Source organism: Kribbella sp. NPDC051587, from assembly GCF_044453945.1.
GTDB lineage: Bacteria > Actinomycetota > Actinomycetes > Propionibacteriales > Kribbellaceae > Kribbella.
On the sequence record NZ_JBITDE010000009.1, the window covers coordinates 223,856 to 311,099 of the forward strand.

Annotated in this window: 89 protein-coding genes, 1 pseudogene and 1 riboswitch (1 of these 91 only partly in view); of the genes and pseudogenes, 53 read left to right on the top strand and 37 right to left on the bottom strand. The window is 67.3% G+C overall.

Annotated elements, in window-relative coordinates; translation table 11 throughout:
• On the top strand, positions 1–333 hold the final stretch of the coding sequence (otsB, locus tag ACIA49_RS29050) for a trehalose-phosphatase (protein ID WP_396380693.1). 501 nt of this gene lie to the left of the window's left edge; only the last 333 of its 834 coding nucleotides appear in the window; its start codon lies off the left edge, out of view; it ends in the stop codon at positions 331–333.
• Here otsB and ACIA49_RS29055 read toward each other — a convergent pair.
• Entirely contained in the window at positions 299–766 is a 468-nt protein-coding gene (locus ACIA49_RS29055) for a hypothetical protein (protein ID WP_396380694.1), read from the bottom strand. The genes otsB and ACIA49_RS29055 overlap by 35 nt on opposite strands.
• A 55-nt stretch (positions 767–821) precedes the next feature.
• Between ACIA49_RS29055 and ACIA49_RS29060 the strand changes: the two genes are divergently transcribed.
• From ACIA49_RS29060 to ACIA49_RS29080, 5 genes are all read left to right on the top strand, one after another.
• Positions 822–1,760, top strand: coding sequence for a DNA-3-methyladenine glycosylase family protein (locus ACIA49_RS29060; RefSeq protein ID WP_396380825.1), 939 nt, complete (start codon positions 822–824; stop codon positions 1,758–1,760).
• Between the two features lie 107 nt (positions 1,761–1,867).
• A riboswitch (SAM riboswitch) is annotated at positions 1,868–2,011 on the top strand.
• 13 nt (positions 2,012–2,024) lie between these two features.
• The gene (gene thrC / locus ACIA49_RS29065) at positions 2,025–3,293 is read left to right on the top strand and encodes a threonine synthase (RefSeq protein WP_396380696.1); all 1,269 of its coding nucleotides are present in this window, start codon (positions 2,025–2,027) and stop codon (positions 3,291–3,293) included.
• Positions 3,290–3,565, top strand: coding sequence for a ubiquitin-like small modifier protein 1 (locus ACIA49_RS29070; RefSeq protein ID WP_391543491.1), 276 nt, complete (start codon positions 3,290–3,292; stop codon positions 3,563–3,565). The genes thrC and ACIA49_RS29070 overlap by 4 nt, the downstream gene beginning before the upstream one ends.
• A 46-nt stretch (positions 3,566–3,611) precedes the next feature.
• Positions 3,612–3,992: a VOC family protein gene (locus ACIA49_RS29075; RefSeq protein WP_396380697.1), complete on the top strand. Its 381-nt coding sequence runs from the start codon at positions 3,612–3,614 to the stop codon at positions 3,990–3,992.
• Positions 3,993–3,996: 4 nt separating this feature from the next.
• Positions 3,997–4,989, top strand: a complete 993-nt coding sequence (locus ACIA49_RS29080) for an alcohol dehydrogenase catalytic domain-containing protein (protein ID WP_396380698.1) — start codon at positions 3,997–3,999, stop codon at positions 4,987–4,989.
• Here the strand turns inward: ACIA49_RS29080 and ACIA49_RS29085 are convergent.
• From ACIA49_RS29085 to ACIA49_RS29095, 3 genes are all read right to left on the bottom strand, one after another.
• Positions 4,986–6,209, bottom strand: a complete 1,224-nt coding sequence (locus tag ACIA49_RS29085) for a hypothetical protein (RefSeq protein WP_396380700.1) — start codon at positions 6,207–6,209, stop codon at positions 4,986–4,988. The genes ACIA49_RS29080 and ACIA49_RS29085 overlap by 4 nt on opposite strands.
• 167 nt (positions 6,210–6,376) lie before the next feature.
• The gene (locus tag ACIA49_RS29090) at positions 6,377–7,327 is read right to left on the bottom strand and encodes a dihydrodipicolinate synthase family protein (RefSeq protein ID WP_396380702.1); all 951 of its coding nucleotides are present in this window, start codon (positions 7,325–7,327) and stop codon (positions 6,377–6,379) included.
• An 8-nt stretch (positions 7,328–7,335) separates the two neighbouring features.
• Entirely contained in the window at positions 7,336–8,454 is a 1,119-nt protein-coding gene (locus ACIA49_RS29095) for a mandelate racemase/muconate lactonizing enzyme family protein (protein WP_396380704.1), read from the bottom strand.
• Between the two features lie 117 nt (positions 8,455–8,571).
• On the opposite strand from ACIA49_RS29095, the gene ACIA49_RS29100 reads away from it, so the two are divergent.
• Positions 8,572–9,537: an LLM class flavin-dependent oxidoreductase gene (locus ACIA49_RS29100; protein ID WP_396380706.1), complete on the top strand. Its 966-nt coding sequence runs from the start codon at positions 8,572–8,574 to the stop codon at positions 9,535–9,537.
• Here the strand turns inward: ACIA49_RS29100 and ACIA49_RS29105 are convergent.
• Positions 9,534–9,980, bottom strand: a complete 447-nt coding sequence (locus tag ACIA49_RS29105) for an Lrp/AsnC family transcriptional regulator (protein WP_396380708.1) — start codon at positions 9,978–9,980, stop codon at positions 9,534–9,536. The two genes, ACIA49_RS29100 and ACIA49_RS29105, sit on opposite strands and share 4 nt — an antisense overlap.
• Positions 9,981–10,073: 93 nt before the next feature.
• Between ACIA49_RS29105 and ACIA49_RS29110 the strand changes: the two genes are divergently transcribed.
• Together ACIA49_RS29110 and ACIA49_RS29115 are read left to right on the top strand one after the other, a co-directional pair.
• The gene (locus ACIA49_RS29110) at positions 10,074–10,913 is read left to right on the top strand and encodes a TIGR03619 family F420-dependent LLM class oxidoreductase (RefSeq protein WP_396380710.1); all 840 of its coding nucleotides are present in this window, start codon (positions 10,074–10,076) and stop codon (positions 10,911–10,913) included.
• Positions 10,910–11,332 carry a nucleoside deaminase gene (locus ACIA49_RS29115; protein ID WP_396380712.1) on the top strand — a complete coding sequence of 141 codons (423 nt, stop codon included), beginning with the start codon at positions 10,910–10,912 and terminating at the stop codon, positions 11,330–11,332. Before ACIA49_RS29110 ends, ACIA49_RS29115 begins: the two co-directional genes overlap by 4 nt.
• Before the next feature lie 341 nt (positions 11,333–11,673).
• Here ACIA49_RS29115 and ACIA49_RS29120 read toward each other — a convergent pair whose 3' ends face one another.
• From ACIA49_RS29120 to ACIA49_RS29130, 3 genes are all read right to left on the bottom strand, one after another.
• Entirely contained in the window at positions 11,674–12,228 is a 555-nt protein-coding gene (locus ACIA49_RS29120) for a DinB family protein (RefSeq protein WP_396380713.1), read from the bottom strand.
• 579 nt (positions 12,229–12,807) lie between these two features.
• Positions 12,808–13,677 (bottom strand): inositol monophosphatase family protein, encoded by an 870-nt coding sequence (locus tag ACIA49_RS29125; protein WP_396380714.1) that lies wholly within the window; start codon positions 13,675–13,677, stop codon positions 12,808–12,810.
• 78 nt (positions 13,678–13,755) lie between these two features.
• Positions 13,756–14,898: a hypothetical protein gene (locus ACIA49_RS29130; protein WP_396380716.1), complete on the bottom strand. Its 1,143-nt coding sequence runs from the start codon at positions 14,896–14,898 to the stop codon at positions 13,756–13,758.
• 186 nt (positions 14,899–15,084) lie between these two features.
• Here ACIA49_RS29130 and ACIA49_RS29135 point away from each other — a divergent pair, with 186 nt between their 5' ends.
• The 5 genes from ACIA49_RS29135 to ACIA49_RS29155 all read left to right on the top strand — a co-directional run bounded on the left by ACIA49_RS29135 (position 15,085) and on the right by ACIA49_RS29155 (position 18,455).
• Positions 15,085–15,222, top strand: coding sequence for a hypothetical protein (locus ACIA49_RS29135; RefSeq protein ID WP_396380718.1), 138 nt, complete (start codon positions 15,085–15,087; stop codon positions 15,220–15,222).
• A gap of 31 nt (positions 15,223–15,253) precedes the next feature.
• Positions 15,254–15,430 (top strand): hypothetical protein, encoded by a 177-nt coding sequence (locus ACIA49_RS29140; RefSeq protein ID WP_396380719.1) that lies wholly within the window; start codon positions 15,254–15,256, stop codon positions 15,428–15,430.
• Positions 15,431–16,105: 675 nt separating this feature from the next.
• Positions 16,106–16,378, top strand: coding sequence for a putative ATP-grasp-modified RiPP (gene tgmA / locus ACIA49_RS29145; RefSeq protein ID WP_396380720.1), 273 nt, complete (start codon positions 16,106–16,108; stop codon positions 16,376–16,378).
• Positions 16,379–16,380: 2 nt separating this feature from the next.
• On the top strand, positions 16,381–17,322 hold the full coding sequence (gene tgmB / locus ACIA49_RS29150; RefSeq protein ID WP_396380722.1) for an ATP-grasp ribosomal peptide maturase: 942 nt from the start codon (positions 16,381–16,383) through the stop codon (positions 17,320–17,322).
• On the top strand, positions 17,319–18,455 hold the full coding sequence (locus ACIA49_RS29155) for a methyltransferase domain-containing protein (RefSeq protein ID WP_396380723.1): 1,137 nt from the start codon (positions 17,319–17,321) through the stop codon (positions 18,453–18,455). Before tgmB ends, ACIA49_RS29155 begins: the two co-directional genes overlap by 4 nt.
• Positions 18,456–18,977: 522 nt before the next feature.
• Here ACIA49_RS29155 and ACIA49_RS29160 read toward each other — a convergent pair.
• The 9 genes from ACIA49_RS29160 to ACIA49_RS29200 all read right to left on the bottom strand — a co-directional run bounded on the left by ACIA49_RS29160 (position 18,978) and on the right by ACIA49_RS29200 (position 27,779).
• Positions 18,978–19,856: a carbohydrate ABC transporter permease gene (locus tag ACIA49_RS29160; RefSeq protein WP_396380725.1), complete on the bottom strand. Its 879-nt coding sequence runs from the start codon at positions 19,854–19,856 to the stop codon at positions 18,978–18,980.
• Positions 19,856–20,788: a carbohydrate ABC transporter permease gene (locus tag ACIA49_RS29165; protein ID WP_396380727.1), complete on the bottom strand. Its 933-nt coding sequence runs from the start codon at positions 20,786–20,788 to the stop codon at positions 19,856–19,858. The genes ACIA49_RS29160 and ACIA49_RS29165 overlap by 1 nt, the downstream gene beginning before the upstream one ends.
• Complete coding sequence (locus ACIA49_RS29170; RefSeq protein WP_396380728.1) at positions 20,785–22,044, bottom strand: extracellular solute-binding protein; 1,260 nt, start codon at positions 22,042–22,044, stop codon at positions 20,785–20,787. Before ACIA49_RS29170 ends, ACIA49_RS29165 begins: the two co-directional genes overlap by 4 nt.
• 66 nt (positions 22,045–22,110) lie before the next feature.
• Positions 22,111–24,123, bottom strand: a complete 2,013-nt coding sequence (locus ACIA49_RS29175) for a hypothetical protein (protein ID WP_396380730.1) — start codon at positions 24,121–24,123, stop codon at positions 22,111–22,113.
• 127 nt (positions 24,124–24,250) lie between these two features.
• A complete protein-coding gene (locus ACIA49_RS29180) occupies positions 24,251–24,823 on the bottom strand; it encodes a hypothetical protein (RefSeq protein ID WP_396380732.1) in 573 nt (190 codons plus the stop codon).
• Positions 24,820–25,971 carry an L-histidine N(alpha)-methyltransferase gene (locus ACIA49_RS29185; RefSeq protein WP_396380733.1) on the bottom strand — a complete coding sequence of 384 codons (1,152 nt, stop codon included), beginning with the start codon at positions 25,969–25,971 and terminating at the stop codon, positions 24,820–24,822. Before ACIA49_RS29185 ends, ACIA49_RS29180 begins: the two co-directional genes overlap by 4 nt.
• A gap of 62 nt (positions 25,972–26,033) precedes the next feature.
• Positions 26,034–26,234, bottom strand: coding sequence for a cold-shock protein (locus tag ACIA49_RS29190; RefSeq protein ID WP_132410129.1), 201 nt, complete (start codon positions 26,232–26,234; stop codon positions 26,034–26,036).
• Between the two features lie 73 nt (positions 26,235–26,307).
• Positions 26,308–26,487, bottom strand: coding sequence for a hypothetical protein (locus ACIA49_RS29195; RefSeq protein WP_391543515.1), 180 nt, complete (start codon positions 26,485–26,487; stop codon positions 26,308–26,310).
• A complete protein-coding gene (locus tag ACIA49_RS29200; protein WP_396380736.1) occupies positions 26,484–27,779 on the bottom strand; it encodes a PspC domain-containing protein in 1,296 nt (431 codons plus the stop codon). The genes ACIA49_RS29195 and ACIA49_RS29200 overlap by 4 nt, the downstream gene beginning before the upstream one ends.
• A gap of 183 nt (positions 27,780–27,962) precedes the next feature.
• Here ACIA49_RS29200 and ACIA49_RS29205 point away from each other — a divergent pair, with 183 nt between their 5' ends.
• From ACIA49_RS29205 to ACIA49_RS29220, 4 genes are all read left to right on the top strand, one after another.
• Positions 27,963–29,477 carry a PspC domain-containing protein gene (locus tag ACIA49_RS29205; RefSeq protein WP_396380738.1) on the top strand — a complete coding sequence of 505 codons (1,515 nt, stop codon included), beginning with the start codon at positions 27,963–27,965 and terminating at the stop codon, positions 29,475–29,477.
• Complete coding sequence (locus tag ACIA49_RS29210) at positions 29,474–30,115, top strand: LuxR C-terminal-related transcriptional regulator (RefSeq protein WP_391543518.1); 642 nt, start codon at positions 29,474–29,476, stop codon at positions 30,113–30,115. The genes ACIA49_RS29205 and ACIA49_RS29210 overlap by 4 nt, the downstream gene beginning before the upstream one ends.
• A gap of 101 nt (positions 30,116–30,216) precedes the next feature.
• Positions 30,217–31,455 carry an MFS transporter gene (locus tag ACIA49_RS29215; RefSeq protein WP_396380739.1) on the top strand — a complete coding sequence of 413 codons (1,239 nt, stop codon included), beginning with the start codon at positions 30,217–30,219 and terminating at the stop codon, positions 31,453–31,455.
• 32 nt (positions 31,456–31,487) lie between these two features.
• The gene (locus tag ACIA49_RS29220; protein ID WP_396380741.1) at positions 31,488–31,838 is read left to right on the top strand and encodes a hypothetical protein; all 351 of its coding nucleotides are present in this window, start codon (positions 31,488–31,490) and stop codon (positions 31,836–31,838) included.
• A gap of 4 nt (positions 31,839–31,842) precedes the next feature.
• On the opposite strand, the gene rpsR is transcribed toward ACIA49_RS29220, so the two are convergent.
• Positions 31,843–32,085, bottom strand: a complete 243-nt coding sequence (gene rpsR / locus ACIA49_RS29225) for a 30S ribosomal protein S18 (protein WP_396380742.1) — start codon at positions 32,083–32,085, stop codon at positions 31,843–31,845.
• A gap of 50 nt (positions 32,086–32,135) precedes the next feature.
• Between rpsR and rpmF the strand changes: the two genes are divergently transcribed.
• A complete protein-coding gene (gene rpmF / locus ACIA49_RS29230) occupies positions 32,136–32,297 on the top strand; it encodes a 50S ribosomal protein L32 (protein WP_396380744.1) in 162 nt (53 codons plus the stop codon).
• A 101-nt stretch (positions 32,298–32,398) separates the two neighbouring features.
• Positions 32,399–33,724, top strand: coding sequence for an aminopeptidase C (locus ACIA49_RS29235; RefSeq protein ID WP_396380746.1), 1,326 nt, complete (start codon positions 32,399–32,401; stop codon positions 33,722–33,724).
• Between the two features lie 469 nt (positions 33,725–34,193).
• On the opposite strand, the gene ACIA49_RS29240 is transcribed toward ACIA49_RS29235, so the two are convergent.
• Positions 34,194–34,928 carry an alpha/beta fold hydrolase gene (locus tag ACIA49_RS29240; protein ID WP_396380747.1) on the bottom strand — a complete coding sequence of 245 codons (735 nt, stop codon included), beginning with the start codon at positions 34,926–34,928 and terminating at the stop codon, positions 34,194–34,196.
• A gap of 10 nt (positions 34,929–34,938) precedes the next feature.
• Complete coding sequence (locus ACIA49_RS29245) at positions 34,939–35,664, bottom strand: PIG-L deacetylase family protein (RefSeq protein ID WP_396380748.1); 726 nt, start codon at positions 35,662–35,664, stop codon at positions 34,939–34,941.
• Positions 35,665–35,703: 39 nt separating this feature from the next.
• Here ACIA49_RS29245 and ACIA49_RS29250 point away from each other — a divergent pair, with 39 nt between their 5' ends.
• Positions 35,704–36,654, top strand: coding sequence for a serine hydrolase domain-containing protein (locus ACIA49_RS29250; RefSeq protein ID WP_396380749.1), 951 nt, complete (start codon positions 35,704–35,706; stop codon positions 36,652–36,654).
• Here ACIA49_RS29250 and ACIA49_RS29255 read toward each other — a convergent pair.
• Both ACIA49_RS29255 and ACIA49_RS29260 read right to left on the bottom strand, forming a co-directional pair.
• On the bottom strand, positions 36,651–37,259 hold the full coding sequence (locus tag ACIA49_RS29255; RefSeq protein WP_396380751.1) for a ClpP family protease: 609 nt from the start codon (positions 37,257–37,259) through the stop codon (positions 36,651–36,653). The two genes, ACIA49_RS29250 and ACIA49_RS29255, sit on opposite strands and share 4 nt — an antisense overlap.
• The gene (locus ACIA49_RS29260) at positions 37,256–37,852 is read right to left on the bottom strand and encodes a ClpP family protease (protein WP_396380753.1); all 597 of its coding nucleotides are present in this window, start codon (positions 37,850–37,852) and stop codon (positions 37,256–37,258) included. Before ACIA49_RS29260 ends, ACIA49_RS29255 begins: the two co-directional genes overlap by 4 nt.
• A gap of 98 nt (positions 37,853–37,950) precedes the next feature.
• Here ACIA49_RS29260 and ACIA49_RS29265 point away from each other — a divergent pair, with 98 nt between their 5' ends.
• Positions 37,951–38,328, top strand: a complete 378-nt coding sequence (locus ACIA49_RS29265) for a hypothetical protein (protein ID WP_396380754.1) — start codon at positions 37,951–37,953, stop codon at positions 38,326–38,328.
• Here ACIA49_RS29265 and ACIA49_RS29270 read toward each other — a convergent pair.
• Both ACIA49_RS29270 and ACIA49_RS29275 read right to left on the bottom strand, forming a co-directional pair.
• Complete coding sequence (locus ACIA49_RS29270; protein WP_396380756.1) at positions 38,309–38,932, bottom strand: class I SAM-dependent methyltransferase; 624 nt, start codon at positions 38,930–38,932, stop codon at positions 38,309–38,311. The genes ACIA49_RS29265 and ACIA49_RS29270 overlap by 20 nt on opposite strands.
• A gap of 2 nt (positions 38,933–38,934) precedes the next feature.
• The gene (locus ACIA49_RS29275; RefSeq protein ID WP_396380758.1) at positions 38,935–39,801 is read right to left on the bottom strand and encodes a phospholipase; all 867 of its coding nucleotides are present in this window, start codon (positions 39,799–39,801) and stop codon (positions 38,935–38,937) included.
• An 82-nt stretch (positions 39,802–39,883) separates the two neighbouring features.
• Between ACIA49_RS29275 and pcrA the strand changes: the two genes are divergently transcribed.
• Positions 39,884–42,211 carry a DNA helicase PcrA gene (gene pcrA / locus ACIA49_RS29280; RefSeq protein ID WP_396380760.1) on the top strand — a complete coding sequence of 776 codons (2,328 nt, stop codon included), beginning with the start codon at positions 39,884–39,886 and terminating at the stop codon, positions 42,209–42,211.
• 87 nt (positions 42,212–42,298) lie between these two features.
• Positions 42,299–42,862: a hypothetical protein gene (locus tag ACIA49_RS29285; protein WP_396380762.1), complete on the top strand. Its 564-nt coding sequence runs from the start codon at positions 42,299–42,301 to the stop codon at positions 42,860–42,862.
• A 4-nt stretch (positions 42,863–42,866) separates the two neighbouring features.
• On the opposite strand, the gene ACIA49_RS29290 is transcribed toward ACIA49_RS29285, so the two are convergent.
• The 3 genes from ACIA49_RS29290 to ACIA49_RS29300 all read right to left on the bottom strand — a co-directional run bounded on the left by ACIA49_RS29290 (position 42,867) and on the right by ACIA49_RS29300 (position 46,092).
• Positions 42,867–44,138, bottom strand: a complete 1,272-nt coding sequence (locus tag ACIA49_RS29290) for a lanthionine synthetase LanC family protein (protein WP_396380764.1) — start codon at positions 44,136–44,138, stop codon at positions 42,867–42,869.
• Positions 44,139–45,020: a M23 family metallopeptidase gene (locus ACIA49_RS29295; protein ID WP_396380766.1), complete on the bottom strand. Its 882-nt coding sequence runs from the start codon at positions 45,018–45,020 to the stop codon at positions 44,139–44,141.
• 220 nt (positions 45,021–45,240) lie between these two features.
• Positions 45,241–46,092 (bottom strand): esterase/lipase family protein, encoded by an 852-nt coding sequence (locus ACIA49_RS29300; RefSeq protein ID WP_396380767.1) that lies wholly within the window; start codon positions 46,090–46,092, stop codon positions 45,241–45,243.
• 178 nt (positions 46,093–46,270) lie between these two features.
• Here ACIA49_RS29300 and ACIA49_RS29305 point away from each other — a divergent pair, with 178 nt between their 5' ends.
• From ACIA49_RS29305 to ACIA49_RS29325, 5 genes are all read left to right on the top strand, one after another.
• Positions 46,271–46,690, top strand: coding sequence for a cobalamin B12-binding domain-containing protein (locus ACIA49_RS29305; RefSeq protein WP_132409647.1), 420 nt, complete (start codon positions 46,271–46,273; stop codon positions 46,688–46,690).
• Positions 46,691–46,930: 240 nt separating this feature from the next.
• Positions 46,931–48,256 (top strand): ABC transporter substrate-binding protein, encoded by a 1,326-nt coding sequence (locus ACIA49_RS29310; RefSeq protein ID WP_396380768.1) that lies wholly within the window; start codon positions 46,931–46,933, stop codon positions 48,254–48,256.
• Positions 48,257–48,353: 97 nt separating this feature from the next.
• Positions 48,354–49,379, top strand: a complete 1,026-nt coding sequence (locus tag ACIA49_RS29315; protein ID WP_396380769.1) for a carbohydrate ABC transporter permease — start codon at positions 48,354–48,356, stop codon at positions 49,377–49,379.
• Positions 49,379–50,224 (top strand): carbohydrate ABC transporter permease, encoded by an 846-nt coding sequence (locus ACIA49_RS29320; RefSeq protein WP_396380770.1) that lies wholly within the window; start codon positions 49,379–49,381, stop codon positions 50,222–50,224. Before ACIA49_RS29315 ends, ACIA49_RS29320 begins: the two co-directional genes overlap by 1 nt.
• Positions 50,221–50,352, top strand: coding sequence for a hypothetical protein (locus ACIA49_RS29325; protein WP_396380771.1), 132 nt, complete (start codon positions 50,221–50,223; stop codon positions 50,350–50,352). The genes ACIA49_RS29320 and ACIA49_RS29325 overlap by 4 nt, the downstream gene beginning before the upstream one ends.
• A 46-nt stretch (positions 50,353–50,398) precedes the next feature.
• Here ACIA49_RS29325 and ACIA49_RS29330 read toward each other — a convergent pair whose 3' ends face one another.
• Positions 50,399–51,070: a hypothetical protein gene (locus ACIA49_RS29330; protein WP_396380773.1), complete on the bottom strand. Its 672-nt coding sequence runs from the start codon at positions 51,068–51,070 to the stop codon at positions 50,399–50,401.
• A gap of 10 nt (positions 51,071–51,080) precedes the next feature.
• A complete protein-coding gene (locus ACIA49_RS29335; protein WP_396380774.1) occupies positions 51,081–52,715 on the bottom strand; it encodes an alpha-amylase family glycosyl hydrolase in 1,635 nt (544 codons plus the stop codon).
• Positions 52,716–52,911: 196 nt separating this feature from the next.
• On the opposite strand from ACIA49_RS29335, the gene sucC reads away from it, so the two are divergent.
• Both sucC and sucD read left to right on the top strand, forming a co-directional pair.
• Positions 52,912–54,087 carry an ADP-forming succinate--CoA ligase subunit beta gene (gene sucC / locus ACIA49_RS29340; protein WP_396380776.1) on the top strand — a complete coding sequence of 392 codons (1,176 nt, stop codon included), beginning with the start codon at positions 52,912–52,914 and terminating at the stop codon, positions 54,085–54,087.
• Between the two features lie 12 nt (positions 54,088–54,099).
• Positions 54,100–54,990, top strand: coding sequence for a succinate--CoA ligase subunit alpha (gene sucD / locus ACIA49_RS29345; protein WP_396380777.1), 891 nt, complete (start codon positions 54,100–54,102; stop codon positions 54,988–54,990).
• A gap of 55 nt (positions 54,991–55,045) precedes the next feature.
• Here sucD and ACIA49_RS29350 read toward each other — a convergent pair whose 3' ends face one another.
• The gene (locus ACIA49_RS29350) at positions 55,046–56,383 is read right to left on the bottom strand and encodes a hypothetical protein (RefSeq protein WP_396380779.1); all 1,338 of its coding nucleotides are present in this window, start codon (positions 56,381–56,383) and stop codon (positions 55,046–55,048) included.
• A 175-nt stretch (positions 56,384–56,558) separates the two neighbouring features.
• On the opposite strand from ACIA49_RS29350, the gene ACIA49_RS29355 reads away from it, so the two are divergent.
• From ACIA49_RS29355 to ACIA49_RS29415, 13 genes are all read left to right on the top strand, one after another.
• A complete protein-coding gene (locus ACIA49_RS29355; RefSeq protein WP_396380781.1) occupies positions 56,559–57,809 on the top strand; it encodes a DUF6350 family protein in 1,251 nt (416 codons plus the stop codon).
• Positions 57,810–57,819: 10 nt separating this feature from the next.
• A complete protein-coding gene (gene purN, locus ACIA49_RS29360) occupies positions 57,820–58,452 on the top strand; it encodes a phosphoribosylglycinamide formyltransferase (protein WP_391543543.1) in 633 nt (210 codons plus the stop codon).
• On the top strand, positions 58,449–60,008 hold the full coding sequence (gene purH / locus ACIA49_RS29365) for a bifunctional phosphoribosylaminoimidazolecarboxamide formyltransferase/IMP cyclohydrolase (protein ID WP_396380782.1): 1,560 nt from the start codon (positions 58,449–58,451) through the stop codon (positions 60,006–60,008). The genes purN and purH overlap by 4 nt, the downstream gene beginning before the upstream one ends.
• Before the next feature lie 401 nt (positions 60,009–60,409).
• Positions 60,410–60,799, top strand: a complete 390-nt coding sequence (locus ACIA49_RS29370; protein WP_396380784.1) for a hypothetical protein — start codon at positions 60,410–60,412, stop codon at positions 60,797–60,799.
• Positions 60,800–61,282: 483 nt separating this feature from the next.
• Positions 61,283–61,645 carry an RNHCP domain-containing protein gene (locus ACIA49_RS29375; protein WP_396380785.1) on the top strand — a complete coding sequence of 121 codons (363 nt, stop codon included), beginning with the start codon at positions 61,283–61,285 and terminating at the stop codon, positions 61,643–61,645.
• A complete protein-coding gene (locus tag ACIA49_RS29380; RefSeq protein WP_396380787.1) occupies positions 61,635–62,102 on the top strand; it encodes an HIT family protein in 468 nt (155 codons plus the stop codon). The genes ACIA49_RS29375 and ACIA49_RS29380 overlap by 11 nt, the downstream gene beginning before the upstream one ends.
• Before the next feature lie 109 nt (positions 62,103–62,211).
• Positions 62,212–62,547, top strand: coding sequence for a hypothetical protein (locus tag ACIA49_RS29385; RefSeq protein ID WP_396380788.1), 336 nt, complete (start codon positions 62,212–62,214; stop codon positions 62,545–62,547).
• A 43-nt stretch (positions 62,548–62,590) separates the two neighbouring features.
• Positions 62,591–62,905 carry a chorismate mutase gene (locus tag ACIA49_RS29390; RefSeq protein WP_396380789.1) on the top strand — a complete coding sequence of 105 codons (315 nt, stop codon included), beginning with the start codon at positions 62,591–62,593 and terminating at the stop codon, positions 62,903–62,905.
• A 51-nt stretch (positions 62,906–62,956) separates the two neighbouring features.
• Complete coding sequence (locus tag ACIA49_RS29395) at positions 62,957–63,394, top strand: SRPBCC family protein (RefSeq protein WP_396380791.1); 438 nt, start codon at positions 62,957–62,959, stop codon at positions 63,392–63,394.
• Positions 63,395–63,805: 411 nt separating this feature from the next.
• Positions 63,806–64,045, top strand: coding sequence for a hypothetical protein (locus ACIA49_RS29400; RefSeq protein ID WP_396380792.1), 240 nt, complete (start codon positions 63,806–63,808; stop codon positions 64,043–64,045).
• The gene (locus ACIA49_RS29405; protein WP_396380794.1) at positions 64,035–64,547 is read left to right on the top strand and encodes a DUF6879 family protein; all 513 of its coding nucleotides are present in this window, start codon (positions 64,035–64,037) and stop codon (positions 64,545–64,547) included. The genes ACIA49_RS29400 and ACIA49_RS29405 overlap by 11 nt, the downstream gene beginning before the upstream one ends.
• An 18-nt stretch (positions 64,548–64,565) precedes the next feature.
• Positions 64,566–65,420 carry a helix-turn-helix domain-containing protein gene (locus ACIA49_RS29410; protein WP_396380795.1) on the top strand — a complete coding sequence of 285 codons (855 nt, stop codon included), beginning with the start codon at positions 64,566–64,568 and terminating at the stop codon, positions 65,418–65,420.
• A gap of 193 nt (positions 65,421–65,613) precedes the next feature.
• On the top strand, positions 65,614–65,856 hold the full coding sequence (locus tag ACIA49_RS29415; RefSeq protein ID WP_396380796.1) for a hypothetical protein: 243 nt from the start codon (positions 65,614–65,616) through the stop codon (positions 65,854–65,856).
• A gap of 264 nt (positions 65,857–66,120) precedes the next feature.
• On the opposite strand, the gene ACIA49_RS29420 is transcribed toward ACIA49_RS29415, so the two are convergent.
• Together ACIA49_RS29420 and ACIA49_RS29425 are read right to left on the bottom strand one after the other, a co-directional pair.
• Complete coding sequence (locus ACIA49_RS29420) at positions 66,121–66,393, bottom strand: DUF3017 domain-containing protein (protein WP_396380797.1); 273 nt, start codon at positions 66,391–66,393, stop codon at positions 66,121–66,123.
• A 7-nt stretch (positions 66,394–66,400) separates the two neighbouring features.
• The gene (locus tag ACIA49_RS29425; RefSeq protein ID WP_396380798.1) at positions 66,401–67,261 is read right to left on the bottom strand and encodes a bifunctional methylenetetrahydrofolate dehydrogenase/methenyltetrahydrofolate cyclohydrolase; all 861 of its coding nucleotides are present in this window, start codon (positions 67,259–67,261) and stop codon (positions 66,401–66,403) included.
• 103 nt (positions 67,262–67,364) lie between these two features.
• Here ACIA49_RS29425 and ACIA49_RS29430 point away from each other — a divergent pair, with 103 nt between their 5' ends.
• Positions 67,365–68,351 carry a pirin family protein gene (locus tag ACIA49_RS29430; protein WP_396380800.1) on the top strand — a complete coding sequence of 329 codons (987 nt, stop codon included), beginning with the start codon at positions 67,365–67,367 and terminating at the stop codon, positions 68,349–68,351.
• Here ACIA49_RS29430 and ACIA49_RS29435 read toward each other — a convergent pair.
• The gene (locus ACIA49_RS29435) at positions 68,348–68,680 is read right to left on the bottom strand and encodes a cupin domain-containing protein (protein WP_396380801.1); all 333 of its coding nucleotides are present in this window, start codon (positions 68,678–68,680) and stop codon (positions 68,348–68,350) included. The genes ACIA49_RS29430 and ACIA49_RS29435 overlap by 4 nt on opposite strands.
• On the opposite strand from ACIA49_RS29435, the gene ACIA49_RS29440 reads away from it, so the two are divergent.
• A complete protein-coding gene (locus ACIA49_RS29440; protein WP_396380803.1) occupies positions 68,669–68,965 on the top strand; it encodes a helix-turn-helix domain-containing protein in 297 nt (98 codons plus the stop codon). The genes ACIA49_RS29435 and ACIA49_RS29440 overlap by 12 nt on opposite strands.
• Before the next feature lie 91 nt (positions 68,966–69,056).
• Positions 69,057–70,067: a hypothetical protein gene (locus ACIA49_RS29445; RefSeq protein ID WP_396380805.1), complete on the top strand. Its 1,011-nt coding sequence runs from the start codon at positions 69,057–69,059 to the stop codon at positions 70,065–70,067.
• Here ACIA49_RS29445 and ACIA49_RS29450 read toward each other — a convergent pair.
• The 3 genes from ACIA49_RS29450 to ACIA49_RS29460 all read right to left on the bottom strand — a co-directional run bounded on the left by ACIA49_RS29450 (position 70,064) and on the right by ACIA49_RS29460 (position 72,972).
• The gene (locus ACIA49_RS29450; RefSeq protein ID WP_396380807.1) at positions 70,064–70,735 is read right to left on the bottom strand and encodes a phosphotransferase; all 672 of its coding nucleotides are present in this window, start codon (positions 70,733–70,735) and stop codon (positions 70,064–70,066) included. The two genes, ACIA49_RS29445 and ACIA49_RS29450, sit on opposite strands and share 4 nt — an antisense overlap.
• Entirely contained in the window at positions 70,736–72,007 is a 1,272-nt protein-coding gene (locus tag ACIA49_RS29455; protein WP_396380809.1) for a glycoside hydrolase family 18 protein, read from the bottom strand.
• Positions 72,008–72,081: 74 nt separating this feature from the next.
• Complete coding sequence (locus tag ACIA49_RS29460) at positions 72,082–72,972, bottom strand: SDR family oxidoreductase (RefSeq protein WP_396380810.1); 891 nt, start codon at positions 72,970–72,972, stop codon at positions 72,082–72,084.
• 131 nt (positions 72,973–73,103) lie between these two features.
• Here ACIA49_RS29460 and ACIA49_RS29465 point away from each other — a divergent pair, with 131 nt between their 5' ends.
• The 6 genes and pseudogenes from ACIA49_RS29465 (at position 73,104) to ACIA49_RS29490 (ending at position 84,801) form a co-directional block, all read left to right on the top strand.
• On the top strand, positions 73,104–73,970 hold the full coding sequence (locus ACIA49_RS29465; protein WP_396380811.1) for a LysR family transcriptional regulator: 867 nt from the start codon (positions 73,104–73,106) through the stop codon (positions 73,968–73,970).
• 53 nt (positions 73,971–74,023) lie between these two features.
• A complete protein-coding gene (locus ACIA49_RS29470; protein ID WP_396380812.1) occupies positions 74,024–74,734 on the top strand; it encodes a transporter substrate-binding domain-containing protein in 711 nt (236 codons plus the stop codon).
• A pseudogene (locus tag ACIA49_RS29475) lies at positions 74,709–75,776 on the top strand (S8 family serine peptidase); the annotation flags it as partial. The gene ACIA49_RS29470 and the pseudogene ACIA49_RS29475, both read left to right, overlap by 26 nt.
• Positions 75,737–78,121: a S8 family serine peptidase gene (locus ACIA49_RS29480; RefSeq protein ID WP_396380827.1), complete on the top strand. Its 2,385-nt coding sequence runs from the start codon at positions 75,737–75,739 to the stop codon at positions 78,119–78,121. The pseudogene ACIA49_RS29475 and the gene ACIA49_RS29480, both read left to right, overlap by 40 nt.
• A 112-nt stretch (positions 78,122–78,233) precedes the next feature.
• Positions 78,234–81,503 carry a S8 family serine peptidase gene (locus ACIA49_RS29485; protein WP_396380814.1) on the top strand — a complete coding sequence of 1,090 codons (3,270 nt, stop codon included), beginning with the start codon at positions 78,234–78,236 and terminating at the stop codon, positions 81,501–81,503.
• A 334-nt stretch (positions 81,504–81,837) separates the two neighbouring features.
• Positions 81,838–84,801 (top strand): S8 family peptidase, encoded by a 2,964-nt coding sequence (locus tag ACIA49_RS29490; protein ID WP_396380815.1) that lies wholly within the window; start codon positions 81,838–81,840, stop codon positions 84,799–84,801.
• A gap of 204 nt (positions 84,802–85,005) precedes the next feature.
• On the opposite strand, the gene ACIA49_RS29495 is transcribed toward ACIA49_RS29490, so the two are convergent.
• A complete protein-coding gene (locus ACIA49_RS29495; RefSeq protein ID WP_396380817.1) occupies positions 85,006–87,093 on the bottom strand; it encodes a DUF222 domain-containing protein in 2,088 nt (695 codons plus the stop codon).
• Between the last annotated feature and the right edge of the window lie 151 nt (positions 87,094–87,244).

The following is an 87,244-nucleotide window of genomic DNA, read 5'->3' on the forward strand; positions in this document are numbered from 1 at the left end:
GCCGAGCTGGCCGACGAGACCGAGCTGCGCCTGGAGCCGGGCAACCTCGTTCTGGAGCTCCGCCCGCCCGGAATCGACAAGGGCGTCGCCCTCCGCCGCCTGCTCGAGTCGACGGGCGCACGGTCGATCCTCTACGCCGGTGACGACCTCGGCGACCTGGCGGCCTTCCGAGCGGTCGACGAACACCGCAAGACCGGTCTGAACGCCGTACTGGTCGCTACTCGTTCCTCTGGCGCGGCTGAGCTGATCGCAGCCGCCGACATCGTCGTCGACGACCCGACCGGCGTCGTCACCGTCCTCACGGCCCTTTCGGACGCGATCGCAGCCCGCTGAACGCCTGCGTCACCGTCCGGCCGATCGGCTGCACCGGCCGCTCGACGTACCCACCGTCCTTCAGGCTGGCCATCCGCTCGAACGGATTCCGCGACGCCGGACACCCGGTGAGCAACCACGAGAAGACGACGCCGACGACGTACAAGGGCAACATCGGCAACCCCAGCAAGCAGAAGTACTGCCACGAGTGCCGCTCCTCGTGCCTGACCAGCAACTCCCGGTCGAAGTAGCTCACCGGGTGCTTGCTCAGCACCACGTTCCCGATCGTGAACGCCCCGGCCACCGGGAACCCGATCCGGTACCCGTTGGCGAACAACAACCCCCGCGGCCCCCGCCGCACCGAAGCCCGCCCCACCTTCGCCACCAGCAACCCGGCAACCGTCGACAGGTTCACAAAGTTCCCCACCAACTTCACCCACTGCCACCCGGTCATACGCCTCAGTATGAGTTCTGTCGGTGGGGTGGGTAAGACTTGGTGGGTGGGATCGATGGTGCGGGTTTGGCGGGCGGGGCGGGTGGTCGATCCGCACTCGGTCATTGGTGGGTTGCGGAAGGGGCCGGGGGATCCGGCTTATGTGTACGACGGGGTGCGGCGGACTGTTTGGCGGGCTACTCGGACGCCGGAGGGGCCGGTGCTGTTGCGGTTGACGCCGCGGCAGGGGGATGTCGAGGCGGAGGCTTGGGGGCCGGGGGCCGAGTGGGTGTTGGACGGCGTGCCGGAGTTGTTGGGGGAGGCGGATAGTTGGGAGGGGTTCGAGCCGCTGGCTGAGCATCGGGCGCTGGTGGATGCGGCGCATCGGTTTCCGGATGTGCGGGTGCCGCGGACGCGGGCGGTGTTCGAGGCGATGGCGGCGGCGGGGATCGAGCAGGTGGTGACGGGGAAGGAAGCGTTCCGGGCGTGGCGGTTGCTGCTCGGGGAGTACGGCGAGCCTGCGCCGGGGCCGGGTGGGCCGGAGGGGCGGGCGATGATGGTGCCGCCGGCGCCGGAGGAGTGGCGGCTGATTCCGTCGTGGCAGTGGTTGCGTGCCGGGGTTGAGGGTCGGCGGTCGCGGGTGGTGGTGACGGCGGCGACGCGGGCGAAGGCTTTGGAGCGGACGCTCGAGTTGACGGACTCGGCCGAGATCGAGCGGCGGTTGCGGTCGTTGCCGGGGGTCGGGGTGTGGACGGCGGCGGAGGTGCGGCAGCGGGCGCATGGGGACGCGGATGCGTTCTCGTTCGCGGACTATCACGTGTCCCGCAATGTGTCGTATGCGCTGATCGGTGAGGAGTTGGACGACGACGGCTGCGCGGAGCTGATCGAGCCGTACCGCGGCCATCGCTTCCGGGTGCAGCGCCTGCTGGAGATGGCCGGCATCGGTCACCCCCGTTACGGCCCGCGGAAGTCCCTGCCGACCCACACGCCGGGCGCCACCCACCGACTTCGGTGAGAGAGGTGAGTCACGCGGTACGCGGAGGATCTCGCGGAAATGAGATGGCGTCTCGGATGCTGGAAGGTGGAAGGCGCGATCCGGACTCGATTGGGTAACCTCGGGGCAGCTCATCCAGAGGGACTGAGGGAAACGGCCCGTTGAAGTCCCGGCAACCCTCCCCGTCGAGACCCCACCCGGGGTAACTCACGGTGGAACGGTGCCAAATCCGTCCCGCCATCGAGATCCGGTGTTCGCGGGGAAGATGAGAGGGGAACCTCAGCCATGAGCCTGGCCGGATCAACAGTCGCCCACACCATCCGTGAAGGTGCCTTCGGCAACGGAACGCACCTGAGCTGTCGCGCCTGTGGGGCGAAGTCGCCGCTCGGTCCGTTCTACGCCTGTATGGAGTGCTTCGGTCCGCTCGAGGTCGGGTACGAGTACCCGACCATCACCCGCGAACAGATCGAGGCCGGTCCCAAGAACATCTGGCGTTACCAGCCGCTGCTGCCCGTCCCCGTCGACGTGGCCAGCTTCCCGAACACCGAGCCCGGCTACACCCGGCTCATCGACGCGCAGAACCTCGCCCGCGAGCTGGGGCTGCGCAAGCTGTGGGTGAAGGACGACTCCGGCAACCCGACCCACTCCTTCAAGGACCGGGTCGTGGCGACCGCGCTGAGCGCCACCCGCGAGCTGGACATGAAGGTCTTCGCCTGCCCCTCGACCGGCAACCTGGCCAACGCCGTCGCCGCGGCCGCCGCCCGGGCCGGTATCCGCTCGGTCGTCTTCATCCCGAAGGACCTCGAGCGCCCCAAGATCATCACGACGGCCGTGTACGGCGGGACGCTGGTGGCCGTCGACGGTAACTACGACGACGTGAACAAGCTGGCCTCCGAGATCGCCGGTGAGGAGGAGGGCTGGGCGTTCGTCAACGTCAACGTCCGTCCGTACTACTCCGAGGGCTCCAAGACGCTGGCCTTCGAGATCGCCGAGCAGCTCGGCTGGCGGATCCCGCAGCAGGTGGTGATCCCGGTCGCGTCCGGTTCGCAGCTGACCAAGATCGACAAGGGCTTCACCGAGCTCGGCAAGCTGGGTCTGGTCGACGCAGGCGACTACAAGATCTACGGCGCCCAGGCGACCGGCTGCTCGCCGGTGGCGCAGGCGTTCCGCGACGGCCACGACGTGGTGAAGCCGGTCAAGCCGGACACGATCGCGAAGTCGCTCGCCATCGGTAACCCGGCCGACGGTCCCTACGTGCTGGACGTCGCCCGCCGTACCGGTGGTGTGATCGAGGACGTCTCCGACGAGGAAGTGGTCGAGGGCATCCAGTTGCTCGCCCGCACCGAGGGCATCTTCACCGAGACCGCCGGTGGGGTGACTGTCGCGACGCTGAAGAAGCTGATCGCGACCGGTCAGCTCGACCCCGACGCCGAGACGGTGATCATCAACTCCGGCGACGGGCTCAAGACGCTCGACGCCGTGGCCGACCGGGTCGGCCCGAAGGTGACCATCCCCGCGTCGTACGACGCCTTCGTGAAGGCAGGCCTGCAGTGAGCGTCAGTGTCCGAGTCCCGACCATCCTCCGGCCCTACACCCAAGGCGTCTCCGAGGTGTCCGCCGAGGGTGCGACGCTGACCGAGGTGCTGGATTCGCTCGACGCGTCGTACCCGGGGATCAAGTCCCGGGTGCTCGACGAGTCCGGCGAGCTGCGCCGCTTCGTGAACGTGTACGTCGATGACGACGACGTCCGGTTCGCCGAGGGTCTGCAGACCGCGATCAAGGACGGCGGCCAGGTCTCGATCATCCCGGCCGTCGCCGGCGGCTGATCAATCCGGCAGCAGACCGTCCGGAACAGGGACTACCGTCGCCGGTATGGCGACGAAATGGACGATCGGTGGAGACGCAGCCGACCCGCAACTGCTGGCGCGGTTCTGGGCGGCTGCGCTCGACTACGTGATCGAGCCCGGGTTCGACGGCCCGGACGGCGCGGGGATCATCGACCCTTCGGAGGTCGGGCCGGCGATCGGGTTCCTCCGGGTACCGGAGGCGAAGACTGCCAAGAACCGGCTGCACCTCGACATCCGCGTCGCTGGTCCCGGCGAGCGGTCGCCGGAGTCCGCCGTACGGATGCGGGCGAAGGCTGCCGCGCTGGTGGAGCTGGGGGCGACGCAGGTGCGCGAGGACTTCTACGGCGACCAGCTCGGTCACATCGTGATGCTCGACCCCGAAGGCAATGAGTTCTGCGTAGGGTGACGCCATGCGCGCTGTGGTGATTTCCGAGTACGGCGTTGTGCCCGAGGTGCGGGAGGTTGCGGAGCCGGAGGCGGCGGCGGGTTCCGTCGTACTGAAGGTTGAGGCGACCGGGTTGTGCCGGAGTGACTGGCACGGCTGGATGGGGCATGACTCCGACATCGTGTTGCCGCATGTGCCGGGGCACGAGTTGGCGGGGACGATCGCGGCCGTGGGTGCCGGCGTCTCGGGGTGGCAGATCGGCGATCGGGTGACGACGCCGTTCATCTGCGCTTGTGGATCGTGTGCCGAGTGCCTCAGTGGGAATCAGCAGGTGTGCCCGAATCAGTTGCAGCCGGGGTTCAACTACTGGGGCTCGTTCGCGGAGTACGTCGCGATTCCGTATGCGCAGGTCAATCTCGTGCGGCTGCCGGACGAGCTCGACTTCGGTACGGCGGCCGGACTCGGCTGCCGGTTCGCGACGTCGTACCGGGCAGTGCGGCAGGTCGGGAAGGTCGAGGCCGGCGAGACCGTGGTCGTCTTCGGCTGTGGTGGAGTCGGGTTGTCGGCGGTGATGATCGCGGCGGCGGCCGGAGCGCGAGTGGTTGCCGTTGACACCAATCCGGCCGCGCTGGAGCTGGCCCGCCAGTACGGCGCAGTGGAGACGACCTCCGAGGTGGGTGACGTCGGAGCTCATGTCACCTTTGATGCGCTCGGCTCGAACGACCTTGTCCAGCAGGCGTTGCGGGTGCTGCGGCCGCGCGGTCGACACGTGCAGATCGGGCTACTGCCATCCGGCGTACAGCTCGATGTCAGTCGGCTGATCGGCCAAGAACTCCAATGGCTCGGCAGTCACGGCATGCCCGCCCACGCCTACCCCGAGATGCTCGCCCAGGTTGCCCAAGGCAACCTAAACCCGGCGGCCCTCATCACCCGCACCATCACCCTGGACGAAACCCCCGCGGCCCTTGCTGCCCTCAGTAACGGCACCCCCGCCGGCGTCACCATCATCACCCCTTAGAGGCGGATGGCGTAGATGGTTGGGGGTCGGCCGGTTCGGCCGTGTTGCTGGGTGGCGATGGGATCGGCGAGGCCGGCGCGTTCGAGGCGCTTCAACACGCGTCGGGCGGTGCGGAGTTGGACGGCCAGGTGGTCGGCGACGTCTTGGGTGGTGAGGCCGTCGGGGTTCTTGGCGGTGAGTTCGCGCATGCGCGAGAGGGTGACCGGGTTGAGGCCTACGCGACGGGCCAGCAGGGGGAGGCTTTCGGCGCCGCGGGGGATGGCGGGTTGGTCGCCGGAGAGTTCGATGACGATCTCGACGTCGTCGGACATCGACACGACGCCGGCCACGCTGCCGATCGAACCGGCGCGGCCGACCGCGCGTCGCGCCAGGGCTTCGGCTTCTGCGGCAGTGCGGCCGATGCCGAAGCCGACGTACGCCGTGCTGTGGCGGGCTGCGAGGTGGTCGAGCAGTGGCATCCGGGTGAACTGTTCGGTCGCCTGCTCGAGCAGGCCGCGGGTGGTGACGACGAGGTAGCGGCCGTCGGGGAGCAAGGCGAGGCTGCCGCCGAGGGTGATCAGGTCACCGGCCAGGGCGTCGTCGGGTTCGGGGAGCTCGACGATGCCGAGGGCGACCTGGGCGTCGCCGACGTGCTGCCCGCTGGTGGTGAGGACGAGCGCCTGCAGGGTCGAGCGGATCGAGTAGCGCGACGGAACCAGGCGGACTGACGGCATCTCGTTGTCGAGCAGGTGAAATGCCGAACCGAGACAGCTGATCGCGATCTTCGTGTCGTGCTTGTCGCGCGCGCTCCGGTGGAAGGTGACGATGTCGTCGGAGGTCAGGCCGGCCCGGTACGGGAGCACCTGGATCTGGTCGGTCGGCAGCTTGGCCTCGATCAGCGTCTCCAGGACCTCACTGCGCCGCAGGGTGTCGATCGAGAACTGCGTGACGTTGTGGCCGAGCCGCAGCAACTCGACCAACGCGCGCAGGAGGGTCGCGCCGTCGTACGAGACATACATGGCCGGGCGGCCGACGGCGCCGGCCTCGGTGGCGATCGTGTACGGGACGACGCCGGTGAAGAGCAGGGCGTCGACCTTCTCCTGGGACTGCGCGACCAGCTCGACCGTCTCGGTCTCGTGCCGGTAGGACAGCGGCAGCAACGTGGCACCGCTCGGCGGACCGGTCGCGATCACTCGCTGCACGACGTCCTCCGGGCCGACAACGCCGACCACGACCGCCATCAGCACACCCCCATGCCACGCACTGTAATGCAGGGCCAGTCGACCTCTTGACGATCGAAGCAGAGTCTTTTAGTTTCGGTCAAGACCATAATTGCCGGTACGCCGGTGAGTGGTCGGCTGCGGACGAGGTGTGGTGGAGCGATGGAGGGAGCGCGCCACCTCACTTGTCAGCTCTGCAGTGCTTCCAGAGTCGTGATGACCAGTTCGCGTTCAGCGGCAGGCAGCGAGGGGCCGTAGGGGTCGTGCGCGGCCTCCTCCGGGATCAGGCCCTCCCAGACTGCCGCCCAGATCATCCGCTGCACGTAGCCCTCGATCGGTGCGTAGAACGTGGCCGCGGCAAAGCGATCCAGCCGGTCCGACGCGGTCAGGAACGCACTGTGGTCGCCAGCATTCCAAGCCCGCAGTACGGCGACCGACAGCTCGACCTGTGCTGACGCAATCCCTACCAGGGCGGTGTCTGCACCCCACATGAACGACGGCCCGTACATGCGGTCCTCACCGGTGATGAGCAGCTTGCCCGTGTCCCGTCCGGCCCAGATGGCGTCCTGGGTGCCGATTGCCCGGTCCAGCGTCGCTGTCTTGACCCCGAGCATCGCGTCGAGGCTCAGCAGGTCCCTGATGAGCTCTGGCGGGTACGGGTACCCGCCAGCCTCTCCATGCAGGTAGAACCCGACCAGTGGCAGCCCACTCTCCACAGCCACCCGCTCATGCAGCTTTACCGCCTGTGCGTGCCCGTCTGACAGCTCTGCGAGCCCAGCCAGCGGATAGACCATCACTGCGTCCGCTCCGGCGTCTGCAGCCTGCAGAGCCATCGCTACGGTCAGGTCTGCGGCGTCGTCCAGGCTCTGCGGGGACTCTGACCTCGGTACGCCGACTCCGGCCACGATCGGAGCCGCAGTGGCCTGCCGCCAGGTCTCGAGCACCTTGGAGCGGTCCGCCGCGCTCAGGTACAGACCGCGGCCGGTGTGGGCCCACACTGCGACCCCACCGATGTCTTGGCCCGCGATAGCACCGGCGTACGCGGTCAGAGCGTCGTACGCGATGACACCGGAGCTGTCCATCGGCGTGAAGACCGCGGGGAGGACAGTGCCGCGGAGTTGTTCGACGAGCGGGTGCATGAGACCTCTCAGACGTCGTGGCCGAGGCCAGGTCGGGTGGGTACGTCGATCCAGCCCTTGCAGTCGGCAAACACACTCGGAGCCAGTGGGTCTTCCTCAACCAGCAGTGGACCGACCAGGTCGGCCGCGACGGTTGCACCCGGTACGGCGGCCGCCAGGTGGACCGCGGCCAGAGTGGCGACGCCCAGCTCCGGCATCGAGCCTATCTTCACCGCGAGACCCGCGGCCTCGGCCAAGTTCGCGATCTGCAGCGCACGGTGCAGTCCGCCGACCTTGAGGATCTTGATGTTCAGTACGTCGGCCGCACCGCGCCGTACGATCTCCAAGGCATCGTGGAGCGAGTGCATGCTCTCGTCGGCCATCAGACGGACGTCGAGCCGCTCACGCAGGCGCACCATGCCAGCCAGGTCCCAGCGGGGCAGTGGCTGCTCCAGCAGGCTCAGACCGGCCGCAGTCATCTTGGCCAGGTACGGCAGCGCGGTGGTGGCGTCGTACCCTTCGTTGGCGTCCAGGCAGACCTCTGTGTCGGCCGGGATGGCCGCACGGACCGCACGGACCAGTTCGAGGTCCTTGGCGGGGTCATGGCCGCCCTTGAGCTTCAGGTGCGAGAAACCGCGTGCTGAGTACTCAGCCGCCTCAGCAGCCATCTCGTCGAGTGTGCCGAGCCCCACCACCCAGGCGGTCTGCACCCGGGTCCGGATGCTGCCGCCAAGCAGCGCATGCACCGGCCAGCCGCTCAGACGGCCGGCCAGGTCGTACAGGGCGATGTCTAGACCGGACTTGGCCACGTTCTGGCCGCGCAGGACGCCGTCCATCACCACATGCGCACCGGCCCGGTCGAGTGGGTCGCGGCCGATCAGAGCCGGTGCGAGGTGCTCCTCGATCGCGGCGGTGACACCGGCCAGGGTCTCCCCGGTGTACGCCGTCATGGGTGACGTCTCGCCGATCCCGACCACGCCGTCGGCCGTATGGATCTCCACCACCAGGCTGATCAGATCCGTACTGACGCCACTGCTGATCTGGAACGGACGCCGGTACGGCGCGCTCACGACGCGGGTCCGGATCGCGCTGATCGGGGCGGTTCCCGGGCCGGCTGGAACGCCGACCGGATGCGATAGAACAGTCAAGGTCGGCTCCTTAGGGACACCTTCAGGCGGTTAGGGGTCGCATTCCGACACAAAAGGACTTACGGTCAAGACCGTAAATACCCCGAGTGCTCTCTGTCAACGGAAGGTGGCACCCCGATGCGGCTGGGTCTGTATCTCAACCTGTACGGCACCGATGGCGAACGGCCGCAACTGGCTGATGCGGTCGAGCAGGCGCGGCTGGCCGAGCAGGCCGGGTTCGAGTGGGTGGTGCTCGGTGAGCGGCATCTGCACCGGCCCGGGTACCACGAGATTCTCACCTCGCTCACCTGGCTCGCGGCGCACACCTCGCGGATCGGGATCGCCACGGCAGGCATCGTGGCGCCGCTGTACCAGCCCGTCGTACTGGCTGAGACGCTCGCACATCTGGACGTGCTGTCCGGCGGGCGGGTGACGGCCGGCTTCGTGCTCGGGTACCGCCCGGAGGAGTTCGCCCTGTACGGCGTGACCCAGCGCGAGCGGGTCGCGCGGTTCGAGGAGTGCCTCGAGATCGTCACGCGGTTGTGGACCGAGGAGACGGTGACGTACGAGGGCCGGTTCACCAGCATCCAGGACGCCTACCTGTCGCCGCGGCCGGTGCAATCGCCGCGGCCCCGGTTGTGGAACGGCGGCCAGGTGTCCGCCGTACTGGAACGGACCGCGCGGATGTGCGACGGCTGGACGACGTCGTTCAACCAGCCGGACGAGGTGCTCACGGACAAGATCGCCGAATACCTGGGCTACCCGCGGGGCGAAGGCACGCTCGGGGCTGAGGTCATCCTGTGCCGGGAGGGCTACGCGGCCCCGACCTCGCAGGACGCGCGCAAGGCGTTGGAAGAGCCGCTGCGCGACCTGTACGACGCCTACACCGGCTGGAAGCGGACCTCCGCCGACGCCAGCCGCTACACGCAGGGCTGGGACGACATCGTCGATCGCAGCGTGATCGGCTCGTCGGCCGAGTGCGCCGAGCGGATCGCGCACTACGAGGAGATGGGCGCGGACGGGATCATCCTCCGCATCCAGCCGCCGGGGATGTCGCAGGCCGACGCGCTCCGCGCGATCGAGGCCTTCGGCGAGCTGACCTAGGGCTTCCGTGGCCCACGGTAGGGCTGGGTCTGGGAGTACACGAGGTTGGTCGTGGTGCTGCCGAACTCGGTGAGCTCGTTGACGAGCTCTTCGAGGTGCGGCATCGAGGTCGCTGCGACCTTCAGCGTGTAGCAGTCGTCGCCGGTCGTCCGCAGGCACTCGAGGATCTCGCCGCGCTCGGCCATCAGGCGCTTGAGCGGTTCGTGCTTGTTGCCGGGGTACTTCAGCCGGACCACGGCGAGCACGGGATAGCCGACCTTCGCCAGATCCACCTCGGCCCGGTAGCCCGTGACGACCCCGAGCGACTCCAACCGCCGTACCCGCTCGGTGGTGGCCGAGGCGCTCAGGTTGACCCGCCGGCCGAGTTCGCTGAGCGACAGCCGGGCGTCGGCCTGGAGCTCGGCCAGCAGGGCCCAGTCGATCACGTCGAGAGTCTCGGTCATGATGGCAATCTACCGTTGATTCCCCGGTCTCCAGTGGCTTCTGCCGGGAGAAATCTCTTCAACCTGCACCGTTCGCCTGGATAGCCTGAGGGCGTGGAAATCGGCGTCAACGTCCCCAATTTCGGTCCCGGAACCAACCCGGCGCGGCTGCGCGACTGGGCCCAGCTGGTCGAGGGCCTCGGCTACGACCTGCTGATGGTCTCCGACCATGTCGTGATCACTCCCGACGTCGCCGCGCAGTACCCGGCGCCGTTCTACGAGCCGTTCACCACCCTGAGCTGGCTGGCGGGCATCACCTCTCGCGTCCGGCTCGGCACAACGGTCCTGATCGCGGGCTACCGCCATCCGCTACTCGTCGCGCGAATGGCCGCGAACCTCAACCAGCTCAGCGGCGGCCGCCTGGTCCTCGGTGTCGGCGCGGGCTGGGCCAAGCAGGAGTTCGAGGCGCTCGGCTCCTCGCACGCTGACCGCGGCCACGCCACCGACGACCTACTGACCACGTTGCGAACGGCCTGGGCGAACGAGGCCGACTACGGCACCGGCCGAATCCCGTTGTGGGTCGGCGGCCGCAGTACGGCGGCCATGCGGCGTACCGTCCTGCTCGGCGACGCCTGGCACCCGCTCCGCGAGCGCACCGATTGGTTGCGCGCGGCAACAACCCGTCTCCGCGAGATCGCCGACACCGAAGGCCGGCCGGTCCCCGCCTTCGCCCCGCGGATCCTGCTCCGCCTCACCGCCGGGCCGCTACCTGATGAGACCCGGGTTGCCGGTGAGGGCTCGATCGACCAGGTGCGCGCCGATTTCGACGTACTGCGTGAGCTCGGCGCTGAGAGCGTCGTACTGGATCCGTTCCAAGGCGACCCCGCCGAAACCGAACACCCCGAAACCGCCTGGCGAGACCTGGCCACCCTGAAGCAGGAGCTGAACAAATGACCTCCACTGAAACCCACCTCCGCCGAGCCATCGCCCTGGCCGCCGCCGCCCGCGAAGCCGGCAACCCACCCTTCGGCTCCCTCCTCGTAGGCCCCGACGGCCAAGTCCTCGCCGAAGCCCAGAACACCACGATCACCGACGCCGACATCAGCCACCACCCCGAACTGAAGCTCGCCGTCTGGGCCGCCCGCGAACTGAAGGCTGACGTCGCAGCCGCCACCACCATGTACACCAGCTGCCAACCCTGCGAAATGTGCACCGGCGCCCTAGCCCGCTCCGGCCTAGGCAACGTCGTCTACGCGTTGTCGGGCGACCAGCTCAACGGTCTGAAGACCACCGGCAGCTTCCCCGCCGTCCCCCAATCCGGCCCCTCCCTGTACGACGAGGCCCGCGTCCCCATCGACGGCTACTACAACTGACCCCGCCTCTCCGGTGGTCCCGTCCTCGGTGGTCACGTTCAGAAGCAGCCTTGGTGACACGGATGCTGGCCGGGATGCTCTGCCGTGGGACAGGTGGTGTCACCTGAGCGGACACCGCCTGCGGCGGCGACTGTTCTCTTGGCGCCTTCGGCGCGGTCTTCTGTGGTCCCGTCCTCGGTGGTCACGCGAAGGAGCAGCCGTGGTGACGTGGAACCTGCTTGGGATGATCTGCCGTAGGACAGGAGGTGTCGCCCGATCTGGTGCCGGAGCCAGGTCCGGTGAGCGTGACGACCGACTGTGCTGTGTCTATACGTCCTGTCCTTGTGCAGTTCTGCAGGGCGTTAGGAAGGCTGAGGTTCTCCCTCGCCGGTGAGGCCGTCGATGGATTCTCTGATCAGATCGGCGTGGCCGGTGTGGCGGGCGTACTCCTCGATCAGGTCAACGAGGATGTAGCGCAGGCTCGGCGACCTGCCGTCGGTGCTCTTCCACCGGGCGAGTTGGTCGATGCCGCCTCGGGCAAGCGCTTCGGCGACTGCGGCCCGGGACCGGTCAACGGATGCGCTCCACAGGTCGAGTAGTTGCTCGGGTGAGTCGTCCGCGGCACTTTGCCACTCCCAGTCCGGGGTGGCGTCCCAGTCGACGGTGTCCCATGGCGCTCCGAGTTCACGGTTGTGCAAGCGATGGGTGAAGTACTCGTCCTCGACCAGGGCGAGGTGCTTCAGAAGCCCTCCGAGCGTGACCGTCGACGGTGGGTGCCGACGCTGCAGTCCCGCGGCGTCCAGGCCGCTGCATTTCCAGGCGAAAGTACGACGGTTACGCTCCAGCGCCCCGAGCAAGGTATCGGCCTCGGATCCAGCGACCGGCGGCCCGGTCAGAGCGACATCGGTGTTGTCCATGGAAACGACGCTAAACGACGTTCCGGACGATGTGCGTCCGGAACCAACTCACCGGTGAAGTCCAGCCGTGGATGGTTCATCAAGCACACCCTCAGCTGCGAGGAGCACGCCTTCGCGTACCTTACCTATTAGGCCTATCGGCCGGGCGAGATCATAGATTCCTACACCGACGACTCGTACCTTCTTGCCGAGGTCGACGAGTACGGCTGGTCGGGGGCCGAGTTGCCGAGCATTTTCCGAGACATCTGGACAACGACGTACACAGCTACTTGAACATTCACAGCCTGGGGGCCCTAGTCCTCGCGCGGCCCGATCTGCTGAGACGGGAGCAGAAACTCCGAGCGAAGACCGGGCGGCGCGTAGCGGGAGATCGCCAAGAACCAGCGCACCTCACAGTCATGGATCTCAGTACGCCTGTACACGGGCGTCGGCAAGATCGTTGCCAACCTCAACGGTGGCGAGTTCGTCGGGCCTCTCGTCGCATAGAGACAACGCCAGCATCCTGGCCAGCTGGGGGCGTTTCTTGCGTCGTGGGCCTGAGCGTAGTGCCGCTCGGTGGCCCCGGAATGCGATGTGGGTCTAGAAAGTGAAGGTTTTGCGGATCTCTTCGGCGAGGGCAGGTTCGCTCGTCGCGACGAACATCTGCTTACGTTCCATGGCCTCAGTGATCTCGCTCAAACTGTTGAACCCGTAGTCGAGGTCGATCGGCGCGCCCTCGAGATCGATGGCTGTGCCACCTGCCGCATGCAAGACGTAGTGTCCTGGCAGGAAGTCCCACGCCGCGAACCCCTTCTGGATTTCGATCGTGGCATCGGTAAATCCTGCGGCGACGTGGCACAGGCAGACAGAACCGTGGCCGACTCCGATCCGGCCCTTGCGCTTGCCTTCTGGGCCTTCTTCGCCCAGCGCCTTGAAGAAGTCTTCTTGCCGAGCGAGAGGCAGGAACCTCTCCTCTGGGCGCATCAGATAGTTGGTCACTAGCGCCTCTGAGAGCGGGACGCTCGGGCGACGCGTCAGCGCGTGCCATTCGTCAGCCCTTGTGACCGCGAAGGCGCGATCGGCACCGTCATCCCCGAGAGCAGCTACATACAGCTGAACGTGGTGGAAGATGTCACCGATGACCGAGATGATGGGCCGTCTCAAGGATAGCGAGTAGACCATAATGTGCGTATAGCCTTGCAGTGCGCGCACGGCGAGTTCGCTGGTATCCAGGGGATCCACTAGGACACACAGATCCGGCTCCTGATCAGAGCCGATCACCTGAGGATCCGACTCTTCGGAGGCGTAGATAAAGGACGGCACTAATTCGGCGAATCGCTGCTTGTACAGATCATGCATCAGAAGGTCGTAGTCGGACAGAAAATTGTCCTCGTGGCGATTATTCTCGTTCTCGGCGCGGCTGCCCGTGAGGGCTGCACTTAAGAGCTTGGGACGCAGATCATCGAGCATAGAGCGAACCATGCTGACAACGTCTCGTGCCAGCTCCGGAATTTCACTCATAGACACGTTTGCTCACCTTCGTCTTAATTATCTTAGCTCTAGCGGAGGTTCTATTCCTGGCGGACTCATTGTTGCCGCAATGAAGACTGCTTCGAAGTCCGCGGCGCGCATGATCTGGGCACCGGTCAGATCGTCGAAACTCTCTACTTCCAGAGTCGATCCCTTCGTCATTGCCCCGAATACCGCGAAGTAGAGCTCCGCCTTCGGGTAGCGGGCCCGCAGCTCGCGTGCGATGTAGCCAATCACATCAGCATGCTTGACCTCAAAGTCACAGATGACGATGGTTGGCGCGTCATTGGTTGCAGGGAAGTGTGACGCAGCATCCAACTCGATCCCATCTCGGACCTTGTTGCATCTCAGGTATCCGATAGGGCAGCGCGAAAACCTTGACGAGGAGAGGAATGTGGCCATGACCAATCCGGCCTCGTTGATCCCAAAGCAGGCATCAACATCTAGCCGTTTACCGAGGTTCTTGATCTGGCGCGAGAGGCGTTCTACGCCGTAGCCGAAAGTCGCCCACGTCAGATCGAGTAAGCGGCTAGGATTGGGGTTCGGGAGGGTCACGACATCGAGCTCAGAGTTCCCGTATTCGACGGTGGGAGCTGTGAGAATGAATTCACTGCCGACCTGAGCATAGTTCAAGATCTGAGCGGACGAACTGCCTTTTTGCCCCTTCGTGGCCGACAGGCGAGTCTCCGGATCGAGTGATTCTGATGTCTTCTTGTAGGACTTGAGTGCGAGCTGATCCTCAATCGGAAGTCGTTCGTATGACTCAGCGATAAGGTCTGCCGGCGTGATGTCCTCGTCCGTCACTCCCATCGGACCTCTGCCGTAAGCGGAGGACAGTATCAACAGACTGGAAATGGACGGCGGTGATCCATGGCCGCGCTGCCGAGACCAGGACTCCCATGCGTTAATCGATGTCCCACCAAGACTCGTCTGATGCCCGGCCACCTCGTTGTAGCGCGCCGCCGCTTGATCCTGCGACAGTCCAGCGGCATAGCGGTATGCCTGCAGACTGGGGACCTCGGGGTACTGCGCCATCAGTTCCAGCGCTGCGCCCTTGACTGATCCTTTCTCAGCCCACAGCTTTTTGCCTTGAGACGCAAGCTCCCGACCGCGCTTCTGCGGGCTTTGCGCGGACGCTTGCGACGACCTCGACGGACTCATGGAACTGGCTGACCTTTCAACTTCAGGCGGCTCTGTTTGTCAACTCTACCCATCTGGATGGGCAAGTGGGCGGGGCATGCCCACGAATCGGTCTGTAATCGCTCCGTCTGCCAGGTGTCAGGGGGCTACAGCGGGTGCCACGGTGGTTGCATGGAGTGAGCAGTCGTCTTGCAGGGGAGGAAGCCCATGACCGCGGATGTGGTGCCCCAGAGGCATCGAGTAAGGCTCTGGTTTGGTGAGCACCCGATTGCCGAGTTCATCAACGAACAGGCTCTTGCTGACCGCTACGCAGGTGCGATGCAGCGTCGCTTCCAGAGTTTGTGAGTCGCCAACGAGCCGCTTCCGGCTCGGATCGATGAGTGAGGAGCCGGTCGAATGGAAAGTTCAGTTGTGGCTCGGCAAGCACCTGATCGAAGAGCACGTCGCGCCGGCCGAACTGGCTGAGCAGTACTACAACGTCTTGCAGCTGAGAATCGCGGGCCTTGCCAATCGCGAGATACGTACTGAGCGAGTCATACCGCAAGACACATAGATCCGCCCGTGGCGGGCAGCCGCAAGGACCGATCACCATCGATGGTCCAGCTTGTCCGAGCCTTTCTCTCCCCTGTGGAGGGCTCGCAGAGCACCGAAGTCCGGCTGGCGCGGATTGACATGAGGGGGCCTGACGGTCCTCTGTAAGGCTGGCCGGCTGGTTGCGGGCGATTGCGCCTTGGCGAGCACCGTCCGGCCGGTCTCAACCGACCATGAGGAATTGAACGTGTCATATGGCTTGAGGCACATCGGTGAGAGCGCCGTTGGCTGGCAATACGTACACGTGGGCTGACTCGCTCTTGACTCCGAGACCCACGAGATCGGCGATCCTCCGGAAGAGTCCGGATGGATCTGGAACACGCTCGCAGGTGAGAACGGGTTCGATGTAACTGTTCCGTCTTGGCCGGATGGATCGATCGTGGTGTGCCGGGTCTACTGGCGTCGCGAGGCGCCGGGCATGCGCTGGCCACACCCCAAACAATTAATCGTTATCGGCCGCCAACCGTGGTTCGTCGGCAGTGCCATTCCGCATGAGCGCCTAGCCGAGATCGGTGTCAAGGTTTCCGCGAAAAGTGACGCGCAGACCTCAGAGGCGACATTTCCACCTGGTTCAGCTGGCGTCGGGAAGTCCACCGCCGGCCGTTCCCGAAATGAAGGACTACGGAGAGGATCGATCATGACAACAACTGACACAACAGCTAGGCCGTGGGGCATGACCAGGGTTACGGCGTTCACCGGGACCACCGTAGAGCCGGTGCCGTCATCGATGGAGATCGACGCCGACACCCAGATCACGATCTATCGCGATGCGAGCGGACACACGATTCAGGCCGGTCCGAAGCATGGCACCAGCAGGCCCATCACGACGAGCAGTCCCACCGGCGGTAAGGACGGGCAGCACGGCAACCCGCCGGACGACGCCAACGTAACCACCTACGTGCCGGACTGATGATGGACACGCCGGTCCTGATCCTGACGGGAATCGACGATCCAACCTCAGACGCCGTGATCCACGAGCTGAACGCCCGGGGAGTTCCCGTCGTCCGGCTGGATCCGGCGGGTGTACTTACTGGCCAGGTGGAGGTCAGCGCGCACTATGCCGATGGACAGCCGAGTTGCGTGACTACTTCCAGCAGGGAAGTGGATCTCGGTTCGGTTCGGTCTGTCTACTACCGTCGTCCCTCGTCTTACAAGGCACCGGCGGCACTGAGCGACAATGACGCCCGCTTTGCTGCAGACCAGGCGCGGCACGGCATGGGCGGTCTGTTGGCCAGCATTGAGGCTCGGTGGGTCAATCACATGTGGCGGTCGCTGGCAGCCGACTTCAAGCCAGCGCAGTTGAGTGCCGCGGTCAGTGTCGGGCTTGAGGTGCCCCCGACCCTGGTCACCAACAGCCTGGACGAGGCGAGGGCCTTCGCGAAGGCTCAAGGATCGGTTGTCTACAAGCCGCTCTATGCCAGCGACCTGCCCGCCCCGAATGGAGCTCCGTCGTTCATCTGGGTAGGACAGGTCGACCCTGACGAGATGGACGACGGGATCGGGAGCACCCTGCACCTGTTCCAGGCGACAGTTCAGAAGACCGCGGACGTACGCACCACCGTGATCGGCGACAAGGTGTTCAGTGTGCGTGTTGCCTCACCACACCTGGACTGGCGCCGTGACTACGATCTTGTGACCTACACGGTCGTAGATACGCCGCGCAAGGTCGTCGAAGGCTGTCGGCGCTACTTGGACCATTTCGGTCTGGTGTTCGGCGCCTTCGACTTCGGCATCCAGGAGAACGGGCGCTGGGCCTGGTACGAGTGCAACACCGGTGGACAGTGGCACTGGCTTGAACAGGAAACCGGACTACCAATGACGTCGGCCGTCGCCGACCTACTGGAGATGAAGTGAATCAACCCACCATCGACGACTGGCCATCGCTCGCAGACGCGATGGCCAGCGAGGTCCGACGCGCGGCTTGCCTGCGCAACGACGCACTCTTTCAGGCGTTCGCGGCCATACCCCGGCACTTGTTCGTACCCACGTACTACCGCACCGAGACCAACGCTGACGGCTGGGATTCCGTGACCGGCATCGTGGACGAGTCGCACCCCGACTGGCTGACCACGGTCTACTCAAACACCGCACTGGTCACCCAGCTCAAACCCATCGAGGGGCAGCCCAGCTCCGAGACCTACACCTCGTCGTCCTCAATGCCGACAGTGATGGCCGACATGATCGAGGAACTCGGAATCCGGCCCGGCATGAAAGTCCTTGAGATCGGAACAGGGACCGGATACAACGCCGCGATTCTTTGCCACCTACTAGGGGACGACGCAGTAACGACCCTCGACATCGACGAGGAACTGGTCGACCTAGCCCGAGAACGACTCGCCAGCCTGGACTACCACCCGTCATTCGAGCCACAGGACGGCACTTACGACAGGATCCTTGCCACTCACTCGGTAGACGACATCCCGGCCGAATGGCTGCGCTGGGGCAAACCAGGTGCGGTGATCCTCACCGACCTACGATCGCCCGCGAACAGCTCGATGGGCGCTTGGGCCAAAGTCGCGATCGGACGTGACGGCTCTGGGGCCGTCGGCGCTCTGATGCCAGCGCGCGGGTACTTCATGGGCGCTCGGCGGACACCAGAGTTTGCTCACGCGGGCGACACGACGCCTGAGTTCACCGACGACGAGCACCGGACGCGGGCAAACGCGATGGAGACGCGACCCACCAAGGTACCTGCCTCTGTGCTGGAGACCGGCGACTTCGGACTCTACCTCTGGCGGCAGGCGCCTGAGATCCGGTGGTTCGCAAGCAGCGGAACAGCATCGCTCAACGGCCCTCGTGCCGAGTCTTGGGCTTACGTGACCGAAGACAGCGTCCATTACGGCGGTCTCGAGGATCTGTGGTCGCCAGTGGAGCGTGCGTACTCGGCTTGGGAAGGAGCCGGACGGCCGGGGATTTCGACCTGGCTCATCAGGGTCGATAAGTCCGGGAAGGCAACCATCGACCTTCCGCCACGCAGGGGCCGGTGAGGTGTTCAGCTAGCCCTCATCGACTTGAGAAGGGTGGAGGATTGAGCCCTGGCCCGCTCCGGCCGGCGGCTCCTCCGGCGGTGATCGGAACGCTGGCCGCGAAGCGTCGGACAAGCCGAGACCAGTTGGGCGGAGCGGCGGACGACCTACCGGCGTCACTGGACGCTCCCCCCAGACGGAGGCGTGTCCGGCGAAACTGGGCGGGGCTCCGGTGGCAGCGGGCCGCAGAAGGTAGAGCTGAACTTCTAATCCGTTGTTCGCAGGTACGAGTTCGGCTGGTTGGCGCGAGAACGGCTGCGTTGCCCGCGGCTTGCCAGTACGCCGGGAGGGGTCGGTCGCGCGATAAGCGCGCGACGGCGTGGGTGGGCGCCGAAGGCGCGGGGGAGGTCGGGCGGTAGCCCGGAAAGTGTGTGCGGTAGCGCACAGGTCGGGGGCGGTAGCCCCGAGGAGAGCTCAGGGTGGGCGGGCAGCGGGCGTAGCGGGCGCGACGGAGGAGCGACTGCGTAGCACGCGTTGGGAAAACTATCCCTTCAGACCGCTCATGGTGATGCTGTCGGTTAGGTAGCGCTGCAGCAGGCCGAAGACCAGGAGGCTGGGGACTACCGTGATGGTGGCGCCGGCCATGATTTGGTTGATGGGGACTGACTGGGTTTGGAGGGTGGCCAGGCCTACGGTCAGGGTTTGCATGTGGGCGGACTGGCCGATCACCAGGGGCCAGAGGAAGTCGTTCCAGTGCCACAGGAAGACGAAGATTCCCAGGGTGGCCAGGGCTGGGCGGATCAGGGGCATCACGATGAGGGTGAAGATCTTCCATTCGGGGGCGCCGTCGATTTCGGCGGCTTCGAAGAGTTCGTCGGGGAGTTGGCCGATGAACTGGCGGAGGAGGAAGACGGCTTGGGAGTTGGCGAGGGTGGGGACGATCAGGCCCCAGTAGCTGTCGACCCAGTCGAGGCGCGAGACGAGGATGTACGACGGGATCAGGGTCGCCTGGAAGGGGACCATGAGGGTGGCGATGAAGGCCCAGAACATCAGTTCGCGGCCGGGGAAACGCTTCTTGGCGAAGGCATAGCCGGCCATCGCGGCGAACAGCAGGACGAAGACGACTGAGACCAGGGAGTACAGCAGCGAGTTGACGGTCCAGCGTGGGATGTCGGAGCTGGACAGCACGCGGGTGAAGTTGTCGAAGGTCCAGCGGGACGGGTAGAAGGCGTCCGGGAAGGTGTTGCCGCTTGGTGGTGCGAAGGCGACCAGGACCATGGCCACGAACGGTACGACGGTGATGATCGCGGTCAGTGCGAGCAGTGTCGGCAAGGTCAGTCGGGCGACCGGCCGGGAAGACCGGTGCGGCGGGGATGAGGACGCCGTACGGCGGGTGGATGGTCGGTCGAGGAGGTTCACCATCAGTCGTCCCTCCCGACGAGGCGGCGTTGGACGAGCGAGATGATCAGCACGATGAAGAACAGCACGATGCCGATCGCGCTCGCGTAGCCGAAGTCGAAGAACTTGAAACCGCTGTCGTACAGGAAGTAGACGAGCGAGTAGCTGGCCCGGACCGGGCCGCCACCGGTCATCACGTACATCGCGTCGAAGACCTGGAAGGCGCTGATCGTCTCGATCACCAGCACGAAGAACAGCACCGGCCGGATCTGCGGCACCGTGATGTAGCGGAACCGCTGCCAGGCCGAGGCGCCGTCGATCATCGCGGCCTCCAGGTACGACTTCGGCACTGCCTGCAGACCCGCGAGCAGGATCAGCATCGAGTACCCGAAGCCCTTCCAGGCCGAGGTGACCGCGATCGACGCGAGCACGGTGTTGTCCGAGCCGAGGAAGTCGATCGGGCCGATCGAGACCAGTCCCAGTACGGCGTTCAGCAGCCCGTCCTGCACGTCGTAGATCCATTTCCAGATCACGGCGGCAAGGACGATGCTCGTCACGTACGGCAGGAAGAACACGCCGCGGAAGAACCCGCGTTGCCAGACCACCTGCTGCAGCAACAGCGCCGTACCGAGGGACAGCAGCACGGTCAACGGAACGAAGATCACCGTGTAGGTGAGCGTGACGACCAGGCTCTGGTGGAACAGGTCGTCCTGCAGCAGCCGGGTGTAGTTGTCGAAGGCAATGAACTTCCAGCGGCCGCTGAGCCGGTAGTCGGTCAGCGACAGCCAGACGGCGCCGACCGCGGGCAGGAAGCGGAAGGCGAGGAAGAGCGCCAGCATCGGCGCCACGAACACCAGTCCGACCCACGCCCGCCGCCGCGGACCGTGCCGCCCCCTGAGCGGCGCGGGACGCGGGCGGCGGACGGGGGAGTTCTGGCCGACGCCGACCTGGGTCATCGCTTCAGAAGGTCGTTGGCCTGCTTGGCAGCGTCGCCGAGCGCCTGCTGGGGTGTCTTCTTGCCGGTCAGCACGGCCTGGATCTCGACGCTCAGCAGCGACATGATCTGGCGGGCGGCCGGGTTGGGCTCACCGGGGAAGGCGTACTGCAGGGCTGGGCCGAACTTCAGTGTCAGCGGGTCGGTCACCTCGACCTTCGCGTCGGTGCGCGGGGTGAAGTAGCCGGTCGCCTTGCTCAGCGCCTGCAGCTGCGGCGGCTGGATCATGAACGAGAGGAACTTCTTGGCCTCGTCCACGTTCTTCGAGCCGGCGTTGACGGACAGCCCACCGGGGATGCCGTAGCCGACCTGCTTCGCACCGGTCAGCGGGGCGCCGACCTCGATGTTCGCGTCGCCCCAGCCCTTGGCGGCGGTGGCGGCGTTGGCCGGGGTGGCGGTGAAGCCCATCGCGACCGTGCCCTTGCCGATCGGCTGGTTCTCGATCGCGTTGCCGTTGTTCAGTGCGGTCTTCGGGATTGCGCCGTCGTCCCACAGCGTCTTCAGGAAGGTCAATGCCTCCAGGCCCGGGGCCTGGTCGAAGGTGACCGACTTGCCGTCGTCGGCGAAGACCTTGCCGCCGGCCTGCCAGAGCAGCGGGTAGAAGCTCAGGTTCAGCGTCGACTCGGTCGAGGCCGAGTAGTCCAGCGTGGTGAACCCGGCCGCCTTCAGCTTCGGCGCGGCCGCCTTGATCTCGTCCCAGGTGGCCGGCGGCTTGGCGATGCCGGCCTTGGTCAGCACGGTCTTGTTGTAGATCGTCGTGGTGACCGTGTGGTAGATCGGCGCGCCGTACACCTTGCCCTCGACGGTGAGGCCGGGGATCGCGTTCGGCAGGAACTTGTCCTTGTCCGGCGTGACCACGTCGTCGACCGGCTCGAGCGAGCCGTTCTTCACGTACTGCGGGAGCTGGTCCGGGATCAGCAGGACGACGTCCGGGCCCTTGCCACCGGCGAACGCGGTGGCGAGCTTCTCGTCGCGCTTGTCCCAGGGCTGCGCCTCGATGTTGAGGTCGATGCCCGAGTTGGCCGCCTCGAAGTCGGTCTCGACCTTCTTCCAGTAGGTGTCACTGGCGGCCTGGTCGGCGATCACCGGGTACATCCAGAGGGTGACGGTCTTCTTGCCGGCGGAGTTCGTGTCGTCGCCACCGCCGCACGAGCTGAGCGCGGCGGCGAGGACGAGTGCGGTGAGCGGCGCCGCGATACGGCGGACGGTGGATTTCATCACAACCCCCTGGGTAGTGACCTAATAACGGTCAGGACCGAAAGTAATGGGAACGAATTTCTGCTGTCAACGTTTGATATCGACTCGGAACAGTTCGGGTCCGTTGCTGAAGACCAGCCGCTGACCACCCTGGACGGCGAGCCGCTTGTGCGGGTGCTCGAGGTAGAGCTGCGGGGTCTGCCACCGGCCCGGCGCGATCCGGTAGATCTTGTTCAGGTCGATGCTGACGTACACCCCGTCCCGGGTCGCGACGATGTCCCCGGTCTGGGTGGTCGTCCCCAGGACATAGGACTTCAGAACTGTCCCATACCGCGGGTCCAACGCGAACACGGTTTTCCCCGCCACGCCCCACAGCGTCCCGTCCGGCCCGAACGTCACCGACGACACGGTCGCGGCCTTGGCCACCGGCACGGTCTCCCAGAGCTTGCGCTTCCCCGCGACGTCCCACGCGAACACCGTGCCGGACTCGCGGGTCGGCTTGGTCGTGCCCAGTCCGCCGGTGATCGACGTACCGCCGTAGACGATTCCTTGACGAGCGGTCAGACCGAACACGCTCTCGTCCTGTACGACATTCCGGTACGTCGTCGTGACGCCGGACCGTGGATCGTAGAAGGCCAGCGCACCTCCCAGGCGATCGCCGTCGGGGACCGTGCCGACCGCGATCTGGCCGTTCACCTCGACCAGCGCGCGGGCCCGCATCTGCACCTGGGGCTTCAGGTTCACCGCGAGCACCGGGTTCTCCGGCGTACCGGGTGGGCCTGGTGAGTACTCACTGCTGTTCCACGTCAGCCGGGGATCGTAGGAGTACAGCCGGGCCTCGGGGTAGGTGCCGATCCAGACCTTGCCGTCGGAGGCCTCGAGGGTCGCCTCGGTCTGCGAGAAGCGGTTGAAGGTGGTCTTGCCCGTCTTCGGGTCGGTGAGCGAGATGCCGCCGTTGAGGTAGCCGCCGGTGTAGACGGTCTTGGCGCCGCCGGAGACCGACAGGATCTCGATCGGCTCGCGGCGGACCTGCGTCTGGAAGATCTCCGACTTGCCGGTCTGCGGGTTGTAGCGGAATTCCTCGCCGCGCCACAGCGTGCCGACCACGCTGGTGCCCGGGTAGTCGGGCAGCCCGAGGTCGGCGAACCCGATGGCGCGCGCGTTCTGGATCCGGCCGGTGAAGGTCAGACCGGTCCCGGTCAGGGTCTTGGTGGCCGGGTCGTACTTCTTCAGCTCGCCGGCCTGGATCATGTACAGCTTCCCGTCCGGGTCGAGCGGGGAGATGTCCAGGCCGTGCGCGGTCGGGATCTCGTCGACCCAGGCACGCGACGCGATGTCCCAGACGTACATCGGCCCGGGGAACGCCGTACCGACGCGGACGTAGACGCGGCCGCCGCGGACGTTGAGGTCGTAGACCGACTTGCCCTTCGGGTCGCCGAGGTTGGGTGGCGGGGGCAGTTCGGTGATCGCGCCGGTGGTGGTGTCGAGCTCGGTGAAGCGGGCATCGGGAAGAGAGCCCGTGTACACCTTGCCGTTCGCGTAGCCGATGCTCTTCACGTACGTCTGGTCCGCGAGGACCCGGCCGTAGTCGCGGATCGCGCCGGTCTTGTCGTCGTACCGGAAGACCTTGCCGTTGGGGTAGGTGCCGCCGTACACGTTGCCCTGCTCGTCGGTGGTGATCCGCCAGACGAAGGTCTCGGTGGCGATCGGTCGGCCGAGGTCCTCGACAGTGGTCGCGCCAGGGCGCAGCCGGTACAGGTGGCCGTTGTTGTAGGTACCGACGTAGATCGTGCCGGTCGGAGTCGCGGCCACCGCGTAGCTGCCTTCGGCGCCTGGGAGCGGCGTTGAGAGCAGGCTGTTGCCGTTCACCGGGTCGATGGCGTTCAGATACGCCGGACCGCCCGTGGAGACGTTCCAGATCGCGGTCTTGCCGCCCGGGCCGGGCGCGACGGTGCCACCGATCAGCAGGACGTCGGACAGCGGGACGCCCAGAGACACAGCAGCCGCGTACGGCGGGCCTGCGGCCGTCGTGGGGGCAGTCGGGGCGATCACGAGAGCAGCAGCGAGGACGGCGGCCAGCAGCGGGCGGAATGGGCGCAAGGGATGCCTCCGGGGTTCCGTATTTACGGTCCTGTCCGAAAGTAAGCGCCGGAGGGCATGGCTAAGTCAACGGTTCGGCCTGAATTGCCGCTTGTGGCAGAGTGCGCTCCGGTTTCGGGCCTGCCCGTTAGCGCAGTTTCGCGACCAGGGCTTCCAATTGCTCGCGGGTGCCGGTGAAGAAACTGTCCTTGCGATGCAGCGCGCGATGGAACGCGGCCAGCTCGTCCGCCGAGGTGGTCGCGGAAAAGGTGCTGATCTCGGTCAGGTCGAGCCGGCGGTTGAACAGGTGCACGGTGTCGCGCCAGCGGTGCAGGAGACTGACCAGCTCAGAGTCACGGTGCAGCCCGAGAGCGCCAGAGACAAGGGCTGCGTCGACCGCCGACACCACGAGCCGCGGGTAGATCTGCCGGGTGGTCGGTGCCTGCGGGGAGAACCGGGCGTCGTTCAGCAGCCGGGTGTTCTCCTGCAGCTCGTCCGTGACTGCCCGCAGCACCTCGGTACGGCGTTCTGCCTCGGCCGTGAGTCGTTCGACGAAGATGCCGGTGAGACCCGCGACCAGGGTTAGCGAGTTCACCGCGGGCTCCCAGCGGGAGTTGTCCGGCCAGAAGAACCAGATGACGCCTAGTACGAACGCCAGGCCGAGCAGGCCGTAGCTGATCGCCGCGACGACCGTACGGCGGTGTGCGGCCCAGCGGCTCATCGCGCCCAGATGTCGTCGGCCAGGGTGTGGTCGCGCTCGCCGGAGGACTCCGGTGCCAGCAGGAGCAGTTCGAGGCCGAACGGGTTCGGGCGGCGCATGTAGCGGAACTGGGACTGGATCGCCTCGACCGGGGTCAGCTTGCAGGCGGTGGTGAGCCGCTTGAGTCGGGCGGTCGAGTACTTCCGGGTCGTGTAGAGGCGGATCGTGTCGCCGATCGGCAGCACCACCTCGGTGTGGTCCGGCAGGCCCATCCGGATCGGCTCCCGGGTGTCGTTCTGCCAGAGCACCTTCACCAGCAGCGCGTCGTCGTCCTCGATCTCACCGACGAACTTGACCCGCTCGTTGTCGATCTTCAGATCGGTGTTGTAGCGCAGGGCGCTGGTGACGAACTCCGCGAAGGCCCTGGTCTGGTGGTACTCGTCGGCGGCCGCCTTGGCGGTCTGGTCGTCCAGTTGGATCGTGGTGGCCACCTCGAGCAGCAGCCGGTCCTGCGGCCGCAGTGCGTCGGTGATCAGCTGCAGGAGGTCTTCGTCGTCGTCGAAGTTGGCCAGCGTGTTCCCGGTCAGGCTGTAGAGCAGCGGCTCGTCGCCGACCAGCCGGTTGAGCATCTGGGCCAGCTCGGACATGTTGTCCCGGATCGAGAAGTCGATCTGGACCGGGAGCACCTGCGAGATCGGGAAGTGGCCGCTGCGGACCGACTCCTGCGCCCCGAGCCGGAGCATCTCCGAGCTCATGTCGACCGGCACGTAGAACATGTCCGGGCTGCGCCGGCGCAGGTCCTCCAGGATGGTCCGGTCCTTCACCCCGGTGCCGATGCCCAGGCTGACGAAGTGGAACCCGCCCTTGTCCACATGCGGTTTGACCTTGCGCCAGTGCCGCTGGAACGACTCGCTGCCGGCCTTCATCACCAGGTAGAACGGGTCATTGGTCGCGTTCGCCCAGGCAATCGTCGGGCCGATGCCCCAGTACGAGAAGCCCGAGGTGATCTGTTTGCCGTCGCCGGTCTCCGAGACCGGACCGCGCAGGTCACCGGTCAATGTGGCGAGCTTGTCGGTCTGGTCCTCCCCGACCAGCACGAACGTCCACGAGAAGTCGTCGTCGGCCAGCGCCTTCTCCAGCCTCCGGACCACGTGTACCGGCTCTGTCACGTCTCGGACCCCTCCCACGGTGAGGTGGTCAGGTTACCGGCTGCAGTCCCGACACGCAGTTCCTAAACGGGCGTGACGGCTTCCGCCTCGCGGCCTTTCGGACCGTCGATGATCTGGAAGTCGACGGGCTGACCGTCCTCGAGGGTCTTGTACCCGTCGGAGACGATCTTGCTCCAGTGGACGAAGACGTCGTCCTGCCCGTCCACGGCGAGGAAGCCGTAGCCCTTGTCGGCGTTGAACCACTTCACGGTGCCGCGCACCATCGGAAACTCCTGTGACCACGGGGCCCCGTCGTACCGAGGCCCCTCGGATAGCGGACCTCAGCTTATCCGAGCCCTAACCGCGGTGGGACGCGGCCAGGCCGATGATGCCTGCGGCAAGGAGCAGCAGGGCGCCGGTGAGGCCGAGGTCCTTGGTCTGCAGGACGCCGTGGTCGTTCAGCATCCAGATCGACGCGCCACCGGTCAGCACGGTACCGGCGATGATGCCGGCCACATCCGGTTTCGGCTTGCTCATCCCCGCTCCACTCTGATCGTTCCCAGCTTGAGGTCCAGGTCCAGGACCACCTGCTCCGGTCCGGCCTTCTGGTCGGCGCCGAGGTCCTTCAGCGTCAACTGTGCACCATGACCGCTCTGCTTGCTGGTCAGTCCGTCCAGCTCACCCAGTTCGGCGTTCAGCTGTCCGTCCACGTCGACGTTCTGCGGCAGCTTGACCACCACGTCCCCGGCCCGGCCGTGGACGTCGACCTTGGCGCCCGGTGCGAACGTGGCCTTGGTCAGGTCCAGATGCACGGTTCCGGCGTCGAAGTTGTACGTCGAACTGGTCGCGTCGATCACCTGTCCGGCCGGCGCCACGTAGTTCACGTCGGCGAAGTTGTGCGGGACGCTCGGGAACAGGTTGCTCAGCACGGCACCAGCGGCGAGCAGCAGGCCCAGCGGCAGCAGTCCGGCCGTCCGGCCGACAAAACCGCCCAGCAGCATGCCGGCACCCAGAACCGCGACTCCGATGATCAGCATGGTCGGTGTGGCCACGCCCACTAGTGCGCAGATGCCGATGGCGGCACCGGTGAGCAGTACGACGATCGACTTCACGCCACGGACCCCCTTGGCCGGTGGCTCCGCCGTACGGGTCGTGGAGGGAGGTGCGGCCGGCGGCTCGTCGACGTACAGGCCTAGTGGGTCGGCCTCGGTCCAGACGGGCTGGACGGGCTCACTCACACGGTCCTGCGGGCGCTGACTGGCTGCAGCGGGCGCCGGGGTGTCCTGGACTGGGCGCTGGGTCTGTGTCTGGGGCTGGGTCTGCGTCCAGCCGGGCTGTCCGTGGGTCCAGCTGCCGGACGGGCCGGACCACTGACTACGGGCGTTGCTGCGCCCGCGGCGGCCGCCCTTGCGGTGGTAGGCGACCACTCCGATGATCGCGAGCACGATGAGCGGTCCGGGCACGAAGCGGCCGAAGTTGAACGACGACATCATCGCGATGGCCACGAACACGGCGACGCCGACCACGATCGGGCCCAGCCACGGGTGATCCGGGCGGACGCGGTCGCCGAGCAGGCCCTGCGCGGGGGAGCGGTCGGAGCCTTCGTCCGGCATCAGGACCCAGGCGGCGATGTAGAAGATGACGCCGGGGCCGCTGATGATCAGCACCGCCATCACCACCCGGATCAGCACCGGGTCGATGCCGAGCGCCCGGCCGACCCCGCCGCAGACACCGGCCAGCATCCGGTCCGACCGGCTGCGTTGCCAGTTCTGCACGTTCTGCAGGCGGCTGCGGTCGAACCCTCCGGGTCCACTCGAGTTCTGCTCCATGACATCGATACTGACGCCTTGACGGTCGCCAAGACATCGGGGATCTCCCCTGACCTCCCCCGGGTGGCGGCCCGGTCGGGGTTTCCCCCGAGGGGACCCTGACCGCTCAGAGTGGGCTGTTGAGGAGCCGGTCGGGGACAAGCCTGCTGGTGTCGGCCCTGTCCGCCTGAGACGATCGTGGTGATGAGTCAGCCAGCCTCCGCCGCGCCGACGGGTGGGACCTCCGGTCACGGAGCCCCAGCCGAGGCACCGCCTGCCCCCGACGCGGAGCAGCCGTGGCGCTACAAGGGCTGGGGACCGCAGGGTCCCAGGCAGTACCAAGGCCCGTACGCTGCCTACGCCGCGCGGCAGGCCGCCGCCGCTGGGGCGTCAGCCGGAGCCCTTCCGCCGCCCCCTGGCCCCGCCGGTGGTCAGAGCCGTCCGAACGAACTGCCTCCGGTACGCCGGGCCTACCGCCGTACCGAGGGACGTGTCGTCGCCGGTGTGGCCGGTGGCGTGGCGGACCACCTCGGTATCTCGGACACTCTGGTCCGGCTGATCCTGATCGCGGCCACAGTCTTCGGTGGCTTCGGCGTGCTGATCTATGCCGCGCTGTGGTTCCTGATGCCCCTCGGTACGCCGGTTGCTCCTGCCGCGCCTGGTCTGGCCGCGCACACGCGGAGTGGGCTGCGCTCTGACGAGCAACCGCCACCGGTGGCTGAGGCGAAGGCGCGGAAGAAGGAGAAGAGCGCCGGCCAGGTGACCGCGCTGGTGGTCGTCGGAGCCGCCGTACTGCTCCTCTTGCAGGTCGCCGGCATCGGTATCGCCGGGAAGATGTTCTGGCCGTTGGTGTTCGCCGGGACCGGTCTGGCGCTGATCTGGCGGCAGGCGGACGAGGGCCAGAAGGCGGAGTGGACGAAGGGCGTCGGGATCCCGGTCGTCGGCGTACTGCTCGGCAAGGGCGGATGGAAGTCGCTCGCCCGACTGGCGGTCGGCGTCATGCTGGTCGGTACGGCGGTTGCCGTCTTCCTGGTGCAGAACGGCCAGATGGCGCAGCTGGGCAACGTGCTGATCGCCCTGGTCCTCGCAGTGATCGGCGTCGGTGTTATCGCCGGCCCGTGGGTGCAGCGGCTGACCAGAGACCTGAACTCCGAGCGCGCGGAGCGCATTCGGTCCCAGGAGCGTGCTGACATGGCTGCGCACCTGCACGACTCGGTGCTGCAGACGCTCGCCCTGATCCAGAAGCAGGCCGGTGACCCGAAGGCCGTCGCGACGCTCGCCCGCTCCCAGGAGCGCGAGCTGCGGTCCTGGCTGTACGACGAGGACGACAAGACCGACCAGACGCTGTCCGGAGCGGCCAAGCGGGCCGCTGCCGAGGTCGAGGACTCACACGGGGTGCCGATCGAGGTGGTGACGGTCGGCGACTGTGAGATGAGTGAGCCGCTGTCGGCCATGGTGAGGGCAGCCCGTGAGTCAATGGTGAATGCGGCCAAGCACTCCGGTGCGGCCAAGATCGACGTGTTCGTCGAGGTGGACGGCGACCGGGCGGAGATGTTCGTCCGGGACCGCGGCAAGGGCTTCGACGTGGACGGCGTACCGGACGACAGGCTCGGCCTGCGACACAGTGTGATGGGCAGAATGGAACGGCACGGCGGGCGCGCGACAGTGCGCTCCGATCCGGAGACAGGGACCGAAGTGCGACTGGAGATGGACAGATGAGCAGCAGGCGCGTTGTCGTCATCGATGACCACGACATGTTCCGGGCCGGGGTGCGCAGCGAGATCGGTGCGTCGGTCGACATCGTCGGGGAGGGCAACGACGTCGACTCCGCGGTGAAGGCGATCGTCGCGGCCGAGCCGGACGTCGTACTGCTCGATGTGCACCTGCCCGGTGGCGGTGGTACCGAAGTGATGAAGCAGGTGCACCAGCGGCACCCTGAGGTGAAGTTCCTCGCGCTGTCGGTGTCGGACGCCGCCGAGGACGTCATCGGCGTGATCCGGGGCGGTGCGCGGGGCTACGTCACCAAGAACATCAGCGGGACCGAGCTGGTCGACGCGATCAACCGGGTCGCCGAGGGCGACGCGGTGTTCTCGCCGCGGCTGGCCGGGTTCGTGCTGGACGCGTTCTCCGGGGCGATCGACATCGCCTCGGTCGACGAGGACCTGGACCGGCTCTCGCAGCGTGAGCGCGAGGTGCTGCGGCTGATCGCCCGCGGCTACGCGTACAAGGAGGTGGCGCGGGAGCTCTTCATCTCGGTGAAGACGGTCGAGACCCACGTCTCGTCGGTACTGCGCAAGCTGCAGCTGTCCAACCGCCATGAGCTCACCCGCTGGGCGACCGACCGTCGGCTGGTCTGACCTTCCACTGAGCGGAAGGCGGGCTGGCGCGCAGAGCGTCGTACCGGGACCTTTCTGGGAAGCATGGCCGGGATCCGCCCGTCCGGCTGACCGGAGGTCCGATGTCGCGCGGCAGTTGGGTTCGAGCACTGTGCTGGAGTGCCGTCCTGCTGGACGGATTCGACCTGGTGGTGCTGGGGACGATCACCCCGGTGCTGCTCGGTGACAAGGTCTGGGGCTACACACCGTCGATCGCTGCGGCAGTCTCGACAGCCGGCCTGGCCGGTATGACGGTTGGTGCGTTGACGATCGGGACGGTCACCGACCGGATCGGCCGTCGGCGCGCACTACTGCTGGCTGTGGCCGGCTTCTCGTTCCTCACCCTGCTGTGCGCGTTCGCGCCGAATGCGGGGACTTTCGGCGTACTGCGCTTCCTGGCTGGTCTCGGCCTGGGCGGTTGCTTGCCGACGGCAATCACTCTGGTGACGGAGTACTCGCCACACGGACGGAACGGCGGCCCGACCACACTGGTGATGACCGGGTACCACGTCGGCGCTGTCGTTACTGCACTGCTGGGGATCCTGGTGATCCCGTCGCTGGGCTGGCGGGCGATGTTCGTGATCGGTGCGGCGCCTGCGCTTGTACTGCTGCCGCTGATGTGGCGCTATCTGCCGGAGTCCCCGTCGTTCTCCCGTGAGGCGGCCAGTCCGGCGCTGGAGTCGGTGAAGTCGTTGCTGCGCCCGGAGTTCCGGCGCCCGACGCTGGCGTTCTGGGTGACGTCGTTCATGGGACTGCTGCTTGTCTACGGTCTGAACACGTGGCTGCCGCAGATCATGCGTGAGGCGGGCTACCCGCTCGGTGCGGCGCTCAGCCTGCTGCTGGTACTCAACCTCGGCGGAGTGGCCGGACTGCTCGTGGCTGGCCGCATTGCCGACAAGGTCGCACTACGGCCCGTCACGCTGGGTTGGTTCGCCGGTGCGACGATCACTCTGGCCCTGCTGAGCATCCGGCTCCCCAGCGTCATCCTGTACGCCGTCGTACTGCTGGCCGGTGTCTTCGTCTTCGCAGCACAGGTGCTCGTCTACGCATATGTCGGCCGCATGTACCCAGCCGCGAACCGAGCGACCTCACTCGGCTGGACCGCAGGTGTCGGGCGGCTCGGTGCCATCGCCGGCCCGATCCTCGGTGGCGCACTACTCTCCGCCGGCCTGGCATTCCCCTGGGGCTTCTACGCCTTCGCCCTGGTCGGCGGCCTGGGCGCCATCTCAGTAGGCCTAGTGGAGCGCCGTACATCCGTAGCGTCCGAAAACACGCCGACCACGTACGGCGGGCCTTCGGACGCTACGGGAGAACTCTCGTGAGTCGAGCGGACTCGGATCAGTAAGGTGACCGCATGGACTTTGTGCATCACCTGTTGACGTTCCTGCACCTGGTTGGTTTCGCGGCGTTGTTCGGTGGGTTCTTCACCCAGTTGAAGACGAAGACCCCAGTGGTGAATGCGGCGATGCTGCATGGCGCGCTGACCCAGCTGGTGACCGGCGTACTGCTGGTCGGGCTGGCCTCCGGGATCAAGGACGACGACTTCACCGTGAACAACGCGAAGGTCGGCGTGAAGCTCGTCGTCCTCCTGGTGATCACCGGGCTGGTGTTCGCCTACCGCAAGAAGCCCGCGCTGACACGAGGAACGTTCTTCGCCATCGGCGGGCTGACCGTGCTCAATGCCGCTATCGCCGTCTTCTGGTGATGCTCTAGCGGTTGGTCGACGTGTAAGGCAGGAGGGCCATCTCGCGGGCGTTCTTGATGGCGCGGGCGACCTGCTTCTGCTGCTGGACGGTCAGACCGGTCACGCGGCGGGAGCGGATCTTGCCGCGGTCGGAGATGAACTTCCGCAGCAGGGCGGTGTCCTTGTAGTCGATGAACGTGATGCCGTCCCGGTCGAGCGGGTTCTGCTTGGGTTTGCGCTTGCCGGTGACCGGTGGTCGTCGCGCCATCGCTGTGGGCTCCCTTGGTATTGAATGTCGTTTTCATTTAGCATGATGCCATGGCTGTCCCGAAACGCAAGATGTCCCGGTCCAACACCCGCAAGCGGCGGGCCCAGTGGAAGGCCGCTCCGGTCGACCTGGTGCCGATCGTGGTGAACGGGGAGCAGCTGCGCGTACCGCGCCGGCTGGTCCGTGCCTACCAGCGCGGTCTCATCTCCTGAGACCGCCCCGACGGACCGGGTGGCGGGTTGTGGACAGGGCACAGATTCGCCACCCCGGCAGGGGCGGTGGAGGCTTGGTGGCTGAGATACCGTCGATCCTTATGGAGCGGAATCTCACAGCTGAACAACTCGCGCTCTTCGAGAAGGAGTTCGCGTCGAACCCGCAGTACCGGGTGATGCAGAACGCCGTCACGCAGACGCCGGTGAACGCCATCGCACTCGACCGTCAGGTCGTCACCTCCATCGACCACTCGGTGTCGAACCTGCTGGACGACTGGAAGGTCACCAACCAGAAGAAGAGCGGGCGGTGCTGGCTGTTCGCCGGGCTGAACCTGCTCCGCGTCGGCGCCGCCGAGAAGCTCGGTGTGAAGGACTTCGAGTTCTCGCAGAACTATCTGCTCTTCTGGGACAAGTTCGAGCGCTCGAACTTCTTCCTCGAGGCGATCATCGAGACCGCGGACCGCGACGTCGACGACCGGACGGTGGCGCACCTGCTGTCGGACCCGATCGGTGACGGCGGCCAGTGGAACATGTTCGTCGCCCTGGTCCGCAAGCACGGCCTGGTGCCGAAGTCGGCCATGCCCGAGACCGAGAGCTCGTCCTCGACCGGCCAGCTGAACGACACCCTCCGCAAGCTGCTCCGGCAGGGCGCCCGCGACCTGCGCGCTCTCGGTGCCGACACCGAAGCCCAGCGTGAGCGCAAGCGCGAGCTCCTCACCACCATCCACCGCGCGCTGAGCATCCACCTCGGCACCCCGCCGCAGAAGTTCCTGTGGCAGTGGAAGGACAGCGACAAGGGCTTCCACCGCGACGGCTGGACCACCCCGGCCGAGTTCGCCGCCGCCTACGTCCAGGTCCCGGTCGACGACTACGTCTGCCTGGTGCACGACCCGCGCGAGTCCAGCCCGGTCGGCAAGACCTTCACCGTCGACTACCTCGGCAACGTCATCGACGCCCCGCCGGTCGTCTACCTGAACGTCGAGATCGACCTGATGAAGAAGCTCACCCAGGACGCCATCGTCGGCGGCGAGCCGGTCTGGTTCGGCTGTGACGTCGGCAAGCAGATGAACGGCGACCTCGGCATCTGGGACGCCAACCTCTACGACTTCGGCTCCGTCTACGACACGACCTTCACCCTGAACAAGGCCGAGCGTCTCCTCCACCACGAGACCCTGATGACCCACGCCATGCTCTTCACCGGCGTCGACGTCGTCGACGGCGAACCCCGCCGCTGGCGCGTCGAGAACAGCTGGGGCGACGAGAAGGCCGACAGCGGCTTCTGGACCATGAACGACTCCTGGTACGGCGAGCACGTCTTCGAGATCGCCGTCCGCCGCTCCGCCCTCCCCGACGACCTCCAGGCCCGCCTCACCGACGAGCCCATCGTCCTCCCCGCCTGGGACCCCATGGGCGCCCTCGCCGACTGAGTCACCCGGCAAGCAACGTCCGAAGGATCGCTGCACGAGGTCGGCGATCCTTCGGACGTTGAATCACTCCTGGCGCGGTTCTGCGCTCGTGGGTGAGAACTCCACGGAGATCGCCGCTGTCAGGTGCCGTTTGATGGGGTGACCAGTTCCCCGGGTCCCACCGAGATGGACATCCACTCATGTGTGGTGCCCGCTCGTGACTTCTGTCGGCAACCCCATCCCAGTGGGCAACCCCTCAACTCGGTGCGCACCCCCTAACTCAGGGGCTATCCGTTCGAGTTGACCCTTCTCTGGTCAAAAAACGAGCAGAGAACCGGCAACTTGAGGGGAGACCCCCTCAAATTTCGTGCAGCGACCATGGGGAGAGACGTGGCCGACCGAGTCGTTACCCGGGCCGCCGCGCGAACGTCGGCTGTGACGACAGTCGGCTGAATCCTTTGGCGCCGGACGTCGGACTGTCGCGGCGTATCTATCCGCATTGAAGGATCAGCTGGAGGGCTTCGGTGGGGCGTTCCAGGGTGGGGAGGTGGCCTGCCCAGGGGAGGGTGATGGTCTCTGGGTGGGGGAGGTGGTTTTGGAGGTACGTCGCTGAGGCGGTGAAGAACTGGTAGTCGTGGGCGCCGGTGATGAGGCGGACGGGCATGGTGAGGGTTTCGGGGGTGACGGGGTATTCCTCGTTGTGTACGTCGTGGGCTGGGATCTGTAGGTCGTAGGCGCGGCGCTGCATGGTGCGGAGGAGGGAGCGGGCGGTGTCGTCTGCTTCGGGGCCGATCCAGTGTTGGACGGTGAGCTCGGTGGCGGCTTCTACGTCGCCTGCCTCGATGAGGGCGTTCTCCTCGGACCAGAGGGCGCGGAGGGCGTCGTCGGGCTCTACGTTGTCTGTGGGGGCGCAGATGAGGACTAGGCGGGTGAAGAGGTCGGGGCGGCGGCTGGCGGCTTGCTGGACGACATAGCCGCCGTATGACGCTCCTACGGCGGTCACCTGGGTGAGGGCGAGGTGGTCCAGGAGGTCGAGTAGGTCACCGGCGTCGGAGTACTTGGGAGCGACCGGGGTTTCGCCGTAGCCGCGGAGGTCTGGGGTGATGACCTGGTGGGTGTGGCGGAGTTCTTCGACCTGGGCGCTCCACATGCGGCGGTCGGCCACGCCTGCGTGCACCAGGAGGATTGGCGGGCCGTTGCCCACTACGTCGTACGAGATCGTCATGGCGGAAACACTAGAGGCGGATGACGGTGAAGGGCTCGGCGTAGTGGTTGGTGGGGAAGCCGGCCAGGGTGGCGCGGCGCTGGGACAGCTGGCGCATGTGGGTGGCCAGCCACTCGGGGTCGCGGTGCTGACTGGTGTGGGAGAGCAGTGCGGCGAGCTTCTGGTCGATGGTGTCGGTGATGTCGACGTAGTGGTTGACCTCGGGGTGCTCGACCAGCCAGAGCTCGTTGAGGTCCCACGGCTCCTCGGTGAGCTCCGGGAACGCGTAGGGGTTGCCAGCGGCCGGGTAGAACGCGCGGAGCGTCGCTTCACCGGTGGCCATGTGGTCCGGATGGGAGACCGGCAGGCGCTGCCAGTTGCGCTCGGGTGACGAGGTGATGAGCCGCTGCGGGCGCACCTGGCGGATCACTCGGACGATGTCGCGGACCAGCTCGGCCGTCGGCTCGACGGCACCGTCCTGGTAGCCGAGGAAGTGCAGGTCCTGTACGCCGACGTGCTCGGCCGCGGTGGTCTGCTCGGCGCGGCGCACTGCAGGGATCTCGGAGCGGTCCCGGTCCGGCTCGAAGCCGCCCTCCTGGCCGTCGGTGACGATGCAGTAGTGCACCTCGATCCCGGCTTTGGTCCAGGCGGCGACGGTGCCGGACGCGGCGAAGTCGATGTCGTCGGGATGGGCGACGACCGCCAGTACCCGCTCGATCTCGCTGTCAGGACGGGGATCAGCTGCAGGAACGCTCACATCATCGACCTTACTTGTCTCACCCTGCACTCTGGACCTGTGGAGTTCGGCGGCGAGTGTGAACCGCGAGAGGTCGGTTTGGACGCTGCTCGGTTGCGGACGGCGATCGAGCAGGTACAGACACGTCGCGGGGTGGCTCAGCTGTGCGTGATCCGGGACGGACGCGTGGTCGTCGACCAGTCCTTCGGCTGCGAACCGGATGCCCTGTTCTGGCTGTTCTCGGCCAGCAAGCCGTACGTCGCGATTCTCGTGCACCAGCTCGTGGAGTCGGGTGCACTGCATCTGGACGACGAGGTGGCGGCGTACTGGCCGGAGTTCACGGGAGAGGGCAAGGACGGGGTCACGGTCCGCGACGTCCTCTACTACCGGTCGGCCGGTCCGCAGCGCTACGAGCTCCGGGCGATGGCTGACTGGGCGAAGTCGGTACGCCGGATAGAGGCGGAGCCACTGCAGTACCCGATCAGTTCACTCGCCTACGGTTTCATCCTGGCTGAGGTGATCCAGCGGATCACCCGGCATCCGATCCAGGTGGTGCTGCAGGAGGCGGTGCTCGGGCCACTCGCGCTGACGGACACACACCTGGGCCTGCCGCCACAGCTCTGGGGCAAGCACGTCCCAGTGAAGAGCGACCGGCTAGTGAACCGCCGCAGTACCCGGGAGGCCGTCGTACCGGGTGAAGGTGTGTCAGCAACCGCTCGTGACCTCGCTGCGCTCTACCAGATGCTGCTGAACAACGGCATCGGTACGGCGGGACGCGTGCTGCGGCCGGAGTCGGTCGCAGCCGTGTTTGTGCCGACCATCGACGCTGCGTTCGGCCAGCTCAGCAGTCCGCGAACGTTCGGGCACAACGGCAGCAACTGCTGTGTCGGCTGGGCCGATCCGGACCGTCAGCTCGCCTACGCCTATCTGACCGACCGCCTCGGCCGTGGGCCTGCTGAGCAGGCCCACCACGCCGCAGTGGCTGACCGCATCCTTGCTGCGGCCGGTTAGCTCAGCACCGGTACGGCGGTGCGCTCCTGCACCACGCGGTCGACGATCCCGTATTCACGAGCCTCTTCGGCCGTCAGCACGTGGTCCCGGTCAGTGTCGTGTCGCAGCTGCTCAATCGATTGTCCGGTGTGCTCCGCCAGGATCGACTCGACCTGCGCACGCACCCGGACCACCTCGTCCGCCTGCAGGATCAGATCGGGAATGGTGCCCCGACCGCTCGCTGCCGGCTGGTGCAGTACGACGCGTGCATGCGGCAGCACCGAACGCCGTCCGGCCGCACCGGCCGCCAGCAGAACCGCACCGGCCGCAATCGCCTGTCCGACACAGAAGGTCGCCACCGGCGCCGAGATGAGCCGCATGGTGTCGTAGATCGCCAGCGCGGCAGTGGTGTCGCCGCCCTCGCAGTTGATGTAGAGGTTGATCTCCCGCTCGTTGTTGTCGTACTCCAGGTGCAGCAACTGTGCGATCAGCGCGTTGGCCACGCCGGCGTCGATCGCCGTACCGAGGTAGATGATCCGCTCGGACAGCAGATGCGAGTAGACGTCCATGACGCGCTCACCGCGCGGGGACTGGGCAATGACGTTGGGAATCATGTAGCTACTCATGCTGCTTCCTTCTGAAGAGGCATCACCTGGTCGAACGACGTGACGATGTGGTCGATGAAGCCGTACTCGCGGGCCTCGTCGGCGGTGTACCAGTGGTCGTGCAGCGAGTCCTCGTGGATGGTCTCGAAGGACTGACCGGTGTCCTCGGCGATGGCCGACAGGAAGGTGTTGCGCAGCTGCCGCAGGTCGTTGGCCTGGATCTCGATCTCGACCGCGGAGCCGCCGATACCGGCCGAGCCCTGGTGCATGAGGACCCGCGCGTTCCGCAGTGCGTAGCGCTTCCCCGGTGTACCGGCGGACAGCAGGAACTGACCGGCACTGCAGGCCAGTCCGATCGCCAGCGTGGACACGTCGCACGGCACCAGCCGCATCACGTCCCGGATCGCCAGCATCGAGGGCACCGACCCGCCCGGCGAGTGGATCCACAGGGCGATGTCGCGATCGGGGTCCTCGGCCGCCAGCGTCAGGATCTGAGTGGCGAGCAGGGTGCCGTTGTCGTCGTCGAGGACCCCGTCCAGCACGACGACGCGGCGGTCGAGCAGCCGCTGCCGGGCGGACGGGTTGAACAGCGGTGGTTTGGTCTCATCTGCCATGCCTCCACTGTGGGCGCACGACACCGGCGTACCCCAGTTTTTCTGCTGACGGCAAGTCTGCTGAGAGCCGACAAGATGCTGTGGCAGGCTCCTCGACTGTGAATCTGAGCGATACCGCAATCCTGGTCGCGGACGATCTGTCCGACTCCGAACGCACCCTGCTGGAACGCACGGCCACCCCGGCCGCCACGCTGCTCGGCGCGGTCTCGATGATCCTCCGGACGACGCTCTTCGCCGAGGACCCGGCCGCCTGGGTCGACATGTGGCAGGCCCGCCCGGACTTCGCCCGGATCGAGTGGCTCGACGGCCCGGAGCTGTCCGACGTCGTCGCCCTGCTGGCCGCCAAGGACTACGAGGGCCAGATCGAAGGGGTCCCCGGCCTCCGCATCGGCTCCTGCAACGACCACACCGCCAAGATGCACTGGCTGGGTTCCGCCGTACCGGTAGAGCTCCAGCTCACCCGCCAGCTGTCCTGACCGCACGCCCCAGAATGTGCGGGGCGGCTGGGTTGAAGCCGGTGGCCGGGAAGTCGAAGCTGTCGAGCTCAGTGATGGTGAAACCGGCTGCGGTGATCGCGGCCGCGGTGTCGCGATGCAGGTGGCAGCCGCCGGCCAGCGCCGGGTAGACGGTGGCGTCGAGCAGCCGCTGAAGGCGCCCCGGTACGACGGCGACGTGCTCGTAGAACCACAGCTCGCCATCTGGCCGCAGTACTCGGAGTGCCTCGGTCAGAGCGGCGGACTGGTCGGGGACCGAGCAGAGGACGAGTGAGGCGACTACTGCGCTGGCCCAACCGTCCCCGAGCGGCAGGCGGTCTGCAGTGCCCTTCACAACCTGGACCGGCACCGGAGCGCGGTGAGCTGCCTGCTCCGCTCGACCACGCAGGTAGGGCTCGGGTTCAACCGCAATCACCTGGGTCACGGCGGCGGGGTAGTGCGCGAAGTTGCCGCCGTCGCCTGCGCCGATCTCGACCACCACACCGGCCAGTCCGGCGAGTAGACGCCGGCGGTGCTCGCGGACGCCGTACTCGTCCAGCCGCGGTCGCATCCGCGCGTAGAGCCTGGCGAACAGCGGGTGTCCCATGGCTACAGCATCGCAGCCAGTCGGTGGGCAAAGTCGGCCGGGAACGCATGGCCGAGGTCCGGCAGGCGCTCGATCGTGCAACCGGGCAGCTGGGGTTCCGCGGCGTTCACCACCTCGAGCAGATCGTCGTCGGCGCCGATCCAGATTGTTGCCGGTGACAACGATCCTGCGGTGCTGCCCGGGACTTCGCGAAGGGCCGGAGCCATCGCCAGTACGCCGGCCGCAGGCACCGGCCGCGCGGTGAGTGCCCAGTCGAGCGCGACCCGACCGCCGGCGGAGAAGCCGGCCGCGATCAGCGGGAGGTCGGCCAGCTCGGGCGGGAGCTCTGCGAGGGCGCGCGCGATGTCGGCTGTGGCCAGCTCGGGGTCCGGCCAGGTGCGGTACATCGGGGACATCCGGCGGGAGGACTCGACGCAGACGAGCGCGTGGCCGAGGTCGAGCACGCCGGCCCAATCCCGCCGCGCGTGCTCGGCGCGCTGCCCAGCGCCGGGTAATGCCATCACCACACCCTTCGGTGATTTCTCGGGGTAGCTGACGAGAGCGGGCGTCGGGTCGTCCACTGCTCGATCGGCGGACTTCGCGACCAGGTACTGGAACTCGGGACGATCCTGCAAGGCAGTGAGGTCGTCGTCATCGGTGAGGATCTCGGGGCGCCACCAGTCACCGGCGGCGCTCGCGTGCTGGAGGGCGCGGAGGGCACCGTCGGGGTCGCCGGCGGCGCCGAGGACGCAGGCGCGGAGGTGGGCGAGCTCGGCCGACCACGGCTCGAGGCCCGTCGCGGCATCCAGTACGGCGAGCGCGTCGGCGTACCGGGCTTCGCCGTACCGGGCCTCGATCTGGTCGACGACGTCGTCGTAGCGGGTGTCCATGGGCCGGATCCTCGCAGAGCGCGGGGCCGCGATCGAACCTGTTTTCGGTAACTGTCGGCGGGTGCGCCTATGGTGTTCGGTGATGACTACGCTCTTCTCGCCTGACGAACTGCCGGTGCCGCTCGAGGAGCCGAAGAAGCACCGGACCGATCCCGACGCGCTGCTGGACGGGCTCAACCCGCAGCAGCGGGCTGCCGTCGTGCACGCGGGTAAACCGCTGCTGGTGGTGGCCGGTGCGGGGTCGGGGAAGACGCGCGTGCTGACCCGGCGGATCGCGTACCTGCTGGGGGCGCGGGACGCGCACCCGGGGTCGATCCTGGCGATCACGTTCACCAACAAGGCGGCGGCCGAGATGCGCGAGCGGGTCGTCGACCTGGTCGGGCCGCGGGCGAAGCTGATGTGGGTCTCGACGTTCCACTCGTCGTGTGTGCGGATCCTGCGCCGCGACATCAAGAAGTTCGGGATCAACCCGACGTTCTCGATCTACGACGCCACCGACTCGCGCCGGCTGATGACGCTGGTCTGCCGCGAGCTCGACCTGGACGTCAAGCGGTACAACCCGCGCGCGGTGCTGAACTGGATCAGCACCCAGAAGAACGAGCTGGTCGACCACGAGACGGCCGCGGCGAAGACCGAGAACCATCTCGAGGAGACCTACGCCGAGTGCTACCGGGTCTACCAGGAGCGGCTGGCGCAGGCGAACGCGCTGGACTTCGACGACCTGCTGATGACCACGGTCAACCTGCTGCAGGCCTTCCCTGAGGTCCGGGAGTACTACCGGCGGCGGTTCCGCCACGTGATGGTCGACGAGTACCAGGACACCAACCACGCGCAGTACACGCTGATCCGTGAGCTGTGCGGTGAGGACTCGCCGGGTGCGAGCGGGCCGACCAGTCCGCCGGCCGAGCTGATGGTCGTGGGCGACTCCGACCAGTCGATCTACGCGTTCCGCGGGGCGACGATCCGCAACATCCTCGCCTTCGAGGAGGACTTCACCGGCGCCGAGACGATCCTGCTCGAGCAGAACTACCGTTCCACCCAGACGATCCTGAGCGCGGCCAACGCGGTGATCAGCCGCAACGAGGGCCGGATGGCGAAGAACCTCTGGTCCGACCAGGGGCAGGGCGAGCAGATCGCGGTCTACGTCGCGGACAACGAGCACGACGAGGCCCAGTTCGTCGCCGACGAGATCGACCGGCTCGCGGACGCGGACAAGGTGAAGCCGTCCGACGTCGCGGTCTTCTACCGGACCAACGCGCAGTCGCGGGTCTTCGAAGAGGTCTTCATCCGGACCGGCCATCCGTACAAGGTGGTCGGTGGCGTCCGGTTCTACGAGCGCAAGGAGGTCCGCGACGCGCTCGCGTACCTGCGGGTGCTGGTGAACCCGGAGGACACCGTCTCGCTGCGCCGGATCATGAACGAGCCGAAGCGCGGGATCGGCGAGCGGGCCGAGGCCGCGATCGAGGCGCTGGCCCAGCGGGACCGGATCTCGTTCGCGGCCGCGATGCGCCGGGCCCAGGACGCACCGGCGATGGCGTCGCGCTCGGCGAACGCCGTACAGGGGTTCGTGGACATCCTCGACGACCTGACCGCGATGGTCGACTCGGGAGCGCCGCCGGACGACATCCTGGACAGCGCGCTGCACCGGTCGTCGTACTACGAGACGTTGCAGAAGTCGCCGGATCCGCAGGACGAGACCCGGCTGGAGAACCTGGACGAGTTCATCGCGGTGGCGCGGGAGTTCGTCGAGGAGCGGACCGCGGCCGGGGAGCCGGCCGATCTGCAGGCGTTCCTGGAGCGGGTCGCGCTGGTCGCCGACGCGGACCAGATCCCCGATGCGGCCGACGACGGTGGCGTGGTCACGCTGATGACGCTGCACACCGCGAAGGGCCTGGAGTTCCCGGTCGTGTTCCTGACCGGCATGGAGGACGGCGTCTTCCCGCACTCGCGGTCGCTGACCGATCTGAAGGAGCTCGAGGAGGAGCGCCGGCTCGCCTACGTCGGGATCACCCGGGCCCGGCAGCGGCTGGCGATCTCGCGGGCCGCGGTGCGGTCGGCGTTCGGCGCCCCGCAGCACAACCCGCCGTCCCGGTTCCTCGAGGAGATTCCGTCCGAGCTGCTCGACTGGCGCCGGGACGAGTCCGCGATCACCCGCTGGTCCGGCACCGGTACGTCGTCCGGCGGTGCCGGCGGCGGTATCCCGAGCCGCTACGAGACGTCCCGCCGGAGCTCCTCGGACAAGCCCGTGATCAACCTCAACCCGGGCGATCGCGTCGTGCACGACAGCTTCGGCATGGGGACCGTCGTGGTCGTCCGTGGCGAGGGTCAGCAGGCACAGGCCGATATCGATTTCGGCTCCGAAGGCGTGAAGCGTCTCCTGCTGCGGTATGCACCAGTAGAAAAGATTTGAACCAAGAAGTTCCGTAATCACCTTGTATCTGGGCCGGAGATTGAGACAATCGAGAATCTTCGGCCCACCTCCGAAAGCGCCCATCTGATGCCCAAGCCTGCCGCAGCGAGCCTCCGCCGGATCATTCTGGCCGGGGCGAATCCTGGCCTGCGGCTGTTCGACGAGGCCGGCAAGGTGACGGCGTACGCGTCGATCTGGATGGTGGACTGGTCGATCCGCGGCGCCGGAACGGCTGTGGTGCTGTGGTTCGACGGCATCGTCCGGGTGGTCTCGGAGGACGTCGATCTCGCCGCCTGGCTGGAGCGGTACTTCGTCCGCTCGTTTCTCGAGGTGCAGGGGCTGCCCTGGCACGAGCCCGCGATCGAGCGTGATCTGGTCCAGGTCTCGATGAATCTCGCCGACGGTCTGAGCGCCAAGGCAGCCGATATCCAGATCGAAATGGGCGGCGTTCTCGACCGCCGGCTCTTTGCCACCGACAACTTTCAGCTTGCCGAAGGCAACCACAGTCTCAGCCTCGTGATTGCCCCGGTCCGCTCGGCCACCGTCTCCATCGGCGGCGCCTCCGTCCCCGGCTTCGTCCAGGTCGACGGCTCCCCCGAGAAGCCCGGCTCCTCCGCCTTCCTCACCACCGCCGAAGTCTGGCGCCGCTAGCGCGTCAGGGCAGGGCCCACCAGTTGTCCATGCGGGGGACTGTGGTGGTGGGGTTGTTGAAGCGGAAGAGGAAGGTGGCGATGCCGGCGGCGCCTTGCATCCAGCCGATGCCGGGTGGGAGCAGGGGGTCGTCGTTCTTGTGCTCGATGAAGCGCCAGTACGGCGAGATGCCGGCGTTGGTGACCAAGGTGTCGGCCAGGTGGGTGGCGAACTCGAGGTCGGTCGGGTTGCCGGTGCGTTGGTAGTTCGTGAGGAACGCGTCGGCGACGCCGGCGGTGCCGCAGCAGCGGCCGTCGTTGTCCCAGAAGCCGGGGTGGAGCCGGTTGGGGATGCCGGAGTGCAGGACAGCGTCTAGGAGACGACGGCGCCAGGTGGCCGACGAGACACCGGCCACGGCATCCACTCCGGCGTACTCGAGTGCGTCGAAGAGGAGCGCCGTACCGGGGCCGCCGTGGCACCAGTTGTAGGTGTACTCGTCGCCGTGGCGCTCGGTCCAGGGGATGACGCGAGGGATGCGGAAGCCCTGGTCGTCGTTGATGCCGAGCGTGACCAGGTGCTCGGCGCCCAGTTGACCGGCCTCGACCAGCTCGGGTCGGCCGAGCTCGGCGCCGGCCAGCGCCAGTACGGCGGCGATGCCGGCCAGACCGTGGCTGAAGTTCGGCATCTGCAGGGGCGGGTTGAGCATGAAGCGGCGCGGGATGAACAACCAGTTCAGCCCGGCCTCGGTCTTCTCCTGCTCGGCCAACAGATGCTCGATGGCCAGCTCGGCCAACGCGAGCGCCGGTACGCCGTTCCGTTGCGCCCAGAGCGCGGCCAGGAGGGCTCCGCCGGTCCCGAGGGTGAGGTCGTTGCTCACAGCGCCCGGGCGGTACTTCTCGTCGTCGTCCAGGAAGGACTCGTGCCAGCCGTCGGGAGTGGCGATCTCCAGGGCCCGCGCGATGGCCGCGTCGGTGCCGGGCTCGTGCAGAGCAGTCAGGACGCCGATCGAGCTGACGAGCCCGTCGAAGAAGCTGACCGAGGTTTCGGTGGGGATCGCGGTCCGGATCCGCTCGGCGATCCCGGCGGCGAGTTCACGCTCGGGAGCCGTCCACGGCCGGGTCAGCTCGATCTCGGCCAGCGCATAGGCCAAGCCACCGATGCCACTGTGGCTGCCGTTGAGGTACTCGGTCGGCTTCTCACCACCGGCGGCCTCGGGGATCCAGGGACCGTTGTCGTCCCACTGCACTTGCCCGAGCACCCAGGCCCAGGAAGCCTCAGCGAGCTCGCCGTAGTCCAATTACGGGTTCAGGCCGCAGTGGCTGCGGAGCCACGGCATCGGGTCGATCGGGTCGCCGCCGTCGGGACGGACTTCGAAGTGCAGGTGCGGGCCGGTGACGTTACCGGTCGCGCCGACCTTGCCGACCAGGTCGCCGGCCATCACGGTCTCGCCGACCGAGACGAGGAAGGCGGACATGTGGTTGTACCAGGTGACGGTGCCGTCGGCGTGCCGGACCTGGACCTGACGGCCGTAGGGGCCGGCCCAGTCGGCGAAGATCACGACGCCGCGCATCACCGAGCGGATCGGCGTACCGACCGGGGCGGCGAAGTCGGTGCCGGTGTGGTTGCGGGCCCAGCGGCTGCCACCCTGACCGAAGGTCGCGGTGATGTGGTAGCCGGAGATCATCATCTCGCAGCGGTTCGCGGACTCACGCTGCTTCTGCGCCTCGGCGGCCTTCGCCTTGGCCAGTGCGCTGGCGCGGCTGACGGTGAGGGCGTTGGTCGCGTTCAGCTTCGCGGCGCGGGCCTTGGCCAGCGCGGCGGCGGCTGCTTGCTTCTTGTTCGTGTCCTGGCCGGCCAGGACGACCCGGGAGGAGTCACGGGTGGCGAGCTGACGTGCCTGGATGCGGGCAGTGGTGATGCCGGACAGCTGACCGCCGTCGAGGCTCGCCGCGGCAAGGTTCACCGCGGTGTTGGCCTGCGTGGGGGACGACAGGGCGCTGTGGCTGAAGCCTACGGCTCCGGCCGCCGCAGCGAGCGCTGCGGTCAATCCGACGATCTGGGTACTGCTGGGGGTGTTACGCCTGGCAACACGATGTTTGGCGCTGTGACGACTTGCGCCGGTCTTGCGCGCAGCGTTGCCTGGCGTGACGCGGTTGCCCGCGGCACGATGCTGGGACACAACGTGGCCTTCCGGTCACAGGGGAGGGGTTGGGGTGGTACTTGGCTCTGCAACCTTTCGCCCTCCTCGGGGGTTTATTCCCGGTGAGGACTTGAGCACGATAACGGAAGAGTCACGAGCCGACAAACCCTGCCACCCGTTTTTCGGGACCACCTTCACGAAACTTTTGCATGAGCCGCTGCACGTGCATCAGCCGCATGAGCGCCGAAAGGCTGCCTGATCAGGCACTTTGCGGTTGATCGTCGAGGTGGGCCAGCACCCCGGTGATCTCCCGAACTGTTTCTCCGTGGAACGGCAGCGACAGATGACCGACACCGTTGACCCGGATGTTGCGGGCGGTGAGGTCGGGATGCTGCAGCCGCGCCCGGCGCTGCGGCACGATCAGCTGGTCGACGTCGCTGTAGAACGCCACGAACCGAGTCGGTACGCCGGGAGCCGGCTCGGCGAGCTCCTCCATCAGATCGCTCTCCGGGCGCAGCTGCTTGACCAGCGGCCACGGCAGCAGCCGAGCCGCGACCGTCCCCTGGTGCGGAGTCCCCAGCGTCACGCACGTGTGGACGCGCTCGTGCCCACCGAGCTTCTGGATGTAGTACCGAGCGATCAGTCCGCCCAGGCTGTGCCCGACCACGTGGATCTGATCCGAGCCCGACGACTCGCAGATCGCCTCGATCTCGGCTCCCATCCGCTCCGCCGTACGACGGACGTCCAGCGTCAGTGGTGAGTACGAGAAGGTGTGGATGCTGCTGAACCCGCGGCGCGCGAGCTGCCGGCGCATCAGCGCGAAGATCGTGTGGTTGTCGATGATCCCGTGGGCCAGCAGGATCGGCGTACCGGCCGCGCGGACGTCGTTGACCAGCAGACTGCGCTGAGCCGGGGTCAGTCCGGTCAGGGAGAGCCGCTGGGCGCTCGAACCGGAGCCGCCGAGCAGGCCGAGTGGATACATCGCGAGATGGGTGGTCATCCATCCGATCTCCACGGCCGCACCCTGCAGAACCCGTGGCGAGATCGCGGAGCGCGCGCCGTACCGCAGACCGTCCAGCGCGCCTCGTACTTCGTCCTGCCAAGAAGTCATCTGCGGCTCCTCACAGCAAACCAGACCCCCCGGTGGTCCGATCTCTCTTTCACGGTAACCGGTTCCCCGTCACCGTGTCGGGGAACACACGGTTCCGTGTCTTATCCGTGAGATCGCCGCCGGGTAGCCTGCGAATCTGGACGCAACGCTGCGCTCCAGTACTGAAAGGCGCCTGAGCATGCCCTCCACCTCGACCCTGCGTGTCGTCGTCGCCAAGCCCGGCCTGGACGGCCATGACCGGGGCGCGAAGGTGGTCGCCCGCGCGCTGCGGGACGCCGGCATGGAGGTCATCTACACCGGCCTGCACCAGACCCCCGAGCAGATCGTCGAGACGGCGATCGCCGAGGACGCCGACGCGATCGGCCTGTCCGTCCTGTCCGGCGCGCACATGACCCTGTTCAAGCGGGTCCGCGAGCTGCTCACCGAGCGCGAGGCCGACGACATCGTGGTCTTCGGCGGCGGCATCATCCCGGACGCCGACCTGCAGCCGCTGGCCGAGCTCGGGGTGCACAAGATCTTCACTCCGGGCGCCACCACCACCGAGATCGTCGAGTGGGTCCGCGGCCATGTGGGTGACGCGTCAGCCTCACCGGCCTAGTTACTAATCGGTAATACCGAATCGTTAAGAAACACCTGGTTGTGCGGGCTTCCGAATCGCGGTCGCATACAGGCATGCGATAAGTCCGGACAACGGCGCCGAACGGTAGGTGTGGCTCAGGACACACGGTCACCCCCGTCTTCGGTTACTGTCCGGAAGGGCGACGGAACAGTGCGGTGGGGGCCTGGCCGTCGCGCGCGCAGGGACGATGCGATTCCCATCGGGAGAGGGCAGGTAACGATGAGGTTTGAACGATCACACACGCGCAAGGCGGTCGCTCTGGCCGTGGTGAGCAGCCTGGTGTTGTTCACGGCGGCGTGTGGCGGCGGAGATGACGGCAGCAGTGGCAGCAAGACGTCGGCCGGGGGCGCGCTCGAGGGCCGCGGACCGATCAAGTTTGCCACCGGCAAGGACACGTCCGGCAACCTCGGGAACCAGGTGAAGGCGTGGAACGCGCAGCACCCGGACGAGCAGGTCACGGTCACCGAGCTGCCCGAGTCGGCCGACCAGCAGCGCAACCAGATGATCTCGAACGCCCAGATCAAGTCGCCGGAGTTCAGCGTGCTGAACCTGGACGTCGTCTGGACGGCCGAGTTCGCGGCGAACCGCTGGATCACCCAGCTGCCCGAGGACCAGTTCCCGGACCTCGGCAAGTTGCTGCCGTCAACAGTTGCGACCGGCAAGTACCGCGACAAGCTGTACGCCGTACCGGTGACGTCGGACGGTGGACTGCTCTACTACCGCAAGGACCTGCTGGACAAGGCCGGCGTCAAGCCGCCGACCACGTGGGCCGAGATGAAGGCGGCCTGCGACAAGGTCAAGGCGCTGCCCGAGGGCAAGACCCTGAACTGCTACGCGGGTCAGTTCGAGAAGTACGAAGGCCTCACGGTGAACTTCTCCGAGGCGGTCAACGGTGCCGGCGGCGTCGTGGTCGGTGACGACGGCAAGCCGAACGTCGACACTCCGGAGGCGCTGGCCGGCCTGAAGTTCCTGGTCGACGGGTTCAAGTCGGGCGAGATCCCGAAGGCCGCGATCACCTACCAGGAGGAGCCGAGCCGGCGGGCCTTCCAGGAGGGCAATCTGGTCTTCCTGCGCAACTGGCCGTACGTGTACGCGCTGGCGAACAAGACCGACGGTTCGTCGAAGGTGGCCGGCAAGTTCGGCGTCGCGCCGCTGCCGGGCCTGAACGGCCCGGGCGTCTCGACGCTCGGCGGTCACAACTACGCGATCTCCGAGTTCACCCCGAACAAGGCGACCGCGGCCGACTTCATCAAGTTCATGTCGAGCGAGGAGCGCCAGAAGGCCAACGTCGAGAAGACGTCGCAGGCCCCGACCTGGGCGTCGCTGTACGACGACCCGGCGCTGAACAAGCAGTTCCCGTACCTGGCTCCGCTGAAGGCCTCGATCGGTTCGGCGAAGTCGCGGCCGCAGGTGGTCAAGTACGGCGACGTGACGACCGCGATCCAGGGTGCGGCGTACGACACGCTGAAGGAGTCCAACCCGACGGACCCGAAGAAGGCCCTGACGGACCTGCAGACCAAGTTGAGTTCGCTCATCACTCAGTGACCCGAGTGCGGGGCCGGTGCGTGGCGTCGATCGCCACGGACCGGCCCCGCCCTGTCACCGCCCACGGATCGTGGGCGGAGAGAGTAGGAGGCATGAGGTGAGTGAATCCGCCTCGGCTGTTCCGCCGCCGGCCTCGAAACGACGCACGTCGTTCAACGAGGGCACCGGCCGGCTGGCCGCGCTGCTGTTGTCACCGACCCTGATCGTCCTGGTCCTGGTCGTCGTCTACCCGATCATCTCGGCGCTGCGCGAGTCGCTGTACACCAGCGGCGGGATCGGTCCGGACGGCTTCGTCGTCGAGGGCTCGCAGTTCGTCGGCCTGGACAACTTCGCCGCGATCTTCTCCGGTGAGACCGGGGACCGGTTCTGGAACGCGTTCTACAACACCACGTTCTTCACCGTCACCTGCGTGGTCCTCGAGACACTGCTCGGTGTCCTGATGGCCATGGTGATGCACAAGGCGTTCAAGGGCCGGGCCGTCGTCCGGGCCAGCATCCTGATCCCGTGGGCGATCCCGACCGTGGTGTCGGCGTTGCTGTGGAAGTGGATCTTCCAGGCCGACGGCATCGCGAACGCGGTCCTCGGCACCCAGGTGCTGTGGTCCACCGAGGGCTGGCAGTCGGTCCTGTCGGTGATCATCGCGGACACCTGGAAGACCGCGCCGTTCATCGGACTGCTGGTGCTGGCCGGCCTGCAGACCATCCCCGACGAGGTCTACGAGGCCGCGAAGGTCGACGGGGCGAGCCCCTGGAAGACCTTCACCCGGATCACGCTGCCGCTGGTGCGGCCGGCGCTGCTGGTGGCAGTGCTGTTCCGCATCCTCGACACGCTGCGCATCTTCGACCTGCCGTACGTCCTGGTCGGTCCGAACAAGGAGTCGGTCGAGACACTGTCGATCCTGGCCTTCCTCGAGGCCAACCAGACGCGGTACGGGCCGGCGGCGGCGTACGCGACGCTGCTGTTCATCTACGTCGCCGTGGTCGCCTACGTGTTCGTGCGGCTGCTCGGCGCGGACGTGATCGGTGAGGCTCGGGTCAACAAGCCGGGCAAGGGACGCAAGAAGGCCGTTGTGGCCGGTACGGCGCCCGCCGGCGCGACCGCCGGATCAGGAGGAGGTCTCTGATGGCGACCATCGCAGCCGAAGCACCGTGGTACCGGCGGTGGTTGCCGCTGGTCGGGGTCGGCATCATCGTTCTGTACTGCCTGGTGCCGTTCTACTGGATGATCGTGTCGGCGTTCCGCCGGCCGAGCGACCAGTTCGACAACTCGATCGTCCCGACCCGGTGGTCGGTCGACAACTTCACCGACGTGTTCAAGCCCGGTGTCGGCTTCGGCCGAGGGCTGCTGAACAGCCTGATCGTGGCCGGCGTCGTGACGATCCTGACGCTGCTGATCGGCATGGTCGCGGCGTACACGCTGGCCCGGCTCGACTTCAAGTTCAAGAACTTCGTGCTGGCGATCATCATCACCACCTCGATGTTCCCCGGGATCTCGCTGGTGATCCCGTTGAAGAAGCTGTTCAGCGACATCGAGTGGATCAACACCTACCAGGCGATGATCGTGCCCAGCCTGTCGTTCGCCCTGCCACTGGCCGTATGGAACCTGACGGCGTTCTTCCGGCAGATGCCGCGCGAACTGGAGCAGGCGGCGATGGTCGACGGCTGTACGCCGGCCCAGGCCTTCCGCAAGGTGATCATCCCGCTGGCGGCTCCGGGTGTGTTCACGACCGCGATCATCACGTTCATCGCGGCCTGGAACGAGTTCCTGATCGCGGTCAGCATGGTGAACCGCAAGGAGATCCAGACCGCGAACGTGGTCATCGCCGCCTTCACCGGTACGTCGGGCCGTGACCAACCGTTCGGTAGTCAGATGGCGGCCGGTGTCGTCGTCACCATTCCCTTGGTGATCGCCGTACTGGTCTTCCAGCGCCGCATCGTCGCCGGCCTGACGGCAGGCGGCGTGAAGTGAGCCCGGACCGCGACCGGGACCGCGAGGAGCGGGACCGGCGCGACCGGGAGGACCAGGACCGGCGCGACCGCGAAGAGCGCGACCGCCGGGACCGGGAGGATCGCGACCGCCGCGATCGCAACCGCTAGCCGGCACAACAAGGGCCGGAACCCCAGCCAGGGTTCCGGCCCTTCGCTATGCCGAGGGGTGGTCGGCGGTCCAGAGTTCGACCAACTCCCGGGTGTCCGGGCCGAAGAGTTCTATGAAGCCATCGCTGCGGTTGAGCCGGGCGCCGACCGGGCGCAGGTCGGGTGCTTGGCTGCCGGGCACTTGGGCCGGGCTGTGGCGCCACCAGTAGAGCTGCGGGGTGATCGCGCGGTCGCCCTCGTTGAAGAACTCCTCGGCGACCTGCGACATGATCGTGAGGGCGCTCACCACGTGCGTTTCCCTGATCGTGTGCACGAAGACGTACTCGGGCAGTGGGAGGGCGACGAGTGCTCCGTACGGCGCCGCCCCGACGTCGATGTAGCGGTCGAGCACGTGCACGTGGGAGCCGACGTACCGGTGGGTGCCGCCGATCACGTGGTACGGCACCCGGGCGTATTCCTGCAACTTCACGTACGTCTGCTCGTCGTGGACGGCGCTATGGACCGCGCTCGTGAAGAGGTCGACCGGGTGGGTGGCGCCGATCTCGGAGCGGTTGATCGGCCGGATGGTGTCGGGGTAGTCCGCCACCACCGCCTCGATCAGGCCGGGCGCGAACGGCCGGGTCACCAGGAACGGCAGGGCCTCCGCCGGGAAGGCGTCCTCCGGGTACACCCGCACCCGGAGGTCGCCTGCGGCCTGCTTCTTCTCTTTACGCCACATGGTCCAAGCGTCAGAGCTGGAGCCAGGCGGTGGCGTCGGTTGGCAGGTTGTTGTCGGTCAGCGGAGCACTGGTGAGCAGGAGCTCCTGGTACGGCGGGAGCGCGGCGGGCGCCGTACCGAGGTTGGTGACGCAGCGGAAGGCGCCACGGGTGAAGGAGAGGACGTCAGCGGGTGAGTCCTCGTCCCAGGTGAGGCGGCCTTCGCCAAGGTCTGGGTGGCTGCGGCGGATGTTCAGAGCGGCCTTGTAGAGGGCCAGGTGGCTGTCCGGGTCGCCTGCCTGGGCCTCTGCCGTCAGAGACGCCCAGTCGGCCGGCTGCGGGAGCCAGGGCTGTCCCGTGCCCGGTCCGAACCCGTACGGCGGTTCTGTGCCGGCCCACGGGATGGGGACGCGGCAGCCGTCGCGTCCGCGTGCTGTGTGGCCGGAGCGCTCCCAGACCGGGTCGTCGAGCACCTCCTCCGGCAGGTCCTCTACCTCAGGCAGTCCGAGCTCGTCACCTTGGTAGATGTACGCACCACCCGGCAGTGCGAGCTCCAGCAGCGCTGCCGCACGGGCCCGGCGCAGACCGAGCGCCAGATCAGTCGGTACGACGCCTGCGCCCGCCAGCGCGTCTTGCAGGGCGCGGCCGTAACGGGTGCGGTGGCGGATGGTGTCGTGGTTGCTCAGGACCCAGGTGGCCGGCGCACCGACGGCCCACAGGCTGCCCGTCGACCGGTCGATCACCTCACGCAGGTCCTTCGCGTCCCAGGCTGCTCGCAGGGCGTCGAAGTTGAAGGCCGAGTGCAGCTCATGTGGTCGCACGTACTGCGCGAGCCGCTCCGGCGGGGACAACCACGCCTCGGCGACGAACACGCGCGGGCCTTGCGCCGTACCGGCGTACTCGTCGGCGATCGCGCGCCAGCGCTCGTGGATCGTGTGCACGCCGGGCTGGTCGTAGAACGGGTTGCCGACGTACTTGTCGTGGGTCGGCTGCCCGTCCTTCAGCGGTACGTCGGGCAGGGTCGCGTCCTTGGCCATCGAATCGGCCACGTCGATCCGGAAGCCGTCGATGCCGCGGTCGAACCAGAACCGCAGGATCGAGTCGAACTCCTCGATCACCTTCGGGTGGTCCCAGTTCCAGTCCGGCTGCGAGATGTCGAACATGTGCAGGTACCACTGGCCGTCGTCGATCTGCTGCCACGCGCCGCCGCCGAAGGTGGCCGGCCAGTTGGTCGGCGGCTGGCCGTCGACACCGTCGCGGAACCAGAAGAGGTCTCGCTCGGGGGAGCCCTTGCCGGCGGCGAGCGCCGCCTTGAACCACGGGTGCTCCCAGGAGCAGTGGTTCGGGACCAGGTCGATCAGGATCCGCAGGCCGAGCGCGTGCGCCTCGGTGATCAGCGCGTCGGCGTCGGCGAGCGTGCCGAACTCGGGGTTGATGTCGCGGTAGTCGGAGACGTCGTACCCGCCGTCGAGCAGTGGGGAGGGGTACCAGGGGCTGATCCAGATCGCGTCCACGCCGAGGTCCGCGAGATAGGGCAGGCGGGCGCGGATGCCGTTCAGGTCCCCGGTCCCGTCACCGTCCGCATCCGCGAACGACCGAGGGTAAACCTGGTAGACGACGGCACTACGCCACCAGTCGTCAGCTGGTCTGGTCGCTTGTTCTGTCATGACACCCACCCTCGCACGTGGGTGCACGTCGGCTGTGACGGTCGTCTCAGCGTGTACCCCGGCTGTCGCACCGGGCGTCGAGGTGGCTAGTCTCAGGCCGACGGAACGCGCCGGCGACCGTGCCCTCTGCACCGCAGCCTGCCGTGCCTCATCTGGACAACGCGGGACTCGAACAGGCGAGAGAGGGACCACAGTCGTGGACTTGATGGAGTACCAGGCGAAGACTGTCTTCGCCAAGCATGGTGTAGGGACGACGGTGGGTGAAGTCGTCCACACGCCCGAGGAAGCCCGCGCGGCGGCTGAGAAGCTCGGCGGCGGCACGGTGGTCGTGAAGGCCCAGGTGCTGACCGGCGGCCGCGGCAAGGCCGGCGGCGTCAAGCTGGCCGCCAACCCGGACGAGGCCGAGGAGCGCGCCCGGGAGATCCTTGGCCTGGACATCAAGGGTCACGTCGTCAAGATCCTGAACATCGTCCCGGCCGCGGCGATCGCGGAGGAGTACTACTTCTCCTTCCTGATCGACCGGGCCAACCGCAACTACCTCTGCATCGCCTCCGCCGCCGGCGGCATGGAGATCGAAGAGGTCGCGCACACCAACCCGGACGCGGTCGCCAAGATCTCGATCGACCCGGCCACCGGCGTCGACGAGGCCAAGGCCCGCGAGATCGCGACCGAGGCCGGCTACCCGGCCGACATCATCGACGCGGTCGCGCCGGAGATCGTCAAGCTCTACGAGGTCTTCCTGGCCGAGGACGCGACGCTGGTCGAGGTCAACCCGCTGGTCAAGCTGAAGGACGGCCGCGTCGAGGCACTCGACGGCAAGGTCTCCCTGGACGAGAACGCCGACTTCCGGCACCCGGAGTTCGCGGACTACGTCGACTCCTCGGCGGCCGACCCGCTGGAGGCGGCGGCCAAGGCCAAGGGCCTGAACTACGTGAAGCTCGACGGTTCCGTCGGCATCATCGGTAACGGCGCCGGTCTGGTCATGTCGACCCTCGACGTCGTCGCGTACGCCGGTGAGGAGTTCGGCGGCGTCAAGCCGGCCAACTTCCTCGACATCGGTGGCGGCGCGTCCGCCGAGGTGATGGCGAACGGCCTGGAGATCATCATCTCCGACGCCCAGGTGAAGAGCGTCTTCGTCAACGTCTTCGGCGGCATCACCGCCTGTGACGCGGTCGCGAACGGCATCGTGCAGGCCTTCGAGCTGCTCGCCGCCCGCGGCGAGGCCGTCAGCAAGCCGCTGGTCGTCCGGCTGGACGGCAACAACGCCGAGGAGGGCCGCCGCATTCTCGACGAGGCAGGCCTCGCCGGTCTGGAGCGGGTCGACACGATGGACGGCGCCGCCAAGCGTGCCGCCGAGCTGGCTGCGAAGTAAGGGATCGCTGAAATGTCTATCTTCCTGACCAAGGACAGCAAGGTCATCGTCCAGGGCATGACCGGCTCGGAAGGCACCAAGCACACCACACGGATGCTGGCGTCGGGCACGAACATCGTCGGTGGCGTGAACCCGCGCAAGGCGGGCACGACCGTCGACATCGACGGTACGTCGGTCGCCGTGTTCGGCACCGTCGCGGACGCCGTCAAGGAGACCGGGGCGAACGTCTCGGTCATCTTCGTGCCGCCGAAGTTCACCAAGGACGCCGTACTGGAGGCCGTCGCGGCCGAGGTACCGCTGGTCGTGGTGATCACCGAGGGCGTCCCGGTGCACGACACCGCCGCCTTCTTCGCCGCCGCGCAGGCCTCCGGCACCACCCGGATCATCGGCCCGAACTGCCCCGGCATCATCACCCCGGGCGAGTCCAACGCCGGCATCATCCCGGCGAGCATCGCCGGCGCCGGCCGGATCGGTCTGGTCTCCAAGTCGGGCACGCTGACCTACCAGATGATGTACGAGCTGAGCGACTTCGGCTTCTCCACCGCCATCGGCATCGGCGGCGACCCCATCGTCGGTACGACGCACATCGACGCCCTGCAGGCGTTCCAGGACGACCCGGACACCGACGCCATCGTGATGATCGGCGAGATCGGTGGTGACGCCGAAGAGCGCGCCGCCGCCTTCATCAAGGAGAACGTCACCAAGCCGGTCGTCGGCTACGTGGCCGGCTTCACCGCCCCCGAGGGCAAGACCATGGGCCACGCCGGCGCCATCGTCTCCGGCTCCTCCGGCACCGCCGCCGCCAAGAAGGAGGCCCTCGAGGCCGTCGGCGTCAAGGTCGGCAAGACCCCGACCGAAACCGCCAACCTGATGCGCGAAATCATGCAGAACCTGAGCAAGTAGTACTAACGCAAGGGCCCCGGAAACCGATGGTTTCCGGGGCCTTCGTGCGTTCGACCTACTTGTAGGACTGGGAGCGTTCGGCGGCTCGGCGGAGGGTGTCGAGGAAGGCGGAGTCGGAGACGTCGAGGTTGGGGAGGACGGGGAAGTAGAGGTAGATGGCGCGGTTCTCGACGGCGGCGATGCCCATCCGGTACTTGGCCTTCTTGCCGCTGCCGGTGTCGAAGGTGGCTTCCCAGGCCTCGCCCTTGATGCCGTTCTTGGTGAGGACGCCGGAGGAGCTGACCTTGGCGGTGACCACGCGCTTCTGGCAGCCGTCGACGTTCTTGCGGACCAGGTTGACGTAGGCGGTGGCGGCGCCGGGGGAGGAGAAGCGGGCGACGGTGTCGTCGAGGCCGAACTCGGTGGGAGTCTTGGCCTCGGGCGCCAGGTAGGTCTGGGTGGTGAACTTGGCCGCCTTGGCCTTCTTCGGGTCGGTCAGCTCGCACTGGGTGGTGTTGCCGACCTTGCCCGGCGTGCTGACCCAGGGCTTGTCGACGGCGGCGATGATCGGCAGCTCGGCGGGTGCCATGAAGCCGGCCGGCTCGGAGGTGGGCAGCAGGCTGATCTTGGCGGCCGGAGTCCCGGAGCCGCAGCCACCGGTCTGCGGGCAGATCTTCTGCAGCGCCGCGGCGGATGCGGCCAGGACGGCGTCCGGCTGCGGCGGTGTGGTGCCGTTGGTGTCGTGCTCGACGACCATCGTCGCCTGCCCGGCCAGCGTGACCGAGACGGACCGCCACCGGGTCTTGGGGCCACTCGCCTGCCCGTAGACCGCGATCCAGCCCTTGTCACCCATCCCGCTCAGCAGGTAGCTGGTGCTCAGCCGGGTCCGCTTCTCGGAGGCGCACTGGCTGAACCAGCCGACGATCGTGCTGTACGACTTCTCCGCGGCGGACGCGTCGTTCGACACCTCGACGAACTGGACCGCCGAGTCCTTGGTGCTCGCGTTGGCGAACTTGCGCACCCAGGTGCGCAGACCGGAGGGGTCGGCGAAGCGCTGCGACTGGCAGACGAACTCGTGGTCCTCGGCGCCGGCGCCGTCCGCGGTCTTGGTGACCGACCAGGTACCGGTCGAGCCGAGCGCCTTCGCGCCGGCCACGTCGAGCAGGCCGCTGTCGTCGGCGAGCACCTTGGAGTCGGTCGGCTTGTCGTCGCCCGGGCCCTTGCTGTTCTTCGGGTCGCCGGACGAGTCGTCGCCGCCGAACGCGTTGAGCGCGGCGATACCGCCGCCGCCGACCAGCACCACCACCGCCACACCGGCAGCGATCGTCTGGTTCCGCTTGCGCGCCTTCTCCCGGCGTGCTTCCCGGGCAGCGGCGCGCCCGCCGCCACGCTGTGCGCGGTGGGAACCGGCCAAAGCTCGACCTCCTGAGTGATTCCACCCGACAGTACTGGGTGGACCCTGTTCGCCCACACTCAGCTACCCCCAGGTACCAGGCCGGGGACCGAGCGTTAGCAAGCGCGCTGAAGTCTCCCATATCCGGCGTGTCTGGCGAAGCGGTGTCCAGTAGCAGAGCGACGATGGGAGTCAGATGACCGACATGCTCAGCCGCCCGGGCGCCCCCGGCGGCGATTCTGCCCCTCCGCCCGGCCCTGTGGACGCCGTACCGACGAAGCCGGTGGTCGTGTCCGCGGTGCTCTCGGCGGGAGCATGCCTGCTCACCGGACTGCTCACCTGTACGGCGGTCGCCGTGATCGGCTGGTTGGCCGCGACCTTCGGTGGTGCCTCCGGAGCGATCCGGGCCGGCGCCTCCGCCTGGCTGGTCGCGCACAAGGCCGGTGTGACGCTCGGCAGCGGCAGCATCACGATCGCACCGCTCGGGCTGACCCTGTTCTTCGCATGGTGCCTCTACCGCGGCGGCAAGTCCGCGGCCCGCAGCAGTGCGGCGGACCAGACCAAGGATCTGATCCTGCTGTCCGGTGTGTACGCCGGTGTCTACGGTCTGGGCGGTCTGATCGTCGCCCTGCTCACCGGCGACGGCGCACTGCACGTCTCACCGCTCTCCGCGTTCCTCGGTACCGCCTCACTCGCTCTGATCGCCGGAACGATCGGCGTACTGGTCGAGTCCGGTGCAGCGCACGACATCTCGGATGCGACTCCACCTGGGCTGCGCGACGCCGTACCGGCCGCTGCCGCCGCCGTACTGACCGTTCTGGCCGTCGCCTCGGTCCTGTACGGCGTACTGCTCGCCATCCACTTCTCCCGCGCCACCGCGATGCTGGAGCTGCTGGACGCCGGCGTGATCGGGTCGATCGTGCTGTTCGCGCTCTGCCTGATGCTGGTGCCGAACATGATCCTGTACGTCGTCTCCTTCCTCGCCGGACCGGGATTCCAGCTCGGCACCGGGACGACGATCGCCCCGACCGGCGTTGACGTCGGTAACCTGCCCGCGCTCCCGCTACTGGCCGCCGTACCGGCTGACGGGTCCACTCCGACCTACCTGCTCGCATTGACGGCTCTGGTGCCGCTGGGAGCCGGCGTGGTGGCCGGACTGGTCGTCGTACGGCGTGGGCGTGCGGAGCAGCACGCAGACGCGCTCGGCTGGGATGCGTTCGCGCTACGCGGCGCAATCGCGGCACTGCTCGCCGGAGTGGCCTTCTACATCCTGATGGCGCTGTCCGGTGGTGCTGCCGGGCCGGGGCGGATGGCTGCGGTCGGGATCCCGGCTGCGCTGCCGGCGGCCGGCGTACTGACAGCTGGGATGGCTATCGGCGCCGCGATCACCGCGGCCGTGGTGGCTGCCCGCAGACCGGCTGAACCGGAGCCTGAACCCGAGCGATAGGCTTCCCGGCGTGACAGACCCGGTTGCCCCCACCCCTGAGCCCGCTCGGCTCGTCGTGCTCGTCTCGGGCTCCGGGTCGAACCTGCAGGCTCTGCTGGACGCCTCCGCTGACCCGGCGTACGGCGCTCAGGTAGTGGCCGTCGGCGCTGACCGCGACGGCACCGTCGGGCTGGAGCGCGCTGAGGCCGCCGGAGTGCCGACGTTCGTGCACAAGGTCAAGGACCACGCCGAGCGGGCCGACTGGGACAAGGCGCTGACCGCGTCGGTGGCGCAGTACAAGCCTGACCTGGTCGTGTCGGCCGGATTCCTGAAGCTGGTCGGGGACGACTTCCTGGCCGCGTTCGGCGACCGCTACATCAACACCCACAACGCGCTGCTGCCCGCGTTCCCCGGGATCCACGGGCCGCGGGACGCGCTCGCGTACGGCGTCAAGGTCGCCGGCGCCACCCTGTTCTTCGTCGACGGCGGCGTCGACACCGGCCCGATCATCGGGCAGGTCGTCGTACCGGTCGAGGACGACGACACCGAGGAAACCCTCACCGAGCGGATCAAGGAGGTCGAACGCCGCCAGCTGGTCGAGTGGGTCGGCCGCCTCGTCCGTCAGGGCTGGACCATCACCGGACGAAAGGTTCGACTGAAGTGAGCACCGACCGCAGGCCGATTCGCCGGGCGCTGATCAGCGTCTACGACAAGACCGGTCTGGAGGAGCTCGCTGCCGCGCTACACACGGCCGGTGTCCAGCTGGTGTCGACCGGTTCCACCGCCGCTCGCATCGCCGCCACCGGAGTGCCGGTGACCAAGGTCGAGGAGCTGACCGGGTTCCCGGAGTGCCTCGACGGGCGGGTCAAGACGCTGCACCCGATGGTGCACGCCGGCATCCTGGCCGACCTGCGCAAGCCGGAGCACATCGAGCAGCTGAAGGAGATGCGGGTCGAGCCCTTCGACCTGGTCGTCAGCAACCTGTACCCGTTCACCGAGACGGTCGCCTCCGGTGCGTCGCCCGACGAGTGCGTCGAGCAGATCGACATCGGCGGTCCGTCGATGGTCCGCGCCGCCGCGAAGAACCACCCGAGCGTCGCGATCGTGACGTCCCCCGCGCAGTACGACCTGATCTACAGCGTGCTGGACGAGGGCGGCTTCTCGCTCGAGGAGCGCAAGAAGCTCGCCGCTGCGGCCTTCATCCACACCGCCGAGTACGACGTCGCGGTCGCGTCCTGGATGGGCAGCGTCCTCACCGACTCCAGCGAGGGCTCCGGCTTCCCGTCGTGGGTCGGCGCCGCGTGGGACAAGAAGGCAGTGCTCCGGTACGGCGAGAACCCGCACCAGCCGGCCGCTCTGTACGTGAACGGCCGAGGTGGTCTCGCTGCCGCCGAGCAGTTGCACGGCAAGGAGATGTCGTACAACAACTACGTCGACTCCGACGCGGCCCGCCGTACGGCGTATGACTTCGCCGAGCCGGCCGTCGCCATCATCAAGCACGCCAACCCGTGTGGCATCGCGATCGGCGCCGACATCGCCGAGGCCCACCGCCGCGCCCACGAGTGCGACCCGGTCTCGGCGTACGGCGGCGTCATCGCCACCAACCGCCCGGTCACCGTCGAACTCGCCAAGCAGGTCGCCGAGATCTTCACCGAGGTCCTGGTCGCTCCGGCCTTCGAGGACGGCGCTGTCGAGGTCCTCCAGGCCAAGAAGAACATCCGCCTCCTCGTCGCCCCCGCAGTCTCCGGCTTCGAGACGGTCGAGATGCGCCCGATCAGCGGCGGCCTGCTCCTGCAGCACGCCGACCGCTTCCAGGCTCCCGGCGACGACCCGGCCGCCTGGACCCTTGCCGCCGGCGAGGCCGCCTCTCCCGAGCTGCTCGCCGACCTGGCCTTCGCCTGGAAGGCCTGCCGCGCCGTCAAGTCCAACGCCATCCTCCTGGCCGCCGACGGCGCCTCGGTCGGCGTCGGCATGGGCCAGGTCAACCGCGTCGACTCCTGCCGCCTCGCCGTCTCCCGAGCCGGTGACCGCGCGGTCGGCTCAGTCGCCGCCTCCGACGCCTTCTTCCCCTTCCCCGACGGCCTCGAGGTCCTCATCGAGGGTGGCGTGAAGGCCGTCGTACAGCCCGGTGGTTCCATCCGCGACGACGCCGCCATCGAAGCCGCCACCAAGGCCGGCCTCACCATGTACTTCACCAACACCCGCCACTTCTTCCACTAGTACGCCGCAGCACCTCAGTGGGGGCAATTTGAGGGGATAACCCCTCAGGTTGCCCCTTCTCTGCTCGAAATTCGAGGGGAGAAGGGGCCAGGTGAAGGGAGATCCCTTCAAATGCCCGGTCGGCCCCCACCGCCGCAGCCACCCCAAGCCGCGGGCTGCCTCGAGGCGGGTCCGCAGGCGGCCGCCCGGCCCGCCTCCCGGTCGTGGCCGTCGGTCAACCACCTTGAGCACCCACCAACCGGCTGACAGCCGCCGACGTGGTCGAACCGTGCTCAAGGTGCTAGCGCGAGCTCACCTTGAGCACCCCTCAACCGCGTTTTCGCCCGACGTGTGGCTGAACCGGGCTCAACGTCGTACTGGTCCGCACCTCAGGCCCAGTACGGGCGCAGTAGCCTGCTCGCATGGGCGACGAAGTAGTCCCGCTGAAGGTCGAGGACGAGACTCCGATCCCGCACATCTGGCGGGGGACTCTGGTCGCGATCGTCGAGTCCCTCATCCGCGGAGACGCTCGCGTAGGTGAAGGCATCGACAACGTCGAGCCTTTGTCCGAAGACGACTCGACCGCCTGCCGCGAGAACGTCGCGGAGTATGGTCCCGTCACCCTCATCCCACTGCCGGCAGCATCCTGGGACACCTCAGTCGCGAGCTGGCGGCACGACAACCGCTGGGACTGTCTCATCGACCTCTGGACCGCCGAGGAAGGCCGCAGCGACCTCGTCCTGCACGCCACGGTCTTCGAGGACCCTGAAGCCGGCTTCCGCATCCAACCCGGTCTCATCTACGTCCCGTAGCCGAGGCCGGCGGCGGACCGCCGTCACCCACCAACTCTGCGCCGACTCCAGGCCTCACGCTCACCACGCCGTTCCCGGACGGCTCAGGAGCGGGTTGGTGGGTGATGCAGGTCCGCGGGCGCCATTAACTCCGTTGACCTCCGACGGACTGCCTCCTACGTTGAAGCTCCGTACGAGAGCTCCCGGGAGGTGACATGCGCCGTACTGCGGCTGACGCTGCCTGACAGGGGACGACGCCGACGTCAGTGAGACTGGACGACACCTACCGGTGGCACGTGGGGGAACCTGCGTGACAGTGGCCGGGACAAACACACAACCCCGGCAGTGGTCCGGATTCAGGGATGGAAGACGCCCTGATGAAGCAGGAACCGGAAGTAATCGCTCGCCCCAGAGGCAGGCGGTGAATCGCGTCCCTCCCCAGTTCGAGCCTGAGACTCCTTGCCCACAAGGAGAAGAACCAACGGAACCCTGCACCTCCGAGTCATGCACTTTCGACTCGCGAGGAGCAGCACCATCAGCAGATCCACCGAGAACACCGGGTTCACCTGTGCCCAGTGCGGTATCGCGGTCAGCCCCCTGGCCAACGGTAGCTACCGCAACCACTGCCCCGAATGCCTGTACTCCCTGCACGTGGACATCACCCCGGGAGACCGCGCAAACCCTTGTGGCGCTCGCATGCGCCCCATCGCGCTCGAGCACCATCCCGCCAAGGGCTACATGCTCGTCCATCAATGCCTGTACTGCGGTTTCCGTCGCCGCAACCGAGTAGCCCAAGACCCCCACCAACCCGATAACCTCGACCAGATCCTCACCCTCCTACCTGGCTGGAGCCCCCGTGGACGTTGAAGGTTGTCTGGGCTGCGACGTCGTCTCCTGCCGCCTGCCGGTTCCGGGTGGCATCCTTCATCAGACGGACTCGTGGGTGGTCAACCACGTGGTCGGCCCGATGAACCTCGGCACCCTGGTTCTCAGCCCGCGCGATCACGTGATTGCCGTTGCAGAGTTGACGATTGAGGCGGCAAATGAGCTCGGCCCGCTACTTCGCCGTACGGCGCAAGTCGTGGAAGCCATCCTCAAACCCGAGCAGACCTATGTGAGTTCGTGGGCCCACGGCGACAACGGTCGTAAGCACCTGCACATCGTCGTGCAGCCGGTGACCAGCGCGGTCGTCGCCCAGTACGGCGGGGAGCGGTCGGAGCAACTCCAGGCGCTGATGCTGCGATCAGGCAACGAACTCGACCGTAGCGAGGTCGAGCAGTTCTGCACGCGAGCAGCTGAACGCTTTCGCAACGTGACGGAGTGATGCTTTCGGTCCTCGCCGAACGCTCCATTGCACAGCGCTGGAAAGGATTGGTGCGCTCCGACGAGGCGACGATGCTTTCGTCTGTTATCGCCAACAACCGAGGAGCCCTGTGTTCAAACCGAAGCCTTCCCGAACCCTTACGCGCGCCGTCGTTGCTACGGCCACACTGGCCTCCGTCGCGCTTTTGCCGGCAGGACTCGCCAATGCGACCCCACTCACCGGAGAGGCTGCCACACCGGCGGCGCCCGCATCCGAGGCCTGCACCATCGTCTCGCACGGGCAGCGTATCTACTTCTTTAGCCTGAGCAATGCCGTGTTGGGCACCGTGGGAGACGGTCAGAAGATCAATGTGACCGGACGCCAGGGTGACTGGACACTTGGAGTTCTTTGGGGTCGGACCGACATCACCAAGATCGGCAGCTACTGGGTCTACTGCCCGGTCTGAGGATCCGACGTACCGGGGCTGGATCAGCGCCCCGTCGGGAGCGATGCGGCAGAGTAGGGGTGTGACTGATACGGACCCCGCGACTGAGCTCACCCGCCTGCGCGGCACGATCGACAACATCGACGCCGCCCTCGTGCACCTGCTCGCCGAGCGGTTCAAGTGCACGCAGCAGGTGGGTGAGCTCAAAGCGCGCAGCAGCCTGCCGCCGGCTGACAAGGCCCGCGAAGAGCGGCAGATCACCCGCCTTCGCTCCCTGGCAGTCGACGCCGGCCTCGACCCGGTCTTCGCGGAGAAGTTCCTTAACTTCATCATCGCCGAGGTCATCCACCACCACGAACGCATCGCGGAGGGCAAGTAGTCGATTCCGGAGCGGTTCGTTCGTCACTGTGACAACGGAAGGAGTCAGGCGATGACAGCCATCGTGAACCAGATCGAGGTCGACGCACCGGCAGCCGAGGTGTTCGGCTACGTAACCGACCCCACCCACTTCCCCGAGTGGCAGGCCAACGTCCTCGGCGGCAGCATGGACCACGAGACGAGCGTCGGCGCCATCTGCAGCACCACCCGCCGCATCGGCGGACGCGAGCGCCAGGTCACCTCCGAGGTCACCAAGTACAACCCTCCCACGGCCTGGGCGGTCCACGGCCTCGACGGCCCGATCAGAGCCACCGTCGACGTAGCCGTAGAACCCCTCACCGCCAGCCAATCCCGCCTCACCATCACCCTCGACTTCGAGGGTCACGGCATCGGCAAGGTCCTAGTCCCGCTCCTGGTGCGACCGCAGTCCCGCAAGGAGATGCAGCACAACATGGCCCGCCTGAAAGCGCGCCTCGAGCCCGTCAGCTGAGCACGAGCCGCTCGTCCCCAAAACTCGCCACAACCTCAAGCCGCCCACCAAGCGCCTCGACGCACTTGCGAATAGTGCTCAGCTCAGACCGAGCCAACTCCCACGCTCGATCTTGGAAACCGCAGTCTGCGTGATGTGCAGCTGCCCGGCGAGGTCCGACTGAGTCAGGCGTGCCGCCGCCGCACCTCGGCGAGCTGATAACCCCAGATCTCGGCCAGTGCCTCGGCCCGATAGGCGGCAAGTCTCGCCTCGTGCTCCGGGGTGCTGTAGTACTTCGCGACCATTTCTTCGTGCGTGTAGGACTTCTCCGTGGTGTCCTCCGCCCACTCGGCGCGCCGTCCGTGTGGACAGCCTAGAGGGGCTTGGATCTATGCTGCAAAGGTCTGCAAACCCTCACGATGGAGGACGATCATGGCGCTGCGATACATCGGTGTGGACCCCAATACTCCGAACACCGGCTCACCGACGATCTGGGTCGACGAGGCCGACGGCGACCTCATCATCCAAGGCCTCAAGATCGATGACGAGGCAACCATGGACGGCATCAAGGCGACCGGTCCGAAGTGGGAGACGATCCCCGATCACGAGACCGTACTGCGGCTCCCGGCCCGGATGGTGCCGATCCTGAAGGATGCGATCGGTGACCGCTGAGCCAACGACCTACCAACTGTTCCGTGCTGCTGAACGCAGAGCGATGCACCTGGAGAGCCGGGACAGCTACACCCCCGAAGATCCGGACTGGAACGAATGGCGCGCCGGTGGCCGGTTCGATCCGGCCGAGCGGTGGAGCGACTGGTTCGACCTGATGCGGGAGACCACCGGACGTGGCATCGAGATTCAGCGCGCTCGCATCGTCTCCGAGCCGATCAGCGAATACATCCAGTTCGAGTACGACGTCACCGCCGCCCACAACGTCGCGGCCGGCGAACTGGTGAGGTGGTTGCCTCGTCGGCTGTCGGCCGGTCTGACGGTGCCGCCGACCGACTACTGGGTCTTCGACGAGCAGATCGTTGTCTGGAACCACTTCGACGGCAACGGATCCTGGGTGGGTGAGGAGCGCGTCGACGACCCTGAGTTGGCAAAGCTCTGCGCGACCGCGTTTGATTCGGTCTGGGAACGTGCGATCCCGCACGCGGAGTACCGACCAGGCTGATCAGAGAGGCGCGCGGCTTTGCCATCTCCACCCGCCTTCTCGAGCGCTCAGAAGGCCAAGCGTGATCTGGGGGTCCGTCTCGGTGAGCTTCGGCGTAACGCCGGGCTGACGGGACGGGCCCTTGCCCGCCTGTGCGACTGGCACGAAGCGAAGGTCTCGCGGATCGAGAACGGTAAGACGTCGCCGTCCGCCGACGACATCCGCGCCTGGGCGACGCACTGCGATGCTGCTGATCAGATCAGCGACCTCATCGCGTCGATGGAAGCGATCGAGGGGATGTTCGTCGAATGGCGCCGGATGGAGCGCACCGGCCTGAAGCGCGCCCAGCAATCGGTCCTGCCGCTGTGGGAACGTACGCGCAACTTTCGCACCTATTCACCCTGGATCGTTCCCGGAGCTGTCCAGACTGTCAGCTACACGCGTGCCGTCCTGCGGTCGTTCATGGAGCGACGTGGTCTGCCCGACGACGTCGAAGAGGCCGTCAAGGTGCGGGCCGACCGGCTCCGCCTGCTGCACGAGGGCGATCACCGGTTCGCCGTGCTTCTCGAGGAGTCGGTCCTTCGGACCGTCATCGGCGACAGTGAGATCATGGCGGCCCAGCTCGGCCACCTGATCGCCGTTGGCGACCTACCGTCGGTCTCGCTCGGCATCATTCCGATGGGCATCCCACGCAACTCGATCTGGCCAGTCGAGGACTTCTGGATCTTCGACGACCAGGTGGTCAACGTCGAGCTGATCTCCGGCTTCCTCACCATCACCCAGCCGAGCGAGATCGCGATGTACGCGTCGGCATTCGGCCGACTCAGCGAGCAGGCCGTGTACGGCGCGCCGGCCCGGCGGCTGATCACGGCAGCCATCGACGCCTTGGACTAGCTAGCGTGCAAGCTCGTGCAAACTTGTGGTCGAGTCGCCGTCACCGCTCATAGCGTGGTGCCACGGTCTGGGTGGCGGGTGAGCCCTCGAGCACGCACCGGGCGGTGTGTGGCTCCCCTGCCCCGTCGCCCAGGCCGATCCACAAGCGCGATCCGGTCGAACGGTTCGCGGTGTCCGGGAAAGGTCGTTGAGGATGGCGTCGACAGAGCCGCTGCTTGGTGCGTGGCCGCGGCTGAAGTCCGCCCGCGAGGTTGCGTGCGACGGGCGGAACCCGCGCACGGACGAATTCTGCCTCCTCGGTCACCATCGAGGACCTCATCGCGACGAGGCGGGCGACGAATGGCTCGACGATGGCGACCTGGCGAAGCCGGACTGGATCACCGAGACGCCACAGCCTTCACGGTCGGCGCTCCGGGCCAGGTCACCAATCCGCTGATCGCTGCTGTGATGCCCGATGGGTTGAGCAACTCCGCAGTGGAGTGCGGATCACGGGTCGCCGGTATGTGCTCGATTGCGCGATAGGCGCGCAACAGGGGTGGGTGGGAGCGCCGGAGGCGCGGGGGAGGCGGGCGGAAGCCCGTTGGGGTGCGCGGTAGCGCACTGGGCCCGGGCAGTAGCCCGGAAGAGAGTTGGGGGTGGGCGGGGGCGCGCGTAGCTGACGCGACGGAGGAGCGGCTGCGTAGCGTGCGGGGGAAAGGGCTCAGTTGGGGACTATGAGGCCGAGGGTGGCGATGGCTATGGCGGCTAGGAAGAGGAAGGCGGTGTCGAACATGCGGCCGCGGACGTGGAGGAGGCCGGCGGCGCGGTCGGAGAGGGTGGCTCGGAGGAGGGCGGCTACGCCGGGGGCGGCGGCGAAGGTGAGGACGCCGTTGCGCCAGTTGTAGAAGGTGAGGATGACCAGGCCGGTGGCGCCTACCAGGAGGGAGAGGGCCAGGGGCCATTCGGTGGTACGGCGCTGGGCCTCGCCCGCCATCAGCACGTCACGCTCGCTTCGGGGCGGACTCGGCGGCCTCGACGACGTTGGTGAGGAGCATGGCGCGGGTCATCGGGCCGATGCCGCCGGGCATGGGGGCGATCCAGGCGGCGGCTTCGCGGGCCTCGAGGGCGATGTCGCCGACGATCTTGCCTTCGGCGGAGCGGCTGGTGCCGACGTCGAGGAGGACGGCGCCGGGCTTGATCATGTCGGCGGTGACCAGGCCGGCCGAGCCGGCGGCGGCGATCACGATGTCGGCGGTGCGGACGACGGCGGCCAGGTCGGTGGTGCCGGTGTGGCACTGGGTGACGGTGGCGTTCTCGGAGCGACGGGTGAAGAGCAGGCCCATCGGGCGGCCGGCGGTGACGCCGCGGCCGATGACGACCACGTGGGCGCCGGCGATCGGTACGTCGTACCGGCGGAGCAGTTCGACGCAGCCCTTGGGGGTGCAGGGGAGCGGGCCGTCCTGGCCGAGGACGAGCTTGCCGAGGCTGACCGGGTGTAGGCCGTCGGCGTCCTTCAGGGGGTCGATCAGGCCGAGGATGGTGTTGGTGTCGACGTGCTTGGGCAGCGGGAGCTGGACGATGAACCCGGTACAGGCCGGGTCCTCGTTGAGCTTCTTGACCTCGGCCGCGATCTCTTCCTGGGTGGTCGTCTCGGGCAGCTCGACCTGGATCGAGGCGATGCCGACGGCCGCGCAGTCGCGGTGCTTGCCGGCGACGTAGGCCCGGCTGCCCGGGTCGTCGCCGACCAGGATCGTGCCCAGGCCGGGAACCACACCCTGCTCCGCCAGCTTCGCGACCCGGACCTTGAGCTCGTCCTTGATCGCTGCCGCCGTTGCCTTGCCATCCAGAATCTGCGCGGTCACGAGGCAAGAGTCTGCCATGGGGCGGTTCGGGAATACCGCCCGCCCTTGCCGTGGTTCGGCTAGATAGTTTATTCTTGAACTATCTAGCCAGGAGGAGAACGCCATGCCCGCCGTGACCGTCAGCGACATCACCGTGCTGCCCCGCATTCACCAGCCGGACCCGGCCGTCGCGCGGGAGCGGGCGGTCAAGTCCGTGACCACCGCGCCGAGCGGCTACGAGGGCGAGGGCTTCCCGGTACGGCGTGCCTTCGCGGGCGTCGATCTGAAGGATCTGGACCCGTTCATCCACATGGACCAGATGGGCGAGGTGGAGTACGCACCGGGTGAGCCCAAGGGCACCCCGTGGCACCCGCACCGTGGATTCGAGACGGTCACCTACATGCTCGACGGGATCATGGAGCACCAGGACTCCCAGGGTGGCGGCGGTGTCATCTCCAACGGCGACACCCAGTGGATGACAGCCGGCTCAGGCCTCCTGCACATCGAGACTCCGCCGGAGCACCTCGTTACGAGTGGCGGTCTGTTCCATGGCGTGCAGCTGTGGGTCAACCTGCCGAAGGCGCAGAAGTGGGCCGCCCCGCGCTACCAGGACATCCGCGGTGGCGACTCCGCGCTGCTCTCCACCCACGACGGTGGCTCACTGCTCCGCGTCATCGCCGGCTCGGTCGACGGCCACGACGGCCCGGGTTCGACGTACAGCCCGATCACGCTTGTGCACGCGACCGTCAGCCCGGGCGCCGAGCTCGTGATCCCGTGGCAGCCGGACTACAACGCGCTCGTCTACGTGCTGGCCGGTCAAGGCACGGTCGGCGCCGAGCGTCGTCCGTTCCGCAAGGGACAGTTGGCGGTCTTCGGTCCCGGTGACACCATCCGTACGGCGGCCGCGACGACGCAACCGCAGGCGGAGCCGAACCTCGACGTACTGATCATCGGCGGTCGTCCGATCCGCGAGCCGATCGCGATGGCCGGTCCGTTCGTGATGAACACCCGCGCCGAGGTGATCCAGGCGTTCGAGGACTTCCAGGCCGGCAAGCTCGGTTCGATCCCCGCCGTGCACGGTGCGCCGACCGAGCTCCGCAGTACCAACTAGCCCTCCGGGTAGAAGAGGAACAGCGTGCACCCCTCGGCCGACTGAGGGACGTGCGACGATCCGGCCGGTGCGTGGATGAACGAGCCAGCCGGATAGTCGCGGACGCCGTCGTTGAAGACGCCGGAGACCACGAACACCTCCTCGGGTCCGGGATCGTGGACGTCGATGCCGTCCCAGGACGAGTCCGGGTCCATCTCGAGGAGGTGTGCCGAGGCGACGCCACCCTTCCACAGCGTCCGCAGCCGGATGCCGGGAAAGAGTTCGCGCGCAGGAACATCGGGAGACCCGGGGAGTCGCTCGGTTCGCTCCTGGACTGGGTGGCCGACCACCTCGCCGAGCCCCTCACCGTCGACGACCTCGCCGCCCGGCTCCACCTCTCGCCGCGAACCCTGGCCCGCCGCTTCGCCGACCAGCTCGGTACGGCGCCCGGCCAGTGGCTGCTCGTCCAGCGGATCGCCAGGACGCGAGCCCTGCTGGAGGAAACCGACCTCCCGGTGGAGACCATCGCGATCCGTACCGGCCTGTCGTCGGCCACCAACCTCCGCCGCCGCTTCCACGCCGCCGTCGGTACGACGCCCAGCGCCTACCGCCGCGCGTTCCGTCCGGCGAACTGAGCTGGACCAATCTGTCCCCGAGACCGTAGAGGTCCTTGCCGCTTTCCCCACGCGGACCGTCGTACCCCTCGCAGCCGGACACGATGGGCCGATGCGCATCAAACCTCTGCTTTCGTTGTTCACCGGAGCCGTCACCCTCCTCGCGTCGACCGTTCTCGCAGCGGGCGGTTCGAGTGCCGCCACCGTGCCCGACTGCGCGCGTGATCTGTTGCCGACCTTGCCCGGCTCGATCGGCACCACCGTCGACGCGGGCGATCCCGGTGGCCGCTACCAGGTCGGCCGGTCCGAGGACGCGAGCGGCCGCTACCGCCTGGTCCGCTGGACCGGCGACCAGCCGGCCGACCTCGGCCCGCTCGACGCGTCCGTTCCGACCGGCGCCGGCTACAACGGCGACGTCATCGGCAACGCACCGGCCGGCGACGGCTGGCAGGGCTGGCGGTGGCGGCAAGGCGTCCGTACGGCGTTGCCCACGCCGGCCGGGTTCGCCGGTGCGACCGCGGAGGCGATCAATGACTCGGGCGTGATCGCCGGGACCGCCTACGACGCGGACGGCTGGAACACCCGGGCCGTCGTCTGGTCCGCGAACAACCAGGTCCGGGTCCTGAGCGCCCCGACCGGATTCAACAACGTCAAGGCGGCCGACATCGATTTCGACGGCACGGTCGCCGGGACCGCCGAGGACTGGGATGTCCCGAACGCCCACCTGCGGCAGCAGGAGACGGTGCGCTGGTCCGCGGCGGGTGCCATCGACCGGGTCAACCAGACCGGCAGTTCGGCCAAGGCCATCTTCAACGGGCAGATCGCCGCCGACGTGGCCGGGCGCCCGTGGGTCTTCTTCGGCTACCCGACCTACGACGAGGTGGCGGTCGCCGCGACCGGTCCGGTGCGCGACATTGCCGTCAACTCGATCAGAACCATGGTCCTGCTGGGAGATCGGTACAACCTGCAGCTCGTCGACATCGATCGCGGACCGCAGCGCCTGCCCGTCGAGGACCCGGCCGTCAGTGGCGGCGCCGCCACCGTGGTGACCGGAGACCTGAAGGTCTATGGCACCGACTTTGCCCGCGGCCTGCGAACGCCGGTCCGCTGGACCTGCAACTAGCCGTTCCGCGCGTTCGCCCAGAAGCTGTCGGAGTCGTCGAGACCGATGTAGTACGGGATCCGCGGATCGTCCGGATCGCCGCCGTACTGGGTGACGAAGGAGCGGGCCGCGGGGACCAGGCCGTACTGCGGATTCAGCCCGTTCGACAGGCTCTTGTACATCAGCCCGAGGTCGGCGTACCGATCGCCCATGCCGAGCCGGCCGACGTCGAGGATGCCGCAGAACCGCAGGGTCTCGGGATCGACGAAGACGTTCGGTGCGCAGTAGTCGCCATGGGTCACCGACTCCGCGACGCCGGGGAAGGGCGAGGTGAAGGGACAGCCGGACAGGGAGTCCATCAGTCGCAGGCCTTCGGCGAGGGCGGCGATCACGGCCGGGCGGTCCGCCGCGGGCCAGTCGGCGGAGGCGTCGCGGCCGGGGAGTGCGGTGGTCAGCATCCAGTTGTTGCCTCGGTCAACGACCTTCGGGCAGGGGAAGCCGGTCGAGCCGAGCCACTCCATCCGATCCGCCTCGTCGCTGATCGCGGCGGCGATCGGGCCGTCGCCGGTCTTGTAGTAGAGGCGTTCGCCCGCCCGCTCGAGCTGCACGACGGCCGCTCCCGACATCCCGACGACAACCGGTTCGGCGCTGGACGCGCCGAACCGGTCCATCACTTGCTGAAGATCCACTCAGCGAAGGTTACGGTGCAACGCCGAGATCAGCTCCCCATTTGTTGTGTCACCGTCGAGTGACCAGATCATCGCGCCGCCGAGGTTGCGCTGCGAGATGTACTGGGCCTTGCGCTTCATCTCGATCGGGTCGTCCCAGGTCCAGAACGTGGTCCCGTCGAACAGCCAGGCGAAGCCGGCCTTGTTGTCGCGGTGGATCGTGTACGACGCGAGCTTCATCTTCAGGATCCGGTAGTCCTCGTAGCCGGCCTCGTACGTCGCCGGCGCGGGGCCGGTGGCGTTCTGGAAGAGGCCGTTGTTGGCGTTCGTGACGCCGGTCCAGCCGCGCGAGTAGAACGGCACGCCCAGCACCAGCTTGCTCCGCGGCGCCTTGCGGGCCAGGTAGGCGTCCACCGTCACCTGGGAGCTGAACTCGGTCGCCGTCGGGTCACCCTTCGGCCCGTCGACGGAGGACTGCTGGTTGGTCTGCGGGTCCCAGGAGCCGTGGTAGTCGTACCCCTGGAGGGTGCCGAACGTGAGGTCCTTGAAGATCTTCTTGACCTCGAACCCCCGGTCGACCTGAGCCGGGTCCGCCGGGAGGAACGCGGTCAGGTTGTAGCGGCCCTTGAACGGCCACGACAGTTTGTCGAGCTGCGTGCGGTACTCGTGCACGAGCCCGGTGAAGTTCACCTTGTCTTCGGGCCGGATCACGTTGCCGTCGTTGCCGGGGCTGGACGGCCACTCCCAGTCCAGGTCGATGCCGTCGAAGATGCCCTTCGCGGCACCGGCCGGCAGACCAGGCAGGTTGCCCTTGATCCACATGTCCGTGCAGGACTTCACGTGCGCGGCCCGAACGGCAGGCAGGGCGGCGTTCGAGAAGTACTTCGAACCCGTCCAGCCGCCGAGCGAGATGCTGATCCGCAGCTTCGGGAACTTCTTCTTCAGCTCCTTGAGCTGGTTCAGGTTGCCGTTCAGCACCTGACCAGGCTGGTCGGCGACGCCGCTCACGCTCTGCTCGGCACTGAACGGCCGCTGGAAATCGGCCCACGGGTCGCTGCTGTAGCAGTTGCCCTGCTCGTCGACGAACCCGAACGCATAGTTGATGTGGGTCAGCCGGGCGGCCGCCCCGTTCTTCACCAGGTCACTGACCAGGAAGTTCCGGTCGTAACCACTCCACTGCGTGTAATACCCCACCACACGCTGACTGTCGCCATGCGCTTCGGCCGGTACGGCGGTACTTCCCGCCAGCACGGTGGCCGCGGCCACCAACAGTCCAATACTTCGACGCTTCATCTGACTCCCCAACGGGCGGTCAAGGGACAAGTTGGGCTCACAGTAAGGCGGCTCCAACGATTTACACAATGTCCCTATGAAAAGTAGTGCCCCTTCTCCAGATCCGCGATCAGGCCGGGACCGCTCGGATGCCAGTCCAGCAGCTCTCGAGTGGCCGCGCTGGAGGCCCGTACGTCGTGCGCGGCGAAGCCGGCCAGCCAGCCGAAATGCTCGGCGGCCTGGTCCGATGCGAGCGAGACGACCGGTACGTCGAGCTGTCGCCCGATCACCTCGGCGATCTCGCGGAACGGGACGGCCTCCTCGCCGACGGCGTGCAGGCGTGATCCGGCGGGAGCCGTGAGGGCCAGGCGGTAGAGGCGTGCGGCATCACTGCGGTGTACTGCGGCCCAGCAGTTCGCGCCAGTGCCGACGTACGCCGAAGTGCCGTGCTGCCGGGCGGTGTCGATGACGCCGCGGATGAAGTTCGGGTCGCCCTCGCCGTGGACCGAGGGGGACAGGCGCAGGACCGAGACGCGGACGCCGCGATCGGCGTACGCCAATGCGAGGGCCTCCGAGCCGTGGCGCAGTGCGGTCGGTACATCGGGATTGGCCGGGCTGCTCTCGAGCGCGATGCCGTCACCTCGGACCAGCCCGGTCGCAGAGGTGACGACGAACGGCCGTTCGGAGCCGGCGAGTGCGTCGCCGATCGCGGTGATCGCAGCCTGGTCGGTCGCGACCGCGGCCGCCCAATTGCTGAAGTCGTGCACGAACGCGGTGTGGATGACCGCGTCGGCCCTCGCTGCCGCGGTTCGCAGAACATCGAGATCGGCCAGTGAGCCGCGCTGGACCTCGGCCCCGGCGGCCGTGACCGCGGCGGCCCCTGTGTCGGACCGAGCCAGACCGACAACCTGGTGGCCGGCGTCGATCAACTCCGGAACCACGGCGGACCCCACGAAACCGGTCGCACCAGTGACGAAAACACGCATCGGAAACTCCTCGAAAAGTCTGGGTGGAACGCTGTCCATCGTTGGCTCGGTCCAGCCGCGGAATCCAAAGCTTGTTTCGTATGGCGCAATACGTCTCAGGCATGACTGCAGGTCAGGCCTACACTCGGGGCATGGATCTCGATCTCCGGCTGGTGCGCTACTTCACCGTCGTAGCCGCCCACGGGCACTTCGGCCGGGCCGCCGTCGAACTGCACGTGACGCAGCCCTCGCTGAGCCGGCAGATTCGTGGCCTTGAGCAACTATTAGGTGCCCGGCTGCTGGACCGGACGCCGCGCGGCAGTCGGCTGACCGAGGCCGGCGAGGTGTTTCTGCCGCGCGCCAAGGCCCTGCTGCGGTCGGCGACGGAGGCGGCCGCGAGCACTCGGGCCGCTGCCGAGCCCGACCGGATCACCATCGGCTACGCGACCAGCCTGATCGTCACCCCGGTCACGCGCGAGCTGCGACGCAGTCATCCGGAGGCCGACGTCCGGAGCATCCACCTGGACTGGAACGAGCCGCGCCAAGCGCTTCTCGACCATCGGGTCGACGCGGTGGTCGCGCGCCTCCCGTTCGCGACCGACCAGCTGCACGTCACGGTCCTGTACGACGAGCCCCGGATGCTCCTGGTCCCGCTCGACCACCGGCTGGCCGATCGCGAGTTCGTGACCCTGGACGACTTCGCGGACGAGCCGTTGCCGCGCTTCCCGGAGCCGGAGTGGGACGCCTTCTGGCGGATCGATCCTCGTCCCGACGGACGCCCGGCACCGGACGGTCCGCAGATCGCGACGATCGACGACAAGCTGGAGCTGGTCGCGGCCGGTCAGATCGTGGCGATCGTGCCTGGCTTCAGCGCCCGGATGCGGCCCGACCTGGTGCGGATCCCGCTTGTCGGCGTCGCGCCCGCGCACGTCGTACTGGCCACCCGGGCCGGTGACTGCCGCCGGCTCGTCACAGACTTCCGCAAGCACGCTGAAGCACTGCTGCGCCACGTCGACTGACCGGATCCCGCAGTCGTCGGACGAACAGCCGGTACGTCGCTAGGGTCGCGGGTATGACGAATGTGCGTGCCGACCTCGCGCCGACCGGCGTATTGCGAGCCTCGATCAACCTCGGGAACCCCGTCCTCGCGCAGGGCACTCCCGACGAACCGGGCGGGGTGACCGTCGACATCGCGCGCGAGCTCGCGCGGCGCCTCGACGTACCGCTCGAGCTGGTCTGCTTCGACGCGGCTCGCAAGTCCTTCGAGGCGATGACCACCGGCCAGGCCGATCTCTGCTTCCTCGCGATCGACCCGGCCCGCGCGGACGAGGTCGCGTTCACCGCGCCGTACGTGGTGATCGAGGGCGTCTTCGCCGTACCGGCCGAGTCGCAGCTGCGCACCGTGGAGGATGTCGATCAGCCGGGTGTGCGGATCGGCGTGAAGCAGGGTTCGGCGTACGACCTGTATCTGACGCGGACTCTGCAACAGGCGACCGTCGTGCGTGGCGAGGAAGGGACCGCCGTCTTCGAAGCCGAGAAGCTCGAGGTGGCGGCCGGTATCCGCCAGCCGATCACCGCCTTCGTCGCCGAGCACCCGGAGACGCGACTCATCGACGAGCGGTTCATGCAGATCCAGCAGGCCGTCGGTACCACCAAGGCCCGGCAGCCCGAGACCGTCGCCTACCTGCAGTCCTTCGTCGAGGACCTCAAGTCCACCGGCTTCATCGCCGCCTCACTGCAGGCTGCCGGCCAGGGGGATGCGCAGGTGGCGCCGCCGGCCTGATTGCAGGTTCCTGCCATCGCGGGGGATTCCTGCGACCGGCAGGCAGGGTGTGGGCAACCCTAGAGGGAGGGGACTCATCGTGGTTGCATCCGCACCGCGATCGAGGCGCCGTGGTGTTGCCGCCGTCGCTTCGATCGCAGCCCTGGGAATCGCCCTGTCCGGCCTGTCCCAGGCTTCGGCCGTTCAGATCCGCCCGAACCCGATCACCACCCACACCAAGTCCAAGACCCAGCACGACGTACAGGTCACGCTCGTCACCGGCGACCGCGTCACCGTCCACAGCGACGGCAAGACCACCGTCGAGCCGCGGGCGAATCGCCGCGGTATCGCCTTCAGCAGCTACCGGGCGAAGGAACACCTGTACGTCGTTCCGTCCGACGTCCGCGAGCAGTTGACCAGTGGCCGGCTGGACCGCGCGCTGTTCGACGTCACCGGCCTGATCAAGGCCAAGTACGACGACAAATCGACCACTGCGATCCCCCTGATCGTCACGTATACAGCTCAAGCCAAGACCCGGGCCGCCGTACCGGGGGTGACGGTGACCCGCCAGCTGCCGGTCGTCAACGGTGCGGCGCTCAGCATCCCCAAGGGCCAGGACTTCGTGGCGGCAGCCGGTACGACGCGGTCCGCGACAGCCATCGAGAAGATCTGGCTGGACAGCAGGAGTGAGGTCGCGCTGGACAAGTCGGTGCCGCAGATCGGTGCACCGATCGCCTGGCAGGCCGGCTACACCGGTAAGGGCGTCAAGGTCGCCGTACTGGACACCGGCATCGACGCGACCCACCCCGACCTGGCGACCCAGGTCGTGGGCGCGAAGAACTTCACCTCCGAGCCACCCGAGGACATCGTCGGGCACGGCACCCACGTGGCCTCGACCATCGCGGGCACCGGCGCGGCTTCGGGCGGCAAGTACAAGGGGGTCGCACCGGATGCCAAGCTGTACGACGGCAAGGTGTGCGAGGTGTTCGGGTGCGCCTCTTCGGACCTGATCGCCGGCCTGGAGTGGGCCGCGACCGAGGTCAAGGCGTCCGTCGTGAACTTCAGTATCGGTGGCACCGACACTCCGGAGATCGACCCGGTCGAAGAAGCCGTCAACCGGCTGACGGCCGAGACAGGCACCCTCTTGTCGTTGCTGCAGGCAACGAAGGGCCCAGAGCCGGTACCGTTGATTCGCCGGGGAGTGCGGATGCCGCGCTGACCGTCGGTGCGGTCGACAAGCAGGACCAGCTGGCCGACTTCTCCAGCGTCGGACCGCGCGTCGGTGACGGCGCGGTCAAGCCGGACGTCACGGCGCCCGGTGTCGACATCGTGGCCGCCCGGTCCAAGGCCGCCACGATCGGGACTCCGGTTGGCGACAAGTACCTACAGCTCAGCGGTACGTCGATGGCCACGCCGCACACGGCCGGCGCGGTCGCGATCCTGGCGCAGGAGCACCCGGAGTGGAAGGCCCCCGAGCTGAAGGCGGCAATCACCGGTTCCGCGAAGCCGGCCGCCGGTCGGTCCACCTTCCAGCAGGGCGCCGGCCGCATCGATGTCGCCAAGGGCATCAAGCAAACCGTGGTCAGTGACCCGGGCAACCTGTCGTTCGGGACCGCGGTCTGGCCGCACAACGACGACGAGCCGATCACCAAGCCGCTCACGTACCGGAACCTGGGCGACCAGCCCGTCACGTTGAATCTGGCCGCGACGCTGACCGACCCGGCCGGGAACGCGGCTCCGGCCGGCGCGCTACAGCTGAGTTCGAGCACCGTGACGGTTCCGGCCGGCGGTACGGCCTCGGTGCAGGCGATCTCGAACACCAAGCACTCCGGGCCGGACGGCGCGTACTCCGGCCGCGTTGTCGCCACCGCGGGCGACGCCTCCGTGGTCACCGGGATCGGTCTCACCAAGGAGGTCGAGAGCTACGCGCTCAAGCTCACCGCGACCGGTCCCGACGGTCAGCCGACCGCGCCGTACGGGATGTACCTCGGCCTCGACGGCAACACGTTCGAATTCTTCGGGAACGACGAGAACGAGGTGACGCTGCGGCTGCCCAAGGGCGCCTACCACCTGCAAGGCGAGCTGTACCTGAACGACCCGAACGCCCCGGACAACTACCTGACGTACTTGCTGGTGCAGCCGAAGCTGCAGCTGACCAAGGACACCAGCGTCAACTTCGACACCAGGATCGCCCAGCCGGTCAAGGTGACCGTGCCGAAGCCCGAGGCGAAGGTCGCCATCGGCCTGATCGGCTACCTGCGGAGCCTGCCGGGGCAGGACGAGCCCTTCAACTACTCGGCCCTGGCGTTCAGCTTCGACGGCGTGTTCAGTGCGCAGCTGGGGCCGGCGGTGCCGCCGGACGAACTGACCGGGTACGTCGAGTCCCAGTGGGGCGAGCCGGGGCCGGACGAGCACTTCACCAACTCGCCGTACCTGTATGCGCAGGCCAACAGTTTCCCCGGGTTCATCCCCACCGGATTCACCCGGGACGTGCAGCCGAGGGACCTGGCCGAGATCAACTTCCGGATCAATGCGGCCAGCGACCGCCCCCTCGATCGGGCTGTGTTCTCCTCGGTCGCCGACTCGGCGATCGGCCTGCAGTACGACCAGCCGGCCGCGATCAAGGTGCTGGTCGACGCCCGGACGGCCCGCTGGAGCAGCATGAGCCGCGAGTTCCTGCCGAATCCGGACCCGAACAACCCGTTCCCGGAGATCTTCACCACGCTGCTGTCGCCGGACCGGCAGTACCGGGCCGGCCAGAAGTACCAGGAGCGGTCCAACGCGGCTGTCTTCACCCCAGGACCGAAGGCCGCCGTCCGGACCGGGAACGAGCTGACGCTGCGCGTCGACAGCCTGCGGGACGCCGACGGCAACCGGGGCGCCACCAAGACCGACAGCGAGTCGAGCAAGCTGCTCCGCGACGGCAAGGTCATCGCCGAGACACCGTTCTTCGGTGAGATCTCGGTCGCGGACCTGCCGACCGGCAAGTCGACGTACACGCTCCAGACGTCGATGACGCGGCCGTCGGTGGCGGCGTTCACCACCAGGACCGACCTGAGCTGGACGTTCTCGTCGGCGGCGACCACGACCGAGACGCCGCTGCCTATGGTCGGCGTCGCCTACCAACCGAAGGTCGACAAGTTCAACGTCGTCGACCGCACTCCGGTGACGGTGCTGCCGTTCTCTCTGGTCGCGCAGCCGAACAGTGCCGTACCCGCGGTCAAGAAGGTCGAACTGCAGGTCTCCGGCGACGACGGCAAGACTTGGCATCCGGCCCCGGTCGTCGGGCACCGGGCGGTCTTCGCCACCCCGAAGGGTGCCAAGACGATCTCGCTGAAGGCTCACGTAGTAGATGCCCAGGGCAACATTACCGATCAGACCACGATCGGCGCCTATCCGCTGAGGTGAGGGGTCCGGGGCTATTCGATCCAGGTCGAATAGCCCCGGACTGGCAACCCCGGGCGCGGTTCGGTGCGTTTCTGTCCCGCAGAACCATCAAACTTCTGGGGAGGATCCCGTCGTGACTCAGAGTTCGAGAACGAGGCCTGCGATCGCCGTACTGGCGGTTGCGGGTCTTGCGTTGACAGGTTTGAGCGGCCAGGCCCTGGCCGCGCCGTCGGCTGCTCCGCCGGCTCCGTCGGCCGCGAAGCCGGCGCTTGCTGGAAAAGACGTCCAGGTCACCCTCATCACCGGTGACCGGGTGCTCCTGCGCGGCGGCGACCCGGCCAAGCAGACCGTCCAGGCAGGTCCCGGCCGCGAAGGCATCGGTTTCCAGGCCCAGCGGACCAAGGATCACTCGTACGTGATCCCGGCCGACGTGGTCAAGGACGTCGGCTCGGGGCGGCTCGACCGGCGGCTGTTCGACGTCACCGAACTGATCAAGGCCGGGTACGACGATGCGTCGTCGAAGGTGATCCCGGTGCTGGCGACCTATCAGGGCAAGGCGAAGCGCGTCGTACCGGCTGGTGCGAAGGTGACGCGGCAGTTGGCGTCGATCAACGGCGCAGCGGTTGAGGTGGACAAGGCCAAGGCAGGTTCGTTCCTGGCTACGGCGTCGGGGAAGATCTGGCTGGACGGTAAGCGGCACATCACGCTCGACCAGTCGGTGCCGCAGATCGGTGGTCCGGACGCGTGGGCTGCTGGTTATACGGGCAAGGGCGTGTCGGTCGCCGTACTGGACTCCGGAATCGATGCGACGCATCCGGACCTTTCGACGCAGGTTGCCGGGGAGAAGAACTTCACCACCGAGTCGGCCGATGACATTGTCGGTCACGGGACGCACGTCGCGTCGACGATCGCCGGCACCGGTGCAGCGTCGGGCGGCAAGTACAAGGGTGTGGCGCCGGACGCGAAGTTGTACGACGGCAAGATCTGCGTCCAGGAGGGCTGTTACGAGTCCGACATGCTGGCCGGGATGGAGTGGGCCGCCAAGGACGTCAAGGCGAAGATCATCAACTTCAGCCTCGGTGGTACGGACACCCCGGAGATCGACCCGATCGAGGAGGCCGTCAACCGGCTGACCGCGGAGACCGGCGCACTGTTCGTGGTCGCGGCCGGCAACAGCGGGACCGGCGACCGGACGATCGAGTCGCCCGGAAGTGCGGACGCGGCCCTGACCGTCGGCGCCGTCGACAAGCAGGACGCGCTCGCTTACTTCTCCAGCGCCGGTCCCCGCCTCGGTGACAGCGCGGTAAAGCCTGACGTGACTGCGCCCGGCGTGGACATCGTCGCGGCGAAGTCGAAGGACTCGAACATCGGTGAGCCGGTCGGCGACAAGTACCTGCGCCTGTCCGGTACGTCGATGGCCACGCCGCACACCGCCGGCGCGGCAGCGGTGCTGGCGCAGGAGCACCCGTCGTGGAAGGCGGCTGAGCTGAAGAGTGCGTTGATGGGTTCGGCCAAGGTGGCTGGCGATCAGACGACGTTCCAGCAGGGCGCTGGCCGGATCAATCTGACGACGGCGATCAAGCAGAACGTGATCGCTGCGGAAAGCAGCTTGTCGTTCGGGCTGGCGTCGTACCCGCACACCGACGACGAGCCGGTCACGAAGCCGCTGACCTTCCGCAACCTCGGCGATGCGGCTGTCACGCTGAACCTCGCGACGACGTTCAACGACGGCACGGGTGCAGCGGCTCCGGCCGATGCGCTGGCGCTGAGCGCCACCACGGTCACGGTTCCTGCCGGTGGAACCGCTGCTGTTCAGGTCACCTCGAACACCAAGAACAGCGGGCCCGATGGCCTCTACTCCGGCCGCATCACGGCCACGGGCGGTGGCCAGACGGTCGTCGTACCGGTCGGTGTCGAGAAGGAGATCGAGTCGCACACGCTGACCGTGCAGGCGATCGCGAACAACGGCAAGCCGTCGGACTACTCGATCAGCGTCTACAGCGTCGACACCGGCGAGCTGAGCTCGTACGACCTTGACGCCGACGGCTCGGTCAAGGTCAAGCTCCCCAAGGGCGAGTATCTGGTGCACCAGTTCTCGGAGTTCGAGCGAGGCGAGGAGGACTGGATCTTCTTCGAGCTGGTCAACCCGCAGGTCCAGCTGGACACCGACCGGACCGTTGTCCTCGACGCCCGCAAGGCCAAGGTCGTGCACACGGACGCGCCGCGGGCCGGGGCCGAGCAGGCGACCTCGAGCATCGGTTTCGACCGGACCAGGCCCGGGACGAACGCGTCGTACGGCGTGGAGGCGGGCAGCTTCGGCCCTGACACCTTCTACACCTGGACCGCTGGTCCCAAGCTGCCGGAGACCGAGATGGTCGGGCACGTCGCCACGCAGTGGGGTGTCCGGGGCCCGGAAGGCTTCTTCTTCAACTCGCCGTACCTCTACGCGCTGGCCGATCGGCTGCCGGGTGAGTTCCCGACCGGATACCACCGCACGGTGCGGTCGAAGGACCTGGCCGTGATCGACACCCAGGTGAACGCCAGCAGCGACCGGCGGGCGATCGCCCTCCTCTTCCCGTCACAGGAAGGGGTCAGCTGGTCCGGAGCCCGCGCGATCTACCTCGACACCCCGCGGTCGATCCGGTACTACGTCGACGCGGCAGCCGGATGGAGCTCGCGCCTCGAGGAAGCGGGCACCGAGGAGGAGCTGCAGGGCAGGTGGGAGCTCAACGGGGACCTCAAGTCCTACCGCGCCGGCCGTACCTATCACGAGGTGCGGAACGCGGCGGCGTTCGGTCCCGAGGGCGGCGTGCTGCGGTACCAGGACAGCGTCGGTGTCTCCCTCGGCAACTTCGGTGACGCGAGCGGTGCCGCCGGATACATCCGGACCGATTCGGCGAGCACCGTCCTCACCCGCAACGGTGAGCAGATCGCGACCTCCAACCGCTTCGGATCGGTCGAAGCGAGCGGGCAGCCAGCGGAGAAGGCGACGTACAAGGTCGTCACTACCGGGACCCAGTCGGTCTCGCCGTTCGCCACCAAGGTCGACGTGACCGCCACCTTCACCTCGGTGGCCACGCCCACCTTCACCAGTAGCCCGATCAACACCGTTCGGGTCCAGCCGAAGGTCGACGGCCAGAACCTCGCCACCCGCACCAAGGTGACGGCGCTGCCGGTCGCCGTCGACGGCGTGAAAGCCTCGCAGGTCAAGGATCTGACGGTCGAGGTGTCGGGTGACGGCGGTACGACGTGGAAGGCCGCGAAGGTGCATCGCGCCGGCCCGGGCTTCGTCGCGGTCTTCGAAACGCCTGCTGGTGCTGGGGTTTCGCTGCGGGCGTCGGTGACGGACCAGGCCGGCAACAACACCACGCAGTCGGTGGTGAACGCCTACAAGATTCGCTGAGCATGCAACCCCAGGTCCGGGTCGATCCGTCTTCGGGACGTCACTTGACCTAGACCTGGGAGGGCCTTCGATGGCTCGAAGTTCGAGAACGAGACCCGCGATCGCCGCACTGGTGATCGCGGGTCTCGCTTTGTCCGCGGTGCATGCACAGGCAGCTGAGTCGTCAGCCCCTGCTGGGAAAGTTCCCTCTGCTGGAAGAGACACACAGGTCACGCTGATCACCGGCGACCGCGTAGTACTGCACGGTGGTGATCCGGCGAAGCTGTCCATTGCGCGTGGTGCGGGGCGAGAGCGCATTCGCTTCCAGACCTATCGAACCAAGGATCACTCGTACGTGATCCCGTCCGATGCGATCAAGGCCGTCGGCGACGGGCGGCTGGACGACCGGCTGTTCGATATCACCGGATTGATCAAGGCCGGGTACGACGATGCGTCGTCGAAGGTGATTCCGGTGCTGACGACGTATCAGGGCAAGGCGAAGCGCGTCGTGCCGGCTGGTGCCAAAGTCACGCGGCAGTTGTCGTCGATCAATGGTGCGGCTGTGGAGGTGGACAAGTCGAAGGCGGGTTCGTTCCTGGCTACGGCGTCGGGCAAGATCTGGCTGGACGGTAAGCGGCACATCACGCTCGACCAGTCGGTGCCGCAGATCGGTGGTCCGGATGCGTGGGCTGCGGGTTATACGGGCAAGGGGGTATCGGTCGCCGTACTGGACTCCGGGATCGATGCGACGCATCCGGACCTTTCGACGCAGGTCGCGGGCGAGAAGAACTTCACCACCGAGGCTGCTGAGGATCTCGTGGGGCACGGCACTCATGTCGCGTCGACGATTGCCGGTACCGGTGCTGCGTCGGGTGGGAAGTACAAGGGTGTAGCACCCGATGCGAAGCTGTACGACGCCAAGGTGTGCATGCTCGAAGGCTGTTACGAGTCCGACCTGCTAGCCGGAATGGAGTGGGCGACCAAGGAGGTCAAGGCCAACGTCGTCAACCTCAGCCTCGGTGGTACGGACACTCCGGAGATCGACCCGATCGAGGAGGCCGTCAACCGGCTGACGGCGGAGACGGGCGCACTGTTTGTCATTGCCGCCGGCAACAGTGGGGACGGCGACCGGACGGTCGAGTCACCGGGCAGTGCGGATGCCGCGCTGACCGTCGGTGCGGTCGACCGGCAGGATGCGCTGGCCGAGTTCTCCAGCCGTGGGCCGCGGATTGGTGACAGCGCGGTGAAGCCTGATGTGACTGCGCCGGGTGTGGACATTGTTGCGGCGAAGTCGAAGGATTCGAGCATCGGTGAGCCGGTGGGCGACAAGTACCTGCGGTTGTCGGGTACGTCGATGGCGACGCCGCACACTGCCGGCGCAGCGGCGTTGCTGGCGCAGGAGCATCCGTCGTGGAAGGCGGCTGAGCTGAAGAGTGCGTTGATGGGTTCGGCGAAGGTGGCTGGCGATCAGACGACGTTCCAGCAGGGTGCTGGCCGGATCAATCTGACGACGGCGATCAAGCAGAATGTGATCGCTGCGGAAGGCAGTTTGTCGTTCGGGCTGGCGTCGTACCCGCACACCGACGACGAGCCGGTGACCAAGCCGTTGACCTTCCGCAACCTTGGCGATGCGGCTGTCACGCTGAACCTCGCAACGTCGGACAACGCACCGGGTGGGAGCCCGGCTCCGGCGAGTGCGTTGGCGCTCAGCGCTAACACGGTCACGGTGCCGGCGGGTGGCACCGCTGCTGTTCAGGTCACCTCGAACACCAATCACGACGGTCCGGATGGCTTCTACTCCGGCCGCATCACCGCGACCGGCGGCGGGCAGACGGTCGTCGTACCGGTGGGTGTCGAGAAGGAGATCGAGTCGCACACCGTGACCGTGCAGACGATCGCCCGGGACGGAGCACCGTCCGACTACAGTGTCGCGCTCTTCGACATCGGCACCGGCAAGCTGACGTGGCACGACACCGACGGCACCCTGAAGCTCAGGCTGCCGAAGGGGGAGTACCTGATCGACGACTACCAGGAGTTCGAGCAGGCGCCCGATGATTGGATCGGTCTCAAGCTCGTCGCGCCCAGCGTCAAGACCGACGCGGACCGGACCGTTGTTCTCGATGCCCGCAAGGCCGAACCGATCACCTTGACCGCGCCCGAGAGCGGGGCGAGCGAGGTGGACTCGCAGGCCGGCTACTTCCGTCGGTCGAAGAACCCTGCCGTCGAGGGGTACTCCTCGGCGAGCACCGCGAACGGTCTCTACACCCTGAGCACCGGACCGAAGCTGACTCCTGCCGAGATGACGGGGCATGTGACTTCGCTGTGGGGTGTTCGGGGCGACGGCCCGGTTCCCTTCGAGAACTCGCCGTACATGTACACGCTGGCGCGGACTCAGCCGGGCGAGTTCGTCACCGGCTACCAACGCACCGTGCGGAAGAGTGATCTGGCCGTCGTCGACATAACGGTGAACGGACCGGCCGGACGCAAGATCGGCGTCGTGAACTGGGCAGAGACCGGCGGAATCAGTCTCTCGTCGGTCATCCCCTTCGACAACACGCGGCCGATCCATTACTACTACGACGATCTGCCCAGCGGCTGGTTGTCGGGAGTAGAACAGCCGATGGACGGGGTCGGCGCCCTGCAGGACGCCACTCCGGTGCGCTACCGGGCCGGCCGGACCTATGACGTGCGCTGGAACGCGGCGGCGTTCGGACCACGCGTCCTCCAGGCGACCCGCGAAGGTGGCCGCCTCGGCGTGTTCATCATGAGTCACGGCGACGCCGACGGACACGCCAGCTACAGCGGCTCGGACACGGTCAGCAACACCCTTTACCGCAACGGCGTGCAGGTGGCGACCAGCAACGAATCGTTCGGCTCGATCATCGTCGACGGGTTGCCGGCGGAGAAGTCGACGTACAAGTTCGTGACGTCGGGCACCCAAGCGGCCACTGGCTTCGCCACCAAGGTCGACCTGACGGCAACCTTCACCTCGGCCGCCACCACCACCCGGACGGACCTGCCGATCAGCACCGTCCGTTTCCAGCCGAAGGTCGATCGCGAGAACCAGACTCCCCGAACGGCGGTCACCGAACTCCCGGTCGTGGTGGACGGTGCCAAGTCCCTGAAGTCCCTCAAGGTCGAGGTCTCCGGCGACAACGGCACCACCTGGACGGCCGCGAAGATCCGCAAGACCCCAACGGGCTATACAGCCACCTTCAGTACGCCGGCCGGGCCTACGGTCTCGCTCCGAGCCCACCTCACCGACCAAGCCGGCAACACCACCGACCAATCAGTCATCTCCGCCTACCACTTGAAGTAGTCCGACGCAGCCGCCGCCTCTGCCTCTCGGCGGCCGCTGCCCAGAAGATGCCGCCTCTGCCGGCCACTTGTTGCCTCAGCCCAGCGCAACCGAGTCGCAAGTCTTGCCTATGGCATCTCAAAGTAGATGCCATAGGCAAGGTAATCCGGCCTTGTTCACTGGGCGTCCCTAGCTGGTACGGCGGCGGGCTGGGGGCGTGCATCGTCAGAATGGTGGCGGATCCGATGAGCTGATGCGGTCTGCCGGTTCTGACGCACCTGGCGGTCGTTGTGTCGAGTTGTCGGCCTGAGGGTGCTGCGTGTGTTGGTGTTGTTGGTGGTGGATTGGGCCGCGGGCGGGTGGGACGGTGGTGTAGCGGTGGCCGGTGGGGGTGGTGAGGGTGATTGATCCGTCGGGGTGGTTTTGGGTGTGCCAGCCCCAGGCGGGGGTGTCTTTGATGACGTGGTGGTACTGGCAGTAGGGCGCGAGGCCGGCGAGGCTTGTTGTTCCGGAGACGGCGAAGCGGGTGCCGTGGTCGCGGTCGCATTCGCGGGAGGTGCGGTTGCAGCCGGGCCAGGCGCAGACGGGGTGTCGGGCGAGGAGGGTTTCGCTGACGAGTGTGCCGGGGTCGTGGCGGGTGGTTGAGGCTTCGAGGACGGTGCCGTTGATGGGGTCGGTGAGGAGGCGGCGCCAGGTGCCGTTGGCGGCGATGCGGCGGCCGAGGTCGGCGGGGATGGGTCCGTAGCCGGTGAGTTCGCAGGGGTCGTTGTCCAGGCCGAGCAGGGTGCTGGCTGGGATGACTACTTCGATGTGTGGGCGTCTTTTGTGCTGGTCGGGTAGTCGGCGTCCTAGCCAGTCGAGTCCGTTGTGGAGGATGTGCTCGAACAGGTCGGTGACGGCGTCGGCTCGGCGTTGTGGTGCGGTGCGTTCGTCGCGTGGGCGTGGTTGCTGTCCGGGTGCGGTGTTCGGGGTGGCCGGTTCGGAATGGTTGCCCAGGGCATCATCGGTCAGTGTGTCGGCGTCTGTGCCCGTGCCCATGTCACTGCCGGTGCCCGCACCTGTGTCCGTGCTCATGGCACTGCTGGTGGTACTGCTGCTGTCGGTGTCTGGCGTCGTATTCACGCCAGGTGTGTCGGGGGCTGGGTCGGGCTTGTGATCGGGAGTGGTGTCGGCCTGGCTGGGCGCGCTTCGATCCGTGGCGGGCTCGAAGGCGGTGGTGGGGCTGATGTCCGTGGCGGGCTCGGGGTCGGTGGTGGGCCTGGGGTTGCTGGTAGGGCTGGTGTCGGTGCCGGGCTGTGCGTCGGTGCTGGCGTCGCTGCTGGGCCTGGCGCCGCTGCTGGTGGTGGGGCGTTTGGAGAGGTCTGCGATGGCTTGGACGGCGACCCACATTTGCTGGATCTTGTCGGCGGTGTGGACGATCCAGAGGCCGGCCATGCCGCCTGCCAGGGGGACGATTTTGCAGGTGCGCTCGCGGACGGCGTCGCGGTGTTCGTCGGCTTGTTCGGCGGCGGTGTGTTTGGCGACTTGGCGGCGCAGGGATCTGCGCAGGTTGGCGTGGGTCTGGGATGGCGCGTGCCGGAGTACGTGGGCTTCGACTGCTTGTGCTGATTCGTCGGGCAGGTTGCGCGTTGCTTCTGAGATCGACAGGGCTTTGGACCAGGACAGGGCGCCGGATCGTAGTGCGGTGTTGGTGGCCGACAGTGGGCCGGTCAGGTGCAGCGCGGTCTCGATGTGCTGGACGGCGGTGTCTGCGGACAGGTGCAGGGCTGCGCCGACCTCGGCGGCCCAGGACCGTTCCGGGTCGACCGGACGGCCGGAGGGATCGATCTGGGCGGGCCGCGGGTTGTCGGCGTACTGGGCTTTGCGCTGGCGGAAGAACGTGGCCATCGCTCCTGCCTTCATCGATTCGGCCCAGGCGGCCAGGCGTGTGGCTGCTTTCATCAACTCGATCAGCGCGATCGGGGTTTCGGTCTGCGGGCGTACCGCTTCGAGTGCGGTAGCGAGTTCGCCGCCTGGGGGCAGGAACACCCAGGCGGGCGCGGACCGGCGCAGCATCTCGCGTTCGGCCTCGTCCTGGTCGACGGCGGACCACAGTTCCCATTCGAGGTCGTCGACCTTGTTGGCCTGGTAGGGCTCGCCGAACAGGTCGTCGGCGCTGAGAGCCACGATCGCATCGGGGTCGTCGGGGTCGTACGGGGGTGAGGAGTCGGGGTAGTCCGGCCATTGCTCGGGTGGCGGGTTCAGATCGGGCTGCGCGCCGAGGTGGCCGGCGTACAGCTCCTCGGTGGTGGCGCAGAGCGATCGACTGGTCATGCAGACAACAGTAGAACAAGTGTTCGAATACCCCAAATCGAGAGTGCCTGAAACAGTGTGATGTCTCAGGACATGGGTGACGGTTCTGCATCAGGACATCGGTGACAGTTGGTGTGTCAGGACATGGGTGACGGTTCAGTGGTCGCGGCGT

What these genes read in the sequence shown, in the direction of transcription:
- ACIA49_RS29055 (WP_396380694.1), bottom strand. Translation starts at nt 766, where the DNA reads ATGACCGGGTGGCAGTGGGTGAAGTTGGTGGGGAACTTTGTGAACCTG.
- ACIA49_RS29060 (WP_396380825.1), top strand. Translation starts at nt 822, where the DNA reads ATGGTGCGGGTTTGGCGGGCGGGGCGGGTGGTCGATCCGCACTCGGTC.
- thrC (WP_396380696.1), top strand. Translation starts at nt 2,025, where the DNA reads ATGAGCCTGGCCGGATCAACAGTCGCCCACACCATCCGTGAAGGTGCC.
- ACIA49_RS29075 (WP_396380697.1), top strand. Translation starts at nt 3,612, where the DNA reads ATGGCGACGAAATGGACGATCGGTGGAGACGCAGCCGACCCGCAACTG.
- ACIA49_RS29080 (WP_396380698.1), top strand. Translation starts at nt 3,997, where the DNA reads ATGCGCGCTGTGGTGATTTCCGAGTACGGCGTTGTGCCCGAGGTGCGG.
- ACIA49_RS29085 (WP_396380700.1), bottom strand. Translation starts at nt 6,209, where the DNA reads ATGGCGGTCGTGGTCGGCGTTGTCGGCCCGGAGGACGTCGTGCAGCGA.
- ACIA49_RS29090 (WP_396380702.1), bottom strand. Translation starts at nt 7,327, where the DNA reads ATGCACCCGCTCGTCGAACAACTCCGCGGCACTGTCCTCCCCGCGGTC.
- ACIA49_RS29100 (WP_396380706.1), top strand. Translation starts at nt 8,572, where the DNA reads ATGCGGCTGGGTCTGTATCTCAACCTGTACGGCACCGATGGCGAACGG.
- ACIA49_RS29105 (WP_396380708.1), bottom strand. Translation starts at nt 9,980, where the DNA reads ATGACCGAGACTCTCGACGTGATCGACTGGGCCCTGCTGGCCGAGCTC.
- ACIA49_RS29115 (WP_396380712.1), top strand. Translation starts at nt 10,910, where the DNA reads ATGACCTCCACTGAAACCCACCTCCGCCGAGCCATCGCCCTGGCCGCC.
- ACIA49_RS29120 (WP_396380713.1), bottom strand. Translation starts at nt 12,228, where the DNA reads ATGGACAACACCGATGTCGCTCTGACCGGGCCGCCGGTCGCTGGATCC.
- ACIA49_RS29125 (WP_396380714.1), bottom strand. Translation starts at nt 13,677, where the DNA reads ATGCTCGATGATCTGCGTCCCAAGCTCTTAAGTGCAGCCCTCACGGGC.
- ACIA49_RS29130 (WP_396380716.1), bottom strand. Translation starts at nt 14,898, where the DNA reads ATGAGTCCGTCGAGGTCGTCGCAAGCGTCCGCGCAAAGCCCGCAGAAG.
- ACIA49_RS29135 (WP_396380718.1), top strand. Translation starts at nt 15,085, where the DNA reads ATGACCGCGGATGTGGTGCCCCAGAGGCATCGAGTAAGGCTCTGGTTT.
- ACIA49_RS29140 (WP_396380719.1), top strand. Translation starts at nt 15,254, where the DNA reads ATGAGTGAGGAGCCGGTCGAATGGAAAGTTCAGTTGTGGCTCGGCAAG.
- tgmA (WP_396380720.1), top strand. Translation starts at nt 16,106, where the DNA reads ATGACAACAACTGACACAACAGCTAGGCCGTGGGGCATGACCAGGGTT.
- tgmB (WP_396380722.1), top strand. Translation starts at nt 16,381, where the DNA reads ATGGACACGCCGGTCCTGATCCTGACGGGAATCGACGATCCAACCTCA.
- ACIA49_RS29160 (WP_396380725.1), bottom strand. Translation starts at nt 19,856, where the DNA reads ATGGTGAACCTCCTCGACCGACCATCCACCCGCCGTACGGCGTCCTCA.
- ACIA49_RS29165 (WP_396380727.1), bottom strand. Translation starts at nt 20,788, where the DNA reads ATGACCCAGGTCGGCGTCGGCCAGAACTCCCCCGTCCGCCGCCCGCGT.
- ACIA49_RS29170 (WP_396380728.1), bottom strand. Translation starts at nt 22,044, where the DNA reads ATGAAATCCACCGTCCGCCGTATCGCGGCGCCGCTCACCGCACTCGTC.
- ACIA49_RS29180 (WP_396380732.1), bottom strand. Translation starts at nt 24,823, where the DNA reads ATGAGCCGCTGGGCCGCACACCGCCGTACGGTCGTCGCGGCGATCAGC.
- ACIA49_RS29190 (WP_132410129.1), bottom strand. Translation starts at nt 26,234, where the DNA reads ATGGTGCGCGGCACCGTGAAGTGGTTCAACGCCGACAAGGGCTACGGC.
- ACIA49_RS29195 (WP_391543515.1), bottom strand. Translation starts at nt 26,487, where the DNA reads ATGAGCAAGCCGAAACCGGATGTGGCCGGCATCATCGCCGGTACCGTG.
- ACIA49_RS29200 (WP_396380736.1), bottom strand. Translation starts at nt 27,779, where the DNA reads ATGGAGCAGAACTCGAGTGGACCCGGAGGGTTCGACCGCAGCCGCCTG.
- ACIA49_RS29205 (WP_396380738.1), top strand. Translation starts at nt 27,963, where the DNA reads ATGAGTCAGCCAGCCTCCGCCGCGCCGACGGGTGGGACCTCCGGTCAC.
- ACIA49_RS29210 (WP_391543518.1), top strand. Translation starts at nt 29,474, where the DNA reads ATGAGCAGCAGGCGCGTTGTCGTCATCGATGACCACGACATGTTCCGG.
- ACIA49_RS29215 (WP_396380739.1), top strand. Translation starts at nt 30,217, where the DNA reads ATGTCGCGCGGCAGTTGGGTTCGAGCACTGTGCTGGAGTGCCGTCCTG.
- ACIA49_RS29220 (WP_396380741.1), top strand. Translation starts at nt 31,488, where the DNA reads ATGGACTTTGTGCATCACCTGTTGACGTTCCTGCACCTGGTTGGTTTC.
- rpsR (WP_396380742.1), bottom strand. Translation starts at nt 32,085, where the DNA reads ATGGCGCGACGACCACCGGTCACCGGCAAGCGCAAACCCAAGCAGAAC.
- rpmF (WP_396380744.1), top strand. Translation starts at nt 32,136, where the DNA reads ATGGCTGTCCCGAAACGCAAGATGTCCCGGTCCAACACCCGCAAGCGG.
- ACIA49_RS29235 (WP_396380746.1), top strand. Translation starts at nt 32,399, where the DNA reads ATGGAGCGGAATCTCACAGCTGAACAACTCGCGCTCTTCGAGAAGGAG.
- ACIA49_RS29240 (WP_396380747.1), bottom strand. Translation starts at nt 34,928, where the DNA reads ATGACGATCTCGTACGACGTAGTGGGCAACGGCCCGCCAATCCTCCTG.
- ACIA49_RS29255 (WP_396380751.1), bottom strand. Translation starts at nt 37,259, where the DNA reads ATGAGTAGCTACATGATTCCCAACGTCATTGCCCAGTCCCCGCGCGGT.
- ACIA49_RS29260 (WP_396380753.1), bottom strand. Translation starts at nt 37,852, where the DNA reads ATGGCAGATGAGACCAAACCACCGCTGTTCAACCCGTCCGCCCGGCAG.
- ACIA49_RS29270 (WP_396380756.1), bottom strand. Translation starts at nt 38,932, where the DNA reads ATGGGACACCCGCTGTTCGCCAGGCTCTACGCGCGGATGCGACCGCGG.
- ACIA49_RS29275 (WP_396380758.1), bottom strand. Translation starts at nt 39,801, where the DNA reads ATGGACACCCGCTACGACGACGTCGTCGACCAGATCGAGGCCCGGTAC.
- pcrA (WP_396380760.1), top strand. Translation starts at nt 39,884, where the DNA reads ATGACTACGCTCTTCTCGCCTGACGAACTGCCGGTGCCGCTCGAGGAG.
- ACIA49_RS29285 (WP_396380762.1), top strand. Translation starts at nt 42,299, where the DNA reads ATGCCCAAGCCTGCCGCAGCGAGCCTCCGCCGGATCATTCTGGCCGGG.
- ACIA49_RS29300 (WP_396380767.1), bottom strand. Translation starts at nt 46,092, where the DNA reads ATGACTTCTTGGCAGGACGAAGTACGAGGCGCGCTGGACGGTCTGCGG.
- ACIA49_RS29305 (WP_132409647.1), top strand. Translation starts at nt 46,271, where the DNA reads ATGCCCTCCACCTCGACCCTGCGTGTCGTCGTCGCCAAGCCCGGCCTG.
- ACIA49_RS29310 (WP_396380768.1), top strand. Translation starts at nt 46,931, where the DNA reads ATGAGGTTTGAACGATCACACACGCGCAAGGCGGTCGCTCTGGCCGTG.
- ACIA49_RS29320 (WP_396380770.1), top strand. Translation starts at nt 49,379, where the DNA reads ATGGCGACCATCGCAGCCGAAGCACCGTGGTACCGGCGGTGGTTGCCG.
- ACIA49_RS29330 (WP_396380773.1), bottom strand. Translation starts at nt 51,070, where the DNA reads ATGTGGCGTAAAGAGAAGAAGCAGGCCGCAGGCGACCTCCGGGTGCGG.
- ACIA49_RS29335 (WP_396380774.1), bottom strand. Translation starts at nt 52,715, where the DNA reads ATGACAGAACAAGCGACCAGACCAGCTGACGACTGGTGGCGTAGTGCC.
- sucD (WP_396380777.1), top strand. Translation starts at nt 54,100, where the DNA reads ATGTCTATCTTCCTGACCAAGGACAGCAAGGTCATCGTCCAGGGCATG.
- ACIA49_RS29355 (WP_396380781.1), top strand. Translation starts at nt 56,559, where the DNA reads ATGACCGACATGCTCAGCCGCCCGGGCGCCCCCGGCGGCGATTCTGCC.
- ACIA49_RS29370 (WP_396380784.1), top strand. Translation starts at nt 60,410, where the DNA reads ATGGGCGACGAAGTAGTCCCGCTGAAGGTCGAGGACGAGACTCCGATC.
- ACIA49_RS29375 (WP_396380785.1), top strand. Translation starts at nt 61,283, where the DNA reads ATGCACTTTCGACTCGCGAGGAGCAGCACCATCAGCAGATCCACCGAG.
- ACIA49_RS29390 (WP_396380789.1), top strand. Translation starts at nt 62,591, where the DNA reads ATGCGGCAGAGTAGGGGTGTGACTGATACGGACCCCGCGACTGAGCTC.
- ACIA49_RS29395 (WP_396380791.1), top strand. Translation starts at nt 62,957, where the DNA reads ATGACAGCCATCGTGAACCAGATCGAGGTCGACGCACCGGCAGCCGAG.
- ACIA49_RS29400 (WP_396380792.1), top strand. Translation starts at nt 63,806, where the DNA reads ATGGCGCTGCGATACATCGGTGTGGACCCCAATACTCCGAACACCGGC.
- ACIA49_RS29415 (WP_396380796.1), top strand. Translation starts at nt 65,614, where the DNA reads ATGGCGTCGACAGAGCCGCTGCTTGGTGCGTGGCCGCGGCTGAAGTCC.
- ACIA49_RS29420 (WP_396380797.1), bottom strand. Translation starts at nt 66,393, where the DNA reads ATGGCGGGCGAGGCCCAGCGCCGTACCACCGAATGGCCCCTGGCCCTC.
- ACIA49_RS29430 (WP_396380800.1), top strand. Translation starts at nt 67,365, where the DNA reads ATGCCCGCCGTGACCGTCAGCGACATCACCGTGCTGCCCCGCATTCAC.
- ACIA49_RS29445 (WP_396380805.1), top strand. Translation starts at nt 69,057, where the DNA reads ATGCGCATCAAACCTCTGCTTTCGTTGTTCACCGGAGCCGTCACCCTC.
- ACIA49_RS29455 (WP_396380809.1), bottom strand. Translation starts at nt 72,007, where the DNA reads ATGAAGCGTCGAAGTATTGGACTGTTGGTGGCCGCGGCCACCGTGCTG.
- ACIA49_RS29460 (WP_396380810.1), bottom strand. Translation starts at nt 72,972, where the DNA reads ATGCGTGTTTTCGTCACTGGTGCGACCGGTTTCGTGGGGTCCGCCGTG.
- ACIA49_RS29465 (WP_396380811.1), top strand. Translation starts at nt 73,104, where the DNA reads ATGGATCTCGATCTCCGGCTGGTGCGCTACTTCACCGTCGTAGCCGCC.
- ACIA49_RS29470 (WP_396380812.1), top strand. Translation starts at nt 74,024, where the DNA reads ATGACGAATGTGCGTGCCGACCTCGCGCCGACCGGCGTATTGCGAGCC.
- ACIA49_RS29495 (WP_396380817.1), bottom strand. Translation starts at nt 87,093, where the DNA reads ATGACCAGTCGATCGCTCTGCGCCACCACCGAGGAGCTGTACGCCGGC.